The organism is Martinezella multihospitum (assembly GCF_900094585.1).
GTDB lineage: Bacteria > Pseudomonadota > Alphaproteobacteria > Rhizobiales > Rhizobiaceae > Rhizobium > Rhizobium multihospitium.
The window spans coordinates 56283-168932 of sequence record NZ_FMAG01000007.1; the positions used below are offsets into that span (position 1 = coordinate 56283).

Annotated in this window: 108 protein-coding genes, 1 tRNA gene, 1 pseudogene and 2 riboswitches (2 of these 112 running past the window's edge); of the genes and pseudogenes, 64 read left to right on the forward strand and 46 right to left on the reverse strand. The window is 59.9% G+C overall.

The window, feature by feature from the left end:
* Window positions 1-224, forward strand: partial view of an NAD(P)/FAD-dependent oxidoreductase gene (locus tag GA0061103_RS25235; RefSeq protein ID WP_092716020.1) — the 3' end only. It extends 1039 nt beyond the left edge of the window; the window shows 224 of its 1263 coding nt (coding positions 1040-1263); the start codon falls outside the window, past its left edge; it ends in the stop codon at window positions 222-224.
* Between the two features lie 40 nt (window positions 225-264).
* Here the strand turns inward: GA0061103_RS25235 and GA0061103_RS25240 are convergent, their stop codons facing one another.
* The gene (locus tag GA0061103_RS25240) at window positions 265-1308 is read right to left on the reverse strand and encodes an NAD(P)-dependent alcohol dehydrogenase (protein ID WP_092716022.1); all 1044 of its coding nucleotides are present in this window, start codon (window positions 1306-1308) and stop codon (window positions 265-267) included.
* A gap of 198 nt (window positions 1309-1506) precedes the next feature.
* On the opposite strand from GA0061103_RS25240, the gene GA0061103_RS25245 reads away from it, so the two are divergent.
* Entirely contained in the window at window positions 1507-2418 is a 912-nt protein-coding gene (locus tag GA0061103_RS25245) for an AraC family transcriptional regulator (RefSeq protein ID WP_092716023.1), read from the forward strand.
* 40 nt (window positions 2419-2458) lie between these two features.
* Here GA0061103_RS25245 and GA0061103_RS25250 read toward each other — a convergent pair whose 3' ends face one another.
* Window positions 2459-2941, reverse strand: coding sequence for a hypothetical protein (locus GA0061103_RS25250; RefSeq protein ID WP_092716025.1), 483 nt, complete (start codon window positions 2939-2941; stop codon window positions 2459-2461).
* Between the two features lie 194 nt (window positions 2942-3135).
* On the opposite strand from GA0061103_RS25250, the gene GA0061103_RS25255 reads away from it, so the two are divergent.
* Both GA0061103_RS25255 and ilvC read left to right on the forward strand, forming a co-directional pair.
* Window positions 3136-3786 carry a TetR/AcrR family transcriptional regulator gene (locus tag GA0061103_RS25255; protein ID WP_092716027.1) on the forward strand — a complete coding sequence of 217 codons (651 nt, stop codon included), beginning with the start codon at window positions 3136-3138 and terminating at the stop codon, window positions 3784-3786.
* 42 nt (window positions 3787-3828) lie between these two features.
* Window positions 3829-4848: a ketol-acid reductoisomerase gene (gene ilvC / locus GA0061103_RS25260; RefSeq protein WP_092716029.1), complete on the forward strand. Its 1020-nt coding sequence runs from the start codon at window positions 3829-3831 to the stop codon at window positions 4846-4848.
* A 51-nt stretch (window positions 4849-4899) separates the two neighbouring features.
* Here the strand turns inward: ilvC and GA0061103_RS25265 are convergent, their stop codons facing one another.
* The 3 genes from GA0061103_RS25265 to GA0061103_RS25275 are packed head-to-tail and all read right to left on the reverse strand — an operon-like array spanning window position 4900 to window position 6130.
* The gene (locus GA0061103_RS25265; protein WP_092716031.1) at window positions 4900-5487 is read right to left on the reverse strand and encodes a class I SAM-dependent methyltransferase; all 588 of its coding nucleotides are present in this window, start codon (window positions 5485-5487) and stop codon (window positions 4900-4902) included.
* A gap of 56 nt (window positions 5488-5543) precedes the next feature.
* Complete coding sequence (locus tag GA0061103_RS25270; protein ID WP_092716032.1) at window positions 5544-5921, reverse strand: type II toxin-antitoxin system VapC family toxin; 378 nt, start codon at window positions 5919-5921, stop codon at window positions 5544-5546.
* Window positions 5921-6130 (reverse strand): AbrB/MazE/SpoVT family DNA-binding domain-containing protein, encoded by a 210-nt coding sequence (locus tag GA0061103_RS25275; RefSeq protein WP_092716034.1) that lies wholly within the window; start codon window positions 6128-6130, stop codon window positions 5921-5923. Before GA0061103_RS25275 ends, GA0061103_RS25270 begins: the two co-directional genes overlap by 1 nt.
* Before the next feature lie 222 nt (window positions 6131-6352).
* Between GA0061103_RS25275 and GA0061103_RS25280 the strand changes: the two genes are divergently transcribed.
* Window positions 6353-7582, forward strand: coding sequence for an aminotransferase-like domain-containing protein (locus GA0061103_RS25280; RefSeq protein WP_092716036.1), 1230 nt, complete (start codon window positions 6353-6355; stop codon window positions 7580-7582).
* Window positions 7583-7600: 18 nt separating this feature from the next.
* On the opposite strand, the gene GA0061103_RS25285 is transcribed toward GA0061103_RS25280, so the two are convergent.
* Entirely contained in the window at window positions 7601-8659 is a 1059-nt protein-coding gene (locus GA0061103_RS25285) for an aldo/keto reductase (protein ID WP_092716037.1), read from the reverse strand.
* A 173-nt stretch (window positions 8660-8832) separates the two neighbouring features.
* Between GA0061103_RS25285 and GA0061103_RS25290 the strand changes: the two genes are divergently transcribed.
* From GA0061103_RS25290 to GA0061103_RS25325, 8 genes and pseudogenes are all read left to right on the forward strand, one after another.
* Window positions 8833-9813: an ABC transporter substrate-binding protein gene (locus GA0061103_RS25290; protein ID WP_092716039.1), complete on the forward strand. Its 981-nt coding sequence runs from the start codon at window positions 8833-8835 to the stop codon at window positions 9811-9813.
* Between the two features lie 17 nt (window positions 9814-9830).
* Complete coding sequence (locus GA0061103_RS25295) at window positions 9831-11525, forward strand: ABC transporter permease (RefSeq protein ID WP_092716041.1); 1695 nt, start codon at window positions 9831-9833, stop codon at window positions 11523-11525.
* The gene (locus tag GA0061103_RS25300) at window positions 11513-12544 is read left to right on the forward strand and encodes an ABC transporter ATP-binding protein (protein WP_092716043.1); all 1032 of its coding nucleotides are present in this window, start codon (window positions 11513-11515) and stop codon (window positions 12542-12544) included. Before GA0061103_RS25295 ends, GA0061103_RS25300 begins: the two co-directional genes overlap by 13 nt.
* Before the next feature lie 76 nt (window positions 12545-12620).
* On the forward strand, window positions 12621-13616 hold the full coding sequence (locus GA0061103_RS25305; RefSeq protein ID WP_092716045.1) for an isopenicillin N synthase family dioxygenase: 996 nt from the start codon (window positions 12621-12623) through the stop codon (window positions 13614-13616).
* 43 nt (window positions 13617-13659) lie between these two features.
* Window positions 13660-14774, forward strand: a pseudogene (locus tag GA0061103_RS25310) (endonuclease/exonuclease/phosphatase family protein).
* Window positions 14771-15508 (forward strand): DNA mismatch repair protein MutT, encoded by a 738-nt coding sequence (locus tag GA0061103_RS25315; protein WP_092716047.1) that lies wholly within the window; start codon window positions 14771-14773, stop codon window positions 15506-15508. Before GA0061103_RS25310 ends, GA0061103_RS25315 begins: the two are co-directional and overlap by 4 nt.
* Window positions 15509-15576: 68 nt before the next feature.
* The gene (locus GA0061103_RS25320; RefSeq protein WP_167376652.1) at window positions 15577-16494 is read left to right on the forward strand and encodes a PhzF family phenazine biosynthesis protein; all 918 of its coding nucleotides are present in this window, start codon (window positions 15577-15579) and stop codon (window positions 16492-16494) included.
* Between the two features lie 124 nt (window positions 16495-16618).
* Window positions 16619-16694, forward strand: a tRNA-Lys gene (locus GA0061103_RS25325).
* 431 nt (window positions 16695-17125) lie between these two features.
* Here the strand turns inward: GA0061103_RS25325 and GA0061103_RS25330 are convergent.
* Both GA0061103_RS25330 and GA0061103_RS25335 read right to left on the reverse strand, forming a co-directional pair.
* Window positions 17126-17422, reverse strand: coding sequence for a hypothetical protein (locus GA0061103_RS25330; protein WP_092716051.1), 297 nt, complete (start codon window positions 17420-17422; stop codon window positions 17126-17128).
* Window positions 17423-17577: 155 nt separating this feature from the next.
* Entirely contained in the window at window positions 17578-17880 is a 303-nt protein-coding gene (locus GA0061103_RS25335) for a hypothetical protein (RefSeq protein ID WP_092716053.1), read from the reverse strand.
* Window positions 17881-18534: 654 nt separating this feature from the next.
* Here GA0061103_RS25335 and GA0061103_RS25340 point away from each other — a divergent pair.
* The 3 genes from GA0061103_RS25340 to GA0061103_RS25350 all read left to right on the forward strand — a co-directional run bounded on the left by GA0061103_RS25340 (window position 18535) and on the right by GA0061103_RS25350 (window position 21987).
* A complete protein-coding gene (locus GA0061103_RS25340; protein ID WP_092716055.1) occupies window positions 18535-19317 on the forward strand; it encodes an aminoglycoside adenylyltransferase family protein in 783 nt (260 codons plus the stop codon).
* A 534-nt stretch (window positions 19318-19851) separates the two neighbouring features.
* A complete protein-coding gene (locus GA0061103_RS25345; protein WP_092716057.1) occupies window positions 19852-21312 on the forward strand; it encodes an FAD/NAD(P)-binding protein in 1461 nt (486 codons plus the stop codon).
* A 207-nt stretch (window positions 21313-21519) separates the two neighbouring features.
* The gene (locus GA0061103_RS25350; RefSeq protein ID WP_092716059.1) at window positions 21520-21987 is read left to right on the forward strand and encodes an RrF2 family transcriptional regulator; all 468 of its coding nucleotides are present in this window, start codon (window positions 21520-21522) and stop codon (window positions 21985-21987) included.
* Between the two features lie 23 nt (window positions 21988-22010).
* Here the strand turns inward: GA0061103_RS25350 and GA0061103_RS25355 are convergent, their stop codons facing one another.
* Window positions 22011-23228, reverse strand: a complete 1218-nt coding sequence (locus GA0061103_RS25355; RefSeq protein WP_092716061.1) for an SfnB family sulfur acquisition oxidoreductase — start codon at window positions 23226-23228, stop codon at window positions 22011-22013.
* 714 nt (window positions 23229-23942) lie between these two features.
* On the opposite strand from GA0061103_RS25355, the gene GA0061103_RS25360 reads away from it, so the two are divergent.
* From GA0061103_RS25360 to GA0061103_RS25395, 8 genes are all read left to right on the forward strand, one after another.
* The gene (locus GA0061103_RS25360) at window positions 23943-25358 is read left to right on the forward strand and encodes an FAD/NAD(P)-binding protein (protein WP_092716063.1); all 1416 of its coding nucleotides are present in this window, start codon (window positions 23943-23945) and stop codon (window positions 25356-25358) included.
* A 197-nt stretch (window positions 25359-25555) separates the two neighbouring features.
* Window positions 25556-25772: riboswitch (cobalamin riboswitch) on the forward strand.
* A 108-nt stretch (window positions 25773-25880) separates the two neighbouring features.
* The gene (locus tag GA0061103_RS25365; protein WP_092716065.1) at window positions 25881-26294 is read left to right on the forward strand and encodes a DUF1636 family protein; all 414 of its coding nucleotides are present in this window, start codon (window positions 25881-25883) and stop codon (window positions 26292-26294) included.
* 9 nt (window positions 26295-26303) lie between these two features.
* Window positions 26304-27083 (forward strand): ABC transporter ATP-binding protein, encoded by a 780-nt coding sequence (locus GA0061103_RS25370; RefSeq protein ID WP_092716067.1) that lies wholly within the window; start codon window positions 26304-26306, stop codon window positions 27081-27083.
* A 20-nt stretch (window positions 27084-27103) separates the two neighbouring features.
* Window positions 27104-28063, forward strand: coding sequence for an ABC transporter substrate-binding protein (locus tag GA0061103_RS25375; RefSeq protein WP_092716069.1), 960 nt, complete (start codon window positions 27104-27106; stop codon window positions 28061-28063).
* Window positions 28064-28125: 62 nt separating this feature from the next.
* A complete protein-coding gene (locus tag GA0061103_RS25380; protein WP_092716071.1) occupies window positions 28126-29142 on the forward strand; it encodes a FecCD family ABC transporter permease in 1017 nt (338 codons plus the stop codon).
* A gap of 260 nt (window positions 29143-29402) precedes the next feature.
* Window positions 29403-32009 carry a mechanosensitive ion channel family protein gene (locus GA0061103_RS25385; protein WP_425349546.1) on the forward strand — a complete coding sequence of 869 codons (2607 nt, stop codon included), beginning with the start codon at window positions 29403-29405 and terminating at the stop codon, window positions 32007-32009.
* 317 nt (window positions 32010-32326) lie between these two features.
* The gene (locus tag GA0061103_RS25390; RefSeq protein WP_092716074.1) at window positions 32327-33157 is read left to right on the forward strand and encodes a response regulator; all 831 of its coding nucleotides are present in this window, start codon (window positions 32327-32329) and stop codon (window positions 33155-33157) included.
* A gap of 184 nt (window positions 33158-33341) precedes the next feature.
* The gene (locus GA0061103_RS25395; RefSeq protein WP_092716076.1) at window positions 33342-34673 is read left to right on the forward strand and encodes a diguanylate cyclase; all 1332 of its coding nucleotides are present in this window, start codon (window positions 33342-33344) and stop codon (window positions 34671-34673) included.
* Between the two features lie 40 nt (window positions 34674-34713).
* Here the strand turns inward: GA0061103_RS25395 and GA0061103_RS25400 are convergent, their stop codons facing one another.
* From GA0061103_RS25400 to GA0061103_RS25415, 3 genes are all read right to left on the reverse strand, one after another.
* Entirely contained in the window at window positions 34714-35733 is a 1020-nt protein-coding gene (locus GA0061103_RS25400; protein WP_348627044.1) for a GlxA family transcriptional regulator, read from the reverse strand.
* Between the two features lie 303 nt (window positions 35734-36036).
* Complete coding sequence (locus GA0061103_RS25410) at window positions 36037-36240, reverse strand: YjiS-like domain-containing protein (protein ID WP_092716080.1); 204 nt, start codon at window positions 36238-36240, stop codon at window positions 36037-36039.
* A 74-nt stretch (window positions 36241-36314) separates the two neighbouring features.
* A complete protein-coding gene (locus GA0061103_RS25415; protein WP_245304866.1) occupies window positions 36315-36593 on the reverse strand; it encodes a hypothetical protein in 279 nt (92 codons plus the stop codon).
* Between the two features lie 90 nt (window positions 36594-36683).
* Here GA0061103_RS25415 and GA0061103_RS25420 point away from each other — a divergent pair, with 90 nt between their 5' ends.
* Window positions 36684-37583 (forward strand): LysR family transcriptional regulator, encoded by a 900-nt coding sequence (locus GA0061103_RS25420; protein ID WP_092716084.1) that lies wholly within the window; start codon window positions 36684-36686, stop codon window positions 37581-37583.
* A gap of 35 nt (window positions 37584-37618) precedes the next feature.
* On the opposite strand, the gene GA0061103_RS25425 is transcribed toward GA0061103_RS25420, so the two are convergent.
* The 7 genes from GA0061103_RS25425 to GA0061103_RS25455 all read right to left on the reverse strand — a co-directional run bounded on the left by GA0061103_RS25425 (window position 37619) and on the right by GA0061103_RS25455 (window position 43951).
* Window positions 37619-39619 (reverse strand): ASKHA domain-containing protein, encoded by a 2001-nt coding sequence (locus GA0061103_RS25425; RefSeq protein ID WP_167376653.1) that lies wholly within the window; start codon window positions 39617-39619, stop codon window positions 37619-37621.
* 54 nt (window positions 39620-39673) lie between these two features.
* Window positions 39674-40018, reverse strand: a complete 345-nt coding sequence (locus tag GA0061103_RS25430; protein WP_092716088.1) for a hypothetical protein — start codon at window positions 40016-40018, stop codon at window positions 39674-39676.
* 2 nt (window positions 40019-40020) lie between these two features.
* Entirely contained in the window at window positions 40021-40989 is a 969-nt protein-coding gene (locus GA0061103_RS25435) for a methyltetrahydrofolate cobalamin methyltransferase (RefSeq protein ID WP_092716090.1), read from the reverse strand.
* Between the two features lie 102 nt (window positions 40990-41091).
* Entirely contained in the window at window positions 41092-42198 is a 1107-nt protein-coding gene (locus tag GA0061103_RS25440; protein WP_092716092.1) for a methylenetetrahydrofolate reductase, read from the reverse strand.
* 3 nt (window positions 42199-42201) lie between these two features.
* Window positions 42202-42780 carry a methylenetetrahydrofolate reductase C-terminal domain-containing protein gene (locus tag GA0061103_RS25445; protein ID WP_092716094.1) on the reverse strand — a complete coding sequence of 193 codons (579 nt, stop codon included), beginning with the start codon at window positions 42778-42780 and terminating at the stop codon, window positions 42202-42204.
* On the reverse strand, window positions 42773-43075 hold the full coding sequence (locus tag GA0061103_RS25450; RefSeq protein WP_092716096.1) for a virulence factor: 303 nt from the start codon (window positions 43073-43075) through the stop codon (window positions 42773-42775). The genes GA0061103_RS25445 and GA0061103_RS25450 overlap by 8 nt, the downstream gene beginning before the upstream one ends.
* A gap of 237 nt (window positions 43076-43312) precedes the next feature.
* A complete protein-coding gene (locus GA0061103_RS25455) occupies window positions 43313-43951 on the reverse strand; it encodes a DUF1638 domain-containing protein (RefSeq protein WP_092716098.1) in 639 nt (212 codons plus the stop codon).
* Between the two features lie 20 nt (window positions 43952-43971).
* Here GA0061103_RS25455 and GA0061103_RS25460 point away from each other — a divergent pair, with 20 nt between their 5' ends.
* Entirely contained in the window at window positions 43972-44133 is a 162-nt protein-coding gene (locus tag GA0061103_RS25460) for an entericidin domain-containing protein (protein ID WP_092716099.1), read from the forward strand.
* Window positions 44134-44299: 166 nt separating this feature from the next.
* Here the strand turns inward: GA0061103_RS25460 and GA0061103_RS25465 are convergent, their stop codons facing one another.
* A complete protein-coding gene (locus tag GA0061103_RS25465) occupies window positions 44300-45001 on the reverse strand; it encodes a corrinoid protein (RefSeq protein WP_092716495.1) in 702 nt (233 codons plus the stop codon).
* Between the two features lie 260 nt (window positions 45002-45261).
* Here GA0061103_RS25465 and GA0061103_RS25470 point away from each other — a divergent pair, with 260 nt between their 5' ends.
* The 6 genes from GA0061103_RS25470 to glf all read left to right on the forward strand — a co-directional run bounded on the left by GA0061103_RS25470 (window position 45262) and on the right by glf (window position 51770).
* The gene (locus tag GA0061103_RS25470; protein ID WP_092716101.1) at window positions 45262-46842 is read left to right on the forward strand and encodes a trimethylamine methyltransferase family protein; all 1581 of its coding nucleotides are present in this window, start codon (window positions 45262-45264) and stop codon (window positions 46840-46842) included.
* A 101-nt stretch (window positions 46843-46943) separates the two neighbouring features.
* Window positions 46944-47636, forward strand: coding sequence for a 4Fe-4S dicluster domain-containing protein (locus GA0061103_RS25475; RefSeq protein ID WP_092716102.1), 693 nt, complete (start codon window positions 46944-46946; stop codon window positions 47634-47636).
* Window positions 47637-47721: 85 nt separating this feature from the next.
* Window positions 47722-48450, forward strand: coding sequence for a phosphodiester glycosidase family protein (locus GA0061103_RS25480; protein ID WP_208603565.1), 729 nt, complete (start codon window positions 47722-47724; stop codon window positions 48448-48450).
* Window positions 48451-48569: 119 nt separating this feature from the next.
* Complete coding sequence (locus tag GA0061103_RS25485; protein ID WP_092716104.1) at window positions 48570-49502, forward strand: CgeB family protein; 933 nt, start codon at window positions 48570-48572, stop codon at window positions 49500-49502.
* 81 nt (window positions 49503-49583) lie between these two features.
* Window positions 49584-50558 carry a hypothetical protein gene (locus GA0061103_RS25490; RefSeq protein WP_141694473.1) on the forward strand — a complete coding sequence of 325 codons (975 nt, stop codon included), beginning with the start codon at window positions 49584-49586 and terminating at the stop codon, window positions 50556-50558.
* Window positions 50559-50594: 36 nt separating this feature from the next.
* Window positions 50595-51770, forward strand: a complete 1176-nt coding sequence (gene glf, locus GA0061103_RS25495) for a UDP-galactopyranose mutase (protein ID WP_208603566.1) — start codon at window positions 50595-50597, stop codon at window positions 51768-51770.
* 102 nt (window positions 51771-51872) lie between these two features.
* Here the strand turns inward: glf and bmt are convergent, their stop codons facing one another.
* From bmt to GA0061103_RS35140, 5 genes are all read right to left on the reverse strand, one after another.
* The gene (gene bmt, locus GA0061103_RS25500; RefSeq protein ID WP_092716107.1) at window positions 51873-52886 is read right to left on the reverse strand and encodes a betaine--homocysteine S-methyltransferase; all 1014 of its coding nucleotides are present in this window, start codon (window positions 52884-52886) and stop codon (window positions 51873-51875) included.
* 165 nt (window positions 52887-53051) lie between these two features.
* Window positions 53052-54104 carry a quaternary amine ABC transporter ATP-binding protein gene (locus GA0061103_RS25505; protein WP_092716109.1) on the reverse strand — a complete coding sequence of 351 codons (1053 nt, stop codon included), beginning with the start codon at window positions 54102-54104 and terminating at the stop codon, window positions 53052-53054.
* Complete coding sequence (locus tag GA0061103_RS25510) at window positions 54097-55008, reverse strand: ABC transporter permease (RefSeq protein ID WP_092716111.1); 912 nt, start codon at window positions 55006-55008, stop codon at window positions 54097-54099. The genes GA0061103_RS25505 and GA0061103_RS25510 overlap by 8 nt, the downstream gene beginning before the upstream one ends.
* A gap of 248 nt (window positions 55009-55256) precedes the next feature.
* Window positions 55257-56255, reverse strand: coding sequence for an ABC transporter substrate-binding protein (locus tag GA0061103_RS25515; RefSeq protein WP_092716113.1), 999 nt, complete (start codon window positions 56253-56255; stop codon window positions 55257-55259).
* Window positions 56256-57070: 815 nt separating this feature from the next.
* Window positions 57071-57214: a hypothetical protein gene (locus GA0061103_RS35140; RefSeq protein ID WP_092716115.1), complete on the reverse strand. Its 144-nt coding sequence runs from the start codon at window positions 57212-57214 to the stop codon at window positions 57071-57073.
* A 234-nt stretch (window positions 57215-57448) separates the two neighbouring features.
* On the opposite strand from GA0061103_RS35140, the gene GA0061103_RS25525 reads away from it, so the two are divergent.
* The gene (locus tag GA0061103_RS25525) at window positions 57449-58903 is read left to right on the forward strand and encodes a cobyric acid synthase (RefSeq protein ID WP_092716117.1); all 1455 of its coding nucleotides are present in this window, start codon (window positions 57449-57451) and stop codon (window positions 58901-58903) included.
* 98 nt (window positions 58904-59001) lie between these two features.
* Here the strand turns inward: GA0061103_RS25525 and GA0061103_RS25530 are convergent, their stop codons facing one another.
* A complete protein-coding gene (locus tag GA0061103_RS25530) occupies window positions 59002-60798 on the reverse strand; it encodes a chloride channel protein (protein WP_092716119.1) in 1797 nt (598 codons plus the stop codon).
* A gap of 180 nt (window positions 60799-60978) precedes the next feature.
* Window positions 60979-61377, forward strand: a riboswitch (cobalamin riboswitch).
* A gap of 141 nt (window positions 61378-61518) precedes the next feature.
* Between GA0061103_RS25530 and cobU the strand changes: the two genes are divergently transcribed.
* The 5 genes from cobU (at window position 61519) to cobO (ending at window position 68559) form a co-directional block, all read left to right on the forward strand.
* Entirely contained in the window at window positions 61519-62043 is a 525-nt protein-coding gene (gene cobU / locus GA0061103_RS25535; protein WP_092716120.1) for a bifunctional adenosylcobinamide kinase/adenosylcobinamide-phosphate guanylyltransferase, read from the forward strand.
* A 5-nt stretch (window positions 62044-62048) separates the two neighbouring features.
* Window positions 62049-63098 (forward strand): cobalamin biosynthesis protein CobW, encoded by a 1050-nt coding sequence (gene cobW / locus GA0061103_RS25540; protein WP_092716122.1) that lies wholly within the window; start codon window positions 62049-62051, stop codon window positions 63096-63098.
* A 243-nt stretch (window positions 63099-63341) separates the two neighbouring features.
* The gene (cobN, locus tag GA0061103_RS25545) at window positions 63342-67322 is read left to right on the forward strand and encodes a cobaltochelatase subunit CobN (RefSeq protein ID WP_092716124.1); all 3981 of its coding nucleotides are present in this window, start codon (window positions 63342-63344) and stop codon (window positions 67320-67322) included.
* On the forward strand, window positions 67319-67918 hold the full coding sequence (locus GA0061103_RS25550; RefSeq protein WP_092716126.1) for a dimethylsulfonioproprionate lyase family protein: 600 nt from the start codon (window positions 67319-67321) through the stop codon (window positions 67916-67918). Before cobN ends, GA0061103_RS25550 begins: the two co-directional genes overlap by 4 nt.
* Window positions 67915-68559, forward strand: a complete 645-nt coding sequence (cobO, locus tag GA0061103_RS25555) for a cob(I)yrinic acid a,c-diamide adenosyltransferase (RefSeq protein WP_092716128.1) — start codon at window positions 67915-67917, stop codon at window positions 68557-68559. Before GA0061103_RS25550 ends, cobO begins: the two co-directional genes overlap by 4 nt.
* A gap of 15 nt (window positions 68560-68574) precedes the next feature.
* Here the strand turns inward: cobO and GA0061103_RS25560 are convergent, their stop codons facing one another.
* The 3 genes from GA0061103_RS25560 to GA0061103_RS25570 form a co-directional block, all read right to left on the reverse strand.
* Complete coding sequence (locus GA0061103_RS25560; protein ID WP_092716130.1) at window positions 68575-69378, reverse strand: helix-turn-helix domain-containing protein; 804 nt, start codon at window positions 69376-69378, stop codon at window positions 68575-68577.
* On the reverse strand, window positions 69375-69740 hold the full coding sequence (locus tag GA0061103_RS25565; RefSeq protein WP_092716132.1) for a nuclear transport factor 2 family protein: 366 nt from the start codon (window positions 69738-69740) through the stop codon (window positions 69375-69377). Before GA0061103_RS25565 ends, GA0061103_RS25560 begins: the two co-directional genes overlap by 4 nt.
* A 101-nt stretch (window positions 69741-69841) precedes the next feature.
* Entirely contained in the window at window positions 69842-70627 is a 786-nt protein-coding gene (locus GA0061103_RS25570) for a TSUP family transporter (protein WP_092716134.1), read from the reverse strand.
* 147 nt (window positions 70628-70774) lie between these two features.
* Between GA0061103_RS25570 and GA0061103_RS25575 the strand changes: the two genes are divergently transcribed.
* The 14 genes from GA0061103_RS25575 to GA0061103_RS25640 all read left to right on the forward strand — a co-directional run bounded on the left by GA0061103_RS25575 (window position 70775) and on the right by GA0061103_RS25640 (window position 84030).
* Window positions 70775-71179: a cobalamin biosynthesis protein gene (locus GA0061103_RS25575; protein ID WP_092716135.1), complete on the forward strand. Its 405-nt coding sequence runs from the start codon at window positions 70775-70777 to the stop codon at window positions 71177-71179.
* A 162-nt stretch (window positions 71180-71341) separates the two neighbouring features.
* Window positions 71342-72301: a nucleoside hydrolase gene (locus GA0061103_RS25580; RefSeq protein WP_092716137.1), complete on the forward strand. Its 960-nt coding sequence runs from the start codon at window positions 71342-71344 to the stop codon at window positions 72299-72301.
* Between the two features lie 289 nt (window positions 72302-72590).
* Window positions 72591-73439, forward strand: coding sequence for a uroporphyrinogen-III C-methyltransferase (gene cobA / locus GA0061103_RS25585; RefSeq protein WP_092716139.1), 849 nt, complete (start codon window positions 72591-72593; stop codon window positions 73437-73439).
* Window positions 73436-74743: a cobyrinic acid a,c-diamide synthase CobB gene (locus tag GA0061103_RS25590; protein ID WP_092716141.1), complete on the forward strand. Its 1308-nt coding sequence runs from the start codon at window positions 73436-73438 to the stop codon at window positions 74741-74743. The genes cobA and GA0061103_RS25590 overlap by 4 nt, the downstream gene beginning before the upstream one ends.
* A complete protein-coding gene (gene cobD / locus GA0061103_RS25595; protein ID WP_092716142.1) occupies window positions 74740-75759 on the forward strand; it encodes a threonine-phosphate decarboxylase CobD in 1020 nt (339 codons plus the stop codon). Before GA0061103_RS25590 ends, cobD begins: the two co-directional genes overlap by 4 nt.
* Window positions 75760-75849: 90 nt before the next feature.
* Window positions 75850-76830 (forward strand): adenosylcobinamide-phosphate synthase CbiB, encoded by a 981-nt coding sequence (gene cbiB, locus GA0061103_RS25600; RefSeq protein WP_092716144.1) that lies wholly within the window; start codon window positions 75850-75852, stop codon window positions 76828-76830.
* A 118-nt stretch (window positions 76831-76948) separates the two neighbouring features.
* A complete protein-coding gene (locus GA0061103_RS25605; RefSeq protein ID WP_092716146.1) occupies window positions 76949-77377 on the forward strand; it encodes a L,D-transpeptidase in 429 nt (142 codons plus the stop codon).
* 222 nt (window positions 77378-77599) lie between these two features.
* On the forward strand, window positions 77600-77878 hold the full coding sequence (locus tag GA0061103_RS25610) for an acyl carrier protein (RefSeq protein ID WP_069613139.1): 279 nt from the start codon (window positions 77600-77602) through the stop codon (window positions 77876-77878).
* Between the two features lie 122 nt (window positions 77879-78000).
* On the forward strand, window positions 78001-78474 hold the full coding sequence (locus tag GA0061103_RS25615; RefSeq protein WP_092716150.1) for a 3-hydroxyacyl-ACP dehydratase FabZ family protein: 474 nt from the start codon (window positions 78001-78003) through the stop codon (window positions 78472-78474).
* A 43-nt stretch (window positions 78475-78517) separates the two neighbouring features.
* Window positions 78518-79723: a beta-ketoacyl-ACP synthase gene (locus GA0061103_RS25620; protein ID WP_092716152.1), complete on the forward strand. Its 1206-nt coding sequence runs from the start codon at window positions 78518-78520 to the stop codon at window positions 79721-79723.
* Between the two features lie 10 nt (window positions 79724-79733).
* On the forward strand, window positions 79734-81014 hold the full coding sequence (locus GA0061103_RS25625; protein WP_092716501.1) for a beta-ketoacyl-ACP synthase: 1281 nt from the start codon (window positions 79734-79736) through the stop codon (window positions 81012-81014).
* 54 nt (window positions 81015-81068) lie between these two features.
* Complete coding sequence (locus GA0061103_RS25630; protein WP_092716154.1) at window positions 81069-82097, forward strand: zinc-binding dehydrogenase; 1029 nt, start codon at window positions 81069-81071, stop codon at window positions 82095-82097.
* Window positions 82098-82102: 5 nt separating this feature from the next.
* Window positions 82103-83035, forward strand: a complete 933-nt coding sequence (locus tag GA0061103_RS25635) for a lipid A biosynthesis lauroyl acyltransferase (RefSeq protein WP_092716156.1) — start codon at window positions 82103-82105, stop codon at window positions 83033-83035.
* Window positions 83036-83307: 272 nt separating this feature from the next.
* On the forward strand, window positions 83308-84030 hold the full coding sequence (locus tag GA0061103_RS25640; RefSeq protein ID WP_092716158.1) for a PAS domain-containing protein: 723 nt from the start codon (window positions 83308-83310) through the stop codon (window positions 84028-84030).
* A 187-nt stretch (window positions 84031-84217) separates the two neighbouring features.
* On the opposite strand, the gene GA0061103_RS25645 is transcribed toward GA0061103_RS25640, so the two are convergent.
* Both GA0061103_RS25645 and znuA read right to left on the reverse strand, forming a co-directional pair.
* Window positions 84218-85423, reverse strand: a complete 1206-nt coding sequence (locus tag GA0061103_RS25645; RefSeq protein ID WP_092716160.1) for a GTP-binding protein — start codon at window positions 85421-85423, stop codon at window positions 84218-84220.
* Window positions 85424-85505: 82 nt separating this feature from the next.
* Window positions 85506-86474 (reverse strand): zinc ABC transporter substrate-binding protein ZnuA, encoded by a 969-nt coding sequence (gene znuA / locus GA0061103_RS25650; protein ID WP_092716162.1) that lies wholly within the window; start codon window positions 86472-86474, stop codon window positions 85506-85508.
* Window positions 86475-86574: 100 nt separating this feature from the next.
* On the opposite strand from znuA, the gene GA0061103_RS25655 reads away from it, so the two are divergent.
* From GA0061103_RS25655 to GA0061103_RS25665, 3 genes are read left to right on the forward strand one after another with little or no spacing between them, the layout of a single operon-like run.
* Entirely contained in the window at window positions 86575-87441 is an 867-nt protein-coding gene (locus GA0061103_RS25655) for an ATP-binding cassette domain-containing protein (protein ID WP_167376648.1), read from the forward strand.
* A complete protein-coding gene (gene znuB, locus GA0061103_RS25660; protein ID WP_092716166.1) occupies window positions 87434-88261 on the forward strand; it encodes a zinc ABC transporter permease subunit ZnuB in 828 nt (275 codons plus the stop codon). Before GA0061103_RS25655 ends, znuB begins: the two co-directional genes overlap by 8 nt.
* Window positions 88258-88656, forward strand: coding sequence for a Fur family transcriptional regulator (locus GA0061103_RS25665; protein ID WP_037149480.1), 399 nt, complete (start codon window positions 88258-88260; stop codon window positions 88654-88656). Before znuB ends, GA0061103_RS25665 begins: the two co-directional genes overlap by 4 nt.
* Before the next feature lie 51 nt (window positions 88657-88707).
* On the opposite strand, the gene GA0061103_RS25670 is transcribed toward GA0061103_RS25665, so the two are convergent.
* Complete coding sequence (locus GA0061103_RS25670) at window positions 88708-89238, reverse strand: gamma carbonic anhydrase family protein (RefSeq protein ID WP_092716168.1); 531 nt, start codon at window positions 89236-89238, stop codon at window positions 88708-88710.
* A gap of 16 nt (window positions 89239-89254) precedes the next feature.
* Window positions 89255-89950: a fumarylacetoacetate hydrolase family protein gene (locus GA0061103_RS25675; RefSeq protein ID WP_092716170.1), complete on the reverse strand. Its 696-nt coding sequence runs from the start codon at window positions 89948-89950 to the stop codon at window positions 89255-89257.
* 139 nt (window positions 89951-90089) lie between these two features.
* On the opposite strand from GA0061103_RS25675, the gene dusA reads away from it, so the two are divergent.
* On the forward strand, window positions 90090-91103 hold the full coding sequence (gene dusA, locus GA0061103_RS25680) for a tRNA dihydrouridine(20/20a) synthase DusA (protein ID WP_092716172.1): 1014 nt from the start codon (window positions 90090-90092) through the stop codon (window positions 91101-91103).
* Between the two features lie 367 nt (window positions 91104-91470).
* On the opposite strand, the gene GA0061103_RS25685 is transcribed toward dusA, so the two are convergent.
* The 4 genes from GA0061103_RS25685 to uvrB all read right to left on the reverse strand — a co-directional run bounded on the left by GA0061103_RS25685 (window position 91471) and on the right by uvrB (window position 96810).
* Entirely contained in the window at window positions 91471-91683 is a 213-nt protein-coding gene (locus GA0061103_RS25685) for a cold-shock protein (protein ID WP_069613123.1), read from the reverse strand.
* A 464-nt stretch (window positions 91684-92147) separates the two neighbouring features.
* Window positions 92148-93200 (reverse strand): adenylate/guanylate cyclase domain-containing protein, encoded by a 1053-nt coding sequence (locus tag GA0061103_RS25690; protein WP_092716174.1) that lies wholly within the window; start codon window positions 93198-93200, stop codon window positions 92148-92150.
* Window positions 93201-93363: 163 nt separating this feature from the next.
* On the reverse strand, window positions 93364-93819 hold the full coding sequence (locus GA0061103_RS25695; protein ID WP_092716176.1) for an SRPBCC family protein: 456 nt from the start codon (window positions 93817-93819) through the stop codon (window positions 93364-93366).
* A gap of 201 nt (window positions 93820-94020) precedes the next feature.
* Window positions 94021-96810, reverse strand: coding sequence for an excinuclease ABC subunit UvrB (gene uvrB, locus GA0061103_RS25700; RefSeq protein ID WP_092716178.1), 2790 nt, complete (start codon window positions 96808-96810; stop codon window positions 94021-94023).
* Between the two features lie 283 nt (window positions 96811-97093).
* On the opposite strand from uvrB, the gene GA0061103_RS25705 reads away from it, so the two are divergent.
* Entirely contained in the window at window positions 97094-98344 is a 1251-nt protein-coding gene (locus GA0061103_RS25705; RefSeq protein WP_092716180.1) for an MFS transporter, read from the forward strand.
* 53 nt (window positions 98345-98397) lie between these two features.
* Here GA0061103_RS25705 and GA0061103_RS25710 read toward each other — a convergent pair whose 3' ends face one another.
* From GA0061103_RS25710 to GA0061103_RS25735, 6 genes are all read right to left on the reverse strand, one after another.
* Window positions 98398-98913 carry a hypothetical protein gene (locus GA0061103_RS25710; protein ID WP_092716182.1) on the reverse strand — a complete coding sequence of 172 codons (516 nt, stop codon included), beginning with the start codon at window positions 98911-98913 and terminating at the stop codon, window positions 98398-98400.
* Between the two features lie 101 nt (window positions 98914-99014).
* Window positions 99015-99824, reverse strand: coding sequence for an RDD family protein (locus GA0061103_RS25715; protein WP_167376649.1), 810 nt, complete (start codon window positions 99822-99824; stop codon window positions 99015-99017).
* Window positions 99825-100002: 178 nt separating this feature from the next.
* Entirely contained in the window at window positions 100003-101073 is a 1071-nt protein-coding gene (locus tag GA0061103_RS25720; protein WP_092716186.1) for a tetratricopeptide repeat protein, read from the reverse strand.
* Window positions 101074-101128: 55 nt separating this feature from the next.
* Complete coding sequence (locus GA0061103_RS25725) at window positions 101129-102721, reverse strand: SEL1-like repeat protein (RefSeq protein WP_092716188.1); 1593 nt, start codon at window positions 102719-102721, stop codon at window positions 101129-101131.
* A gap of 122 nt (window positions 102722-102843) precedes the next feature.
* Window positions 102844-103434, reverse strand: coding sequence for a hypothetical protein (locus tag GA0061103_RS25730; protein WP_092716189.1), 591 nt, complete (start codon window positions 103432-103434; stop codon window positions 102844-102846).
* A gap of 4 nt (window positions 103435-103438) precedes the next feature.
* Window positions 103439-103828 (reverse strand): acyl-CoA thioesterase, encoded by a 390-nt coding sequence (locus GA0061103_RS25735; RefSeq protein ID WP_092716191.1) that lies wholly within the window; start codon window positions 103826-103828, stop codon window positions 103439-103441.
* A gap of 242 nt (window positions 103829-104070) precedes the next feature.
* Between GA0061103_RS25735 and GA0061103_RS25740 the strand changes: the two genes are divergently transcribed.
* From GA0061103_RS25740 to GA0061103_RS25755, 4 genes are all read left to right on the forward strand, one after another.
* Window positions 104071-105264, forward strand: a complete 1194-nt coding sequence (locus GA0061103_RS25740) for an extensin-like domain-containing protein (RefSeq protein WP_092716193.1) — start codon at window positions 104071-104073, stop codon at window positions 105262-105264.
* Between the two features lie 106 nt (window positions 105265-105370).
* A complete protein-coding gene (locus tag GA0061103_RS25745; RefSeq protein WP_092716195.1) occupies window positions 105371-105625 on the forward strand; it encodes a hypothetical protein in 255 nt (84 codons plus the stop codon).
* 387 nt (window positions 105626-106012) lie between these two features.
* On the forward strand, window positions 106013-106939 hold the full coding sequence (locus tag GA0061103_RS25750) for an ABC transporter ATP-binding protein (protein ID WP_092716196.1): 927 nt from the start codon (window positions 106013-106015) through the stop codon (window positions 106937-106939).
* Complete coding sequence (locus GA0061103_RS25755) at window positions 106936-107697, forward strand: ABC transporter permease (protein ID WP_092716198.1); 762 nt, start codon at window positions 106936-106938, stop codon at window positions 107695-107697. Before GA0061103_RS25750 ends, GA0061103_RS25755 begins: the two co-directional genes overlap by 4 nt.
* Window positions 107698-107763: 66 nt before the next feature.
* On the opposite strand, the gene GA0061103_RS25760 is transcribed toward GA0061103_RS25755, so the two are convergent.
* Window positions 107764-108156, reverse strand: coding sequence for a winged helix-turn-helix transcriptional regulator (locus GA0061103_RS25760; RefSeq protein ID WP_167376650.1), 393 nt, complete (start codon window positions 108154-108156; stop codon window positions 107764-107766).
* A gap of 141 nt (window positions 108157-108297) precedes the next feature.
* Between GA0061103_RS25760 and GA0061103_RS25765 the strand changes: the two genes are divergently transcribed.
* The 3 genes from GA0061103_RS25765 to GA0061103_RS25775 all read left to right on the forward strand — a co-directional run bounded on the left by GA0061103_RS25765 (window position 108298) and on the right by GA0061103_RS25775 (window position 111375).
* Window positions 108298-109287 carry a zinc-dependent alcohol dehydrogenase family protein gene (locus tag GA0061103_RS25765; protein WP_092716202.1) on the forward strand — a complete coding sequence of 330 codons (990 nt, stop codon included), beginning with the start codon at window positions 108298-108300 and terminating at the stop codon, window positions 109285-109287.
* 229 nt (window positions 109288-109516) lie between these two features.
* Window positions 109517-110848 carry a bifunctional folylpolyglutamate synthase/dihydrofolate synthase gene (locus GA0061103_RS25770; RefSeq protein ID WP_092716204.1) on the forward strand — a complete coding sequence of 444 codons (1332 nt, stop codon included), beginning with the start codon at window positions 109517-109519 and terminating at the stop codon, window positions 110846-110848.
* A gap of 2 nt (window positions 110849-110850) precedes the next feature.
* Complete coding sequence (locus GA0061103_RS25775) at window positions 110851-111375, forward strand: GNAT family N-acetyltransferase (RefSeq protein WP_092716206.1); 525 nt, start codon at window positions 110851-110853, stop codon at window positions 111373-111375.
* Between the two features lie 33 nt (window positions 111376-111408).
* On the opposite strand, the gene GA0061103_RS25780 is transcribed toward GA0061103_RS25775, so the two are convergent.
* Both GA0061103_RS25780 and GA0061103_RS25785 read right to left on the reverse strand, forming a co-directional pair.
* The gene (locus tag GA0061103_RS25780; protein WP_092716208.1) at window positions 111409-112311 is read right to left on the reverse strand and encodes a DMT family transporter; all 903 of its coding nucleotides are present in this window, start codon (window positions 112309-112311) and stop codon (window positions 111409-111411) included.
* Between the two features lie 105 nt (window positions 112312-112416).
* On the reverse strand, window positions 112417-112650 hold the 3' portion of the coding sequence (locus GA0061103_RS25785) for a retropepsin-like aspartic protease family protein (RefSeq protein WP_092716210.1). It continues 468 nt past the right edge of the window; 234 of the gene's 702 nt are visible here — the last part of the coding sequence; its start codon lies off the right edge, out of view; the stop codon is at window positions 112417-112419.

Genomic DNA, 112650 nt, shown 5'->3' on the forward strand with positions numbered 1-112650 from the left:
AGGGCAGCCTCGCGACGATCGGCAAGAGTGCCGCCATCATCGATTTCGGCTGGCTGAAACTCAAGGGGTGGATCGCCTGGTGGGTCTGGGGGCTTGCCCACATCTACTTCCTGATCGGCGTGCGCTGGCGCATCGCGGTCGCCTGGAGCTGGCTGTGGATTTATATCAGCCGGCAGCACAGCGCCCGGCTGATCACGCAAAGGGAAACGATGCGCGAAGAATAAGGAAGGGCGACGTCCGGATCGGACGTCGCCCTTTTTCGGCTTATGCCAGCGAGGCGATATCGATGACGAAGCGATAGCGGACGTCGCTCTTCAGCACGCGTTCATAGGCTTCGTTGATCTGTTGAATGTTGATCTTCTCGATCTCGGAGACGATGTTGTGCTCGCCGCAGAAGTCGAGCATTTCCTGAGTTTCCTTGATCGAGCCGATCATGGAGCCGGAGAGGCTGCGGCGGCCGGGAATGAGCGAGAATGCATGAACCGGAACGGCATGTTCGGGAACGCCGAGCAACACCATGCTGCCGTCATACTTCAACAGGTTGAGATAGGCATTCCAGTCGATGGCGGTGCCGACCGTATTGAGGATAAGGTCGAAGCTGCCGGCGAGCTTGGTGAAGGTCTCGGCATCGCTGGTCGCATAATAATGGTCGGCGCCTAGCTTGAGGCCATCTTCCTTCTTCGACAGCGTCTGGCTCAGGACCGTGACTTCGGCACCCATGGCATGCGCGAGCTTAACGCCCATATGTCCGAGGCCGCCCATGCCGACGATTGCAACCTTCTTGCCCGGACCGGCCTTCCAGTGGCGCAGCGGCGAGTAGAGCGTGATGCCGGCGCAAAGCAGCGGTGCGCCTGCGTCGAGCGGAATGTTGTCGGGGAAGGAGAGGACATAGCCTTCCTTGACGACGATCGAGTCGGAATAGCCGCCGAAGGTCGGCGTCTTGCCGTCGGCTTCGACGTCGTTATAGGTCTGGACAAGGCCGGGCATGTAGTGCTCGTAGTCCAGATCGCGCGTGGCGCAGGTCGTGCAGGAATCGACGAAGCAGCCGACGCCGACGCGGTCGCCGACCTTGAACTTCGAAACCCTGGAGCCGACGGCGGTGACGATGCCGGCAACTTCGTGACCCGGAACCATCGGATACTTCGAGAAGCCCCACTCATTGCGGGCCTGGTGGATATCGGAGTGGCAGACACCGCAATATTGAACGGAGATGACGACATCGTCCTCGTTCGGATCGCGGCGTTCGAAGGTGAAGGGGGTGAGCGGCTTGGACGCGTCGGTCGCGGCATAACCCTTTGCGATAGGCATGGGGAGCTCCTTGATCTTGGAGAGGGTGGGAGTGGAATTGAGACGCTGGACTATGCACCGGGATCGAGCATCAGCGTTAGAGCGATCCTGCAAGCTTTGTGTACGATCCTGCGAATCTAATTGTGTGTCGGCCCTTTCGCTGCCGGGGGGCGTTACCTAGATAAGCTCCGACAAGCCCTCGAAAACAGTTGGTTGCGCATGACACTGCCTTTCAATCCCAACCAGGAACTCGCTTCCATCGTTGCCCGTTTCGCCACGGGAGACGGAGAACATCGCACGCCGATAGAAGGTCTCAACCTGTACCGGCAGTCGGCGGTGACCGTGTGGCAACACGGGGCGTATCGGCCATCCTATGCCGTCGTCGTTCAGGGGCGCAAAAGCCTGACGGTCGGTGCCGATACCTACCATTACGGAGTCGGCGAATATATTCTGATGGCTGTCGACCTGCCCGTATCGACACAGGTCACCAATGTCCAAAGCGAAACGCCCTATCTCTGCTTCTCCATGGTGCTCGACAGCGAACGGTTGAACGAATTGCTATCGCGCGTCAATATTCCGCGCCAAGCGGTGACGACGGAGCCCATGCGCGGCCTTGCGGTCAATGCGGCGTCGCCGGAACTGCTCGACGCCTCGCTACGGCTGCTCAGATTGCTCGACCGGCCGGAGGATATTTCCGCCATGGCGCCACTGATCGAGCAGGAGATCCTCTATCGCCTGCTGACCGGTCCGAATGGGCCTCGGCTGCTGCAGGTCGCTATGGCCGAGAGCCAGAGCAACCGGGTGGCGCGCGCCGTTGCCTGGATACGCGGCAACTTCGCCCAGCCGTTGCGCATCGAGAACCTGGCCGAACGTGTCGGCATGAGCGTTTCGTCGCTGCATCATCATTTCAAGGCGGTGACGGCCATGTCGCCGATGCAGTATCAGAAGCAGCTTCGGCTGCATGAAGCCCGGCGGCTGATGATCGTGGAGCAGCTCGATGTCGGATCGGCCGGCCATCGCGTTGGCTATCAGAGCCCTTCGCAGTTCAGTCGAGAATATAGCCGTCTCTATGGTCTTCCGCCTCTGAGGGATGTGGAAGCGATGCGCGGCGCTGTGGTGGCCGCCGAATAGGTGACGTTTCCGAGCGATGGTTTAAGTCAAGTTTTCTCGATCAACTGACCGGGTCCTGGCAGCGGCCGCCGTTCCAAGTGTAGCTGGGAAGGGAGCCATGCGGTCCCCACAGGCCCTCAAAGCGCGTATAGCTGGGATCGAACTGGATCGAGAGCGCTCCGTTTCCATATTTGTCGAACCATAGCAGCACCCGTTTCGTACCGGGGGCTGCTCCGATTTCCGACAAGGTACCGATGGTCTCCGTTCCATCATCGTCGAAACGGTACGTCCCCGAGATATGCCCTTCCATATCGACCTGCAGCGATGTCTCGACGTCCACTAACGATCCGCTTGAGAAAAGTTTACCGCAAAAGTGCCCTGCGGGTGCGGCGAGCGGTTTTGCTTCCGAGAGAGCTGATGCCGACACGGGAAGCAGACTGACTGTCAGATAGAGCCCAATGGTGCCGCCAAGCATCCGCCGCCCGCCTTTGACGGCGCGATGCCCAATTGCAGCCCAGGAGAGCAACGTTTCGGAAAGATACATGGATGCGATTCTCATGAAGACGATGCTGAGCAACAAGCAGGTGGGCTAGCAGGATTTATCAACCGCGAGCCTGCCCTGGCAAGCACTCTCTTTTTAACGCAGTGCAGCAACGAATTCCGCTTGACGGCCGCATTGGTGTCCTGCATAAAGCGCCACGAACCGTACCGTACGGTACGCATTTGGGAGTAGCCATCGTGCTGAGCGAAGTAGGACAGTCGAGCGAGTTTTCGCCGCGCCAGAACGCGGTTCTGGAACAGGCGCTGCGTCTGCTCGTCGACGGCGGCGAGAAGGCGCTGACGACCTCGGGTGTCGCGCGCGCCGCCAATTGCTCCAAGGAAAGTCTTTACAAGTGGTTCGGCGACCGCGACGGTCTTCTGTCGGCGATGATAACCTATCAGGCGAGCAAGGTGCGCACCTTCGAGCGCAACGGCGAGCGGCTGAATACGGCAAGCCTGCATGACCATCTCGTCATTTTCGCCTGCGACCTGCTCGAGGTTCTGGCCGGGGACGTTTCTCTTGCGTTGAACCGTCTGGCGATCGGCCAGTCGAACCGCGACGGCTCCAAGCTCGGCAAGCTGCTGCTGGAGCGCGGGCGCCGGCAGATCGACCGCCGCGCCATCGGTCTCATCGATGCCGGCAAGCGGGCAGGGCTGTTGCGCTTTACCGATGCCGACGAGGCATATCACACGCTTTACGGGCTCATCGTTTCCGACCTGCATGTCCGCATGCTGCTCGGCGAGCCCGGTTTGAAGGATACGAGCCGTCAGGCGGAAAAGGCGGTCAGCGCCTTCCTCCGGCTTTACGGCACAGAGAAAGTATTGGCGGAAGCAGCCGCGACCGTCTGAGACTTAGAAGTTTACCCAGACAAGCAAAGGGAAGGACAAACAATGCGCGTCTATTACGATCGTGATGCCGATCTCAACCTCATCAAGTCGAAGAAGGTCGCCGTCATCGGCTACGGTTCGCAGGGCCGCGCGCACGCGCTGAACCTGAAGGACAGCGGCGCACAGAACGTTGCGATTGCACTCAAGGCCGGTTCGCCGACCGCCAAGAAGGCTGAAGCCGACGGCTTCAAGGTCATGACTGTTGCCGAAGCCGCCGCCTGGGCCGACCTGATGATGATGGCGACCCCGGACGAACTGCAGGCCGACATCTACAAGTCGGAAATCGCTCCGAACATCCGTGACGGCGCTGCGATCGCTTTCGCACACGGCCTCAACGTTCACTTCGGCCTGATCGAGCCGAAGGCTTCGGTCGACGTCGTCATGATCGCTCCGAAGGGCCCGGGCCACACGGTTCGCGGCGAATACCAGAAGGGCGGCGGCGTTCCCTGCCTCGTTGCCGTTCATCAGAACGCTTCGGGCAACGCTCTTGAACTCGCTCTCTCTTACGCTTGCGGCGTCGGCGGCGGCCGTTCGGGCATCATCGAAACCAACTTCCGCGAAGAGTGCGAAACCGACCTTTTCGGCGAACAGGTCGTCCTCTGCGGCGGTCTCGTCGAGCTCATCCGCGCTGGCTTCGAAACGCTGGTCGAAGCCGGCTACGCTCCGGAAATGGCCTATTTCGAGTGCCTGCACGAAGTGAAGCTCATCGTCGACCTGATCTATGAAGGCGGCATCGCCAACATGAACTACTCGATCTCGAACACCGCTGAATGGGGCGAATACGTCTCCGGTCCGCGCATCATCACTGCCGAAACCAAGGCTGAGATGAAGCGTGTCCTCAAGGACATCCAGACCGGCAAGTTCACCTCCGAATGGATGCAGGAATACCGTTCGGGCGCTGCCCGCTTCAAGGGCATCCGCCGCAACAACGACAGCCACCAGATCGAAGAAGTCGGCGCCAAGCTGCGCGGCATGATGCCCTGGATCGGCAAGAACAAGCTGGTCGACAAGTCGGTCAACTAAGCTTTTCGGCGAGAGCCGGATCGGAGGGCCGGGGCGAAAGCTCCGGCCTTTCTATTTGCGGGCCGCGACGTAGAGCCATCTTGTCGGTTCGCCATCGAAGCCGCCGCCATCGGCCTCGGTCATGGTGATATCCTTCCATCCTCCGGCGCTCAGCATATCTCCAAGCCATACCGCCGAAGGATAGTTGTAATAGCGTCCGAACTTGTCATGGCCTTCCGCTTCTCCCGCCTTGAAGCTGGCACGGAGGATGCCGCCTGTTTTCAGGGCGCGGAAAATGCGATCGAAGATGTCCGGCAGCGTCGAGCGCGGCGCATGAAGAAGGCTCGCTTCCGCCCAAACCCCATGGAAAGCGTCGCTGGAATCCAAGGTTTCGAAACGCATGACTAGAACGGGCCTGCCAAGACGCTTTTCCGCCTCTCCGGCGAGTTCGGCGGAACCGTCCGTGGGTGTGACGTCGAAGCCGCGCGAGAGCATGTAGGCCGCATCCTGGCCGCCGCCGCAACCCAGTTCCAGGATGGTTGCGCCGACGGGCAGCGAGTCCAGAAAGGCATCCAGCCGACTTCTGGGCAGGTTGCGATCGCGCGCAGCGTAGATGGCTGCATTGTCGGTGTAGAAGGACGATGTCGGGTCGGTGCTCATGCTTGCTATCGCTTTTTTCCGAGATGTATCGTGTTTAAACGGAAAATGGCGAATATCTATTGTGCTTTGCCAAAATAGACTACGCGATCCAGGTCCTTGAAATGGGCGTCTAGTGTCAGAACGTCAGCGTCGTGCAGTTCGGCAGTGGCGTAGATGATTGCATCGGCGAGTGCGAGTTTGTGCTTCGCCGAGACTTCGGCGGCGCGGCGCGCGAGGGCCGTATCGAGGGGTTCGACAATGCAGGTGGCGGTATAGGCGAAGAAGGAATCGACCGCGTCCTCATCTCGCTCGCGCTCCAACCATTTGGCGAGTTCGAGCTGGACGATGGTGGGGACGATACATTCGGTTCGCGCAGGCATTTCGTCCTGAAGTCGATCTGCGGTCGGGCCTTGGGTCAGCCACTCGATCCAGGCTGAGCTGTCAACGACACGCATCAAAACCGATCTTTCCGGTCACGGTAGTTGCTGGGGTTGGCGCCCTTCGCCATGCCCTTGAGGTCGGTAAGTTCGGGTACAGGAATGAGCAGCACTCCCTTGCCTTTGGGAATGAAGACGAATTCCTGACCTGCGCTCCAATGCTGCTGGTCGCGAACTTCTTTCGGGATCGATATCTGAAATTTTGAGGAGAGTGTCGCAGTGGCCATTCTTACGTTTTTCCGATCGATAGATATGTCGTAAGAATAACACTGAAAGGGAGATGTGGATAGGCTCTTTCCAAGAGTGGTTTGGGCGCGGAAGGCCGACACGATATCGATCAGTTCGAGGCGTTATTTGTCATCGCGACAAACAAAATAGGTCAGCATTATTGACTTATCTTTTATTGCGTGATCTTGTGCTTGAAAGACCAAAAATTACGAGGAAGCCCCATGTTGAATTGGGAAAATATCTTTGCGACGCGCTCGAGCCGCATGCGCGCCTCTGAAATCCGCGAATTGCTGAAGCTGCTGGAGCGGCCGGATATCATCTCTTTTGCCGGCGGCATTCCCGATCCCGCTTTGTTTCCGGATGCCGAATTCAAGCAGGCCTATGCGGATATCTTTTCCGGCTCGACGGTCAACGCCGCGCTGCAATATTCGGTCAGCGAAGGCTACAAGCCCCTGCGCGAATGGCTTGTTGGCCAGGTGGGCGCGCTCGGCATTCCCTGCGAGCTCGAAAACGTCTTCATCGTTTCCGGCTCGCAACAGGGTCTCGATTATCTCGGCAAGCTCTTCCTGTCGCCGAAGGATACGGCGCTGGTCACGGCGCCGACCTATCTCGGCGCGCTGCAGGCCTTCAACGCCTATGAGCCGACCTACGATCAGCTGACGCCGAACGGCAATCGCACGCCGGATTCCTATCGCGCCGCGGCTTCGCAGGCTGGCGGCAGGGTGAAGTTCGCCTATCTCTCGGCCGACTTCGCCAACCCGACCGGCGAAACGGTCGATCTGGCAGGCCGCGAGAAGCTGCTCGATCTTGCCGAAGAGCTCGATATCGCCGTCATCGAAGATGCCGCCTATCAGTCGCTGCGCTATGACGGTGAGCCGGTTGCGCCGATCCTGGCACTGGAAATCGCGCGCAAGGGCAACATCAACGACACGCGCACGATCTATTGCGGCAGCTTCTCCAAGACGCTGGCGCCCGGCCTGCGCGTCGGCTTCGTCGTCGCCAATGCGCCCGTCATCCGCAAGCTCGTCCTGATGAAGCAGGCCGCTGACCTGCATTCCTCGACTATCAACCAGATCGCGATCCATCAGGTCGCCGAGCGTGGTTTCGATGCCCAGGTTGCCAAGGTCCGCAAGACCTACAGCCACCGCCGCGACTGCATGCTGGCGGCGCTTGCGAAATACATGCCCGAAGGTACGAGCTGGACGAAGCCGCAAGGCGGCATGTTCGTCTGGGTGACCCTCCCGAAGGGCATGGATGGCGCCAAGCTGCTCGCACGGTCGCTGGAAACGGCGAAAGTCGCCTTCGTGCCCGGTCAGGCGTTCTTCGCCGATGGTTCTGGCGCGAATACCTTCCGCGTCAGTTTCTCCTGTGCCAATGACGAGATGATCGAGGAAGGCATTTCGCGGCTCGGTAAGCTGATTGCAGGCGAGATCGGGGCGATGGCGGCCTAAGCCGCCACGGCCGGTTTTTTACTTCGCCAGATGCGGGCCGATCAGCGCGAGATCGGCCTCGCTCAAGCGGTCGCTGGCCGTATTGCGCTGGTGCCAGTAGGGATACATCAGCGGCTGCAGGCTGACGTCGTCGAGCCGCTTGCGCTCCTCGTCGGTCAGCTTCAGTTCGGCACTGGCGAGATTGTCTTTGAACTGGGCTTTCGTGCGGCCGCCGATGATGACTGAGGTCACGCCCTTGCGGCCGATGAGCCAGGCAAGCGCCACCTGAGCGGCCGAAACGCCACGACCGTCTGCGACTTCCACCAGCGTATCGACGATATTCCACAGGCGGTTTTCATCGCGGATCGGCGGCTCCGTCCAGCCGGCGAACTGGCGCGTGCCTTCCGGCGTCGCCTGGTTGCGGCGATGCTTGCCGGAGAGCAGGCCGCCGGCAATCGGGCTCCAGACGAGGATGCCGAGGCCTTGGTCAATACTGATCGGCACCAGTTCGTTTTCCGCGTCGCGAGCTTCCAGCGTGTAATGGATCTGCTGGCTGACGAAACGTTCGCGTTTGTCGCGCTCGCTGACGCCGAGCGCCTTCATGATGTGCCAGCCGGAAAAGTTCGAGCAGCCGATGTAGCGGATCTTGCCCTGGCGAACCAAGGTGTCGAGCGCTTCCATCGTCTCTTCCAGCGGCGTCTGTCCGTCCCATTCGTGCAGCTGGTAGAGGTCGATGACATCGGTCTTCATGCGCTTCAGGCTCGCCTCGCAGGCCTGGATGAGATGCTGGCGAGAGGAACCGACATCGTTGACGCCAGGTCCCATCGGGAAGCGCGCCTTGGTGGCTATGAGCACGCCGTTCTTGCGCGGGCCGCCGATGATCTCGCCGAGGATTTCTTCCGACGCGCCTTGCGAGTAGACATCGGCCGTATCAAGCAGGTTGACGCCGGCATCCACGCACATGTCGACGAGCTTCTTTGCTTCTTTGACGCCGAGATCGCCGACAGTTTTCGCCCAGCCGACGCCGCCGAAAGTCATGGTGCCCATGGTGATGGTGGAAACTTTGAGGCCGGAGCGGCCAAGCAGACGATATTCCATAGATCTATCCTCCTCGATGCCATCTGAAATACGTGCCTCAGAAAATAGCGCCGGACGCGGATGGTCAAGATTCAATCATCATACGAACAGCAAACTATTCAAATTCAACTGTCACAATCATGTTAAGCCGTGCGTCTAGACAACCCTCCTGCAACCTAGCCGAGGACGTTTTCATGAAGACCTTTGTTTCCGCCTTTGCCGGCCTCTTGGCCATCGCTCTTTTCTCCGGTACCGCAAACGCTGCCGATCTCGTCCTCTACACCAGCCAGCCAAATGCCGACGCGCAGGCGACCGTCGATGGCTTCACGGCCGCCAATCCCGGTATCAAGGTCGATTGGGTTCGCGACGGCACGCCGCAGATCATTGCCAAGCTTCAGGCCGAAATGCAGGCCGGCGCTCCGGTAGCCGACGTTCTGCTGATCGCCGATACGGTGACGCTGGAGCGCCTGAAGGAAGCCGGCAAGCTGCTCGCCTACAAGTCGCCGGAAGCTGCCAATTACGACGCGTCGCTCTATGATGCTGATGGCTATTACTATTCCACAAAGCTGATCACGACCGGCATCGTCTACAACACCGCCGCTGCAATGAAGCCGGCAAGCTGGCAGGATCTGGTGAAGCCGGAAGCCAAGGGCCTCGTTGCCATGCCGAGCCCGCTTGCTTCGGGCGCGGCTCTTATTCATGCGCAGACGCTTGCCGGCGTTGGCAGCCTCGGCTGGGACTACTACAAGAACCTCGCCGATAACGGCGCGATCGCGTCCGGCGGCAACGGCGCCGTGCTGAAGTCGGTCGCTTCGGGCGAAAAGGCCTATGGCATGATCGTCGACTACATGCCGATCCGCGAGAAGGCCAAGGGCGCGCCGCTGGAATTCGTGTTCCCGAAGGAAGGCGTTTCGGCGGTTACCGAACCGGTCGGCATTCTCGCCGGCACGCAGCATGCCGATGCCGCCAAGAAGTTCGTCGACTACGTTCTCTCCGAAAAGGGCCAGGAAGGCTTTTTGAAGCTCGGCTATATTCCGGCCCGCAACGGCACGCCGCTACCGGAAGGTTTTCCGGCACGTGACAGTATCAAGGTTTTGCCGTTGAATGCAGCCGATGCTCTCAAGAATACGGATCAGGACCTGAAGACCTTCTCCACCTACTTCAAGTCGAAGTAATCCGCCCCGGATTTGGAATGTACTCACATGTGCGTCGAGGAAACAGCCAGCCGGCCTGGCTGTTTCCTTTTGTTGTTGCCGTCGTGTTTTTGCTCAGCGTCCTGCCGCTGGCGCGGCTGGCGCTTGCCGGCATCGAGGCACTGCTCAGGGGTGGCACCTATGAGCTCATCACCGATCCGGCGCTCTGGCGCTCAGCCTGGTACACGATCGAAACGGCCGTGCTAGGCACCATCGTCTCCGTTGTCCTCGGTTGCCTTTTCGCATTTTTGCTGACCCTGACCGATCTTTCGGGCAGGGGGGTACTCGGCTTCCTCTTCGTGCTGCCGATGATGATCCCGCCGCAGGTGACGGCGCTGGCGTGGGTGCAGATGTCCGGGCCATCGAGCCCCTTGCTGAAAGCGCTTCACATCGCACCGCCGCTCGGCTCGCCGCAGCCACTCTATTCGGTCGGCGGCATTGCGCTGCTCTACGGCGTTCAGCACGCACCGCTGGTTTATCTGGCGCTGCGTGCCGGCCTGATGGCGCTGCCGCGCGATGGCGTCGAGGCCGCAAGGCTTTCCGGCGCGTCGGGCTTGCGCGTCTTCCGCGATATCATCCTGCCCTTGTCTCTGCCCGGTGTCATCGCGGGAGCCGCGATCGCTTTCGTCTCCTCGATCGGCAATTTCGGCATTCCCGCGATCCTCGGCATTCCCGCCTCGATCTATACGCTGTCGACCCTGATCTTCACGAAGTTCTCCAGCTTTGGGCCGCGGACCTTCGGTGACATCGCCGTGTTGTCGACGATGATCGCCGTCATTGCGGTCGCCGGCCTTGCCGTGCAGGGCAGGGCCTTGAAGGCGCGCGACTATCGCGTCATCGGCATTTCCGGTGCGACGGCTGCCTTTTCGCTCGGCCGCTGGCGCTATTTTGCCTTGCCGCTGCTTTGCGCCATCCTGTTCGTCATGCTCGTCGCACCCTTCCTGGCGCTGGTTGCCGGCGCGCTGGTGCCGGCCTATGGCGTGCCGCTGACCGTCAAGACGGCATCGCTGAATGCGTTCACGGAAATCCTGTTTCGGCAGAGCATCACGCGCACCGCCTTTTCCAATTCGCTGTTCCTCGCCGGCATGACAGCACTCGGTCTCCTCCTGGTGACAGTACTTGCGGCCTATGCGCTGACGCGGCGCAAGGACGCACTCAGCCGCATCGTCGGTGGCATGATCGAGATCCCCTATGCGCTTCCCGGCATCATCATCGCCGTCTGCTTCATCCTGGTGTTTGCAGCCCCGCTGCCGATCCTCAATGTCACGCTTTACGGGACGATCTGGATCATCCTGCTTGCCTATTTCTCCGCCTATTTCGCCGTCAGCCTGAAGCCGGTCATGAGCGCTTTCGTGCAGCTCGATCCGGCGCTGGAGGAGGCGGCGCGGCTTTCCGGCGCCGGCTTCTTCCGCCGTTTGACCGATATTATCGTGCCGCTGATCGCGCCGGCAGCGGGCGCCTCGGTGATCCTGGTCTTTCTCATTGCCTGCAACGAGTTGACCGTTTCGGCACTGCTCTGGTCGGCCGGCACGCAGACGCTCGGCGTCGTCATTTACAATCTCGACGATGGCGGCAGTGCCGATCTTGCCTCGGCCATGTCGGTCATCGTCATCGCCATGGTCGTCATCATGATGGTGCTTCTGGAAATCATGGCCAAGCGCCTGCCGAAGGGAGTGGTGCCTTGGCGAAGCTGATCCTCAATCACATCAGCAAGGATTTCGGTACGGGCGGGCGGGCTGCCGTCAATGCCTTGTCGCTCGACGTGCGTGAAGGCGGCTTCCTGGCGCTGCTCGGCCCCTCGGGTTGCGGCAAGACGACGGTTCTGAGGATGATCGCAGGCTTCGAGCAGCCCACCGATGGCTCCATCCATCTCGGCGAGCGGCTGCTGGCGGATGCTGCAAACATGTTGCCGCCGGAGCGGCGCAACATGGCGATGGTGTTCCAGTCCTATGCGCTCTGGCCGCATATGAACGTATCGGAGAATGTCGGCTATCCGCTGAAGGTGCGCGGCATTTCCGGCGAACGCTACCGCGAGAAGGTGCGAGAGGCGCTGGCGACGGTGCGTCTCGGCGACTATGCCGAGCGCAGGCCTGCCGATCTCTCCGGCGGCCAGCGCCAGCGCGTGGCGCTTGCTCGCTGCCTGGTGACATCGCCCGATGTCGTGCTGCTCGACGAGCCGCTCGCCAATCTCGATCGTCATCTGAAGAAGGAGATGGAGGAGACGTTTCGCGAGTTCCACCAGCGCTCGGGTGCCACCATGGTCTATGTCACGCATGACCAGAGCGAGGCGATGGCGCTCGCGACCGACGTTGCCGTCATGTCGGAAGGGCGGCTGCTGCAGATGGCGCCGCCGGCGGAGATCTATGCACGCCCCGAAGGCAGAATGGTCGGGGGACTGGTCGGCCAGGGTGCCATCCTGTCGCTTGCTTTTCCCGATGGCGGTTCGCGCCGCGTCGACTGGCCGTCCTTCCGCGGCTTTTGGGAGAACCGGGCAGATGGCTCGGGGAATGCAGATATCCTCGTGCGGCCGGAGGATGTGATGGCCGACGGGGAGGGCATTTCATGCCGGGTCGATTCCGTTCTCTATGAGGGCGAGCGCTATGCGCTGCGGCTGTCTATGCCGGATGGGCAGGTGCTGCGTGCCTATAGCCGCGATGCTGTCGCGGTTGGCGACGACTACCGGGTTGCCATCCGTTCGGCCTGGCGGCTTTGATCGGGCCGGGACAAGATGGTTGTTCCCTGTCGCCTCCTATGCTTGATTTGCTCGGTGTCACGAAGGGGAGTCGCGCATGTCCGATCATAGCTTTCCGATTTTCGACCTCGGTGCCTTCGAGGTGGCTGGTGATGACGAAAAGAAGCGGCTCGGCGCGGAGGTGGATCGGATATGCCGATCGACCGGCTTTCTGGCGATTGCCAACCATGGTGTTGAGAATACTGTCATTGCCGATGTTTGGAAGAAGACGCAGGCATTCTTCGATCTGCCCCCCGAGGTGAAACAGCGCGCCAAGACACTCTATCCCGGCTATCCCTACGGCTATCTCGGGCCGGGCACCGAGGCGCTCGCGAAATCGCGCAATGTCGACACGCCGCCGGACCTGAAGGAAAGCTTCAATGGCGGCCCGCTTTTTGTTCCAGTCGGCATAAGCGATCCGGAAGCGCTCGGTTTCTGCTATGCCGCCACTATCTGGCCGGAAGGACCGGAGGGATTCGTCGAGGCGTGGAAGGCCTATTACGCTGCGATGGAAGATCTGGCGGCGCGCATCATGCGCGTATTCGCAACGGCGCTCGGCCTCGACGAACGCTTCTTCGATCCTTATGTCGATGCGCCGATCAGTGCGCTGCGCGCGTTGAACTATCCCGAACAGCATGTGCCGCCGCAGCCCGGCCAACTTCGGGCCGGTGCGCATACGGATTACGGCAGCCTGACGATCCTGTTGCCACAACCCGGCTCGAAAGGGCTCGAGATCATTTCTCCGGATGGCAACTGGACGCCGGTGCCGCCGGTGGAAGGCGCCTTCGTCATCAATATCGGCGACCTGATGGCGCTCTGGACTAATGATCGCTGGGTTTCAACCGTCCACCGCGTCGTCAATCCACCGCCGGAGGAGGGCGGTATGCAGCGGCGGCAATCCCTGGCCTTCTTCCATCAGCCGAACTGGTTTGCCGAGATCGCCTGCCTGCCGTCGTGCCTGAAGGAAGGCGAGGAGCCGAAATATGCGCCTGTTCTGTCCGGCCCTTATCTGATGGGCAAGTTCAAGTCGACTGTTACCGCAAAGGCTGGCTGAACATAAGCCGGCTTACTTTCCCTTATGCAAACTGGAATGCTTCATGTCCCTGCGCCTTGCGACCTTCAATGTCGAAAACCTTCTGACCCGTTTCGATTACACCGGTTTTCGCAACCAGCTGCGACAGGATCGCGTATTGCAGCTCTTCGATGTCCGCAACGAGGAGGTCTATCAGCAGCTGGAGGCAGCCGGGTGGTTGCCGCCACCGACGACACCAGGCAGATGACGGCGCTTGCGATCGCAGATGCCGATGCCGATATCATCTGCCTGCAGGAAGTGGACAACATGGCGGCGCTGCAGGCCTTCGAATATGGCTATCTCTACCGCATGGTCGGCAATGGCTACCGCCAGAAATACCTGATCGAGGGCAATGACAGCCGCGGCATCGATGTCGCCGTTATGATGCGAGAGGAAACGCGCGACGGCCAGCCCATCGTGCTCAATGACATCAAGAGTCACGCGATGGTGACCTACGACAGCTTTGGTCTTTTCAACGACGAACTGGCGGAGCTCGGCCTTCATTCGGAAGATAAGATCTTCAAGCGCGATTGCCTGGAGCTGCATCTCCATATCGGCGGCGTGCCGTTCTCGCTTTATGTCGTGCATCTGAAATCGATGGGACCGGCGCGCGAAGGCATGGATGGTCGCCACGCGACAATGCCGATCCGAAGGGCCGAGACCATGGCGGTTCGCCGCATTATCGAAGATCGTTTTGGCGCCGGCCATACGGCGACGAAGAATTTCGCCATCTGCGGTGACATGAACGACTATCAGGAGTGGATCGATGTCGTCGGCACGCGCCGCACCGGCTATCGCTTCGAGCCGCGCAGCGAGGAGAAGGGCAGCGCTCTCGATGTCTTCAGCCATGACGGCTTCGTCGAGAATGTCGTGCACCGGCGTGACGAGCTCGATCGCTGGACGCTCTATCACGCTCGTGGGCCACAGGAGCAGCGGCTTTGCCAGCTCGACTATATCTGGCTCTCTCCGGCTCTGGCGCGTGCCAATGCGAAGCGCTCTCCCGATATCGTCCGCTCGGGACAGCCTTTCCGAACCATATTCCCACCGGGACAGGAGGTGGAGCGCTATCCGCGCGTCGGCTGGGACAGGCCGAAAGCTTCCGACCATTGCCCCGTCGTCATGACATTGGATTTGATATGACCGTTTCAGAACAGAACGACATGGCCGGCTGGCCGCCGGAAAATACCGTATTCCCTGTCTCCAGCATCGATCTTGCCGTCCTTCCCGGAGAACATCCCTTTCATGTTCGCGAGCGGGAGGCGGCGCAAGAGAATTGGGCAAGGGAAATCGCTGCCAATCCGGCCCTCTACGATGGCCGCATGGTGTTCCAGCACCGGCTGTCGATCGTTGATGGCGCTGTGACGGGGGGAGCCTATGTGACATCTTTCTCGACGTTTCTCTGGTGGCGCAAGCAGAGGCAGCCGGGTGGCTTTCATCTTTTCGGCCTTGCGGTTGTGGTGTCGTGCGATGATGCGATCATCGCGATCCGCATGGCGCCGCATACGGCCAATCCCGGACAGGTCTATTGCGCTGCCGGATCGCTGGATGAGAATGATATCGTTGGCGGGTATGCCGATGTGGCGGGCAATATGCGGCGCGAAGTGCTGGAGGAGACCGGTCTGGATCTGAACGATGCAACGGCAGATCCTCAATACTACGCTACCCATATAAGCCGCTCGGTCACGCTCTTCCGTGTTTTCCATTTTCCCTGGACAGCCGAGGAGATGCTGCGGCGAATCGAGGCACATGTGCTGGTTTCCGAAGAGGATGAAGTCGATGGCGTAGTCGCAATCCGATCAGCTGACTCCGCGGCGCAGCGTTACAATGTCGCGATGCTGCCGATCCTCGCCTGGTTCTTCGGTGACGACAGATAGCTTAGGCTTGCGCTGGGGTCGCTTGCCGTTATGAATATTCAAGTCTGGAAGCATGGATGGAGGCCGGATTGGCGCGCAGCTACAGTGTCTATGATGTGTTCACCGACAGCAAACTGGCGGGCAATCCACTCGCGATCATCTTCGATGCCGAGGGGTTGAGCGACGAGGCGATGCAGGCGATCGCCAGGGAGATGAACCTTTCCGAGACCGTATTCGTGCTGCCGCCGCAAAATCCCGCCCATACGGCGAGCCTGCGAATATTCACGCCGGGTCGCGAACTGCCTTTTGCCGGGCATCCGACCGTCGGCACTGCGATCGCCTTGGCGGAGAAGACGCATGCCAATCATGGCGGAGATCTCGATCTCGTTTCCGTTCTCGACGAGCGCGTCGGGCCGGTGCGCTGTGCCATCAAGCTGCGACAGAACAAGGCGAGCTTTGCCGAGTTCGACTTGCCGAAAAAGTCGCAGGAGATCCTTCTGCCGCTCGACAAGGCCGACATCGCCAACGCGCTCAGCCTGAAAATCACCGAGATCGGCTTCGAGAACCATGTCCCCTCCATCTGGAGTGCCGGGGTGCCGTTCCTTCTGGTGCCGGTGCATGATGTCGGCGCGGCGGAAAGGCTGGAATTCGATCTGCAGCTCTGGGAGAAGACGGTGCCCTTCGTCGACGGCGCGCTTGCCTCGGCTTTCATTTACTGTCGCGGCGGCGTCAATCACGTTGCCAAATTCCATGCGCGCATGTTCCCCGTGGGAATGGGCATCGTCGAGGACCCGGCGACAGGTGCTGCGGTGGCGGCGCTATCCGGTGCGATCAATCAGTTCGACGCGCTGCCGGATGGACATCATCCGGTCATCATAGAGCAGGGCATCGAGATGGGACGGCCATCGCTGATTCATCTTCACCTCGACATCGATGGCGGCCTGATCGCCAATGCACGTATTGGCGGCCAGGCGGTGCGTGTTGCGTCAGGAATTCTTGAGCTTTGATTTTATTGAGTTTTCGGCGGTCTCTGAAATTTTTTTGACAAAAAAACAAAGAAAATTCGTCTGGCCGCTGGACAATCAAACCGATCCTATTTATATGCCCGGTCACGCCGCCAGCAAGCGGTACGGGTGATTAGCTCAGTTGGTAGAGCAGCTGACTCTTAATCAGCGGGTCGTAGGTTCGAGCCCTACATCACCCACCAAAAACCTCTTGAAATCGTTGACTAATCTGTAACGTCTCAAGGGTTTTCGGCTGCGCGGTTTCCAACGCATCGGAAACGGCTTCCAATTCACTTTCCGCCTTTCACCAGTTCCACAACCTCCGTCGCAGACGGCGAACGTTGGGCGTCGACAAGCGTCGAATGGAAGCGACATGGTTTGTGTCAGGGCAATATGAGGTGAGGACGGCTCGTGCCGCCCTGAATGGCCTCAGGAACAGTTGTAGGACGATTTTCTGGTCGGGCTGGATTTGATTTGGCTTTCGAAGCTATTGTTTCTGTCCAGGCCTTTTGCCAGCTCAATGATTTCCTGTTCTTGATAGCAAGTTAGCGAGTACTGCCGCATAAGGCGTGCGCTCGCCCGTCGCCTGATCGGACAAGCGGTGGTCGATGTTTTCGGCCGGCAGGGTTTCGGATCAGTCGGAGAGCCTGCCCAGCAGAAGACCGGTAAATAGGCCGAGTAGCGCTGTCACGATCAGGACCGAGCTCGTGGCTGTCGGATTTTCCCTTGCGGCCTGCACCACGTTCCGGCCCTCGGAGCGGGCATGGTCCGCGATGCTTGCAACTTTTCCCCTTGCCGAAGAAAGGGCCTCGTCGGCACGATCCGAGGCACTGTCGATCCGCCGTGCTAATTCGGTGGAGAGCTTATCGATCTGGCTGCGGAGCTCGTTGATCTGAGCGTTGATATCCTTGTCCAGCGAGACGTCGGCCATGATGTTCTCCTTGATAGCGGGAAGCGCCTTTAGGAACGAACGGTGGCCTGCTTTGGTTCCCCATTGCGGTGGATTGATGCCGGGATGCTGCAGTCGTTGCTGTATCCTCAGGGCGAAGCCCTGAAAAGCTGCCGGGGTCGTGATCTTGTCTGAGGCTAGTGGGGCTGGCTATCGTTACCTGCGTTCTTCAACGCGGCATTGATTTTATTCCAGGTGGATATGGCCGCACTGGCAAAAATCGCGGGTTCGGTCTGGGTGCCGCACGAATAACATCTCACAAACCAGTCGTCCTTTGTCTTGCGTTGAAGGTGGGCCTTGTCTGGCCCACAGCGGAAGCACGGTTCCAATGGCCACCTGGCAAGTGCCGCCTTAGCCTTCATGGCGTCTATGCTCCCCAGGAGGTAGATCAGTCCGCCAACGATCGCAAAGAAGATCAATAGTTTCAGCAGGTCTTCCATCACGTCCCCTTGGCTATCGATGCAGGTTATTCCTATTCGTTCGTCGTCCTGCAGAACGGCTTCTCTTCTTAGCCCCGCTTGAGACGAGCCTCGCTATCCTGCATCTCTCGCATAGTCTCCCGTTGAACGGCGTCTGAGCAGTAGAGCAAGCCGTGAGACGGGAAGGAATGAACGATCCCCCTGATGGAAGGCAAAGCCCGGTTCAGCGCAGATGCAGCAGAAACGCCGTTGGTGCGGTTACCGACATCGTGAAGAGAAATAGGGACAGCCCATATTTCAGCCTTCTGATGCGGCGTGTCTTTGTGCCATCCCAATCGTAATTCATAAGTATATCCCTTTTGCTTCATGTCTTGCCGATGCCGATAAATATCCTAGGAATTGTTTGCGCGAAGCTTGTGGAATATTTTTCTTAGGTCGGTGAATAGACGTGTCGGATTATACAATCCCGCGCTGCAATGTTGACCTTGATTTTTGCAAGTATAACCATGCAGATTCACTCTCAAATCAAAAGGACTTCGATCCGGCTCTTTTTGGGGGGTCTCGTTAGATCCATACTCTTTGATTTGACGACTGCGACGATGAAGAGCTTGCGTCGGAGCTGCAAAAGCGGCTCTTCGATCGTGTTATATTCGGACGATCGCGATCGGAGATTGCATGCAGACCGCAACATCGGAAATTCCGGCGGAAGCCCGCGCGGCTTTGGCAATTGCCAAGGAAGTTTTCGGCGAGCATCTCCGGGCCGTCTATCTGCACGGATCGGCGGTCGCGGGCGGATTGCGGCCGCAAAGTGATGTGGATGTTTTGGCAATCATCGATCGCCCGATGACTGATTCCATGCGCAAACGCCTGCTTGCTCATCTGCTGGCGGTTTCGGGTCGTCACCCAGTCCGGCCTGGTGCTCCGCGCTGCATCGAACTCATGGTGTTTCTGAAGGATCATCTTGCGGCACCACCTTTTCCGGCCTGTAGCGAGTTCGTCTATGGTGAGTGGCTGCGCGACAGCTTCGAGGCCGGCGGGTTCCCCGAGCCTCTTTGTGATCCGGACATCACGCTCGTCCTGGCTCAGGCGCGACAGCAGGCTCTAACGCTATTTGGCCGGGGTCCTGGTGATCTTCTTGCCGAAATTCCAGCGGAAGACATAGGACGCGCTCTGCGGGAGGCGCTGCCGGCCTTGCTTGCCAACCTGCATGGAGATGAGCGGAATGTCCTGCTGACACTGGCCCGCATGTGGAGAACGGCAGCGACAGGGGAATTCGTCAGCAAGGACATCGCCGCCGATTGGGTCATGCAGCGCCCGTCCGAACAAGCAATCCGAACGGCCATGCAGCTCGCTCGCGATGCCTACTTGGGAGAAATACAGGATGATTGGAGGTTTCGACGGGAGGAGGCTCGCCACGCGGCGACCTATCTGCATCGGCAGATCCTGTCGTTGCTATAGGCGGCTGCCCATATGGGCTGACCATGTCGGCCTGATTGGCCTTGCCAGCTGGTTCAGCTGTGCACTTCAAGTCACGTCAGACATGTCCGCCTGACGGCAATGGCCATCGCTTTCGACCGTATGCGGTCAGTGCTTCTTATGCCCGCCTTCCATGACGCTGAACACGAAGATGGCGGCCAGAATCAGCACCAGAGTATAGTCGAATGCGGTGAGCAGACGAAGTAGTTCCATGATGTTTCTCCTCCCACAGAGAACACGAACCAGAACAACCGCTAGTATGTTCCTCTAACAGGTGTATGCCAAGTTTTTTTCATCTTGCGATGCAAAAACAATGTTGTGCGAGGCACAAATAACCGCTTGTTTGCAAAGGCATATCAGCACTGTATTGACTGCCGTTGGTTGCAGAGATGGCGGGCACGCGCTGTAATCGTGTTGTCAATAAATTTTATAGAGTATATCATTATCTCAATGATAATTGCGGTTGCCCGACGGATGTAGAGTTCGCGTGGCGATCGATCTGGAGGAAGTTGGCGATTGACCATTGGCTCGGACCACCAGGCGCCTGATTTGCCTGTTATCGTCATAGTCGGCGGCGGCGTTTCCGGGACGGCGGTTGCCTTCCATTTGCTACAGAAGCAGTCGGTGCGGGGCGGTCAGCCCTTTATATTCGAGCCAAGGGAGCGTTTGGGGGCAGGGCTTGCCTACGACACGCAAGATCCTGCTCACCGTATCAATGTGCCGGCGGCGAAGATGAGCCTGCTGCCCGATGACATCGAACATTTTCAGCGCTGGCTGCTGGAGAATGACGCGCTTGCAAATGATGATGCGGCGGTCGCCGTCAATGGCAGTTTTTTTCCGCGGCGCTCCGTTTTCGGAAACTATATCAATAGCATGATCCGCCCTTTCCTCGAGAATGGGCGGCTCCTCCATGTCAGGCAAAGTGTCGAGCGTATTCAGAGGACGGGCAACCGTTGGACGGTCATCGGTGCCGGCGGGCAGCGCGTGGATGCTGATATTCTCGTCATCGCCACCAGCCATCCGTCCCCTTTGCCGCCACAAGTGCTGCAGGATGCGCTTGCCGATCACCCGCGGTTCATTCCCGATCCGACGCGACCGAATGCACTTGCGGCCATTCGCGCCGAGGATCGGGTTCTGGTCGTCGGCAATGGTTTGACCTCGGCCGACGTCATTGCCTCGCTCGAACTCAGGGGTCACAAGGGGCCGGTCACCGCCATATCCCGACGCGGTCTTCGCTCGCGTGGCCATGCCGCGGTCAAGCAGGAACCGTTCGGCGATTTTGCCACTCAGCCGTCGAAGACGGCAGTTGAGCTGCTGCGTAGCGTGCGGGCCGCCATCCGAAAGGCGCAAGGCGAAGGCCGCAGCTGGCATGCCGTCATTGATCAGGTGAGGGCGCAGGGCCGGCATGTCTGGCATGCGCTGCCGATCGCGGAGCGGCGGCGTCTCGTCCGGCATTTGAGGCCGTTTTGGGATGTGCATCGGTTTCGCGTCGCGCCGCAGGTGGAGGCTGTCAGCGAAGGGGCGCTTGCAAGCGGCCGGCTGGAAATACTGGCGGCTTCGGTCGCGGCTGTCGGCGTTGCCGGTGGCGTCGTCGACTGCACCCTGCGACTCAGCCGTTCAGAACTGTCCATTGAAAGGCAATTCGATGCGGTCGTGGTTACCACCGGACCGGGGCACCGCGGGATTCTGCAATCGCAGGGCTGGATCGATGAGCTATCCAAGGCCGGATATCTCGCGATGGATCCCGCACGGCTGGGGTTTTCCTGCGACACCCGATCACGGGCGCTTACCGCCGATGGAACGGTGGTTCCTTCCTTGTTTATCTCCGGACCGCTTGCGCGCGGAACCTTCGGCGAATTGATGGGATTGCCCGAGGTGGTCGAGCATGCCGTTCTGGTGGCCGACCAGGTGGCCGGCGCGATCGCCGACTATGGGCGTGGGCAAAGGAAGGCATATTTGGACAGTAGCGCCGCCTAAAATCCAAGAAAAGCCGCAAATTCGTTGCTTAGGCGATACAATTGCCTAAATTTACTCATATAAACTATACAATTTGTGAGTTACTATCTTGTTCGTAAGGGGCTGCGGGGTTACTTCCGCAATCCATGCTGACAGGACCGGCCCGTTGAGTCTCTCTCGAGCCACGCCGGGTTTTCAACAATCGACTTTGCAGTAAAGCGGACGGCGATGCTTACGAAAAAAGGAAAATACGGACTGAAGGCGCTGGTGGATCTCGCACGTCTCGGTCCGGGTGAAACCGCGTTCATCAACGATATCGCGTTACGCAACAATATTCCGAAGAAGTTTCTCGATACCATCCTCCTCGAATTGCGAAACGCCGGCGTGTTGCGTTCGAAGAAGGGGCCGGGCGGCGGTTATTCGCTGTCGCGTCCCGCATCGGAAATCCGCATCGGCCATGTCATCCGCACCTTGGACGGTCCGCTCGCGCCGATCCGCTGCGCCAGCCGCACGGCCTATGAAGCCTGCGACGACTGTTCCGATCCGGAGCGCTGTCAGGTGCGGCGCTCCATGACGGAGGTGCGTGACGCTATTGCCGAGATTCTCGACAACATGTCGCTGGAGCAGTTCGTTGCCGGCGGCGCAGACGTTGAGATCCCGGAACGGGAAGACCGCCGGGCTTCACACATCGGCTGACCTTGCCGATTCTCCTGTGCCCGTTAAGGCAAGGAGGTCTTCGATGGCTTTACGCCGTTGAGGTGGTAATTGCCGACGATGTGGTATTTCCGGCGGGCCGGTTCATGCAGGGTGTGAATGCGGGCGTTGCGCCAGTGGCGGTCGAGGTTAAGTCCGATGCGCGCAGATTCCGTGCCCGCAAGCTCGAACAGGGTGTCGGCTGCTTCCATCGCGATATCGGCCGTAATCGTCTGGGCCGCCGCAACCGAGAGCGCGGCGTCGATAACATGATCTTCGGTGAGATTGATCTGCGCGGCATCGATCTTGCTGCCGGCGCGCTCCACCATCGCCGTCGCCGCTTCGATGCGGATGGCAATCTCGCCGATCCTCGTCACGATCAGCGGATCATTGACGGCTCGCTCATCCCCGTTGCCGTCGCCTGAGTGAGAGCCGGTCCGCACGAATTCCATCGTCGCCGCCAGCGCGGAGCGGGCAATACCGAGATTGATGCCGGCGCGCGTGAGCTGGTTCACGCTGTCGATCACTGTGGGTTCAGCCAGTTTTTCTCGGTGCTGGAACAGGGCATCGGCATTGAGATAGACATTATGCAATATGGTCGTGCCGTTTCCGGAGGTGCGCTGACCGAAGCCATCCCAGTCATCAATGATCTGGATGCCCTCCGTATTTCTGGACACGACAGCGGCAATCAGCCCCTTGCGTTTGTCCGTCGCGAATAGCGCGATCCAGTCCGAAAACAGGATGCTGGCGGAAGGCTGGCTTCGTCCGTTGAGGCGGAAGCCGAGCCCGTCCGCTGTCAGATGTAGGGAATGCTGGTCGGTGCCGCTTGCACCGGATTCGCAAAAGATGGCGCCGAAACGATCGCCGATAATGGCGCGGTCGAAAAGGGATGCCCGCTGGTCCTCGCCGCCCCCAATTCTCACCGCTTCCAGCACATGAAAATGCGTTTGCAATATTTGCGCTATGGAAGGATCGGCCTCGGCGAGGATGGCAATGACCTCGGCGAGGACGCAGTTCGAAATATCGATCCCACCATGTTCCGAAGGAACGGAAATCCCAAGCAGGCCTGACTGCGACAGGGCCTCGACCTCGTCATAGGGCAGGATGCGGTTGATGTCGCGATCGCTTGCCTGCTGAGCGAAGTCGGCCGCGAGCGAACGTGCGATGTCGAGCGCTTCCTCTTCGCTTTGGACGCGATGGGCGGGCGGCCTGATGCGTTCGTGCAACTGCGAGACAGTCCCCATTCACCACTCCTCGGCCAGCGCCAGGTCGGTTTCTCAGGCGCGGCAAATCCGTGCGATCTTAATTTCGATGGCTGGAGTGTACAACGGGTTTTCCTGGCGCATTCATATCGCGCCCTCGGGCATGATCGGCGTCGACCACTGAAATTGTAAGCGCGCGGCCCGATATAATGCGCTGAGGATAGCAAGTTGCGAACCCTCTTCTCTGCGGCCAATGAATATCGGAAGCCGCTTCATAAGTTGATCCTAGAGCTTGGAATTGCTTTCCCTTTTTGCCGGTCGACGCAAACGCAGGATAGGAACGGGTGTTCGGTCATCTGCCGTTTTCTGTGCCGCAGCCTCGTCGACCCTATTTCGCCCGGACAAGAAAGCACTTGCTAGCGGAGCGTTTTCGCGCTTTCATATACGACTAAATAAGTAGACAATGGCAATAATTCTGCTGCCTGATGGCTTTTGACGAAGTGATCATATGGTGGCCGATTGCAGGCATCTGGTGTTGGATCAGAGTTGGACCTGCCTGTCGCATCTTTCATTTTGGAAGGGATTCCCGATTGAAGAAGCGCGACGCATTGAGAACGGAAGCGGCTTTTATGCGTTTTGTCGGCCGCAGTTCCAAGGTTGCCGAGGCCCGGATATCGGCGTCTGTGTTTCCGGACCTGTGAAGTGAGCAAGCCCCAAGAAAGGCATGATCGACCACCTCTTGCCCCAGGAGTTGATATGACGGTTCAGGGATTCTTTTCCGCCAGGACGAACGCGACAGCGCAGCCTTATGCGACGCCCCGCATTGCCGTGATCGGGCGCGGTTTTTCCGGCATGATGATGGCGATTGCCCTGATGAAGACGGTTCGCTTTCCCTTCCATCTGCAGCTTTTCGATCCCAATTCCACCGTCAGCGGCGGACAGGCGCTCGCCTCCGGACATAGCAGCGAAATTCTCAACAGCCGCGTTCGCGATCTTTCCGTTTCCGCTGGGGATCCCGACGATTTCAATCAATGGCTCTGCGGCAATGCTCCATTCCGCAGCGCCGTTCCTGCCGCCATACCCGGTTTTTTGCAGATCTTCGTGCCGAAGAGCATTTTCAGCGACTACGTCTATCAGCGCTTTTCGGAAGCCTTCTCGTCACGGCGGGATGTGGCGGTGCAGGTCAGCAGCGAGACGGTTTTCGGGCTTCGGCGCGTTCGTGGAGGCCGTTTCGTCGTGGAAGGCGATGGCGCCGCCAATGCACCTTTCGACATGGTGGTGCTGGCGACAGGCTATGGCATTAGCGATCACGAATTCCAGGCCAGCGATCTCGTGACCGTGCCGACGACGGTGCGGGCGCGCCGTCTCGTGTCGCGACCGCATACGATCCTGCTCGGAAGCGGCCTGCGCGTCGTCGATCGGCTGCTGCAAATGCGTGAGAACGGCTACACGGGGCAGATCACCATCGTTTCGCGGCGAGGCTTTCTGCCGCAGAGCCACACGCGCAACAATGCCGATCCGGTTTTCCCTGCCGATGAGATGCCCGGCAAGCTCAGCGAGATCGTCCGTTTCGTCCGCAAGGCTTGCGGCGAGGCGGAGGCGAACGGCCAGAGCTGGCAATCCGTCATGAACGGCTTGCGCAAGCATGCGCGCTCGCTTTGGCGATCCCTGCCGGCGGGGCAGAAGCAGCAGTTCAATCGCCATTTGCGGGCGCTTTATGACAGCCATCGCAATCGGCTGCCCGAGGCGCTGCATGTGCGCCTCAATCAGGAGCTTGCCGAGGGCAACACGCTGCTGCGGCGCGGTCATTTTATCCGCCGCACGCCGACCGGGCTGGTTTTGAAGCCGGCTGGACGGCAGGAGACCGAGCAGCTCTACGCCGACGATGTAATCGACTGTCGGTGCCAGGCGCCGGATCTGAATGCACCCTTGCTGCGTAGCCTCATCGATGCCGGCCTTGCGGTGCCGGACGAGCTTGGCCTCGGTCTCGCCGTGGAGGCGACAGGCTCGCTCGAGGTCAACGGGCGCACGACAGAGGGGCTTTTTGCAATTGGTCCCTTGGGACTTGGAAGTCTCCCCGACATCGATCTGGTGCCTGAGATCGTGACGCAGGCTTATGCGGCAGCAGAGAGCGTCGCGGAGCGTTTCCATCCGCAGTGCAAGGCGGTCTGACAACCCTGCGGTTTCTTTCATTCCGGATCGCGATCGCGGTGCCCCCCGCGTATGCATATTGCAGTTTCGGCCTCGAACGGAGATAGTGGCTTGTCATTTGTTATGTAATAACATAACTGTTCACTATTGCTTAAGTCGAAGCTCCAGGACAAATGAAAGCGCATATGACATCGCCGTTGCCCGCATCCGCTTTCTATGACATGAATACCGCCGATGGTGCCGCTTTCGGATCGATCCTGATAGCGGCTGAAAAGGGAACACGGTGCGGATTACCCATCAGGGGCCAAGACCGTGGCTGCCCCCGCAACTGTAAGCGGAGAGCACGTTCGCAGCATGCCACTGGCTTCAAGCCGGGAAGGCGCGAACGGGCTGTGACCCGCGAGCCAGGAGACCTGCCATCGATGATATCAACCGCAACGGACGGGGTGTTCCGATGGAAAATCAGTGGTTGGGCGAGGGCGCCGTTGCGTCCGCTGGCCCTATCTTGACTGTGCCTCCGGCGAAATCTCCGGGAGGCATCTCATGGACAATGCAAAAGAGGCGACGCACAGGATCACCGTGTGCACCAATTGCCGTCATGTCGGCAAACCATGCCGGCCGGGCCTCGAACTCCTGAAACATTTACAGATGGCGATCTCCCAGGTTGGCGCCGCGCTCGCGGATGATTTCAGCCTCGAAGGCAGCGTCTGTATGGCGGGCTGCGAACGGCCCTGCACGGTCGCCTTTCAGGCAACGGCAAAGGCGACGTACCTCTTCGGTGACATCGAGGATGCGAGCGATATCGGTGCGCTCGTTTCCTTCGCGAGGCTCTATCGGGATCGCCCCGATGGGCTGACACGCGAGAGCGAACGCCCGACTGCGCTTGGAGGCAAGACGCTCGCGCGCATTCCCGCTGCCGTCGTGTCAGCCGAACGCCAGCTGGTCGTATTGCAATAGGAGGCGACGATGCCCAAACTAAGCGCGCGACTGGAAGCAGAGAGCATTACATGGGGTCCTCAGAAGGGAATGCCGATCATCAGCGGTATCACGCTATCAGTCGAGGCCGGCGCCCGACTGGCTATCATCGGCCCGAACGGGGCTGGCAAGTCGACCTTGCTGCGCTGCCTCTATCGCGGTCTGAAGCCGCAACGAGGTTTGGTGCGTCTCGACGGCACCGATCTTTGGTCCATCGGTCCGCGGGAGGCGGCGCTGCGCATCGCTGTCGTGCCGCAGGAGACGCCGGGCGATTTTCCTTTCAGCGTGCGGGATGTGGTGTTGATGGGGCGTATTCCGCACCGCAAGGGCATGGCGCGCTGGAGCGATCGCGACCATGACGTCACGACCAAGGCGCTTGCGCGGCTGGAGCTGGAGCCTTTGGCGCTGCGGCAGTTCGCGTCGCTCTCAGGCGGCGAAAAACAACGAGCGCTGATTGCCCGCGCCTTGGCGCAGGAGCCGGAGCTCATCATCCTCGACGAACCCACAAATCATCTCGATATCCGCCATCAGCTCGAGATTCTCGAGCTACTCAAGGGACTCGGCCCGACGATCATCACGACGCTGCACGATATCAATCTTGCCGCTGATTTTGCGACGCAGATCGCCGTCATGGATTGCGGGCGGCTCACGGGTCACGGCGAACCTGCCGAAGTCCTGACCGCGGAGCATGTCTCTAGCGCTTTCAGGGTTGGCGCGCGGCTGCATCGCACCGACGGCGGCCCGCAACGATTTTCATTCTCTCTTCGCTAATTCGACCATTGGAGCCGTTCATGTTTTCTCGCATATCTTCATCTGCCGTCGCGTTCCTCGCTGGAAGCTTGTTTGCAGACACCGTACTGGCCGAGCCTGTTACCGTGCGCAGCTGCAATCGCGATGTGACCTTCGACAAAGCGCCGGAGCGGGCCGTTTCCAACGATGTCAACCTGACCGAGATGATGCTGGCACTGAAGCTGCAGGACCGCATGGTCGGCTATACCGGCATTTCCGGCTGGAAGACGCTGGATGAGAAGCTGCGTGACGGCGTCAAGGAGCTGCCGGAGCTGTCGCCGAAATATCCGAGCAAGGAGGTGCTGCTCGGTGCCAATGCGGACTTCTTTTTTGCCGGCTGGAACTACGGCATGAAGGTGGGCGGCGAGGTAACTCCGGAAACGCTCGCGCCCTTCGGCATCAAAGTCTATGAGCTGACCGAATCCTGCGCCTTCGTCATGCAGAAGAACAAGCCGACCATGGACGACATGTTCGTGGATCTCCTCAATCTCGGCAGGATCTTCCGTGTCGAGGACAGGGCGGAAGCGCTAGTTGCCGGCTATCGCAAGCGGCTTGCCGAGATCCAGGCTAGGATCGGTCATGTCGACAAGCCGACCAGCGTCTTCGTCTATGATTCCGGTGAGGAGAAGCCGTTCACATCGGGGCGTTACGGCATTCCGACTGCCTTGATCGAGGCTGCCGGCGGCGTCAACGTGATGGACGACGTCGAGAAGAGCTGGACGGAAGTGTCCTGGGAGCCGGTCATCGAGAAGAATCCGGAAGTGATCGTCATCGTCGATTACGGCCAGGTGACCGCTGCCCAGAAGATCGCCTTCCTCAAGGGCAATCCGGCCTTCAGGAATATCGATGCCGTGAAGAATGATCGTTTCGTCGTGCTGCCCTATGTGGAGGCAACGCCGGGGCCGCGTAACGTCGAGGCCATTGCCACCCTGGCAAAGGCCTTTCACCCGAGCGCCATGTAATCATCTGCAATGCCGATCCGTCCAGTCAATCATGGGGCGGATCTCTTTCTCAAGATTCAAGCATGCGCCTCAATCTCTCCATTCTCATCCCCTTGCTCGCCATAGGCTTCGTTCTGTCGATCACCGTGGGTGTGTCGCTCGGCTCGGCATCCATTCCGTTTACGACCGTCTGGTCGATCGTCGGAAACAAGCTGCATGGGGGCATCTTTCCCGTCACCTGGTCCGGCGGGCAGGAAAGCATTGTCTGGGACGTCCGTTTCCCGCGCGTCGTTCTGGCGGCGCTTGTCGGGGCAGGGCTTGCCATCACCGGCGCCGTCCTGCAGGCGCTGACGCGAAATCCATTGGCGGACCCGCATCTCCTCGGCGTCTCCTCCGGGGCGGCATTCGGCGCCATCCTGGCACTGTTGCATACCGGGCTGATCCTCGGCCTGTTGACGGTGCCTTTATTCGCCTTTGCCGGTGCCTTGCTCGCAACCGCGGCCGTCGGGCTGACGACGCGGTTGACGCGCTCGCATTCTGCCGATCGGCTCGTCCTGTCGGGCGTGGCAGTGGCCTTCGTGTTTACGGCGCTTGGCAACCTGCTGATCTTTCTGGGCGATCCGAGAGCCGCCAACACCGTTGTCTTCTGGATGCTGGGCGGGCTCGGGCTGGCGCAATGGCAGCACCTCATCTATCCCGCCGGCGTTCTGCTGTTCTGTCTTGTCTTGCTCCTCCCGAAGACGAGGGAGCTCAATGCGCTTGCAATGGGCGATGAGACGGCCGTCACGCTTGGCATTGCCGTCGCGCAGTTTCGCCTGCTGCTCTTCGTCATCACGGCGCTGCTGACCGGCGTGATGGTGGCATTTTCCGGAGCCATCGGCTTCGTCGGTTTGATGGTGCCGCATTTCGTGCGGCTGATCGTGGGCGGCGACAATGTGCGTGTGGTGCCGCTGAGCGCCGCTTTCGGCGCATTGACCTTGATCTGGGCGGATATCGTTGCGCGCCTGGTCATGGCTCCTGAGGACATGCCGATCGGCGTGGTCACCGGGCTTGCCGGAGGCGTCGCCTTCATCCTGATCCTGCGGAGCGGACGGGCATAGATCGACCCATTGCCAAGGTATTTTCCTGGCCTATTTCCGGGCGGGCGATGGTCGGTGCGGCAGGTCGCCGTTAGGATAGACGCGGGCGATATCCGGCTTTGAGCGCGGTTCAGGATCGGATAGGGGCTAGAATGCCTTTGTGTCGCCTTTCTTTGTCTTACAAGGCGTACGCGTAAAGACTATGGAATTCGCAATCATACTATAGGACGACTCGGGTCTCCATTTTGCGGCGATTTCGATCATCCATTGCCTGCGACTTCATGTGCAACGAGGAGCTCTGCTTGCGCCCGCTGAAATCTCGTCTTTTGCTGCTGCCTCTTTTGCTGCTGGGATTGGCTGTTTTTACCGCCGCCATTCCGCTGGCGGGCGGGCATGCCTTTGCGCAGGATCAACAGCCGGCCCAGGCGTCGCAGCCAACCGAGCAGCAGCCCGCCAACGGGCTGATGGATGCCGCAGTTGCCGATCTCAACAAAGCGAAAAAGACCTACGCCTCTCTACAGGAGGCGGCCAAACAGGCGACATTGGACGACGAGACGCTCGTCGCGCTATCCGGTCAGGTCGACGAACTCAATCGCACGGTCACGGCAATTTCCACACGTCTGAAGCCCCGTACGGCCGAGATCGACGCGCGCCTGACCCAGCTCGGCGCGGCCCCCAAGGAGGGCCAGCCGCCTGAAGCTCCGATCGTCACGCAGGAGCGCGAGAGGCTCAATGCCGAGCGCTCGCAGATCAGTGCCGTGATCCTCGATGCCGACAATCTGACTGCGGAGACCAATCGGCTTTCGATGCAGTTCATGGAGATGCGCCGAAAGCTATTTGCCGAAACGTTATTCAAGCGGACGGAGATTTCCACCGCGACATTCGACGATGCAGGAGCGGCTCTGGTCGACGAGGGCGTCAAGTTCAGTACCGCCGTGACGAGCTGGATCGGCTTCGTGTTCAAGGCCAAGCTCGCGTCCCTCCTTGCCGCTGTCTGCCTGTCGATCGGCGCGGCGCTGCTATTTCTCTCCGGCGGGTATCGATTGTTCCGCCGCTACTACGTGCAGGACGAGACTATTGAGAATCCGCCCTATATCAGCCGGCTCTCCGTCGCCTTCTGGTCCACCTTGATCCGCACGCTGTCGCTGGCGGCCTTCCTCGTCACGTCCTTCTTCTTTCTCTCGAATTTCAATGTGCTGCGGCCTGATATCGCACCGATATTGGCGGCGGTCTTCGGTTTTATCGGCCTAGTCTACTTCGTCGGTCGCCTGAGCAATGCCGTTTTTGCGCCGTTCCGGCCGCATTGGCGCCTGGTAAAGCTGTCGAACAAGGGGGCGCATTCGCTGACTTGGTGCCTGCAGGCCATGGCTGTGGTCAACGGGTTGGATTACGTCTTCGACCGTATCAGCGAGTCCATGGGATCGCCGGTCGTCGTGACCGTGGCGAAGAGCTTCCTGGCGGCACTGCTGATTGGCCTCATTCTGATTGCGGCCTCCTTCGGCTCACCGATGCTTGCCAAGAACGGCGATCCGGACGCGCCCGGCCGCCATTGGCCGCATGGCATGGCCATCATTCTTCGCGTTCTCGGCATATTGGTGATCTTCACTTCGTTCATCGGCTATGTCGGGCTGGCCCGCTTCATGGCAACGCAGATGATCGTGACGAGCGCCGTCATCGCGACCATGTATCTCGGCTTCCAGCTCGGCAAGGCCGTATCCAAGCAGGGCGTCTTTGCCGAAACGATCATCGGCCGCTTTCTGGAAAATCGCCTGAAGCTGCGTGAAGTGGCGCTCGATCAGGCCGGTCTCGCAGCCGGTCTCGCGACCTACGCCGTCGCCCTACTGACGGGCATTCCGCTGATCCTGCTTTCCTGGGGCTTCCACATTCAGGATCTCGAAGTCTTCGCCTACAGGCTATTTACCGAGATCAAGATCGGCAACATGTCGATCTCGCTGCTCGGCATCTTCGTCGGCATCCTGCTGTTTGCGGGCGGCTATCTGGTCACGCGCTGGTTCCAGCGCTGGCTCGACAGCAATGTCATGGCGCGTGGGCAAGTGGATCTGGGTGTCCGCAACTCGGTGAGGACCGGCATAGGCTATCTGGGCATAGCATTGGCGGCGATCTTTGCCATTTCCGCTGCCGGCATCGATTTGTCCAGTCTGGCACTTGTCGCCAGCGCCCTCTCGGTCGGTATCGGTTTCGGCCTGCAGAATATCGTGTCGAACTTCGTGTCCGGCCTGATCCTGCTGGTCGAGCGGCCGTTCAAGGTCGGCGACTGGATCGTCTCGGGAACATCGGAAGGTATCGTAAAGCGCATCTCGGTGCGCGCGACGGAGATCGAGACCTTCCGCAAGCAGTCGATCATCGTGCCGAATTCCGAGCTTATCAATGCGTCCGTCGGCAACTGGACGCATCGCAACAGGCTCGCCCGCTCCGAAATCCCCGTATCCGTCAGCTACGATGCCGATCCGCGCAAGGTGATGGATATCCTGCTGGAGCTGGTGCGCTCGATTCCGAAGGTTCTCAGGAATCCGGAGCCGCATGTAGAGTTCCTGCGTTTCGGTCCATCGTCGCTCGATTTCGAGATGCGCTTCTATCTGTCCGATCTTTCCGATGGCATGGAGATCCGCAACAATCTGCGCATCGAAATCCTGAAGCGCTTCAACGAGGAGGGGATTTCCATTCCCTATCCGCATCAGGAACTGCATATCGTTCGCGATGGCAGACGAGGCAGGCGGTCGGATATCGCAGCCGATGCCTTGACGGATTTTGCAGACGGGCCTGAGGCTGAGGATGACGTGAAAGAAGATTCCGCTTTGTCGGCCGAAGGCAAGGTATCGGAAGCAAAGAGCACAGGCCGGCGCCGGGGCAGGACCGCGGCGGAGTGATCCGATTAAAGGCAGAGTTCGGTGAAACAGAGCCTTGTTATCGCGGGCGGGAATAATGTCGGCCATCGCTTCCGATAGGTTCCGTTCGGAAGTTCCCAGTTTGCGTTTCGCGACGGGAGCGTGTCGCCCATTTCTCACAGGTCAGATCTAGGTTCTCGCGTATGTCGTTGCCGCGAGAACCCTGGCAATAGCGCCCGGAAAGCCGCGAATGAGGACCGTTTTCTTCATCTCCGGGAAACCAGTCAGCTTAACAAATCCGCAAAGGCTTTGTTCTAAAACAATACAGAGGGGATCATTTAAAAAAACAGGTTTTCATTATGCCATTTCTGGGTGTTTCGGGGATGCAATACTCCGGCGCGTCTCTTGCCGGCTCGCGCATTCTTCTCGTCGAGGATTCCAATCTCTTTACATCGATGGTCACGGCCAAGCTGAAGGAGCTTCTGGACATCGACGTCGAGATTTGCCGCAACTTCGAAGAATTGCAGCTCGCCTACGACAAGTCGTCGGAGCCGATCAAGCTGGCGATCTCGAACATGAACCTTCCGGGAGCCGAGAAGGGAGAGGCCCTGGCCTATCTTCTCGATCTCAGCATTCCCACGATCGCCTTCACAGGTACTTTTCTCGAAGGCACGCGCGATGAGCTGATCGCCAAGGATGTGGTGGATTACATTCTCAAGGACAATGTCTTCGCGGTGGATATGCTGGCGGAATCGATCTGCCGTTTTTTGACGAACCATCGTCACCATGTCCTCATCGTCGATGACAGCGCGACGGCGCGCGCTTTGCTGTCCAGCCGGCTAAAGCGCTACAATTTCCGCGTCAGCATTGCGGAGAATGGTGCAAAAGCGCTCGAAATCTTGAAGGCCAGTCCGGATATCGGCCTTATGGTCACGGACTACAATATGCCCGACATGGACGGCTTCGAGCTGACGCGCCGTATTCGCGCGACCACCGGCTCCCATGAGTTGCGCATTATCGGCGTCTCATCATCCACCAACCGGCTGCTTTCTGCCCGTTTCCTCAAGGCGGGTGGCAATGATTTCATTCTGCGGCCATTCATCGATGAGGAGTTCTACTGCCGCGTGAATCAAAATCTCGACACTCTGTTGCAGATTAAGTCAGCTCAACCGGCCGGAAAGAGCGCATAGGCGCGGCAAGTCAGGCAAAATAACCTCGAGAAAAGTGAGGGAAAATCACTTTTATGTAAATCTCCGCAATCAGCGGTTCCAATTTTTTCACGAATCCTGTTCAGGATACGGAGGAGACGGTTTGGCAGACCTGCGATTGACTGAATATTCATGCACCTGATGGTGTGGGAGGAATTGACGGGAAATGGTACTGCATGTGGGATCCCTCGACGGTGGCATCGGCCACCGCAATGGCAGCCAGAAAATACTTCTGGTCGAGGATTCGCGCATGTTTTCCGCAGTGCTGTCGCATCGGTTCGAAACCGAACTCGGCTTGGCTGTAACGCATTGCTCCTCCCTGAAAATGCTGAACGAGGTGCTTGCGGGGCCGGATAGCAGCTTCACGATGGCGGTGATCGACCTCAACCTTCCGGATGCTGCCCATGGAGAAGCCCTGGATGTTGCCGTCGCCCATGACATTCCCACCATCGTCTTTACGGCGTCTTTCGACATGGCGACGCGCAATCGAATCATGGAGCGCAATGTCGTCGACTATGTGCTCAAGGACGGCGAGTTCGCCCTCGACAATCTCGTCTCCTCGGTAAGGCGTGCCATTGCCAACCGGTCGATGCGTGTTCTGGTTGTGGACGATGTGCCTTCGGCCCGGAAAATGCTGACGGACTTGCTGCATGCTCAGCAATTCAAGGTCGCTGAAGCCGGCACGGGTATCGAAGCCCTGGCGATGCTCGAAACATTCGACGACATCGAAATCGTCGTCACCGACTACAATATGCCCGACATGAACGGCCATGAACTGACCCGCCGCATCCGCCACCGCTATGGCTCGGACCGGATGCGGATCATCGGCATTTCGTCTTCGAACGATCGTTTGCTGTCTGCGACATTCCTGAAGGCGGGCGCGAGCGATTTCATCTACCGCCCCTTCGTTCAGGAGGAGCTGCAATGCCGCATCGCATTGAATGTCGAGACGCTGTCGCAGCTGAAGCAATTGCGAGCGGCAGCGGCGAGCGATTATCTGACCGGGCTCTACAACAGACGCTATTTCTATGATCATGGTCCGCGTCTGGTCAATGAATGTCTGCGTCGCCAGCGTCCAAGCTCGGTTGCCATTCTCGACATCGATCACTTCAAGAATCTGAACGACACCTATGGTCACGAGATCGGGGATCAGGTGCTGAAGGCCGTTGCCGCGAGGCTTCACGGGCTCTTGGAAGGCACGGATAATCTGCTCTCCCGCCTTGGCGGGGAAGAGTTCGCCATTCTGTTTGCGGAAATGAATTCGCGTGCGGCGACCGCGCTGTGCGATGAGGTCCGCCTTAGCCTTGCCAGCCTGAAGGTTCATGCCGACGACGAAGAGCTTTCGGTGACGGTTTCCATCGGTGTGGCGGAGATTGCTGGCTACGAGTCCTTCGACAACTATCTCAACGCCGCGGACCAATTCCTCTACATGGCCAAGCATAACGGCCGAAACCAGGTCTATTCCGATTTCAAGATGGCCCAAGAGGCGGCCCAATAGGCCGCCTGCAATGATCCGATTGCCTTGATTTCCACCGCCCTCAGACGACGATGCCGGTCCGGTTCGTTGACATGGTCAGTTTGCGCTCGGCGCGCTCCTGCTGCGGGGAACGGTTATAGAGTTCGCGATAACACTTGGAGAAATGCGAGGCGGAGACGAAGCCGCAGGCCACCGCCACTTCCACGACCGGCATGGAGGACTGCACGAGCAGATGCCGGGCGCGATCCAGGCGGATCTCAAGGTAGTAGCGAGCCGGCGAGCGGCCCATTTCCTGTCGGAACAGGCGCTCGATCTGGCGGCGCGACAGGCCGGCATCGTCGGCGATTTCCAGAAGCGACAGCGGCTCGGCGAGGTTGCTTTCCATCAGCTCGATGATCGATAGCACCTTGGAGTTCTGCACGCCCAGGCGCGCGCGCAGCGGTAGGCGCTGGCGGTCATGCGGGCTGCGGACACGATCGGTCAGCTGCTGTTCGCAGACCCGGTTGACGAGGTTCTCGCCAAAGTCCTGGCCGATGAGATTGAGCATCATGTCGAGCGAGGCGGTGCCGCCGGCGCATGTATAGAGGTTGCTGTCGACCTCATAGAGATCGGCATAGACTTCCGCCTGCGGGAAGGTTTCCGAAAAGCCCGGCAGGTTCTCCCAGTGGATCGCACAGCGCTTGCCGTTCAACAGGCCCGCTTGGGCAAGCACGTGGGCGCCCGTACAGAGGCTGCCGACGGCCACACCGCGATTGTACGTCTCGCGCAGCCAGGCATTGACCGACTTGTTGTGGAATTCTTCGACATAGATGCCGGAACAGACCAGCACCATGTTCGGGCGATTCTCGCCGCCGAGATAGCGGCGCTCGTCGGTGAGGGAGGAATTGACCTCCAACCCGATGCCGCTGGAGGAATAGACTTTCTGACCGTCCGTCGAGGCAAGCCGCCATGTATAGGCGGGATAGCCCAGCATGCGATTGGCAATCCGCAGCGTCTCGATCGCAGCGGAAAACGGCAGCATGGTGAAATGCGGAACAAGGAAGAAAACCAGGGAACGCGTCTTGATCGGGGTCTTGCTCATGTTGTGAAAATCCATGCTCCAGGGCCGTTACGTATTCCTTGCGTCAAATACGTCGGCCCGATGGTCTATAAGCGACATTGGCATGGATAATCGCGGCCGCAAAGGGATATTTGCGTCTACTCTGAAAAATACGGGTCTAGAGAAGGGAAGCGAAGGGGAGGCGAGCGATATGCTCAAGCGGCGAAATATATTTGCGGGTAATTCTCAGGATTAAAGTGCGATTCGCATCTGGATGCATAAGTGTTCAAAAGGCGACACTCTCTTGGGTTGAGCGTCGCCTTCAGTCGTTATGCTCTTTGACTATCATCGTGTGGCTTTCGGATTCTTGATTTCGTTCGCGGCCGGCCAGCCCAAGTCCTTGCGCATGTCGTCGGACAGAGATTCGAGCTCGCGAAGAGAGCGCCACTGCTGCCAGCGATTAGCGAGGCGAGAAAAGAAGGGCACATAGCTGCTGCCGGGCGGAAACGGGTTCCGTGTGCCGGTTTGTCTATAACTGATCGTCGTCATTTTCGGGTTCCTTTCAGTGTCAACCGCTCAAAATGTCACGCCTATCGACAGTAAATATGGATCTGGCTGGCTCATCAATCAAACGAATAGATCTTATAGCTGCCATTAGTATTTTTGAAGGAAAGCAGCTTGCCGGGCTTTCGCTCAAGCGCCGCCAAGGTGCGATCCGGCGGGAGGCCGCGCGCATTGACGTCATCGATCAGATGAGCGGGAAAGCGTGTGGCAATCTCGTCGAGCGTATGCTGCGCCATCCGCTGAATTTTGCGGAGGCGTAGGAGTGAGAGAAGGCGAGAGGCTTCGTCCAATGCCGTGCCAGCCATGATTTTTACTCCTTTGAGGTTGTCTGCGTTCATTTCCATTGCATCTAATATGGTGCTTCGTTGACATTCAGACAAATGAAATGATATGGTGTTTAGGATCAGAAAAATTGAAAGGTAATCGATATGACCGTACCGTTCCGCCGGCCCATACCGTTGCTTGACAATGAAGTTCTGCGCACCTTCGTCGCGATTGCCGAAACGGGGAATTTTTCGACTGCGGCCGATGCTGTCTTTCGCACGCCGTCAGCTGTTTCGATGCAGATCAAGAAGCTGGAAGAGCAGCTCGGCGTCACGCTGTTCCTGCGCGATGCGCGCTCGGTGAGTCTGACGCAGCACGGCGAGATGCTGCTTTCCTATGCCCGCAACATACTGGCGCTCTCCAACGAGGCGGTTTCGCGCTTCATCATGCCTGAGCTCAGCGGCGTGGTGCGGCTTGGCGCTCCCGACGATATCGGCGAGCGGCTGCTGCCGAGCATCCTCAAAAGCTTTTCCGAGAGCTATCCGGGTATCATGGTCGATGTAACAGTCGATATGAGCATCCAGCTCAAAAAGCGCATCGAGGAGCAGCGGCTGGACCTCGCGCTGATCAACTGTGCGACGCGGCCTTTCCCGACGGAAGGTGAGGTGATCTATACGGAGCGTCTCGTCTGGGCTGGCGCCAAGTGCGGCACCGCCTATCGCCGCGATCCGCTGCCGATCTCGATCTGGGAAGAGGGCTGTATCTGGCGGTCGGAGGCCATGGCTCAGCTCGAGCGGCAGAAGCGCGCCTATCGCGTTTCCTATCTCAGTGCCCATACCATGGCGCAGCGTGCGGCGATCGTCTCCGATCTTGCCGTCGCCCCTTTCCCGCGCTCCTACATCACAGAGGATATGGAAATCCTCGGGCCGAGCGAGGGTCTGCCGGAGCTGACATCCTTCGACATCCGTCTGCTGACGGCATCGCAGATGACCGGGCCGATGAAGGCGGTGGCCGATAGTATCCGCCAGGCCTTCGTCGAGATTGGACGCAAAATGGCCGCGTGAACCGCGGCCAATTATCTCTCGGGCAAATTGCTTTCTTACTCGCGGCTGCGGCGACGTCTGCGGCCGCCACCTTCTCCGCCATCATCGGAAAGCTGCTTGCGCTCCGGCAAGGTCACGACCTTCGCAAGTTCCGGGAAGCTGTCGACTTTGTTCGGGAGCGCCATGGCGTAGACGAAATGCTCCTGAAATTTTGATTCAAGCGCCGTCTCTATCTTCTCGATTTTCCTGACGGTTTCCTCGATCTCGCGGCGATGGTCGCGATTGAGTAGCGCCATGCGCGCGCCGGTGCCGGCGGCATTGCCGACGGCCTTGACCTTGTCGAGTTCACAGTCGGGTATCAAGCCCAGCACCATCGCATATTTCGGATCGATGAAGGTACCGAAGGCGCCGGCAAGGCCGATGCGGTCGACATGATCGATGCCCTGCTTGTCCATCAGCAGCTTGACGCCGGCATAGAGCGCCGCCTTGGCAAGCTGGATGGCGCGGATATCGTTCTGGGTGACCGTGATGCGCGGTTCGCCGTCGCGTAGCAGATAGGAGTAGGTGCGGCCGTTCTGCAGGATGCGCGGCGAGCGCGCCGCCATCGCGCCATCCACGACGCCATCTTCGGAGATGATGCCTGTCAGGAACATCTCTGCGACGACCTCGATGATGGCCGAGCCGCAGATGCCGGTGACACCGATCTTGGCGGCCGCTTCTTCGAAGCCCGGTTCATCCGACCACGGCTCGATGCCGATGACGCGATAGCGCGGTTCCAGTGTAATTGGATCGATGCGCACCCGCTCGATCGCGCCGGGAGCGGCGCGCTGGCCGCTGGAAATCTCCGCACCTTCGAAGGCGGGGCCAGTCGGCGAGGAGGCGGCGACGACACGATGGCGGTTGCCGAGGACGATCTCGGCATTGGTGCCGATGTCGACCAGCAGCATCATCTCATCCTGGCGATGTGGCCCTTCGGCAAGTGTCGCCGCAGCCGCATCGGCGCCGACATGGCCGGCGATGCAGGGCAGCATGTAGATGCGCGTGCCGGCATTCATCGGCAGGCCGATGTCAGCCGATTTCAGATGTACGGCTCCCGATACGGCGAGTGCGAAGGGAGCGCCGCCCAGTTCGGTCGGGTCGATGCCGAGGAACAGGTGGTGCATGATCGGGTTGCCGACGAAGACGGCGTTCAGAATATCCTGGCGCGAGACGCCGCCATCCGCGCAGACCTTGTCGATCAGGCCGTTCAAGGCCTCCCGAACGGCATTGGTCATAGCCTCGCGGCCGTCGGGGTTCATCATCACATAGGAGACGCGGCTCATCAGATCCTCGCCGAAGCGGATCTGCGGGTTGGAAGCGCCAGCCGAAGCGACGGTTCTTCCCGAGAGAAGCGAGGACAGGTGCATGGCGATCGTCGTGGAGCCGATATCGCAGGCGATGCCATAGGCCTCGTTCTTCAGGCCCGGATAGAGCGCGATGAGGCGAGGGCGCTCGGTGTTCAGATCGCGATGAATGGCCGCCGTTACCTTCCATTCGCCCTTGCGCAGGATCGATTGCACCTGCGGAATGAGATTAAAATCCACTTCGAGATTGTCGTATTTCCAATCCGCGGCGATCGCCGCCTTCAGGCGGTCGAGGTCGCCGAGCGGCTTGTGCATGTCGGGCTCCTCGACCTCGACGTAGCACATGTGCACGGCTGGATCGCGGGCAATGACGCGCTCGTCGGCCGCCTTGCGCACGACCTGCGCATTGATGACGGTATCCTGCGGCACGTCGATGACGAGATCGCCCTGGATGAGGGCGGAACAGGAGAGGCGGCGGCCTTCAGGCAGATCGCGCACCTCGGCATAGCGCCGCTCCTTCGGGCCGATCGGAGACAGGTGATCGTTGGAGGAGACGATCTTGTGCTTGGCGAAATTGCCTTCCTGCACGGAGACCTGGCAGCGTCCGCAGGTGGCGCGGCCGCCACAGACGCTTTCGACATAGACGCCGAGCTGGCGCGCGGCCTCAAGCACGGGCGTTCCCACGGGGAAGTGGCCGCGCTTGCCGGAGGGCATGAAAAGGACAAGAGGTTTGGCGCTGTCGCTGGCTTCGGCCACGGATCAGCCTTTCTATTTGCTAAGGCGGCGCACGTTCGAGCGAACGCGCTTGCTGTATGGTTTGACGGCCGCGTGGGCGATCGAATCTGCAGCTCGTTGAGCCGAGGCTTTACGCCCCGTCGCGATTGCCGTCATTGCCGCAATATTCTGTTCAGCCATCGCCATATTGGCAGCGATGACACTTTCGCTGGCGGCCGCCATCTTCTCGGTGATCATGCGGTTGAATTCGGCCGTATTCACTCGGCCGCCGGTCATAGCCGTCATCCACATTTGCGACAGGCGCATCCCGATCACCATAGGTGCCTCAATCCACAAAGTGGCGAGATCATCGGAAAGCCGGCGGCTCGGATAGGTCATCGCTACTCCCTCGCTGCCCCTGCACCGGCACGTGCTGCGCGACCGCCGCGACGTCCGCCACCGGCGGCGGGGGCTGCCGTTGCTGCTGCCGCTACCGTGCCACCTTCGGCCGGCTTGTAGTCGCGATAGGTCATAATCCAGTTGGTGCAATTGGCATCCGTACCGTTCAAGACATTAGCGGCGCGCACGGCTTCCATTTCCTGTGGGCGGCAGGGGTTCATGATGGCGGAGGTCATGCCCGCGCCGATGACCATCGGGATGAAGCCGGCATTGATGCCGTGGCGATGCGGCAGGCCGAAGGAGATGTTGGAGAGGCCGCAGGTCGTGTTGACCTTCAGCTCGTTGCGCAGGCGGTGCAGCAGCGCAAAGACTTGGCGGCCGGCATCACCTAGCGCCCCGATCGGCATGACGAGCGGGTCGACGACGATATCATGCGGCTTGATGCCGTGATCCATGGCGCGCTCGACAATCTTCTTCGCAACGGCAAAGCGGACGTCCGGGTCCATGGAAATGCCCGTTTCGTCGTTCGAGATGGCGACGACGGGCACATCGTATTTCTTGACCAGCGGCAGGATGGCTTCGAGCTTTTCCTCTTCGCCCGTGACCGAGTTGACCAGCGGCCGGCCCTTGGCAACCTTGAGCGCCGCTTCGATCGCCGCGGTGACCGAGCTGTCGATCGAAAGGGGCACGTCGACCAGGCCCTGCACGATTTCAAGCGTCTGCACCAGAAGACCCGGTTCGGTCTCGTTCGGATTGACCGAGGTGACGCCCGCGTTGACATCGAGCATGGTTGCGCCGGCAGCCACCTGTTCCAGAGCGTCCTTGATGACTGTGTCGAAATTGCCTTCGATCATCTCGGCAGCGAGCTTCTTGCGCCCTGTCGGATTGATGCGCTCGCCGATCACGCAGAAAGGCTGGTCGAAGCCTATGATGATCTCGCGGGTGGCGGAGGCAACGATGGTACGCGTCATATCTGATCCTCTGGTCAGTTGGCTCGATAGCTGTCTATCGTGCGATGATTTGGGTTACAAGCCGGCCGATTCCTCCACCGGTCCGGTTGTGATCTGTCGAATTCAATGCGCCTGCTGCGGCGTGTGGTGGGCGGCGATTTCGGCCATGGCCTGCTGGTTTTCTTCCCTGCCTTCGCTGATCTGGTGCAGTCGTTCGGCGACGAGCGCATCCGTGCGGCTTGCCTCGCGCTTCCACGGCTGACGGCCCTTCAGCACGCCGGAATCATGCACCATCTCAGCGACATATTCTTCCTGGCGGTAGGCCATGACGTGAATGCCGGAAACGCCCTCGATCTCCTTCACCTCGTTGATGATATCGATGCAGAGCTGCTTGCCTTCCTTCTTCTGGTCCTGCGCTCCCTCGATGCGCTTGATGACTTCATCGGGAATATGAACGCCCGGCACGTTGGAGCGCATCCAGCGGGCGGTCTTTGCCGAGGCAAGCGGACCGACGCCGACGAGAATGAAGCATTTTTCGTTGAGGCCGAGGTCGCGAACCTTCTTCATGTATTCGCGGAACATCGGCACGTCGTAGCAATACTGGCTCTGGACGAACTGCGCGCCGGCCTCGATCTTCTTTGCCAGCCGATAGGGGCGGAAATCGTAAGGCGGAGCGAAGGGATTGATGGCGGCGCCGAGGAAGACTTTCGGCGGCGAGGTCAGCTTGCGGCCGGAGAGAAACTTGGCGTTATCGCGCATGATACGCACGGTTTCGAGCAGCGACATGCAATCGAGGTCGAAGACAGGCTTGGCCCCTGGCTGGTCGCCCGCCTGCACGCCGTCACCGGTCAGGCACATGATGTTGCACACGCCCATAGCGGCAGCACCCAGCACGTCACCCTGGATGGCGATGCGGTTCTTGTCGCGGCAGGCGATCTGCATGATGGGTGCATAACCCATGCGGGTCAGCAGCGCGCAGATCCCGACCGAAGACATATGGCAGTTGGCGCCCGAGGCATCGACGGCGTTGATGCCATCGACCCAGCCCTCGAAAATGGCGGCGCGCTCGTAGACGTCTTCGGCATTGGCGCTGTCGGGCGGATTGAGTTCCGCCGTGACGGCGAATTCGCCGCGGCGAAGCACGCGCTCCAGCCGCCCGAGCGAATAATGGCCGGGCAGGGGATCGAGCGGCAGATGGACGCCAAGCGGGTTTTCATCGATATGCGACATCGCTCAGGCTTCCTTTTTCGCCGCTTCGCGGGCTGCGGCGGCCTCCGCCGTGACGCGAAGCCACGAAGATGTTTCGCGCAGCGACTGGTTCACGGGCTTCTGCACGTTGAGGATCGCGTCGCCGTGGGTCATGTTCTGCGAGCCGTTCCAGGCTTGTACCCAAACGCAGGGCATGTCGGGCTCCACCTCGCAATTGCCGTTGGCGCGCACACCGCCGCAGGGGCCGTTGCGCAGCTGCTTGGGACAGTTCATCGGGCAGGACATGCCGGTCGACGACAGAGCGCACTGGCCGCACATACGGCAATCGAACAGGAAGCCCTTCACATTGCGTTCGATGAAGGTGATCGGGCGCTCCACGCGCTCATACCCAAATGCCTTCCACAGCGGATGAAGCAGCAGGAAGGCGTCGGCGAAACGACGATAGAACCATTCCAAGAAGCGCGAGTTGCGCACTGCCCAGAGACGGACGGTATATTTGCGCCGGGCGCGACGATTGGGGGAAACGCCGGCCGGCGTATAGGCGCCGCTGGCTGCCTTGGCCCCCGCTGCGGCATTGCCTGGCTTCTGGACGGTATCAGCCATTGTCGTGGCCTCCGGCCTTTACGAGCGCCACCAGCCGCTCACGATCATAGGCGGCTTCGAGCTCGCCTGCTGCCTTGTCCGCCTCGGCCTCGAGATCGTCGGAAACCGCCACCGGGTCCGCCTTGCGCCATTCAGCCAGATAGTCGTCGGTTTCGGCAGCGCCGGTGCGCATGGCGCACATGTCTATCGCTTCGGTAAAGCGCAGCGAAAGCTCGCGTTTTGCCGTCTGCCTGCCTTTCTTGATAATCACCTGAGCCGGAATATCCCGCCAGTAAACGACAATGCGATCTGCCATGCGCAAAATCTCCTCTTCACGCCAGAATGCACGCGGGTCGACCTCGGGACTGCGCTCGCCACGACGCGGCACATGCCGAAAAGCGACGCGATATCGAAACCTCGCCCGCAAGCATCCTAAACGGCTATTATCCTTTGAAACGGCCGGGTTCGAACTGTGATTGAATGTCTTTGACTCGTCCAGCATGTCGGTCTCGGCAAAGAAGGGGAAGGCCGAAAAGCGACGTAGATGTCGTAATTAGACAGTCAGCAGTTCGCGCGCGAGATCGCCGTAGCCGGTGTAGCGATATTCGTAATCCAGGCCGAGAAAGGCAGCTGCTTCCTTTGCCTTTGCCTGCAGCGCCGGATCTTCCTCCTGCGAGAGATAGACGACCTTGCGGTAATTGCCGAAATACATGTCCCGCAGTTCCGGGTGGCGATCGAGGCCAAGCGGGACCACGACGAAGGCTTCGAACTGACGGGCCAGGAAATCGGTCAGGAAGAACGATGTGATGTCATCGTCGCGCTCTGCGAAGGCTTCGTTGCCCGTAAAGAAGGAATAACAGTGCGGGCCGGAAAGGCGCTCTATTTCCTCCCGCGCGCAGATCCTGTCGATATCGCCGCCGGTGCCGCAATCGGCATAGCCGATGAAGATCTTCTCGAAGCCGCGCGCGCGGGCATCGGCGATTGCCTCTTCGAGCGCCGGTGCGATCTTCTGCGGATAGGAATGATAGATCGCCGGAAGACAGTGAAGATCGATGTGATCGAGCCCGTTTATTCTGGTGACCGCCAGTATTTCGCGCGCGATTGCGCCGCACGCGATTACATGAACCTTCTGCTTTGTTATACGTTTATTGTCCGGAGGGTTCGTCTCCGCATTTTGCCGATCAACATCCATTCCAAAAGGGGCTCCTGATCATGACCGCATCGACAACAAGCAAAATCGCCGCCGCCCTCGCCGTACTCATGGTACTCGCTTCATGCGCCAACACAATTCGCGGCATGGGCAGGGACACGGCCAACGCCGTTAACGCGACGGAAGATGCCGGTCACAAGGTCAAGCGGGCCGTTCAGAACTAAAGCATGCCGCGATCTTTCAAGTTCGCTTCTCGCGCTTTAGGTCTTTGATTTTGCGCATATCGCTATCGCAAAACCGCTGCACACTTTTGCGCGACATGCTCTAATGTGAGATGTGGATCGGCCGGCGACAAGGATTCGACTGTCGCCGGCTTTCAATGCGCGGCGATCAGGCGCCGGCGGCCAGGCTGTTGTGCTTGCGCTTCATGAATTCCTTCGCGGTCTCGACCGCGACGGCGGCATCGCGGCAATAGGCGTCAGCACCGACGGCCTTGCCGAATTCCTCGTTCAGCGGCGCGCCGCCGACGAGTACGACGTAATCGTCGCGCAGGCCCTTTTCCTTCAGCGTATCGATGACGACCTTCATGTAGGGCATGGTCGTGGTCAGCAGCGCCGACATGCCGAGAATGTCTGGCTGTTCGCGCTCGATGGCGTCGAGGTAGTTTTCAACCGGGTTGTTGATGCCGAGATCGATGACGTCGAAACCGGCGCCCTCCATCATCATGCCGACGAGGTTCTTGCCGATGTCGTGAATGTCACCCTTGACGGTGCCGATCACCATCTTGCCGAGCTTCGGTGCGCCGGTCTGTGCCAGCAGCGGCCGCAGGATCGACATGCCGGCCTTCATCGCGTTGGCCGAAAGCAGAACTTCCGGAACGAAAAGAATGCCGTCGCGGAAGTCGATACCGACGATGCGCATGCCTTCGACGAGCGCTTGAGTCAGAACGTCGTAAGGCGCCCAGCCGCGTTCGAGGAGGATATTGGTCGCTTCCTCGATTTCCTCCTTCAATCCGTCATACAGGTCGTCGTGCATCTGCTGCACGAGTTCCTCATCAGAAAGTTCCGCGAGAATGATTTCGTCGTCAGACATGCGCTCCATCCCGTTTTCGTGCGATGCATCAGAGGCTTGTATAAAACACTGCTATTGTTACGGATAGACCCGAACCTCGCCAAAACTCTTTTCGAATGCGACGTCATAGGGATCAATCGCGACGGACGGAAACTGACAATGTCGTCGCTGCCATGTCTGTCCTATGCTAATTGCTGGCGCATTAAGGAACGTCTGCTTGGCGGAATCGGGTAGCATGGGGTCATGATAGACGCATCCATGCGCAGGAGTGAGGAAACATCATGGACGATATGATTGAGCAACCAGCTGCAGGCAATGATGGCGGTGGACGGCGTTCGCGCAGCGAGGGCAGAGGTGCGGCAGCACGGCGCGCATCGCGCAGTGGCGGCGGACCAGGCCCTTCGCTCCCCTATATCACCCGCAAGATCGGCGTCTACGAAGTGCTTGACGAAGAGGGTCTGCAGCTGATCGAGCGCAATGCCGACACCGTTCTCGAAGAAATCGGCATCGAGTTTCGCGACGATGCGGAAGCTCTCGCACTCTGGAAGGAAGCCGGTGCCGACGTGCGCGGCCAGCGTGTGCATTTTCCAAAGGGACTTTGCCGCGAGCTTCTCAAGACCGCGCCGAAGGAATTTACCTGGCATGCGCGCAACAGCGCCCGCAACGCCCATGTCGGCGGCAAGGCGACGATCTTTGCGCCCGTCTACGGCCCGCCTTTCGTCCGCGATCTCGAGGGCAACCGCCGCTATGCCACGATCGAGGATTTCCGCAATTTCGTGAAGCTTGCCTATATGGCGCCGTCGATGCATTCGTCCGGCGGTACGGTGTGCGAGCCCGTCGACATCCCGGTCAACAAGCGCCATCTCGATATGGTCTACAGCCATATCAAATATTCCGACAAACCATTCATGGGATCGGTTACAGCACCTGAGCGTGCTGAAGACACGATCGCCATGGCGAAGATCGTGTTCGGCGATGATTTCGTTGAAAACAATTGTGTGACGCTGAATCTCATCAACGCCAACTCGCCGATGGTGTTCGATGAGACCATGCTCGGCGCCCTGAAGGTCTATGCCCGGCACAATCAGGCCTCGGTCGTTTCTCCCTTCATTCTCTCTGGTGCGATGAGCCCTGTGACGGTTGCCGGCACGCTGACGCAGATTCTTGCCGAGGTGCTGGCCGGTGCCTCCTTCACGCAGCTGATCCGCAAAGGGTCGCCGGTGCTTTACGGCACGTTCGCGGCATCGATCTCGATGCAGTCGGGTGCACCGACCTTCGGCACGCCGGAGCCGTCGCTGGTTTCCTATGGTGCGGCACAGCTTGCCCGTCGCCTCGGCCTGCCGTTCCGTACCGGTGGCTCGCTTTGCGGCTCCAAGATTCCGGATGCGCAGGCGGCGCATGAATCCGCCAATACCCTGAACATGACGCTGCTCGCCGGCACGAATTTCGTGCTGCATGCGGCCGGGTGGCTCGAAGGCGGTCTCGTTTCTTCCTACGAGAAGTTCATGATCGACCAGGATCAGTTGGGCATGATGCAGAAGATGGCGGAGGGTATCGATCTCTCGGAGAATGGCCAGGCGCTCGATGCCATCCGTGAAGTCGGCCCGGGCAGCCACTATCTCGGCTGCGGCCATACGCAGGCGAATTTCCAGTCCGCCTTCTATCGCTCGCCGCTTGCCGACAACAATTCCTTCGAGCAGTGGGAGATCGAAGGCCAGAAGCGCATCGAGCAACGTGCCAACGCGCTTTGCCGCTCCTGGCTCGATCACTACGAAGCGCCACCGCTCGATCCGGCCATCGACGAGGCCCTGCTCGCCTATATCCAGAAGCGCAAGGATTCGATGCCGGACGCCTTCACCTGAAGAGAGCCCGAGGCCGCCAGGGAGCAAGGCGGAGCGACGCGCGTTGCCGACCTGATCCAGAAGGAAGTCTGGCGGCCGCACTACGCATATAAGGGGCCACGGTGAGCCGCGGCCCGCAAATATTCGAACAGCTCCGTGCGACGCTCGGCGTCCACGGAGTTTTCGTTCGTGGCAGCCTGTCATTCAGCGAAGGCGAGGGGCCGCAGCTGAGCGATGGCACAACGGCCCGCAGCGTCATCCTGCTCGGCAATATCGGCGGTTCGATCTGGCCGGCGTTCTCGAAATGGCTGGATATGCCCGTCAACAGGACGCGCAAAAATCCTCTCGACGATTGGTCGAAAGCAATCATCCGACCGGTTGCAAGCGAGTTGGGGGCCACAGCCTATTTTCCCTCGGATCCTCCTTGGCAACCATTCCAGCGGTGGGCCATGCAGGCCAAGGACTTGAAAGCGTCGCCGCTCGGCATCTTGATCCATCCGGAGTATGGCTTGTGGCACGGATATCGCGGCGCGTTGGGATTTACCGAAGCCGTTGATGATGATGTCGTGCAGACATTTTCTCAGCATCCATGCGGTTCATGTGTGGAGAAACCTTGTCTTGCCGCCTGTCCCGTTGGGGCGATAGCGGCAGCCGGCTTCGATGTTCCAGGCTGCCGGTCGCATTTGCGCACGCCGGAAGGACAGGCCGGCTGCATGGCCGGTGGCTGTCTTGCGCGCAATGCCTGTCCGGTCGGGGCCGGCTATCGCTACCCCGCCGAACAGCTTGCATTCCATATGGCTGCACTCCAGCTTTAGATCTCACGCCTTCCTTGTTTCGCCGCATTGCGATGCGTTCTGAAGCCTGTGTTATTCATGCTGGGCCATGCGCTTGATTCGATTGATGATCATCCTTGCCGTTCTTGCCTTTGCCGCCACCGCATCGGCCGGCGAAGCCTGCCGGAAGGTCCAACATCTCGGGGACGGCTATACGGTCTGCACTTTCGATGCGCTCAGCGACGACATTCAGATTTTCCAGAACGATCGCAGCGGCAAGCCTTATGGCTCTTTCCGCGCCCTGGAAAATGATCTGCGTCAGGATCGCATCTATGTGCGCTTCGCCATGAATGGCGGCATGTATCTCGACGACCAGTCTCCTGTGGGTCTCTTTGTCGAGAACGGACGTGAGGTAAAGGCGATCAACACCAACAAGGGGTGGGGTAACTTCCATCTCCTGCCGAATGGGGTCTTCTATCTCGGATCGGGCAAGGCCGGGATCATGGAAAGCAAGGCCTTCGCTACATCCGGCATCAAACCTTTTTACGCAACCCAGTCCGGCCCGATGCTGGTCATCGGCGGCAAGCTCCATCCGTCATTTCTGGCGGACAGTCCGAGCCTGAAGACACGAAACGGCGTTGGCGTTACCGCTGACGGCAAGGTCATCTTCGCTATTTCCAATGGCGCGGTGCGCTTCCACGACTTTGCGACGCTGTTTCGCGACGAGTTGAAATGTCCGAATGCGCTATTTCTCGATGGCAGCATCTCCAGTCTCGATATCCCGGAATGGCAAAGGCGAGACAGCCTGTTTCCGCTCGGGCCGATCATTGCGGTGACGGAAATGCTGCCGGGCTAGGGCAGCTTCATATACAGGCACGAACGCCTTCCCAAAGCTCTCCGCCTCGCAAGGTTTGAGCAAGGCCCATCGCGCAGTTTCTAAGCGTGGGTTCCGGCGAGTCTTTGAGAAGGATCAATATGCACGCGCAGGCGGAGAAACAGATTGTCGCATCGCATGGCGCGGAACACGCCCTGCCAGCCTTTCCTTTCGGCTGGGAGCATCACAAGGATCGGCACTGCATTTGGATCGTGAGCCCAGAGGGCTACATTCACAGCCGTGCTTTCGAGGATGTTGCCCTCGGTCTTCACTACGCCTTTGCCGAACTTGGCGGCAGTGCACCTCTGGTTACCGATCCGCGAGACTGGAACGGACGGGTGCCGATCGTTTACGGCGCAAATTTGCTGCCGTCGGTCGCGGCGCAATGGCTGCCACCCGAGAGCATCATCGTGAATATGGAGCAGGTCTCGGCTGAAAGCAGCTGGATCAATCATCGGTATCTCGGACTGCTCAAGAAATTCGCCGTGCTCGATTACAGCGAGCGTAATCGCCAGGGACTAGCCAGGTTCGGCATCCCCGCCGAAATTCTCGATGTGGGATACAACAGGTACCTGACGCGTGTGCCCCAAGCGCCGGTGAAGGATATCGACGTTCTCTTTTACGGCTCGGTCAACGAGCGCCGCAAGAATGTGCTGGTGGCGCTGCAAGCAAGTGGGCTGAACCTCGTTCACCTTTTCGGTGTCTACGGCACCGAGCGCGACGCCTTCATCGGGCGCTCCAAAATCGTTCTCAACGTGCATCATTTCGACGCCGCGATCTTCGAGATTTGCCGCGTTTCCTTCCTGCTTGCCAATGGCGCTTGCGTCGTCAGCGAAGGCAATATCCATGACCCGGAAGTGGCCGCTTTTGCCGAGGGAATGGCGTTTTGCAATTATGATCGGCTCGTCGAAACCTGCATCGAACTCGTTCGCGACGACGAGAGGCGGTCGGCAATTGCAAGCCGCGGCTTCGGCATGATGTGCGAGCGCCAGCAAGCGGCCATCCTTTCCGCTTTGATGGCGAGGGGCGGCTAGGTTTTTCAAAGCATTTTGGCGTCGAACTGGATGCCTGCGGCAGCTGGATCGGCAAACGATATGTGAAGGCGGATTGCGACTATGACTGGAAATGAAACGATCTACATCCTCTGCCCACCCAATCATATGACGGGCGGCCCGGAAGCCCTTCACCAGCTTTGCGCACGGTTGACCAAAATCGGGCGCATCGCCAGAATGGTCTATACCAACGGTTCCGATCACTCCCTGATGCCATCCCCTGAGGGGGAAACCGCGATGGTATTTCGGGAATACGAGAATGCCGTCCATCCGCAATATCGGGCCTACGCGACCGAAAGCTCGGACTACATTATCGACAACGAAAACGCGATCGTGGTGTTTCCGGAGATATGGCCGCATCTGATTCCACTCTTCAAGAAGGCGGCGAAGGCCTATTGGTGGCTGAGTTTCGATTATGGCATGCGGCATCTGATGCCGTTGGGCGGCGTACCGTTCCTTCTGGAGAACGGCTGCAAGATGTTGTCGCAATCCTCTTATGCCACGGCACAGCTCAGTATTTTGGGCTTCAGCGATGTCTTGCGGATTTCGGATTTTACCACGCTGGCAAACAACGTGGCGCCACAGCCGATTCAGCAGCGGCGCGATCTGGTTCTGTTCAACAACAAGGCCGAGGCTTTCGGGCGCCAACTGGCGACCATGTGTCCGCAATATGAATTCAAGATCCTGAGCAACATGTCGCCGGCTGAAGTCCATCACAACATGGCGCAAGCCAAGGTTTACGTCGACTTCGGCCCGCATGCCGGCAAGGATCGCATGCCGCGAGAAGCAGCGCTGCTCGGATGCTGCGTGATCACCGGCCGGAACGGCTCGTCCAACAGTTTCGAGGATTTGCCCATTCCGGCCAAATACAAGTTCGGCAATCATCCCCAGCGAACGCACGAGATTTCAAGAGCGATCGATGACGTGATCCAGAATTTCCAGGAGAGATTCGAGGATTTCGGTGTCTATCGGCGCTCCATTGCCGTCGAAGAGACAAAGTTCGAATTGGAGGTCTTCAGTGTATTCGGGCAGGTCTGATCGAAGGCTCGTGGCGAGAGGATCGGTCTCGCTATCATGATCAATTTCGCCGATGTTGACTTGCTTGTGGTTGGCGCCGGCTTTTACGGCGCGACGATTGCGGAGCGGGTCGCGAATGAGCTCCAGAAGAACGTGCTTCTAGTCGACCGGCGCAGCCATATTGGCGGCAATGCCTATAGCGAGTTCGACGGTGAGACGGGGATCGAGGTTCACCGCTACGGCGCGCATCTCTTCCATACGCCGAACGAATTGGTCTGGACCTATCTCAACAGATTTACCGCTTTCACCGACTACAAGCATCGTGTCTATTCGACCTACCGCGATCAGGTCTATTCGATGCCGATCAATCTCGGCACGATCTCGCAGTTCTTCAATCGGCGTCTTTCTCCAGCTGATGCAAAGGCATTGATTGCCGAGCAGGCGGCTGAGATGGCAGATCGTCATCCGGCCAATCTGGAAGAGAAGGCGATTTCGCTGATCGGCCGGCCCTTGTACGAGGCGTTCATCCGCGGCTATACGGCCAAGCAGTGGCAGACGGACCCGCGCGATCTGCCTGAGCACATCATCACGCGCCTGCCGGTCCGCTACACCTTCGACAATCGCTACTTCAACGACAAGTATGAAGGCTTGCCGGTCGACGGCTACACAGCGATCTTCGAGAGGATGCTGAAGCATCCGAAGATCCAGATCGCTCTCGGTGTCGATTTCTTTTCGCTGAAATCCTCGCTGCCGGCTGGTCTTCCCATCATCTATACCGGGCCGATCGACCGCTACTTCGATTACTCTGAGGGTGAGCTGGGGTGGCGTACCATCGACTTCGAGAAGGAGACGCTGAATACCGGCGATTTCCAGGGGATGGCGGTCATGAACTATGCCGACGAAGCGATCCCCTACACGCGTATCCTCGAGTTTCGCCACTTCAATCCAGAGCGCAACTATCAGAATGAGAAGACGGTCGTGGTGCGGGAATATTCGCGCTCGGCAAAGCGTGCAGATGAGCCTTACTATCCGATCGATACGCGTCAGGATAAGGAAATCTTTCTGCGCTATCGCGAGCGCGCCGAGGCGGAGACCAATGTCCATTTCGGAGGACGGCTTGGAACCTACCGTTATCTCGACATGCACCAGGCAATCGGCGCGGCCTTGAAGGCGTTCGAGAGCCGTATCGTCCCGCATTTCACCGAGGGACGCGCGATCGGCGGTGAGAAATAGGCGGCCGCAGTCGGTACGCACGAAAATAACGCCTACCAAACCACGCAGTAAGAATATCGAATTTGAAGAGGAAGCCCGGTTGTCGGGCTTCCTTTTAATTTCTTAGGATCGTCTGCGGCGTTCGCGTGCCGGAACTGTGCCGCCTTCGTTGGCGGTCTTGTTGCGCAGGGGGCCGATCCGTTCGATGATCGTTTCCAGTGTCGGGCGAGGGCCAGGTGTGTAGTTATCCAGCGCCTCTCGCATGGCGGCGAGGTGGCCGCAGGAGGTGCCGCAGCAGCCGCCGATGATCTTGGCGCCGGCGTCGCGTGCGAGACGGGCATAGTCAGCCATCAGCGGCGGCGTGCCGGAATAATGGATCTCGGCGCCGCGATACTCGGGAATGCCGCAATTGCCCTTGACGATTACGATCGCGGCAGCATCTGCCTCGGTCATGTCGAGAAGGCTGGAGAGGATGTCAGAAGCGCCGACGCCGCAATTGGCGCCGACAGCGAGCGGGCCGGCGCCGATGTCGGTGGCGATGGCATGAATGTCCTTCGGATGCAGGCCCATCATCGTCTTGCCGGCCGTATCGAACGAGCCGGTATAGGTGTAGGGCAGGCCGACCTTGGCGGCGGCTTCGGCAGCAGCCCGGATTTCCTCCGGCGACGACATGGTTTCGATCCAGGCGACATCGGCGCCGCCGGCCTGCAGGCCTTCGATCTGCTCGACGAAGGCGGCAACGGCATCTTCATAGGTCAGGGCGCCGAGCGGCATCAGCAATTCGCCCGTCGGCCCGACGGAGCCGCCGACGATGACCTTGCGGCCGGCCTTGTCGGCTACGGCGCGGGCGATCTCGGCTGCCGTCTTGTTGAGGCTGTGGACGCGATCCTGCGCATGGTGGAGTTTCAGGCGATGGCGCGTGCCGCCGAAGGTGTTGGTGAGGATGATGTCGGCGCCGGCATCGACGAAATCCTGATGCAGCTTCGTGATCCGGTCCGGATGCTGTTCGTTCCAGAGCTCGGGGGCTTCACCGGCCTCAAGGCCCATGGCGAAGAGGTTGGTGCCCGTTGCGCCGTCGGCAAGCAGTACGCCCTTTTCGGCAAGAAGATCGGTCAGGGGATTGATGGCGACGGTCATGGTGCGTCCTCGGATATGTCTGATGTTCGGATATCAAATGCAGATATAAACATTTCTTTATGTGAACACAACGACAAGATGGCTGCCCATATGTCGACGCGGCAATGGCGGCAGAAAAAAGCGCCCCGGAGAGGGCGCTCTACCGTTTGGGATGAAGATCAGCCGTCAGGCTGCCGCCATCTGTGCCGTCTCGTGCGATGTCGGCGTGACCATGGCGGCGATGATGCTTTGCAGGTCAATCGTGCCGATAGGCTTGCCGCCGGCATCGGTGACGACTGCGCCTGTCTGGCCCGCTTCGGTGATCTGCTTGGCGGCGACTTCCAGTGTCATGTCGCCGGGGACGCGTGTCCCGCTTGGCTCGCCGGCCAGCGGCTTCATGATCGTTTGAGCCTGGATGACGCGACCGCGGTTCACCTCCTTGACGAAGGCGGTGATATAGTCGTCGGCGGGTTGCAGCACGATCTGCTGACCGGTTCCCTGCTGTACGACCTTGCCGTCGCGCAGGATGGCGATCTTGTCGCCGAGGCGCAGCGCCTCGTCGAGATCGTGCGTGATGAAGACGACGGTCTTCTTCAGCTCCTTCTGCAGATCGAGCAGGACGGTCTGCATGTCCACGCGGATCAGCGGATCGAGCGCCGAATAGGCTTCGTCCATCAGCAGGATGTCGGCATCGTTGGTCAGAGCGCGGGCAAGGCCGACACGCTGCTGCATGCCGCCGGAAAGCTGGTTTGGAAAATGCCGTTCGAAGCCCTTGAGCCCGACACGCTCGATCCAGTACTGGCCCTTCTTCTCGCTTTCAGAGCGCGGCACGCCCTGGATATCCAGGCCGTAGATCGTGTTCTCGATGACGGTGCGGTGCGGCAGTAGCGCGAATTTCTGGAACACCATCGCCGTCTTGTGGCGACGGAATTCGCGCAGGTCGTTTTCGCTCATCTTGCAGACGTCGACGCCGTCATAGAGCACTTCGCCGACGGTTGGCTCGATCAGCCGGTTGATGTGGCGGATCAAGGTCGATTTGCCCGAGCCGGAGAGGCCCATGACGACGGTGATGGCGCCGGCCGGCATATCGATGTTGATATCCTGCAGGCCGAGCACGTGACCGTGCGTTTCATTGAGCTCGGCCTTGCCCAAGCCATTCTTGACCTGATCGATATAATCGCGTCCGCGAGGACCGAAAATCTTGTACAGGCTTTTGATCTGGATCGCGTGACTAGCCATGGATGACCTCCGAGTGCTTCTGGAGCCGTCTGCCATAGGCCTGGCTCGTGCGGTCGAAAATGATGGCAATGGCGACCAGCGCGAAACCGTTGAGGAAGCCGACGGTGAAGAACTGGTTGTTGATCGCCTGCAGCGTGTTCTTGCCGAGCCCGCCGACGCCGACCATGGAGGCGACGACGACCATGGCGAGCGACATCATGATGGTCTGGTTGATGCCGGCCATGATGGTGGGCAGGGCAAGCGGGATCTGCACGTTGAAGAGTTTCTGGCGATGCGATGAGCCGAAGGCGTCGGCGGCTTCCAGCACCTCCTTGTCCACGAGGCGGATGCCGAGATTGGTCAAACGGATCATCGGCGGAACGGCATAGATGACGACGGCGATGAGGCCCGGCACCTTGCCGATGCCGAAGATGACGACGACGGGAATGAGATAGACGAAGCTCGGCATGGTCTGCATGACGTCGAGGATCGGATTGACGATCGACTGCAGCCGGTCTGAGCGCGCCATCAGGATACCGATCGGCAGGCCGATGACGATGGCGATGAGCGTACAGACCGTTACCATCGCGAGCGTGACCATCGTATCGGTCCAGAGGCCGAAGACGCCGATGAGGATCATGGAAATCGCGGTGCCGGCGACAATTTTAAGGTTGCGGCTGGCGGCATAAACGACGAGCATCATAGCGACGAGTATGATGAACCAGGGCGTGTTGGTGAAAACCCATTCGAGATAGTTCAGAAACCATTGCAGCGGTTGCACGATGGCGTCGATGAGGTTGCCGTAGGCGCGTACGGACGCCCTGAAGCCATCATCGATGTTCTTGCGTGCGAGACGTATGATCGACTCGTCTATTGCCGGAAAGTTGCAAAGCACATTCGGCAGGATCGTACACTGGATAGCCATGTATTTCCCCTTCTTAGTCCGGTTCTGTCCCGCTGCGCTCGTGTGGCCTTCACATGCGGATGGCATTGCAGCGCTGCGACCGGTTCTTCAGGCTGCCCCTGAATTCTTACTACATTCGCCGCCGTCAATCTGCACTCGTTGCGACCTTGCGCCATGTCGCTCTGTCGGTATGAGCGTCATACCGATTGCGGCGCGCGAATGTGAAATCGGCGGCAGGCACGAGGCCGCCGCCGATTCTGCAGCACGGATTAGAGCGAGGCCTTGACCTTGGTGGCGACGTCCGGGGCAACCCACTTGGTCCACATGTCGGGGTAGGTCTTGAGGAAGTACTTGGCGCCGTCCTCGTTGGTACCCTGATTGTCGGTCATCCAGGCGAGAACCTTGCCGACGGTGGCGTTATCCCACTTGCGGGTCTTCATGTAGTCCATGGCGATGCCGGCCTTTGCCGCAAAGTCCTTGGTCACAACCGTATAGACGTCCGAAACCGGATAGGAGTTCACCTTCGGATTGGCGCAGTCCTGGATCGCAGTGCAGGCGTCCCATTCCTTCTTGTCATGCGGCACGTTGAAGCTCAGGCGCACCATGTCGTACTTGCCGAGGATGGCGGTCGGTGCCCAGTAGTAGCCGAGCCAGCCGGTCTTCTTTTCGAAGGCGTTGGCGATCGAGCCGTCGAGACCTGCCGCCGAACCGGTATCGACCAGCGTGAAGCCGAGCTTCTCAGCGCCGAGGGCCTTGTAGAGATTGGCGGTCGAGATCTGGCAGTTCCAGCCGGCCGGGCAGTTATATACCGCGCCCTTGGAAGAATCTTCCGGGGCAGGGAAGAGTTCCGGATGCTTCAGCGCGTCCTGAACGGTCTTGATATCCGGATGAGCGTCGGCAAGGAATTTCGGAATCCACCAGCCTTCCACGCCGCCATCGCTCAAGAGCGGCGCCGCCTCGATCAGGCGGCCTTCGGAAACGGCCTTGTCGAGCGCGGTGCGCACGGCGTTGACCCAAAGTTCGGGCGCAACGTCAGGCTGCGCCTTTTCATCCATGGAGGTGAAGGTTGGCTGTGTGTCGCCGGTCACCAGAGTGACGTTACAGCCATAACCGTTCTGCAGGATGATCTTGTCGACCTGGGCGGCAACGCCTGCCGATGCCCAGTTCATTTCAGCGATGGATACGCTGCCGCAATCCGCGGCCTGCGCCGAGCCAGCCAAAGCATAGGCGCCGAATGCGAAAATGGCTGAAGCGAGAAGCTTCTTCATTGATATCGTCTCCCAATTTTTCGTTACGTTGCGGAAATCGACTCCAAACGCGTTCGATTTCTGTCGATCCCCTGTCAGCGCGGTCCAATTGCAACCGTTCATACGCCGCTGACGACGCCCGTACGGTCCCCTTTGCTGCCGTCGTGCATTTGGTCTTTTTGCGACCGCGGAACTCTGTCGCGGCCGGGCATTCTGTGCATCGACAAAGGGCAGCGTAAGGATTTGAATGAAGAAATCAACAGCCCGTCGGCCAATCGCAGTTATCGTGCCTCTTGGAGAAGCTCAATTAAGCGCCTGAATTAGCCTGTTTTCTGCTATTCGTGGCTGCAAAACGATCATTGCATGGCTTCCATGAAGCTATGCCGTCGGGGCGGAGTTAAATACCGCTCAAATATCGCGTCCCTGAAAGACGTTTTGTATTCCATTTGCGTCGTTTGCGATTTCTCAACGCAAAGAGGAAAATTTTCAAAAAATTTTCGGATTCACTCTAATTTAAGCACTTAATAACCCTCCGGTAACGATGTCGGTTTATCAATCGATGCGTGGCGGGGGACATACCGCTGCTTCCCTGGATCAGGTATTGCGTACCGGGGAAAGCGAACCTTGTGGTGTATGTGCAGGGAAGCCGGCGTTTTTGGCAAACCGCGTTGATCTTAGGATCGCGCGGTTTTCGCGCTTTAGAGGGTGCCGTTATGAGACAGTTTGATGTACGGGAAGCGGCAGCCCATTCTGATCCCGATAACGATCAAAAATAAAGCCGCCGATGCTGTCGCATGGCGGCTTCTCACGTGTCGGGTTAGCGGCTTGACGCGCTATCAGCCGACATTATAGGTCCGGATGAAGCCGATCGTGCCGAAGCGCGTGTCGAGTTGCTGCAGGCGGCTCTCCGGGCGGCGAACCGGAAGCTTGCCATTCCAGGCGATCTGAATGGAATTCTGTCTGTTGAAGATGAAGAGCATTGGGGTATCCTCCGACCGGACCGGCCGGTTGCGTTGTGTGTTTTCGCGATGGAGATAATCCTCTTCCGCGTAACTCACAATGGATGAAATCGTCATCCAATGTCGCAAACAGAGCATGTTTGAAGGTGATGCATTTTTGTATCGTGTTCGCTCTTTCCGGCCGCTGGAGATCGCGGCAGAATCAAGGCGGAATCTAGCGTTTTCAGTGGCTGTGGCGTATCGAGGTGGTGGGGAATGACAAGAGCGATCATGCTACAGGGAACCGGCTCCGATGTCGGAAAAACGGTATTGGTCGCGGGACTGTGCCGGCTGTTCGCAAACAGGGGCGTGAGGGTGCGCCCGTTCAAGCCACAGAACATGTCGAACAACGCCGCTGTTGCGGAGGATGGCGGTGAGATCGGGCGCGCGCAGTGGCTGCAGTCGCTGGCGGCGCGCGTTCCCTCATCCGTGCACATGAATCCGGTGCTGTTGAAGCCACAATCGGAAACCGGCAGCCAGATCATCGTTCAGGGCAAGGTCTGGGGCCATGCCAAGGGCAGGGACTATCAGGCGCTCAAGCCACAGCTGCTTGGTGCCGTACTCGAAAGCTTTGCCACGATGCGGGCAGGAACCGATCTCGTCATTGTCGAGGGAGCGGGTTCGCCCGCCGAGATCAATCTTCGACGCGGCGATATCGCCAATATGGGCTTTGCGACACGCGCCAACGTCCCCGTCGTGCTGGTTGGCGACATAGACCGCGGCGGCGTGATCGCGTCACTGGTCGGCACATATCATATATTGCCGGAGGAAGACCGGCGGATGATCCGCGGTTATCTGATCAACAAGTTTCGCGGAGATGTCTCGTTGTTCGGTGAGGGCATAGAGGCGATTGGCGGCTTCACCGGCTGGCAATGCCATGGTGTCGTGCCGTGGCTGAAGGCGGCGGCGCGTCTGCCGGCCGAGGATTCTGTCGTATTGGAGCGACTTGCTCGAGGCTCCTCCGGTGCGCTCAAGGTCGCCGTACCGGTGCTGTCGCGCATTGCCAATTTCGACGACCTCGATCCGCTGCGGGCCGAACCCGATGTCGATCTGGTCTTCGTTCGCGCCGGAGAGCGTTTGCCTGCCGATGCGGGGCTTGTGGTGTTGCCTGGCTCCAAGTCTACGATTGGTGACCTCCTCGATCTGCGCGAGCAGGGGTGGGATCGCGATATTGCCGCCCATGTGCGCCGCGGCGGGCGTGTCATCGGCATTTGCGGCGGCTATCAGATGCTCGGCCATACCGTCTACGATCCGCTCGGTATCGAGGGATCGGTGACCGAGACGCCCGGATTGGGCCTTTTGGATATCGAGACGGAAATGGCGCCGGAAAAGACAGTGCGCAACAGTCTTGCGGTCTCGAAAGAGTATGATGTGCCGCTGTCCGGTTATGAAATCCATCTTGGCGTGACGCGGGGGCCGGACTGCGAGCGGCCATCGACAATGATCGACGGGCGGCCAGATGGCGCCGTATCGCCGGATGGTCGCGTCATGGGTACTTATTTGCACGGGCTCTTCGGCAGCGACGCGTATCGAGCAAAGCTGCTGGCAAGCTTTGGTCTTGCCGGCGAGCGCATGAATTATCGCGCCAGCGTCGATGCGGCGCTGGACGAAGTTGCGGCAGAGCTGGAAAGCGTACTTGATCCTGCTTGGCTCGACAGCCTTGTGCGCTAGCGCGGTTCAGCTTTCACGGAATCTCTGACCCGCTCTGGCTCTCTATTTCCCAGCAATCCCGGACGGAAAACCGCTGCGCACTTTTCCTGGAACTGCTCTTAGAGCTCTCCAGACACTTCCCGCCGGCGGCGATCGAGTTCTTCACTGTAGCGACGCAGCGTGTAGCTTTCCGTCAGCAGGCCGATGACCTTGCGTTCGATCAGATCGTTGACCACGACGAGCGCTTCGCTCTTCGTCTGGTCGAACATGGCGGCGGCCTGCTTGGCGTTCATCTGCGGTTGCAGGAACTCGTTGCGCAGCCGGATGAAATCGGCAAGCCCGTGCTCCTCGTCGTCCTTTTCGATCGGACTCGCATAGATATCGGGCACGAGAACCATTCCGGAATATTTCTCGTTCTTGTCGATCAGGATGACGCGCTGGGCCGAGCCGATCGGAAAATTCTTGCGGAATTCCTCGATGCTCATGTCGATGCTGCCGGTATGTACATCGGGGCGCATCATGCGGGCAACGGTAAGATTGCGGATCCAGCCGACGTCGTGAGCGCTGCGGATGCTTTCGCCGCGCAGGTGGAAGCGCCATGTGGCGAAGGAGTAGCCGAAGGTGGTGCGCACCACCAGTGACGAGGTGATGACGGCGGCGAGAACCAGAGCGGTGATCGGGAAGTCGCCGGTGATTTCCAGAGCCAGAAAGGTCATGGTCAGCGGGCCGCCGATGATGGCAACGGCAAGCGAGCTCATGCCGACCACGGCATAGACGACTGGCGTCAGCGTGGCGTGATCGAAATAGGGCGCGCAATAGGCGAAGATCTTGCCGAGCAGCGCGCCCATGAACAGCGAGGCGAAGAAGAGGCCGCCTCTGAAACCGGAGCCGATCGATATTGCCGAGGCGAGCGATTTCAGCAGGAATAGACCCACCAAGGCGCCCAGCGTCACGTCCGTAGACAGATTGAGATGCAGCGCACCATGGCCGGCCGAAAGGACCTGCGGCGAGATCAGCGCCAATGTTCCGACAACAAGGCCGCCGAGCGCAGGCCGGAAAGGCGGTGCGATGGAACTCTTGCGTGCCAGTTCCTCGACCCAGGCGACGCCCTGCATGATCAGGATGCCGATGCCCGCGCAGAAGGCGCCGAGCAGGATGGCGGGAAGATAGTCTGCCGGGACGATCGCGCCGAAATGATCGATATCGATGGCGAAGTCATCACCGGCAAGCAGTCTTGCTATCATCGTCGATATCAGTGCCGAGACGACGACGGGCGTCAGGGTCAGGATCGAATAACTGCCGATGATCAGCTCGAAGGCGTAGAAAGCACCGGTGAGTGGCGCATTGAATGCGGCGGCGATGGCACCTGCCGCGCCGCAGCCGACGAGCATGCGCAGGTCCGCGCGGCGCATCTGCATCTTGTAGCCGAATTTGGAGGCAATGCCGGCGGCGAGCTGCGTGTAACCTGCTTCAAGCCCGACAGACGCGCCGAATCCATTTGAGATCAGGTTCTGCACGGCGACGATGATGCTGTCGGTGAGCGACATGCGGCCGCCATGCAGCGCATTGGCTTCAATCGGGTCGACCATCGGCTTTTTGCGCGTGCGCGACAATATATAAAGGAGAATGCCGAGAATGATGCCGCCGGCGATCGGCGCGATGAACAACACCGATTTGTCGGGGATCGCCATTGCCGCCGAACTCAAGCGTTCGTAGTCGGTTATGCCGTAGATGACGCTGTGAAGCTTGCGCGAGATATAGCTCATCGCGGTCACGGCGCAGCCGGACGCTATTCCCACCAGCGCGCCGGCAAAAACAAGTCCCAGCTCGCCACGACGCAGCAATGCCCTGAAGCGACCGAGATCGAATAAGGCCGAGAAGACGCCGAGGCGTCGCGGTTGGAATTTCTGCAACATGGGAAGCGGACGATACGTTTTTGCTCGAATGTGAGGGCTTACCCTCTATAAACTCCTAACATCAAAGAAATACGGCAAAAAAGCCGCTGGTTTTATGGGAATTTTCGACTGATTTCGCAATCAGGATGGCGCAGGTCGCATCCATGCCCTTGATTGACTTGAACTAAGTGAAAGCCTAATCATTGCGGCATAACGAATGGTTCCCGAGCGGCGATCCGCCGCATGGGATGAAAAGGGAATGTGACGGGACGGACCCAATTCGGGCGTTCTCATCACAGCCGACCCCGCGACTGTAGAGCGGTCAGGGTCTTTCATTCGGTTTGAAGCCTATTTTGTCGATGGTTCGCGTGGGGCGAACGGGGCGGGGCAGGCGCAAATCGAAAAAGCCACTGGCGTGGCATCATGATCAACCGGGGCTGGACGCCTCTCATTCTACGAATCGTCCGCCTTTTCATGATGGGTTGCCGGGAAGGCGAGAAAGACCCGCTGGCGCACGATCGGGGGCGACCGGTTTCGGTCTGCCCCCGTCGCGGCGCCTTATCCGCGAGCCAGGAGACCTGCCATGCGTGCCGGGCACAGAGCCTGTTTTGGGACGCGAGTTCCGCTGCCAGCACGGAGGTTGTCATGGCGCAACATGAGTTTTCGGCGTGTAGGCGCCCGTTTCCCGGTTTCAGCTGCGTGCTGCCGAACCTCGTTTTCGTGCGGGAGCGGCAATAGCTGATGTCTTCTTCGACCTCCCGGTCCGTTTTCGTCCTCGGCGGGGCGCGCTCCGGCAAATCCAGATTCGCCGAATCCCTGACTTTGGACATAGGCCTCGAGCGTCACTATGTGGCGACGGGGCAGGCGTGGGATGACGAGATGCGCGAACGCATAGCCCAGCATCGTGCCGATCGTGGCGATCTATGGCAGACGCATGAGGAGCCGCTGGATCTCGTTGGGCAGCTTGCCGCGATCGACGCCGAGGGGCGCGCTGTGCTTGTCGACTGCCTGACGCTCTGGGTGACCAATCTGATGATGGCGGAGCGTGACATGGCGGCGGAATTTGCCGCTCTTACTGCCTTTCTATCAACTGCGCGATCAAGGCTTGTCCTCGTCTCCAACGAGGTGGGTTTGGGAATCGTGCCCGAAAATCGCATGGCGCGCGAATTTCGTGATCATGCCGGCCGCTTGCACCAGATGGTCGCGGCGGCGAGTGCCGAAGTTTATTTTATCGCAGCGGGCCTGCCGCTGAAAATGAAGGGTTGATCCATATGAACCAGGAAAAGATTCCCGCCACCGTCATCACCGGCTTTCTCGGAGCCGGCAAGACGACGATGATCCGCAACCTCCTGCAGAATGCTGGCGGCAAGAAGATCGCGCTCATCATCAACGAATTCGGCGATCTCGGCGTCGACGGCGACGTGCTGAAGGGCTGCGGCGCCGAGAACTGCACCGAAGACGACATCATCGAGTTGACCAATGGCTGCATCTGCTGCACCGTTGCCGATGATTTCATCCCCACGATGACGAAGCTTCTGGAGCGCGATGCGCGTCCGGATCATATCGTCATCGAAACCTCTGGTCTCGCTCTGCCGCAGCCGCTGGTCGCCGCCTTCAACTGGCCCGATATCCGCACGCATGTCACCGTCGATGGCGTCATCACCGTCGTCGACAGCGCCGCCGTTGCTGCTGGCCGCTTCGCCGACGATCACGACGCGGTCGAAGCCGCCCGCGTCGAGGATGACTCGCTCGATCACGAAAGCCCGATCGAGGAATTATTCGAGGATCAGCTGACCTGCGCCGATCTGATCGTGCTCAACAAGACCGACCTCATCGACGTCGACGGTCTCGGCCGCGTGCGCGCGGAGGTCGCCTCGCGTACCGCCCGCAAGCCGACGATCATTGAGGCGAAGAACGGCGACGTGCCGGCCGTCGTCCTGCTCGGCCTCGGCATCGGCACGGAAGACGATATTGTCAACCGCAAATCCCATCATGAATTGGAGCATGAAGACGGCACCCCGCACGACCACGACGAGTTCGACAGCTTCGTCGTCGAACTCGGCCCGATCGCCGACCCGGCCGCCTTCGTCGACGCGCTGAAGGGCGTGATCGCGGAGCATGACGTGCTGCGCCTCAAGGGTTTCGTCGATGTGCCCGGCAAGCCCATGCGCCTGCAGGTGCAGGCCGTCGGCAGCCGCATCGACACCTATTTCGATCGCGCCTGGGCGTCTGGCGAAGCCCGTGCGACCCGGCTTGTGGTGATCGGCCTGCACGAAATGGACGAGACGATCGTTCGCAAGGCGATCGAAGCGCTGGTTTGATCCGATGTCCCGTTTTTGCCGTGCGATACCCCCCTCTGTCACTGTCGTGACATCTCCCCCACAAGGGGGGAGATCGGTAATTTGCGGCTATGACATCGCCAAACAATTGATATTGGGACTTGCAGACGCTCTGATTTGTTGGCGTGGCGAGATGTGGCCCAAGGTGATCTCCCCCCTTGTGGGGGAGATGTCACGAAGGTCCGAAGGACGAGGGGGGTATGCCGCCGCATACTCTGAAGCCTAATGCATCTCCTCCTGGCACAAAAGGGAACGATCAGCGACGGTGAGGAGGCAATCGACCTCGGCCAGTCGCCGGCGGATATCCTCTTTCTGTCTGCTGCCGACACCGAGCTTGCGGCGATTGCCGCGGCCCACGGCGAGGGCGGCCTTTCCCTTCGACTTGCAAGCCTGATGAGCCTCAAGCATCCGATGTCGGTCGACACCTATATCGACAGAACGGCGCGGCATGCGAAGCTCATCATCGTGCGGGCGCTGGGAGGGGCGAGCTACTTCCATTATGCGCTGGAGGCGCTGCATACCTGTGCGGCGCGCCAGGGTGCCTTGATCGCCGTGCTCCCGGGGGATTCGAAACCCGACCCTGGGCTGACACCGTTCTCCAACGTCGCGCTCGATGATCTCAATGCGCTCTGGTCCTATCTGATCGAGGGCGGAGAGGCGAATTCGCGGGCGTTTCTTGGCTATGCCGAGGCGATGCTCTCGGGCTCCGAGAAGCCTGTGCCTGCCGTGCCCTTGATGAAGGCCGGCATCTGGTGGCCGGGTCGAGGCGTGATCGGCGTCGAGGAGTGGCGGAGACTTTCCAATTTGGGGAGTGCGGTCCGGGAGGGACTCGAACCCCCTACCGTCGCGATTTCCTTCTACCGCGCTCTCGTCCAGAGCGGCGAAACCAAACCCGTTGAAGCCATGATAGAGGCGCTCATTGCCGAAGGCATGAGGCCGCTGCCGGTCTTTGCCTATAGTCTCAAGGATGCCGTGTCTGTCGGCATTCTCGAAAGCGTCTTTACCGAGCTGAAGCCGGGCGTGGTCGTCAATGCGACGGGCTTTGCCGTTTCGGCGCCGGGCGCGGATCGTCAGGCGACGGTGCTGGAAACGGGCGACGCCGTCGTTCTGCAAGCCATCTTCTCGGCGTCGTCGAAGGAAGCCTGGGAGGCATCTTCTCAGGGGCTTTCGGCGCGCGATCTCGGCATGAACGTGGCTTTGCCCGAGGTCGACGGACGTGTTCTTGCCCGTGCCGTATCCTTCAAGGCTGCGGCTCGTTACGACGAGCGGGTCGAGGCCAATATCGTCGCCAGCGAACCGCTGGATGATCGCATGCGTTATACGGCACGGCTCGCTGCCAATTGGGCGCGGCTGCGCAATACGTCGCCTGTCGATCGCCGCGTCGCGCTGGTTATGGCGAACTATCCTAACCGCGATGGGCGCCTCGGCAATGGCGTTGGGCTTGATACGCCGGCCGGCACTATCGAGGTATTGAAGGCGATGCGGTCGGCCGGCTATGGCGTTGCCGATGTGCCCGCCGATGGCGATGCGCTGATGCGGCATCTGGCGGAAGGCCCGACAAATTCGGGGCATGATGGCCGCGTTGTTCGCGAGAGGCTTTCCTTCAGCGACTACAAGGATTTCTTCTCGTCGCTCCCCAGGCAGATTCAGGATGAGATTACGGCGCGCTGGGGCGAGCCGGAAGCGGACCCCTACGCGCTCGATAACGGCTTTGCCCTGCCATTCGCCCGTTTCGGCGATGTGCTCGTCGGCATTCAGCCGGCACGCGGCTACAACATCGATCCGAAGGAGAGCTACCACTCTCCCGATCTCGTGCCGCCGCATGGCTATCTCGCCTTCTACGCCTTCCTGCGCCGCTCCTTCGATGCGCATGCGGTCATCCACATGGGGAAGCACGGCAATCTCGAGTGGTTGCCGGGCAAGGCGCTGGCGCTATCGGAAACCTGCTATCCCGAAGCGATCCTCGGGCCGTTGCCGAACCTCTATCCCTTCATCGTCAACGATCCCGGCGAGGGCACGCAGGCCAAGCGCCGCACGAGCGCCGTCATCATCGACCATCTGACGCCGCCGCTGACGCGCGCTGAAAGCTATGGTCCGCTGAAGGATCTCGAGGCGCTGGTCGATGAATATTACGAGGCGTCTGGCGGCGATCCTCGCCGTATCCGTCTGCTGCGCAAGCAGATCCTAGATCTCGTCGCCGATATCGGGCTGGATCAGGATGCCGGCATCGCCAAGGGCGAGGGCGAAGACGAGGCCTTGCGCAAGCTTGATGCCTATCTCTGCGACCTCAAGGAGATGCAGATCCGCGACGGCTTGCACATTTTCGGCGTTTCGCCCTCCGGACGGCTGCTGACGGATTTGACGGTGGCGCTGGCAAGGGTGCCGCGCGGGCTGGGCGAGGGGGGCGATCAGAGCCTGCAGCGGGCGATTGCGCGGGATGCTTTTGTGGAGGTGGAGGGTGCGATACCCCCCTCTGTCGCTTTCGCGACATCTCCCCCACAAGGGGGGAGATCGTTAACCCGTGGTGCTCCATCGCCTCAAATGACTGTCGAATCCGCAGATGCGGTTGGGAATGAGACGGGTGAGCAAAGCGGCGCACTCCAACCAATCTCCCCCCTTGTGGGGGAGATGTCAGCGAAGCTGACAGAGGGGGGTAACTCCCCAAGCAAACCATTTGACCCCTTGGATTGCGACATGGCCGCCGAGTGGATCGGCCAACGCCCCCTTATTCTCCAAGATATCTCGGACGCCCCCTGGCGCACCCAAGGTGACACTGTGGAGCGCATCGAACTCCTGGCCGCGAAACTGGTAGACGGTGAGATAGCCTGCCCGGAGAACTGGCCGAACACCCGCATGGTTCTCGGCGAGATTGCCTCAAAGCTCCAGCCTTCCATCCTCGCTTGCGGCGACGCCGAGATCGCGGCTTTGCTCAAAGGCCTCGACGGCCGCTTCGTTCCGCCCGGCCCCTCCGGCGCCCCCACCCGTGGCCGGCCGGATGTGCTGCCGACAGGGCGGAATTTCTATTCCGTCGATAGCCGCGCCGTGCCGACGCCGGCCGCCTACGAGCTTGGCAAGAAATCTGCCGAATTGCTCGTCCGCCGCTATGTTCAGGATCACGGCGAATGGCCCGTTTCCTTTGGTCTGACCGCCTGGGGCACCTCGAACATGCGCACGGGTGGCGATGATGTCGCGCAGGCGCTGGCGCTGATCGGCGTCAAGCCGATCTGGGATATGACCTCACGCCGCGTCACCGGCTACGAGATCATCGCGCCGGCCATACTCCGGCGGCCGCGTGTCGATGTCACGCTCCGCATCTCCGGCTTTTTCCGCGACGCTTTTCCGGAACAGATCGCCTTGTTCGACAAGGCCATCCGCGCGGTCGGCATGCTTGATGAGGATGCGGCGGATAATCCGATTGCGGCGCGCATGCGTGGCGAGATCGCGCGGTTGGAAGCAGCCGGCCTCGACGCTGCCTCCGCCAGCCGCCGCGCCGGCTATCGCATCTTTGGCTCCAAGCCCGGAGCCTATGGCGCCGGTCTGCAGGCACTGATCGACGAGAAGGGATGGGAGCGTCGCGCCGATCTCGCCGAAGCCTATCTCGTCTGGGGCAGCTATGCCTATGGCGCCGGCGAAGAGGGCAGAGCCGAGCGCGGTGTCTTCGAGGAGCGGTTGCGCTCGATCCAGGCGATCGTACAGAACCAGGACAATCGCGAGCACGATCTGCTCGACAGCGACGATTATTATCAATTCGAAGGCGGCATGGCGGCAGCGGCCGAGCAGCTCGGCGGGGCACGCCCTTCGATCTATCACAACGATCATTCGCGGCCGGAAAAGCCTGTGATCCGCTCGCTTGAAGAAGAGATCGGTCGCGTCGTGCGCGGGCGCGTCGTCAATCCCAAGTGGATCGAGGGCATCATCCGCCACGGCTACAAGGGCGCGTTCGAGATTGCCGCAACGGTGGACTATCTCTTTGCCTTCGCAGCGACGACGGGTGCGGTGCGCAATCATCATTTCGAGGCCGTCTATCAGGCCTTTGTCGTCGATCAGCGCGTACGCGATTTCATGGCAGAAAAGAACCCGGCCGCGTTGCGGGAGATGCGGGAGCGTCTGCTCGAGGCGATCGATCGCCAGCTCTGGACGCCGAGAAGCAATTCGGCACGCTTCGATCTGGAAAGCCTGGACAAGGGCAGGGATGCCGCGGAATGAGTGTAATCGACGAGCTTCTGGTTGGTTTTCGGGATTATCTGCAGTCGCGCAGCGACCTACTGCTGCGGCACTTCATGGAAGGCTTCGACTGGCCGACGCAACAGCGCTCGCTTGCGCCGCACGACTTGCCTGTCGTCAATTATCTTCGAAAGCATGATCGGCCAGGCGACAGCGCGGAAGGCATGCTGTTCGACAGGCTCTTTCAAGCAGCCGATAAGCTGCATTGGGCGCAGACTTATAACATCACTGACTTCGGCGCGGATTTTCTCGAGAGATACGGATGGGTCGAGCTGTTCGGCACGCGCGGACATTTCGCAAGCGAGGAGATGGCCGGTGGCTTCCTGTTGCTTGGCCCAGGCGTGCATTATCCGGATCATCATCATGAGGCGGAGGAGATCTATATCCCTCTGACCGACGGCTCGCTCTGGAGCAAGGATGCCCAGCCATTCCTGCCGCGCTGGTCCGGCGAGATCATCCATCACCCCTCGAACATCCGCCATGCCATGCGCACGGAAGATAGGCCGCTTGTGGCGCTGTACCTCTGGCGCGGCGGGCCGCTGGCACAGAAATCGATCATATCAGGGAGAATGCAATGAGCGACGAATTGGCGGAAACCGGCGCGGATGCACCGAAGAGCGACGATGCTCGTCACGCCGACAAGATGGCCAAGAAAAAGGCCGCGCGCGACAAGATCATGGCGACCAAAAACGATGAGAAGGGTCTGATCATCGTCCATACCGGCAAGGGCAAGGGAAAGTCCTCTTCCGCCTTCGGCATGATCTTTCGCCACATCGCCCATGGGAAACCGAGCGCCGTTGTGCAGTTCATCAAGGGCGCCATGTGGACCGGTGAGCGTGACCTGATCGAGAAGCATTTCTCCGACCTCTGCCAGTTCCACACGATGGGCGAAGGCTTCACCTGGGAGACGCAGGACCGTGCCCGTGACGTTGCGGCGGCGTCTGCTGCCTGGGAAAAGGCCAAGGAGCTGATCCGCGACGAGCGCAATTCAATGGTGCTGCTGGACGAGATCAACATCGCGCTGCGTTACGATTATCTCGACATCAAGGAAGTGATCGAATTCCTGAAGGCCGAAAAACCCCACATGACCCATGTCGTCCTGACGGGTCGTAATGCTAAGGAAGAGCTGATCGAGATTGCCGACCTCGTCACTGAGATGGAACTGATCAAGCATCCTTTCCGCTCGGGTATCAAGGGGCAGCCCGGCGTGGAATTTTGATCGCTGGCCGGGCGTTCAACCGCCCGGCAGCATCGCCTTCAGCGCTTCCGCCGTTTCCTGATTTGCGGGAAAGAAGGATTCGATCGCAAGTTCCGACAAAGTGACATCGACGGGCGTGCCGAAGACGGTCGTGGTGGCCAGAAAAGACAGATGTCCCGCCTCGGTGATAAGCTCGAGTGGCACGGCGATACCAGCAAAATCCCGTTCTGGAGCCGTCGACTTCGGTGGCGCTGGTGCGGGATAGGCAGACAGTTCCGCAAGCAGCTTGGTGAGCACGGGATCGCCGGTTGCCGATATTTGCTGGCGCAGGCGTTCCAGCAGATGCGCACGCCATTCGGAGAGGTTGGCGATCCGGGGCGCCAGACCATGCGGATGCAGGCTCAGCCGCAGGACATTGATCGGCCCATCGGTCAGCGAGGCATCGGTCACGCCGGCAAGCAGCGGAACCACGGCGGCATTGGCGGCGATCAGCGTCCAGTGCCGGTCGACCGCTAGTGCCGGGAAGGGCTCGTGCCCTTTCAGCAGCATGTCGATCGCGCGTCGGGCCGGCGCGAGTGCCGGGTCATCCAGCTTGCGCTCGGGAAAGACCGGCGCAAATCCGGCGGCCAGAAGCATCGGGTTGCGTTCGCGCAAGGGGACGCCGAGGCGCTCAGCGAGATGCATCAGCATCTCGCGGCTTGGAAGCGCCCGCCCGCTCTCGATGAAGCTCAGATGTCGTTGCGATATATCGGCTTCAAGGGCGAATTCGAGCTGGCTCAGGCGGCGGCGCTGCCGCCATTCGCGCAGGTGGTCGCCGAGAGAGCGGGCCGGGTTCATCATGCGGCAGCCGGCAGCTGGTCGATGAAGCCGTGAACGGACTTCAGCTGGTCGCCTTCGAGGATGGCGAAGTCCGTACCCTTGATCAGCGGCTCGGCGTCGGCCGGGCCGAAACCCCAGGAGAAGCGCAGGTTGTCGCCGTGGCGATCGCCGTTTGTGATGAGCGTAAAGCGAAAGCCGGGGAAGCGCTCGTGCGCCGCCGTGACCAGTGCGTGGATCTGCTCGCGATTATCTGCTCGCATCATCGGGTCGACATAGCTGCAGTTTTCCGTCCATGCCTCGGCAATGAGCGCACGTCGGCGGTCGGTATTGGCTTCGTTCCAGATGGCGATATAGCGGTCTGCAATAGTGTTCGCGTCAGTCATCGGTCAACTCCTTTGGATCGCCTGAACCGTTCAGGCAGGGCGATCATCGGCGCGTACCGAAGCACTATCAATTACGTCGGAGGTAATCAAAGGCGCGTTTCTTATAGCCCGAGCCAGATCCTGACGGGATGGGTGGGATCGGCCAGCAGCTTGACCGCAAAAGCGATGCAGACGATGACGAGCAGCGGCTTGATCAGTTTCGCGCCGATGCGCATGGCAAGCCGCGAGCCGACCTGGGCGCCGAGGAACTGGCCGAAGCCCATGACGATGCCGACTTTCCAAAGGATGGCGCCGGAGAAGATGAAGACGATCAGACCGCCGAGGTTAGACCCGAAATTGAGCAGCTTCGTGTGCGCCGTCGCCTTCAATAGGCCGAAGCCGGCGAGGGTGACGAAGGCGAGCATCAGGAACGAACCGGTTCCGGGTCCGAATGCGCCGTCATAAAAGCCGATCAGCGGTACGAGCGTCACACCGAACAAGCCTGCGCTCATGCGCCGATGCTTTTCGACGTCGCCTAGATTTGGTTTCAGGGCGAAGTAGAGTGCAATCGCGATCAGCAGGAAGGGCAGGATGATGCGTAGGACCTGGCTTGGCATGATGGTCGCCAGCATTGCGCCGAGCATGCCGCCGATGACGGCCATGGCAGCCATCGGGAGTTGCTCGCCGAGCTTGACGTGTCCTTGCCGGGCATAGGCGATCGTTGCCGAGGCCGCGCCGCAGATGGACTGCACCTTGTTCGTGCCAAGGGTTTGCAGCGGCGGAATACCAGCCAGCAGCATGGCAGGCACGGTGACCAACCCGCCGCCGCCGGCAATGGAATCGACAAAACCGGCGAAGAATGCGGCGGCGAAGAGCAAGAGCAGGAGCTGAAATGTGATGTCTGGCAAGGCGGGAACTCTGAGGCGGGAATGAGACGGCCTTCTGGCATTTCGATCGCGCCAAGGCAATTGCCTGCGGGACACAGCGAGCGAATTTGACGGCTTGGGAAGGGATAGTTACACCTGAAATATCGGTTGATGTTGTTGGGGGTGAATATGACAACCTATGCCAATTCCACTCGCCGCTATCTTCTGGGACTCGGCTGTGAGCGTGGCACGGACTGGAACGACGTGCGGATGCTTGCGGAAAGAGCATTTGAGGAGGCCGGGATCGGAAGCGAGCAGGTTCTTGCCATCGTGTCGATCGATGCGCGCATGAACGAGCCGGCAATACTGGAAACTGCAACGCATTTTCGCCTTCCGGTACGCTTCTTCAAGGCCGCGGCATTGGAACGGGAGACACCCAGGCTGAAGAACCCGTCCGAGATCGTCTTCGCCCAGGTCGGCTGCCATGGCGTCGCCGAGGCTGCAGCATTGGCCGCCGCCGGCCCGGATTCGGAGCTCGTGCTGCCCAAGATCAAGTCCAGCTTTGCCACGGCGGCGATCGCCATGATCGTCTGAGCAGTGAATTCACCACGCAAATCTCACAAATGATCCGTGGGGCATCGTGGTGGCATTCCGCCACCGGCAGTTCTCGTGTATGCCGATAGGTCAAGCGCGATCTCCGACGGGAGGAAGTTTCCGGAAGATCAAGCTTACTCAGTATGTTGGTAAGGAAAAATCATGCAAAAGGTCATTTATGATACGGATCCGGGCGTCGATGACGCCATGGCGCTTCTCTTTCTGCATCGTCACCCGGATATCGACCTTATCGGCGTGACGACGGTTTTCGGCAACGCCTCTGTCGACACGACGACCCGCAACGCGCTGTTCCTGAAGCGCGAGTGGAATATTCCGTGCCCGGTTGCGCGCGGCGCCAGTGTCACTTTTGATCCCTCGCGGCCGGAACGGCCGTGGCCGGCGGTCGTTCACGGCCACAATGGCCTCGGCGACATCGACGTGCCTGAAACGATCGATCTGCCGACCGATCCGCGCCCGGCCTATCAATTCATCATCGACACCGTCCGCGCCAATCCAGGCGAGGTGACCCTGGTCGCCGTCGGCCGCATGACCAACCTCGCCCTGGCGCTGAAGCACGATCCCGAAATTGCTTCGCTCGTGAAGGGCGTCGTCATCATGGGCGGCAATTTCTACGTGCCGGGCAATGTCACGCCAGTTTCCGAAGCCAATATTCATGGTGATCCGGAAGCGGCCGATTTCATCATGAAGGCGGCCTGGAAGGTGGTCGTGGTCGGTCTCGACGTGACCTCGGTGACGACCATGAGCCGCAGCTACCTCGCCGACATGGCGAAGGCCGGCGGCCCGTCCGTGCAGCTGCTGGCCGATCTCTCGCAGTCCTATATCGATTTCTACAAGCATGCGGTTGAAGACGGCATGATGGTTCACGACAGCTGCGCCTGCGTCTATGTCGTGGCGCCCGAGCTGTTCGACACGATCGAGGGCTCGATCCGCGTCGTCTGCGGTGGTATTGCCGATGGCCAGACGATCATCAAACAGGATGGGTGCCGCTTCCCGCCGGGCGATTGGGATAATCTGCCGAGCCAGATCGCCTGCACCGGTATTCGGTCTGAGCAGGTTCTCGACCTGATCCGCGACGTGATTCTGGGCAAGGTGAAGCACTGAGCCCAGTGAAAGGGGGCGACAGCGCCCCCCTTCACAATTCGCTGAAGACCATTCTCCAGGCCCGTAAAGAGCCTATTTGAGTGTCCGCGTATATCGAGCCCGGAACGCTGCGTGATCGATCGGCGTGTTTTTCGTGTCCTGTCGTCGTTGGAAAAGCCCATAGCGTGCTGTCGCTCATGCCGAGGGGCTACGTGACGTAATGTCTGCAACGGGAGCGGTGTCGAACCGAGATCGCCTTATCCCGTTCTCAACATTGCAATTTCGCCCATCCGGGCATAGGACACATGAGATGAACGATAGCGCCTTTTCCAATCTGCCGGCCCTGGAGCCGGGGTCCGTCTGGCTCGTCGGCGCCGGGCCGGGCGATCCGGGGCTTTTGACCCTGCTGGCCGCCAAGGGATTGGCCGAGGCTGACATCATCGTGCATGATGCGCTTGTGAATGAAGATTGTCTCAAGCTCGCCAGATCGGGCGCGGTGCTGGAATATGCCGGCAAGCGCGGCGGCAAGCCGTCGGCCAGGCAGCGGGATATTTCGCTGCGGCTGGTGGAGTTGGCGCGGGCCGGCAAGCGTGTCCTGCGTTTGAAGGGCGGTGATCCCTTCGTTTTCGGGCGCGGCGGCGAAGAGGCGCTGATGCTAGTCCAGCACGGCATTCCCTTTCGCATTGTGCCGGGGATCACGGCCGGGATCGGCGGCTTGGCCTATGCCGGCATTCCCGTGACCCATCGCGACGTCAACCATGCCGTCACCTTCCTGACCGGCCATGATTCCTCCGGCGTCGTACCGGATGCGATCGATTGGGAGGCGATCAGCAAGGGATCGCCCGTCATCGTCATGTATATGGCGATGAAGCACATCGCTCAGATCAGCGCCAATCTCATCGCTGCCGGCCGTTCGGCGGACGAACCCGTTGCCTTCGTCTGCAATGCGGCGACATCCTCGCAGCAGGTTTTGGAGACGACGCTCGGGCGGGCGCCTGGCGATGTCGAAGCCTCGGGCCTCGAGCCGCCCGCCATCGTCGTCGTCGGCGAGGTGGTGAAATTGCGGCCGTCGCTCGATTGGCTGGGCGCGCTTTCTGGCCGCACACTGTTGCCGGCGGCCGAAAGGCCGGGGGAAAGCGAACGCAAGGTGTCGGCATGAGCGGCCTTCTGATCGCGGCACCCTCGTCAGGCTCCGGCAAGACCACATTCACGCTTGGTCTGCTGCGGGCCCTCAGAAACAAGGGTGTTGCGGTCGCATCCGGCAAGGCCGGGCCGGACTACATCGATCCCGCCTTTCACGCCGCAGCGGTCGGATCGCCTTGTCTCAACTTCGATCCCTGGGCGATGCGCGCCGAACTCATCTCCGCCAACTCCGCGCTCCATCGCGCCGGCGGACGGATGCTCGTCATCGAGGGGATGATGGGCCTGTTTGATGGTGCCGCCGACGGTACGGGCACGCCGGCCGATCTTGCAGCCTTGCTTGGCCTGTCCGTCGTGCTTGTCGTCGACTGCTCGCGCATGTCGCAATCGGTAGCGGCCGTCGTTACAGGTTTTGCCAATTTTCGCGCCGATATCCGCATTGCCGGCGTCGTCCTCAATCGTGTCGCCAGCGACAGGCACGAGAAGATGCTGCGCCAGGCGCTGAATGCGGTGCGCATGCCCGTTGTCGCCGTTATCCGTAACGATGACGGCCTGGCGCTACCGGAAAGGCATCTCGGTCTGGTGCAGGCGGGAGAGCATGGGGCATTGGAGCAATTTATCGAGGCGGCTGCCGAGGTGGTGTCGAAAGCCTGCGATTTCGAACTGCTCTTACGGGCGGCACAGCGCCATCTCGTTCGCACGTCAGCGGCCAATATTGCGCGGCTTATGCCGTTCGGCCAGCGCATTGTCGTGGCGCGGGATATCGCTTTCGCCTTCTGCTACGAACACATGCTGCTCGGCTGGAAGCGTCGTGGCGCTGAAATATCCTTCTTTTCTCCACTTGCGGACGAAGCGCCGTCGGCCGATGCCGATGCCGTCTATCTGCCAGGCGGCTATCCGGAATTGCACGCCGGAAAGCTTGCCGCTGCCCAGCGGTTTCAAGAGGGCGTAAAGACTGCTGCGACGCGCGGTGCGCGCATCTATGGCGAGTGCGGTGGATATATGGTGCTTGGCGAGGGGCTTGTGGATGTGGCTGGCATCCGCCATCAGATGCTCGGCCTTCTGCCCGTCGTCACCAGCTATGAGAAGCGCGAGCGTCATCTCGGCTATCGGCACGTGATGCCGCTTGCCGGTTCCTTTTTCGCCAAACCGATGACGGCGCATGAGTTTCATTATTCAACCATCGTATCGGAAGGCAAGGCGGACCGTCTGTTTGCGGTGAGGGATGCGCTTAACGTCGATCTCGGTGCCGCCGGTCTGCAGCGTGGCAATGTTGCCGGCTCTTACATGCATCTGATCGATCTCGCCGGTGACGCAGCATGACCAGCAAGATCGCCCATGGCGGCGGCATCACGGCTGCAGCACGCCAATATGGCGGGCGCCCGGAGGAATGGCTGGATCTATCGACCGGCATCAATCCCAATCCAGTGACATTGCCGGAAATCCCGGCTGCAGCATGGCACAGGCTACCCGACCAGCACCTGCAGGAGCGGGCGCGGGAAGCGGCGAGGGGCTACTATCGCAGCGGCGATATCCTGCCCTTGCCGGTTCCAGGCACGCAATCGGTCATTCAATTGCTTCCGAGGTTCGTGTCCGGCGGCAGCGTCGCGATCTTCTCGCCGACCTATGGCGAATATGCGCGCGCCTTCACGCTTGCCGGCCTGCGGGTCCATCAGGTTTCGACGGCTGCCGAGCTTACCGCCGACGACAGGCTGGTCGTTGTCGTCAATCCGAACAATCCGGACGGGCGGATGCTGTCCGTCGAGCAGTTGCTAGACTTGCACGACAGGCTACGAAGCCGAGGAGGGATCCTTCTCGTCGATGAGGCCTTCGGCGATATGGAGCCGGCGGCGAGCATGGCGCCTTTTGCCGCCTCGATGCCGAACCTCGTCCTCTTCCGTTCCTTTGGAAAGTTTTTCGGTCTGGCCGGTCTTCGGCTCGGGTTCGTGATTGCCGAGGCCGCGATCCTGACCCGTTTCGAGGATTGGCTCGGCCCTTGGGCGGTTTCCGGGCCGGCTCTTTCGATCGCCGCGTCGCTCATGGAAGGCGACACAGGCGCCATCCGAAACCGTATTCTTCATCGGCATTCTGCGCTGCAGGCGGTTCTTCGCCGCTCGAAGCTGCATGTCGCAGGAGGCACCGCCCTGTTTGCACTGGTTGCGGACGACCGCGCCGAGGGCATATATACGCATCTCTGCCGCCATCATATTCTGGTCCGCAAGTTCGATTATGCGCGCAATTGGCTGCGCTTCGGGCTGGCCCGGGATGAGGAGGCAGACCAAAGACTCGCCGGGGTACTAGAGTCGGATGATTTTAGGTCTGTTCGATCTAAAATCTGAATCCGCTCTAGAATCAAAGAAGTAGAGCATGATGTCGTCCGAAAGCCGCTCAAACACTTTTCGGCATCATGCTCTAGAGGATTATTCGACATGACCGCCGACGAACATTTGCTCATTCTGGTCCTTGCCTTGCTGCTAGACCGCATCGTCGGCGATCCCGACTGGCTGTGGCAGCGCTTTCCGCATCCGGTCGTGCTGTTCGGCAAGGCGATTTCATCCTTCGACCAGCGGTTCAATGCAAAGCACTTGCCCGGCGTGCTTCGCCGCCGCAACGGGGTCATGTCGATCGTCGCGCTGCTCATGGGCGCTGCCATCGCTGGCTGGGCCGTTCATGGGCTTCTGGCCTTCTTCGGCTGGCTCGGCATCTTGGTCGAGGCGGGGCTCGTGGCGGTTTTCATGGCGCAGAAAAGTCTTGCCGATCATGTCGGAGAGGTATCGCGGGCATTGCGTTCCGATGGTCTCGAAGGTGGACGTCTTGCGGTATCGCGCATTGTCGGCCGCGATCCGGAGACGCTGGATGAGCCGGGTATCTGTCGTGCGGCCATCGAAAGCCTTGCCGAGAACTTTTCCGACGGCGTCGTCGCACCGGCCCTTTGGTACGGTGTTTTCGGGCTGCCGGGCCTCTTCTTCTACAAGATGCTCAACACCGCCGATTCGATGATCGGCCACAAATCCGAGACCTATGTCGATTTTGGCCGCGCTGCTGCGCGCCTCGACGATATCGCAAACTGGCCGGCCGCGCGCCTGTCCATCCTGTTGATCGCCGTCGGTGCTTTGGTGAAGCGGGGAATCTCGGCACTTGGGAATGCGATCCGCATTGCGGTGCGGGATGGTGGGCTGCACCGTTCGCCCAACTCCGGCAGGCCGGAAGCAGCCATGGCAGGTGCGCTCGATATCCAGCTTGCAGGTCCGCGAATCTATGGCGGTGAGCTCGTGCGCGAGCCGATGATCAATGGCGCTGGCCGCGATACTGCCACGGTCAACGACATCGAAGCCGGCATTTCCATATTCTATTCCGCCTGTACGATGCTGACGCTTCTCGCTTTCCTGGGTTTCTTGCTGCTCTTGTGAGCGTCTCTGAATTAAGCAATCGCTCACTATATGTATTAATTTGGTATAATCAGCATAGCGATAGACTCTCCCATCGTCTGAATTGCTTCATAAGGAAGCAAACAGTCGGAGGGGCAAGATGAAACGTATCGCGTTCGCAGTAACGGCATGTCTGTGCATGCAATTCCACACCGTTTCGGCCCATGCCGGGACTGTTCTTGCAGTGGTCGATCTTCGATCGCAAACAATGACCGTTTCGGAGGATGGGGCTCTGAAGTATCGCTGGCGAGTGTCGACGGCGCGCAGGGGGTATGTGACGCCGACAGGCTCCTACACGGCCAAATGGCTGTCCAGGGATCATCGCTCGAAGAAATATGACGATGCGCCGATGCCTTACGCCGTGTTCTTCAATGGCGGCTATGCCATTCACGGCACCTATGAGGTGAGGCAGCTCGGACGGCCAGCATCGCATGGCTGCGTGCGGCTTGATACCCGCAATGCTGCCACCTTCTTTGCGATGACATCGGACGCGGGGCTTCATAATACGCGCATCGTCATCAGCGAGTGATCTTTCGCGAGGGGATAACGCTTCGTCCTTGCGGTTTGGCCGTAATGCTGCCGCATCTCGCGGTCATGTCGCCATAATTCTGCAATTGTGACGCGACTGTCATTTTGCTGTTTGCGCAACAGTGCTTCGCCAAATTGCCGTGGCTTCCATTGGAAACCATTGGCTTTTGGAATGGATTTCCCTATGAGGGGGATTGAATTATTATTTCAAGAGGTATGGGCAGTGACTGCTACATTTGACAAAGTTGCCGACATTATCGCTGAAACCAGCGAAATCGACCGTGACACCATCACCCCGGATAGCCACACGATCGACGACCTCGGCATCGACAGCCTGGACTTCCTGGATATCGTCTTCGCGATCGACAAGGAATTCGGCATCAAGATCCCGCTCGAGCAGTGGACGCAGGAAGTCAACGAAGGCAAGGTCTCGACCGAAGAATACTTCGTGCTGAAGAATCTCTGTGCCAAGATCGACGAGTTGCGCGCCGCCAAGGGCTGAGCGACATCCTTGCATTTTTTTGACGCCCAGCCGCCTTTGAATATGGCGGCCGGGCGGTTTCATTCTTAAATAGCGTATCCCGCCCGGAGCATCCTCGTTGCCGGGTTGGATCGGAGGCGTTGATGCTACTGGAATATTTCCAGATGATCGACAGGGTCGAGTCCGTCGACCTGTCCAAGGGCCTGTTGAAGGCGCATTCGGTGGTTCCGGCGAAGAGCACGGTCTTTGAAGGCCATTTCCCGGGCATGCCGCTCGTTCCCGGCGTTCTCCTCATCGAAACCATGGCTCAGGCTTCGGGCATGCTCGTGCTTGCGGCGACGAAGTTCGCCTATATGCCATTCCTGATGTCGGTCGATGGTGCCAAGATGCGGACCTTCGTCGAGCCGGAAGCCGAACTTGATATCGAAGCCGATCTGGAACATGAGGGCTCGGGCTTTGCCGTAACCAAGGCGCGGATCACCATTGCTGGAAAGAAGGTTTGCGATGCGCAGTTGAAGCTGCGCACCATGCCGTTTAATGAGGTGCCGCTCGGCGATATCGTGCGCAAGCGGGCAGGCGAGGTCGGACTTCTCGACGCCATCGCCGCCAACGGTTGATGCTGCCGGCTTGTTCGGCGCCGCATTCGAAGAGGATTGATGAATGAGCAAGGCTCAGAATGATGTGGTGATCACAGGTATCGGCATCGTCACCTGCCAGGGTGTGGGCAAGGATGCGCATGTGGCCCTGCTGACCGCGGGCAAGGCACCGCCGACCATTGTCGAAACCGAGAAGTTCAAGCCCTATCCCGTGCATCCGCTGCCCGAGATCGACTGGTCGCAGCAGATTCCGAAGCGCGGCGATCAGCGTCAGATGGAAAACTGGCAGCGCATCGGCGTCTTCACCGCCGGCCTGGCGCTCGACGATGCCGGCTTCAAGGATGATCTCGAAGCCTGCGGCACGATGGACATGATCGTCGCGGCGGGCGGCGGCGAACGCGATACCAATGTCGATACGCTGATCGTCAACGAGGGTCTGAAGCGCAACGACCGCGAGCTGCTCCTGAACGAGAAGCTGACGACCGAACTGCGGCCGACCCTGTTCCTGGCGCAGCTTTCGAACCTGCTTGCCGGCAACATCTCGATCGTCCACAAGGTCACAGGTTCGTCGCGCACCTTCATGGGCGAGGAAGCCTCCGGCATTTCCGCTGTCGAGACCGCTTTCCATCGCATCAAGTCGGGCGAATCGAGCCATGCCCTGGTGGGCGGCGCTTTTTCCGCCGAAAGACTGGACATGATCCTGCTGATCGAAGCGGTCAATGCCCATGTCCGGGGCGAATGGCAGCCCATCTGGTCGCGCAAGCCGGAAGATGGCGGCGGCATGATCATGGGATCGCTCAGCGCCTTCCTCGTTCTTGAATCGCGTGCCCATGCCGAAGGCCGAGGCGCCCATATCTATGCGACCATCGATGCGGTCGAGGGCGATCGCGGCAGGCGCGACGACGGCAAGTTCGAAGCGCGGCTGGAGCGCATGCTCGCGCCTGCCAAGCCGACAGCCGGCGATGCGACGGTGGTTTTTTCAGGCACGACGGCAATCCCCGATCTGGCGAAGCGCGAAAAGGCGGTGCTTGAGGCACAGCTTCCGGGCTCGGCCATCCGCGCCTATTCCGGCGTTTCCGGCCATGGGCTGGAAAGCCAATTCCCGCTCGGGCTCGCCTTCGCGGCATTGGCCGTCGCCAACCAGGCCAAGGTGCCGCAGTTCGATGCCGCGCATGAACAGCCGATGGTGACGGGTGCCCGCAAGGCCGTGGTCACCACCGTCGGCCATGCGCGCGGCGAAGGCATCGCCGTACTTTCCGCTGAAGCGTGAGGAACAGGATATGACCGCTTACAAGGATCATCTCGGACGCCCGATCGTTGCCGTGACAGGCATGGGGATCATCACGTCGCTGGGGCAGGGCCTGCAGGATAACTGGAATGCACTGTCTTCGGGCACGTCAGGCATTCATGGCATTACCCGTTTCCCGACAGACGGGTTGTCGACGCGCATTGCCGGCACGGTGGATTTCATCGATATCCCCGTTCCGAACGCTGTCGAGCGTTCTTATGCCTTTGCCCGCGAAACAACCATCGAAGCCCTGGCGCAGGCCGGTATTTCCGGTGATTTCGACGCGCCGCTGTTCCTGGCTGCACCACCGATCGAACCCGAGTGGAGCGCCCGCTTCGAGCTGGCCGATCGCTCTCCTCCGGCAGATCATGACGGCGACGCGTATGAACGCTTCCTCGCCGCCATGCGCCAGCGCCCCGATCCCGCATTCCATGAAGCCGCTCTTTTCGGCGCCATTTCCGAGCGCCTGTCGGACCGTTTCGGCACCCGCGGGCTGCCGGTAACGCTGTCGACGGCCTGCGCATCGGGCGTGACTGCCATCCAGCTCGGCATCGAGGCGATCCGCCAGGGACGTACCACGCGAGCGCTGACCGTTGCGACCGACGGCTCGCTGAGCGCCGAAGCGCTGATCCGCTTCTCGTTGCTCTCGGCGCTGTCGACGCAAAACGATCCGCCGACCAAGGCTTCCAAGCCGTTCAGCAAGGATCGCGACGGCTTCGTCATCGCGGAAGGTGCTGCGACGCTGGTGCTGGAATCGCTGGAGGTAGCGGTTGCACGCGGCGCCAAGATCCTCGGCATCATGAAGGGTGCCGGCGACAAGGCCGATTCCTTCCATCGCACACGCTCCTCGCCCGACGGCGGCCCGGCGATCGCGACGATCCGCGCAGCGCTTGCCGATGCCGGCATGGCTGAAACCGATATCGGCTATATCAACGCTCACGGCACCTCGACGCCGGAGAACGACAAGATGGAATACGGCTCGATGTCCGCCGTCTTCGGCGAGCGGCTTCCGACCATTCCGGTTTCCTCGAACAAGTCGATGATCGGCCATACGCTGACGGCTGCCGGTGCAGTCGAGGCGGTGTTCTCGCTGCAGACGATGCTGACCGGCACGCTGCCGCCGACCATCAATTACAATAATCCGGATCCGTCGATCATCCTCGACGTGGTGCCGAACAAGAAGCGTGAAAAGCAGGTGAATGCTGTGCTTTCGAACTCTTTCGGGTTCGGCGGTCAGAATGCGAGCCTTGTCATGGCGCTTGAACCGGCTTAAGCGGACTTCTGAAAAACAGGATACAACTGCGCCCGAGGGGCGAAGGACTTTGCCATGCGTGCTTTGCAACTGATCGACGACCGCAAACTTGAGATCACCGATCTGCCGGAGCCGGAGGCGCCGGGTGCGGGCGAGGTGACCTTGCGCGTCAAGGCCGTCGCCCTCAATCATATCGACGTCTGGGGCTGGCGCGGCATGGCGTTTGCCAAGCGCAAGATGCCGCTCGTCATCGGTGCGGAGGCTGCCGGCGTGGTCGAAGCGATCGGGCCGGGCGTTGCCAATGTGCTGCCGGGTCAGCTGGTGTCGATCTACGGCGCACGCACCTGCGGCCTCTGCCGTCATTGCCGCGAGGGACGCGACAATCTCTGCGAACATGTCGGCGGCGTGCACGGTTTCCATCTCGATGGCTTCGCGCAGGAGAAGGTCAATCTGCCGGCTCGCCTTCTCGTTCCGGCGCCTCCCGGCGTCGATGCGATCGGTGCTGCCCTTGCGCCCGTCACCTTCGGCACGGTCGAGCATATGCTGTTCGACAATGCCAAGCTGGAGCCGGGCGAAACGATCCTCGTGCATGCCGGTGGCTCGGGCATCGGCACCGCCGCCATCCAGCTTGCCAAGAAGATCGGCTGCACGGTCATCACCACGGTCGGCTCCGACGATAAGATCGAGAAGGCAAAGGCACTCGGCGCCGATCACGTCATCAACTATCGCACGGACCGCTTCGAGGGCGTCGTCCGCAAGCTGACGAAGAAGAAGGGTGTCGACGTGGTCTTCGAACATGTCGGCAAGGATACCTGGGCAGGCTCGATGCTCTGCATGAAGCGCGGCGGACGTCTCGTCACCTGCGGCTCGACCTCGGGCGTTTCGACCGAAATGAACCTGATGATGCTGTTCCAGCAGCAGCTGAAGCTGCTCGGCTCCTTCGGCTGCCGCATGGAGAACATGGCCAATGCGATGCAGAAGATGGCGCGCGGCCTCGTTCATCCGGTGATCGATACCGAAGTCGGCTTCGACGATATCGACCGGGCGCTTGAGCGGATGGAATCGCGCCAGATCTTCGGCAAGATCATCCTGAAGATGGACTGAGCCGCGTGAAGCTCTTTATCACCCGGATCGTCCTTGCGCTCAGAAATTTCCAGCAGTGGCTGGTGGCACAGGTCATTTTCGGCTTCCTCAATTTCTTGAAGCTGTTTCCGGCGGATGCGGGCATCAATTTCGCCGATTGGCTGACCCGCAAGATCGGCCCGCGCATGCGCCGGCATCAGCTGATGCTGACCAATCTGCGCAATGCCTTTCCGGAAAAGAGCGAGGCGGAGATCGATGAGATCGCGCGCGCAAGTTGGGGCAATATGGGCCGCCTGGCGGCAGAATATGTCTTCCTCGACCGGCTTTTCGACTTCGATCCCCATAGCGATACGCCCGGCCGCATCGAAGTTTCGGGCATTCCGATCTTCCTTGACCTCAGGGACAATCCGCGGCCGTTTATCGTCTTTACCGGTCATACCGGCAATTTCGAGCTGCTGCCGGTTGCGGGCGCTGCCTTCGGCCTGACCGTGACGGTGCTCTTTCGCCCGCCCAACAATCCTTACGTTGCTCAGAAGGTATTCGATTTTCGCGCCAAGCGCATGGGCAATCTCGTGCCTTCCCACGCCGGGTCATCTTTCGCGCTCGCCAGGGAGCTGGAGGCCGGTCGTGGTGTCGGTGTGCTGGTCGACCAGAAATTCCGCAAGGGCCTGAAAACCTTGTTCTTCGGCCGGGATGTGAAGACCAATCCGCTGCTGCCGAAGCTGGTGCGCCAGTTCAATTGCGAGGTCTATCCGGCCCGCTGCATCCGCCTACCCGGCAATCGCTACCGGCTGGAGATCGAGCCGAAGCTCGAGATGCCGCGCAACGAAGCCGGCGGTCTCGATCTGACCGCAACGGTGCAGATGTTGAACGACAAGGTTGAAAGCTGGGTGCGGGAAAACCCCGAGCAATGGCTCTGGTATCATGACCGCTGGAATATCAAGAAGAGCGTTTTCTAGGCATCTATTCTGGCCCGTTACCGACGGTTTTGCATGTATATTTGCATCCGGTCTTCATGCAGTCATTACGCCCAGTAAGCCTTGCATTTCAGAAAGTTCTCCTTTCCCGAGAACTTCCGCTCATCCGGATTGAAAGTGGGGGTAAGTCATGTTAATTCACAATACGGAAAGTTTGGTGAGATTGCGGACACCAAGCTGAATATCCTTGGGCATGGCAACGCCGGGAATCGAGGCCCCTGCGTCCTGTTATGTACGGGGACAGGAGGGCAATTTTGCTGGCACTCTTTCATGCCTTCTCCACGAAATGTAACCAGATTCAGCGTGCGATAAAACTTGGCGATGATGAGCTTGTAGCGTCACTTGATCGCGAATTGGAGCCACTTATCGCGGCTATCCTGGCTTATAAGGCCACGAGTCTGCTTGAAATTTACATGCAGCTCCAGTTCATGAACAATCTCATCCGAGAAGAATCGGATGATCGCTCGCGCGTCATGCGCAACTCCGCATCGCTTTCGGTGCTGATCGATCGCTATTTCGGCGGTGCGAGCGAAGCAGCGGGCGAAGTTCTTAGGGCGTTTTCAAGCGAGAAAATCGATCGGGGCGATGCGTTCGGCTTCGAAGAAAGTAGCGTTCTGAACGATGTCATTCTGGACAGCCTGCCGGATCGTGTTGCCGTCGTGACGCGGGACTATCGCTATCTCTACAGCAACGCTGCCAATTCGGAGTTCCTGAAGTCGAAGCCGATGGAACTCGTGGGACGTCACATCTCGGAATTCGTCGGTGCGGAAGATTTCGAAAGCAGCCTTAAGGCGAAGCTTGATGCCTGCTTTACCGGGGAGAAGGTGGAGTGCCTTTATCCCTCCTATCGCCAGATCGAGCCCGGCAAGGTATTTCACTGCACCATGACGCCGTTGCGCGCCAAGGCGGAAGTGATCGGTGCATTGCTCGTCATGCATGAGATCATCGCGGTTCCCGCAGGCATGCTGGTGGCCTGAACTCGCGTTCAAGCCCCAAATAATAGCTTTCCAATCAAGTCCGGTATCAGGCGAGGGTTGTCTTCGCCTGATTTTGTGCTGTCTCGATCCGTTTCGACCATATCGGATCGCGATTGATCGTTCGGCTGTTCGTTGTTGCCGCTGCATTCGAAGCAGTGGCAGCGGAACCGGATCACTTTCGGCTGTTTCATGCCGGTAACCTGTTCCAGCTCGCAAAGGGGTCGGGCAAATTCCGCCAACGCTCGGGCGTGAAGCGATCCGCCTCGATCAGGCAAGCGTTCAGTTCAACCGTGATTTGCTGCTCGCTCATCGGGTCGGCGCCGATGAACACCAGCTCCTGCCGGCGGTCACCCCAGATCGGATCGAGATAGGGTGCTAGCGCCCGCTTGAAGCCGGGATCGTTTGGCCATTGATCCTGCGATACGGCAGCCCACCAGAGGCCCATCTTGTTCGTGCGGACGAGCGCGCCGGCCTGGCTCATTTCGCCGACAAAGTACGGTCGGGTCGCAAGCCAGAAGAAGCCCTTGGCTCTGACGACGCCCGGCCAAGAGCGATTGAGAAAGGCTTGAAATTTCGTGGGATCGAATGGTTTCTTCGCGCGGTAGACGAAGGAACGGATACCATATTCTTCCGTTTCGGGAACATGATCCTTGAAACCGTGCAATTCCTTGTACCAAAGCGGATGCGTTTCGGCGCGATCGATATCGAAGCGACCAGTGCCGAGAACCTCCGCCGGTTCGACCGCACCGAAATCCGCCTCGATGAGACGTGCATCAGGGTTGAGGCCGACGATGATCTTGTGGGCGGCGTCGCGTTGTTCAGCCGTTGCCGAACCGACCTTGTTGAGGATGACGACATCGGCAAATTCGATCTGCTCGACCAGCAGGTCGACGATGGTCCGGTTGTCGCCGTCGCCGGCGGTTTCGCCCCGGTCGGCAAGGAAATCCGTCGATCCATAGTCGGCCAGAAGATTGGCCGCGTCGACGACCGTCACCATCGTATCGAGCCGGGCAACGTCGGAGAGGCTGCTGCCATCTTCATCCCGAAACTCGAAAGTGGTGGCGACGGGCAGGGGCTCTGCGATCCCTGTCGATTCGATCAGCAGATAGTCGAAGCGGTTCTGCTCGGCGAGCTGTCGGACTTCCTTCAGCAGGTCGTCGCGCAACGTGCAACAGATGCAGCCATTGGTCATTTCGACGAGCTGTTCTTCCGTGCGGGAGAGATTGGCGCCGCCATCACGCACCAGTGCTGCATCGATGTTCACCTCGCTCATGTCGTTGACGATCACGGCAACGCGCAGGCCCTCGCGATTGTTGAGGATATGGTTGAGCAGCGTCGTCTTTCCGGCGCCGAGAAAACCGGAAAGGACGGTGACCGGGAGCTTCTTGTTCATGACAACCTCTTTTGTAATGTAATATCATTACATCTGTTGCGATGGAAAAAGCGAGCAATGTGCTCGCTTCCTTTGGCGATGTTCAGCCTTGCGCTGAAAGGCAGTTTTTCAGGGAACTTGCGATGCCGCGCATCAGGTCGAAATAGAGATCCGGCCCCTTCGGCAAAGTCGCCGCTTCGGGGTCGAGGACGCCCGATTTCGCGGCCGTGCCTTCCAGCACCACATTGACCAGCTTGGGTTCAAACTGCGGTTCGGCAAAGACGCAGGTCGCACCGAGATCGGCGACCTTGCTATGGATCTCGGCGACACGCTGCGCGCCCGGGATGGTTTCCGGGCTGACCGTGATGGAGCCGGAGACACGCACGCCGTAGCGATGCTCGAAATACTGATAGGCATCGTGGAAAACGATGAAGGGCTTGTCCTTCACCGGGGCGAGCGTCGAGGCGATTTCCGTATCCAGCGCATCGAGCTTGTCGTTCAGAGCCTTCTGGTTCGCCTGATAGGTCAGGGCGTTGGCGGGGTCGGCCGCGACCAGGGAAGTGGTGATCTCGGAGACCATCGCCTTGGCATTGTGCGGATCGAGCCAGAGGTGAGTGTCGAACTCGCCATGATCATGCCCACGGGCATGATCGTCGCTGGCCTCATGTTCGTCGCCATCGTCATGTGCTTCGAAAGCACCGCCTTCGCGGAACTTGAGCTTGGTGATGCCGGGTGCGTCGTCAAGCTCGACGACCGTGGCATTGGAACCGAGTGCGGCGAGTGGTTTCTGCAGGAAGGCCTCCATACCCGGTCCGACCCAGAAGACCACTTTCGCCTCCTGAAGGCTGCGCGCATTCGAAGGCTTGAACGCATAGGTATGCGGCGACGCGGCACCGTCGACGATCAGATCCGGCGTGCCGACGCCTTGCATGATGGCTGCGACTAACGAGTGGATCGGCTTGATGGAAACGACGACTTTCGGCGCATCGGCTGCGGTTGCGGTCGTGCTGACGAGCAGGCCGGAAAGGAGAAGGGAGGCCGCTATGGGAAGAAGAGTTTTTGCTGCGTTCATGCCAGAAATGCCCTTGAATGGGTCTGTTATGTTATTACATCAATTGCGTTATGCTATAACGTGTGCGATAGCATGGCGCAATAGTGCAATTGGAAATTTCATGCTTTCTTCCATCGACAGCAAGAGCCGGCCGCTTGTGTTGCTCCATGATGTCGGCGTCCGTCGCGGCGGCCGCTGGCTGGTGCGTGGTGTCGATTTTTCCGTCAGTCGCGGCGAGATCGTCACTCTGATCGGGCCTAACGGTTCCGGTAAATCCACCAGCGCCAAGACGGCGATCGGCGTGCTGAAACCGGATGAAGGGCGTGTCGATCGAATTGCCGATCTGAAGGTCGGCTACGTGCCGCAAAAGCTTGCCATCGACTGGACCTTGCCGCTCAGCGTTCAGCGCTTGATGACCCTGACGGGGCCACTGCCCGAGCGCGAGCTGATGTCGGCGCTGGAATCGGTTGGTATTGCCCATCTCGCCAAGGCCGAAGTGCAGCATCTTTCCGGCGGTGAATTCCAGCGGGCGTTGCTGGCGCGCGCCATAGCCCGCAAGCCCGATCTTCTCGTGCTGGACGAGCCGGTGCAGGGGGTCGATTTCAACGGCGAGATCGCGCTTTACGATCTCATCAAGTCGATCCGCAATACAGAGGGTTGCGGCATCCTGCTGATTTCGCACGACCTGCATGTCGTCATGGCCGCAACGGATACAGTCGTGTGCCTGAATGGCCATGTCTGCTGCCGCGGCACGCCGCAGACAGTCAGCCAGAGCCCGGAATATGTGAAGCTGTTCGGTACGCGGGCGGCACAATCCCTGGCGATCTACAGCCATCATCACGACCATACGCATCTGCCTGATGGTCGTGTGCAGCATGCGGACGGTTCGATTACGGACCATTGCCATGCCGATGATGGCCATCACCATCATGACCACGATGATCATCATCACGGCCATGACCATGCCGAGGGAGAGCGCCATGTTTGATGATTTCTTCCTGCGCGCCGTCGTTGCCGGTGTCGGGCTGGCGCTGACGACCGGGCCGCTCGGCTGCTTCATCATCTGGCGGCGCATGGCCTATTTCGGCGACACGATCTCGCATTCGGCGCTGCTCGGCGTGGCGCTGTCGCTGCTGTTCCAGCTCAATTTGACGCTCTCCGTCTTTGCGGTTGCGGCGCTCGTCTCGATCCTGCTGCTTTTCCTGCAGCGGCGGCAGGCGCTCTCGGCGGATGCGCTGCTCGGCATTCTCTCGCATGCGACGCTGGCGATCGGTCTTGTCATCGTCGCCTTCATGAGCTGGGTGCGCATCGATCTCATTGCCTTCCTCTTCGGCGACATTCTGGCCGTCAGCCAGTCAGACATCGCCGTGATCTGGGGCGGCGGCATCCTGGTGCTGGCGGCGATCGCCTGGCTCTGGCGGCCGCTTTTGGCCTCGACAGTCAATCCCGAGCTTGCCGAGGCTGAAGGTCTGCGGCCGGAGCGCGCGCGGCTGCTTTTCATGCTTCTGATGGCCGTGGTGATCGCGATCGCCATGAAGATCGTCGGTATTTTGCTCATCACCGCACTGCTGATCATTCCCGCTGCCACCGCGCGCCGCTTTGCCGCCACTCCGGAAACGATGGCGATCTTCGCTTCGTTGCTCGGTGCCATCGCCGTTGTCGGCGGGTTGTTCGGGTCGCTGCGCTACGACACGCCGTCCGGCCCGTCGATCGTGGTTGCGGCGCTCGTTCTATTCATCATCAGTTTGCTGCCCCTCGTTCGCAGGAGCGGCACGCCAGCGGCGCAACAGAGAGGACAGTCATCATGACCACTCCGATGCTCACCAAGAACCAGTCCCTCGTTTTCGATGTCCTGACCAAGGCAGAAGCGCCGCTCAGCGCCTATACCATCCTGGACAAGCTGCGCGACCAGGGTTTTCGCGCGCCGCTGCAGGTCTACCGGGCGCTCGACAAGCTGCTGGAATATGGCGTCGTGCATCGGCTTGAGAGCATCAACTCCTTCGTCGCCTGTGCGCATCCCAATGAGGATTGCCATAGCCACGGACTCGTCGCCTTCGCCATCTGCGAAAGCTGCGGCCAAGTGATCGAGTTCCACGATCATGAGGTGGATCACCGGCTGATGGACTGGCTGAAGTCGCAGAAGTTCAAGGCGGAGAAGTCGACTATCGAAATTCGCGGTCATTGCGCCAATTGCGCGGCTTGAGCCACGGGCCACAATCTATTCCGTGCTCCATCAATTATTTATAATAAAACTCTAATCTAATCTTTTAAGATCACGCGCGAAGCGCTGCCAGTTCGCAACATAGTTGCTGGCCGAGCGGCGCAGGCCTTCGATCGCGGCTTGGTCCAGCGTGCGGATGACCCTTGCCGGTGCGCCGACGATCAGGGAGCCGTCCGGAAATTCCTTGCCTTCTGTGACGAGGGCATTGGCGCCGACGAGGCAATTATTACCGATCTTTGCGCCATTCAGCACGGTTGCGCCCATGCCGATCAGCGAATTGTTGCCGATGGTGCAGCCGTGGATGATGGCATGATGGCCGATGGTGCAGCCTTCGCCGATCGTCGTCGGGTAGGCCGGGTCGGTGTGGACCATCGTGCCTTCCTGGATGTTGGTGCCCTTACCTACGATGATCGGCTCGTTGTCGCCGCGCAGCACCGCGCCGAACCAGATGCCGACATCCTCGCCAAGCTCGACCTTGCCGATCACGCTCGCATCGGGCGCGATCCAGTACATTTCCGGACCGGGCGTCTTCGGCGTGAAGCCACCAAGGGCGTAAAGCGGCATGGTCGATCCTCCTCGATCAGACGACGTTCAGTACCAGGTTTGCGACGCCATCGACGGCGCAGCTGATCCGGTCGCCGCGGGCAACGGGGCCGACGCCGGCCGGCGTGCCGGTCATGATGATATCGCCCGGCGCGAGCGTGAAGAGCTTGGAGAGTTCGGTGATGATTTCCGGCACCTTCCAGATCATCTGGGAGAGATCGCCCCTCTGGGCCGCCTCGCCATTGCGCATCAGCCAGATGCCGCCCTTGTCGGGATGGCCGACGCGGGTGGCCGGAGCCAATGCGGAAACGGGAGCCGAGTGGTCGAAGGCCTTGCCGATTTCCCAGGGGCGGCCGAGCTTCTTGGCTTCGCCCTGCAGGTCGCGGCGGGTGAAATCGATGCCGACGCCATAGCCGTAGACGCAATCCAATGCCTGTTCGACCGGGATGTTTACGCCGCCGCTGCGCAGCGCCACCACAAGCTCCACCTCGTGATGTACGTCGGACGACAGCGCGGGATAGGGGAAATCGCTCGAGACAAGCAGATTGTCCGGGTTCTTCTGGAAGAAGAAAGGCGGTTCGCGGGTGGGGTCATGCCCCATCTCGATGGCGTGGTCGGCATAGTTGCGGCCGACGCAATAGACGCGGCGCACGGGGAAAAACTCGGTCTCACCTTCGATCGGCAGAAGGACAGGGGCAGGTGGTGGAATGACTGTCGTTAGTGGGGCGTTCATATGCGCTTTCGAAACTCTCATCTTTTTCAGAGGGCTGCTGCCGTCCGACTCCGTCGAGCAAGCTAGCATTATTGTTACAGCCGCGAAAACTGGCGTTTTTGAGGGATTTGGTGTAGAGCGCGGATTAGAAAGGTTTCCCATGTATAGCGATGCACTGAAAACTGGCCGCAAGATCTTTGCGGTTGCCCCCATGATCGACTGGACGGATCGCCATTGCAGATATTTGCACCGGCAGATCAGCCGGCATGCATTGCTCTATACCGAGATGGTGGTGGTGGATGCGATCATTCATGGGCCGCGTGACCGGTTGCTGGGGCATGATATCGCTGAACATCCCGTCGCGCTGCAGCTCGGCGGCTCCGATCCCGTCAAGCTTGCCGAGGCGGTGCGGATTGCTGAAGCGTATCATTATGACGAGATCAATCTCAATGTCGGCTGTCCGTCCGATCGCGTGCAGTCCGGCACCTTCGGCGCCTGCCTGATGCTGACGCCGGAGACGGTCGCATCCTGCATTGCGGCGATGAAGGCGATCTCGAAGGCGCCCGTCACGGTGAAATGCCGCATCGGCGTCGATGAGCAGGAACCCGAAGAGGCGCTGCCCGAGCTGATGACGCGCGTGCTCGACGCCGGCGCCGATGCGATCTGGATCCATGCCCGCAAGGCCTGGCTAAAGGGCCTGTCGCCGAAGGAAAACCGTGAGATCCCGCCGCTGGACTACGATATCGTCTACCGCATGAAGAGCCGTTGGCCCGATGTATTCATCGGCATCAATGGCGGCATCCAGACGCTGGATCAGGCTGAGGCGCATCTTGCCCACGTCGATGGCGTCATGCTCGGCCGCGCCGCCTATCAGAATGCCGCCATTCTCGCCGACGTCGACCATCGCTTCTTTGGCGAACCGGCTGTCGAGGCTGACTGGAACGGACTGCGCGACCGGATGATGGATTATGTGGAGCGCCATATCGAAAATGGCGGCCGCCTGCAGCATGTCGCGCGCCACATGGTCGGCCTCTTCACCGGCTTGCCGGGCTCGCGCCGCTATCGCCAGATCCTTTCCACTGACGCCAACAAGCCGGGGGCGGGGCCGGACGTGATTGCAGCCGCCTTTGCTGCGGTGGATTTTGCCGGTGAGCGCGAACGGGTGAGCGCTTGAGGGGATACTGATCCCCACTGCTTTCGTCCTTCGAGGGTAGCTTTCGCTCCCACCTCACACCCGTCATCCTCGGGCTTGACCCGAGCATCCACGCCCAAGCACATTGGTGCGTTTAAATCGACGAGAGTGCTGGTTTCGCCTTGCGAGCGTATCCCTTTTCGCCAGAGGAGGCGGTGAAGCTCGTGCCTGGATGCTCGGGTCAAGCCCGAGGATGACGGAATGTTAGGATGTTCCGGGGCAGGCAACGGACTTGCGATAGGGGGTATAGTCAAGCTTGCTTCAGGACGAGGATGCCATCCTCAAAAACGAAAAACGGCGCGGTTTTCACCGCGCCGTTCGAAACCTTGATCAGGCAGTCACCAGAGGCTTAGGCAGCCTGGATGTTGACGGCCTTCGGGCCCTTGCCCATACGATCCGGCTCGGTGTCGAAGGTGACCTGCTGGCCTTCGCGCAGCGACTGGATGCCGGAAGCCTGAAGAGCGGAGATATGGACGAAAACGTCCTTTGCGCCGCCGTCAGGAGTGATGAAACCAAAACCCTTGTCCTGGTTGAAGAATTTTACGGTGCCCTTGGTGGCCATGGGGGATAGTCCTTTACCCATCAGTCTTAATTAATCCGGGGAAACCCGGACGGCTTTGCCTCCGCGCCATGCGAAAGCCAGTCGAGAAGTCACGTACGGGGAAAGAACGTCTGCGCGGGTCAGAAGACCCAACCGCTGCCTGCCGCAAGCGGATCACCAAATCAGTCCAGTCACCGGCATGCAAATGCCCGAGCATGCATATGGGTGACAGGGTTTGTGGAAAAAGGCAAGAGGTGTTTTAGTCGGCAGCGGTAATGAAAGAGAAATCAATAGTTTGAAAGACGAATCGCTTCGATTGCCCGGCGAATCTATTATTTTTAGGTCATATAATGAGGGTGCTTCCTATTCTTGAAACGGAGTTCAAATTGCTTTCGTAGGAGAGACAGTCGTTACTGCTTTTGCAAAGTCGCTACCATTGCGACATTGAGAGCGTCTCTTCCTGCATAAGCGTTGGGATATCAGCTCTAGCTCGGTATAAACACCGCACAAGGCTCCGCAATCCCCCGGAGCTCATGACTCCCCAAGGCCAGCAGCGGCATCGTTGTCTCGGCTGCGACCGACCCCGAAACGAGGATATTGTGTCCGAGCGGCTTGCACAGGCCCTCCAGCCGGCTGACGAGATTGACCGCGGGGCCGATGGCCGTGAAGTCCAACCGGTCGGCGGCGCCGATATTGCCCCAGAACATGTCGCCGAAATGCAGCGCGGCGCCGAAGGGGAGCGGTGGCAGGCCCTGGCTTGCGCGCGTCGCGTCGAGATGTGCCATGCCGGCGCGGATGGCGGTGGCGGCGCGCAAGGCCGCTTCGCAGGCCTCCTTCGAGGTCCCGCTCACCGGGAAGATCGCCAGCACGCCATCGCCCATGAATTTCAGCACCTCGCCGCCGAAGGCGTGCACGGCGCCGGCGACGCGGTCGAACCAGGCATCGAGCGCTGCGATCATAGCGGTCGGTTCCGTCGCTTCGGAAAGGGCGGTGAAATCCCGCAGATCGGCGCAGAGCAAGGCTGCGCGGATGGTCTCGCCACTATTGCGGCTGAGCGCGCCTGCTTGCACACGCGCCGCACTTCTGCGGCCGAGATAGGCTTCGAGCAGGGTCGATAGAGTGGCGCGAGCGGCCAATCCCGCCAAGGGGGCTGCGGCAAAGCGGGCGATCTCGTGCAGGGTCTCCGCTTCGAAGGAGGTGAAGGGCCGGGTGCCGGCCCAGGCAAGGACGGAATTGCCGGGCGCAATCCCGATCGCTTCCTCGCATATCGGGCCGAGATCGCCCAGCCAATCGCGGCCGGCCTGTCCGAGCGCCGTGCCGGCGAAGCCGAGAGCTTCGGTTACTGCGCCGGTTTCGGCACGCCAGAGCCAGCTATGTTGCGTGATGATCGGATGCGGTGCGGCAAGCGTCAGAGCACAGCCGGCAAGCGGGAGGCCGGCAGCCGACAGATGTCCGCCCAGATCGGCCAGGAAGCGTTCGGGGCTGGGCGAGGTGCCGGCTTCGTCAACCAGCCAGGCAAGGGGGGCGGGCAAATCCATGCCGCGATCATGCCATGATGGTTGCAGCCTGTCATCCGTGCCAGTGCAACCTTGCTGGCATTGCGCCGCTCGCCACAATGCTGAAGACGGAGCGGCTGTCGTCATGAGTGACAGACGCATCCTTCAGAGCATAGAGCCCGATGACGCGGCCCTTAAAACGTTATCAGCTCCTGCCGTCGTGACCGCGCATGGCATCGGGGCCGGGATCGCGTCCGGCTGCCACTGTGGCCATGCGGTCGAGATAATGCGCCCAACCCTTTGCGTGCGCTTCACATTGTTCAACGGTCGGCAGGCCGGTGTGGGTGAGGCGCACCAGTGTCCCGTCCGGCTGCTCTACCAGGTCGATTTCCACCAGGCTCGATCCGGGAGGTACCTCCTCGCTGCCTTCCCAGCCGAAGCTATAGGCGAGCCGATGAACCGGCACGACCTCGCGGAAGGAGCCGCGCGCGACACGAGCCCCGGTGACGTTGACGAGATAGATGCCGCCGGGTTGCAGCTCGGTCTGAGCTTCCGTCCCCATCCAGCGCAGGATCTTCTCGGGATCGGTCAGCAATGCGAATATGGCTGCAGGCGGCGCCGAGACATGGGTCTCGCGACGGACGATCAAAGGCTCGGACATCAGTCTTTCTCCCCAGGTTGCTATCGCTTCCCACCGGCCCGGTATGCGCTCAAGCGCCTTCCGTCTCCCCCGTGGGCCTCCTCATACGATGGTATGTAGCGGCTGCCGCCTCGCCAGCAAGGCATTGCTCAATGCTTGCAGGCCCCAGCCTTCATAAAATCGGCAGCGCCGGGCGGCAGATATCCGACAATCGCGGTCGCCTTATCGCCCGGGTCGCCCGGTTTTGCCCTTCGTCCGTCCCTTGCGCTGCTTCTCGTCCACCGCGTCCTCATAGGAGCCGACGCCCGGCTTTGCCCGGGTGATCGGCTTGTCCGGCACCTTGCCCGTGACAGGCTTTTCGGTGCGGCCGACGGTCATTTCGTCCAGCGTGTTCTTGCGGAAGAGCGGCGTGCCGGCGTCGCTGCCCGGACCCATTTCGTCGAGGCTCGGCTTGGCGAAATAGGAGCGGGAGGTGTCCGGTGCAGGAGGAGCGCGCTTGCCTGTCGCGGCGGCGCGGCGCTCCATGCTCTGGGCTTCCTCGCGGGCCAGCGGATCGTCCATGGCGGCGAGTTCGACGGCCTTGAGGCGCTTGATCTCGTCGCGCAGCCTCGCGGCCTTTTCGAAATCCAGGTCGGCTGCGGCATCGCGCATGGATTTTTCCAGTGCGTTGAGATGGGCCTGCAGGTTGTTGCCGACGAGATGGCCGCCATCGGCAAAGCCCTTGCCGGAGGCGCCGCCGATATCGGCTCGCACATGGTCCTTCTCGTAGACGCTGTCCAGGATATCGGAAATCTTCGCCTTGACCGATTCCGGCGTGATGCCGTACTCAAGGTTGAACGCCATTTGCTTCTCGCGGCGGCGGCTGGTCTCGTCCATTGCCCGCTGCATCGAGCCGGTGATGTTGTCGGCATAGAGGATGACCTTGCCGTCGACGTTACGCGCGGCGCGGCCGATGGTCTGGATCAGCGAGGTTTCCGAACGCAGGAAGCCCTCCTTGTCGGCATCGAGGATGGCGACGAAGCCGCATTCCGGGATGTCGAGACCCTCGCGCAGCAGGTTGATGCCGACGAGCACGTCGAAAGCGCCGAGGCGAAGATCACGGATGATCTCGATGCGCTCCAGCGTATCGATGTCGGAGTGCATGTAGCGCACGCGCACGCCCTGTTCGTGCAGATATTCCGTTAGGTCTTCGGCCATGCGCTTGGTGAGCACCGTGCAGAGCGTGCGATAACCCTTAGCGGCGGTTTCGCGGATTTCGCCGAGCACGTCGTCGACCTGCGTGCGGGCCGAGCGCACCTCGACCGGCGGGTCGATGAGACCGGTCGGGCGGATGACCTGTTCGGCGAAGACGCCGCCGGATTGTTCCATCTCCCAACTGCCCGGCGTAGCCGAAACCGCGATCGTGTCCGGGCGCATGGCGTCCCATTCCTCGAAGCGCAGCGGACGGTTGTCCATGCAGGAGGGCAGGCGGAAGCCGTATTCGGCAAGCGTCGCCTTGCGGCGGAAGTCGCCGCGGTACATGCCGCCGATCTGGCTGACGGAAACGTGGCTTTCGTCGATGAACAGCAAGGCGTTGTCGGGGATATATTCGAACAGCGTCGGCGGCGGCTCGCCAGGATTGCGGCCCGTGAGGTAGCGCGAATAGTTCTCGATGCCGGCGCAGGAGCCGGTGGCTTCCAGCATCTCGACGTCATAGCGGGTGCGCTGTTCCAGGCGCTGCGCCTCGAGCAGGCGGCCGGCCTTTTCCAGCTCGGCGAGGCGGATTTTCAGTTCTTCCTTGATCGCCTTGATGGCACCGTTCAGCGTCGGGCGCGGTGTGACATAGTGCGAATTGGCGTAGATCTTCACCGATTTCAGATCGCCGGTCTTCTGGCCGGTGAGGGGATCGAATTCGGTGATGGCGTCGATCTCGTCGCCGAACATGGAGATGCGCCAGGCCGCATCCTCCAGGTGGGCCGGGAAGATTTCGATCGTGTCGCCACGCACGCGGAAGGAGCCGCGGATGAAGTCCATGTCGCGGCGCTTGTATTGCTGCGCCACGAGGTCGGCCAACAGCTGGCGCTGGTCCAGCCGGTCGCCGACATTCATCTGGAAGGTCATCGCAGTATAGGTTTCGACCGAGCCGATACCGTAGATGCAGGAGACCGAAGCGACGATGATGCAGTCGTCGCGCTCCAGCAGCGAACGGGTCGCCGAGTGGCGCATGCGGTCGATCTGCTCGTTGATCGAGCTTTCCTTCTCGATGAAGGTGTCCGAGCGGGGCACATAGGCTTCCGGTTGATAATAATCGTAGTAAGAGACGAAATACTCGACCGCATTGTCTGGGAAGAAATTCTTGAATTCGGAATAGAGCTGCGCGGCCAGCGTCTTGTTCGGCGCAAGGATGACGGCGGGACGCTGCGTCGCCTCGATCACCTTGGCCATGGTGAAGGTCTTGCCGGAGCCAGTGACGCCGAGCAGCACCTGGCTGCGGTCGCCATTCTCCAATCCTTCAACGAGGTCGCGGATTGCTGTCGGCTGGTCGCCGGCGGGCTGGTATTCCGAGGCCATGCGGATCTCGATACCGCCTTCGGATTTCGCCGGTCGGGCAGGGCGGTGCGGCGTCCACAGCTTGCCGTCCTTGAACAGCGGGTTGCCGCTCTCGATCAGCTTCGACAGGGCTTCCACCGTTGCCGTCACGCCGCTTGTCGCGATCTTGTCGGCATCCTCGAGCGCTATATCCAGACCGGCCACTGGATTGAGACCGGCAGCGGCGCGCGTCTTCGGATCGTTCGACCCGCCGATCGACGTTCCGCGTGCGGACTTGGATGCGGCGATTTCTACCTTTTTGCGGTGCTTGCCTGCTTTGGAGGCGATCTCGCGCTGGGTCTCGACGGCAGATGCTTCCGCATCCGCTTCGAGCTGTTTCACCCAGTCGGCGACACTGCCGCTGAGCGGCGCGCCTTCAAACGGTGCCTGTGGCGCCTCTTCGAAACCGGTCGGGGCGGGGGATTTTTTCGGTGATTTGGCCATGGGGCGAATATGGAGACAGATCGCGCGGATGTGAAGGGGCAAAGAGTACAAAAGGGAAACAAAGTGGCGGATTTTTCCATTCGCCGAAGATGTCAAATATGTTACAACCCAAGGGCGGCCGATGCGTTATCGCTGATCCAAAGTCCGCATAGCGCGATCCTCGCAGGCGCCAAAGGAGGAACCAGCCGCAACGTCGACATGCCCGGCCAGTGCCGGGTTCCCCCAGCTTCGACGGCATCCGGTATTGCCCGCCTCGCCGCCGCCATCCGGTCGGAGGATCATGATGACCGCATTGGATAGCTTACGTTCCTTGTCCCCCCAGCAACGAAACACCGTGATCGCGGCCTATCTGGGCTGGACGCTGGATGCTTTCGATTTCTTCATTTTGGTTTTCGTTCTCAAGCACATAGCCGAAGAATTTCACACAGATGTCCCGGCGGTCGCCGTGGCGATCTTCCTCACGCTTGCCATGCGGCCGCTGGGTGCCCTGATCTTCGGGCTTGCGGCGGATCGTTTCGGCCGGCGCATGACCCTGATGGTCGACGTGCTGCTCTACTCCGTCTTCGAATTTCTGACCGGCTTTTCGACCGGCTTGACGATGTTCCTCGTGCTGCGTGCGCTTTTCGGCGTTGCAATGGGCGGCGAATGGGGCGTTGGCGCATCGCTCGTGATGGAAACCATACCCGAGGACTCGCGCGGCCTTGTATCCGGTATCCTGCAGGCAGGCTATCCCTCGGGCTATCTGCTCGCCTCGATCGTCTTTTTCCTGCTGTTTCCGGTCATCGGCTGGCGCGGTATGTTCATCGTCGGCGCACTACCGGCGCTGCTTGTGCTCTACATCAGACGCAACGTGCAGGAATCACCTGCTTTCCTGCAGCGGCAGGCCAAGCCGCAACGGCCGTTTCTCACCGTGCTGCGTGAGAACATTCCACTGTTCATCTGGGCGGTGCTTTTGATGACCGCGTTCAATTTCTTCAGTCACGGCACCCAGGACCTCTATCCGACCTTCCTGGAAACCCAGCGCCAATATGACTCTTATACAGTGGGCGCCATTGCCATCGTCTACAATATCGGCGCGATCGTCGGCGGCCTGACTTTCGGCTCTTTGTCGCAGCGTTGGGGCAGGCGGCGGACCATCGTCATCGCCGCACTGCTGGCCATTCCCGTCGCCCCGCTCTGGGTCTGGGGCCAGGGGCCTGTCATGCTCGCGATCGGCGCCTTCCTGATGCAGTTGTTCGTGCAGGGTGCGTGGGGCATCGTTCCCGTGCATCTCAACGAATTGTCGCCGGATGAGGTGCGCGGCACGTTCCCGGGATTTGCCTATCAGCTCGGCAATCTGCTGGCTTCGGGCAATGCCTCGATTCAGGCAGGGTTGGCAAAGCAATGGAATGGCGACTATGCGCTCGCACTGTTGATCGTTGCCTGCATCGTCGCCGTGGTCGTTGCTGTTTTCGCCGGCTTTGGCTTCGAGAAGAAGGGTGTTCGGTTTGGCGGGAAGGATGCCGGCCAAGCGGATAGCGCCGTGCGGGCCTGAACAGACTCGCTATCAATGTCACAAGGGCCGGCTGATATCGCCGGCCCTTTCGTTCATTTCCCACAAATTTCCGAGATCTTGGCCTGGGCGAAGCCGCGGGCAAGCTCCTGCAGTCCACCGACCGAGGATATCAGTTCGCCGATCGGGCCATTGATGCCGAGATGCAGGTCGGTGATGTGGCAGGCGCCGACATCGACGGTCATGGAGGCGTCGAGCTCGCCCTTGATTGTTGTTTTCAGTACGCCGTGCGATTTGCAGGCCATCTCGGCATGGGCGTTGATCTGGACGCCACCGTTCGGGCCGTCGCAGACATCGAGCGACTTCACCTCGAATTTGTCCTTGTGATCGACGCCGGGCAGTTTCTTGCAGGGATCGGCCTCGTTCACCGACTTCTCGATCTGCGGGCCAAATTTGCTCTGCAGCAGCGACCAGCACGAGCCGGGCGCGGCTTCTGCCGGCGTTGCTGCCATCGGAAGCGGAGAGAGCGGTAACACGACCGCCGAGGCCAGCAAAGCCATGCGAAGCGGCGGTAAAAGCGAGTAAGAGGGCATGAGATATTTCAGGTTCACGGCGATCTATCCTCTGAAAAGAAGAAGCAGCAAATCAGGCCTGGCGCGGCGACAGTCTTCCATTTCTTCGTCCGCCAAGGCAATCCCCTTGATTTTGATGGTTAGGCCTTGATGACCATGGTGTCGCAGAAGCGGTCGTAGAAAGTCTGCCCGCGCCATACGATTAATGGGAAGACCCACCAGATGAGCGCGAATACGAACAGAAGCGGCGCCAATGCGCCCGTCAAGGCGAAGAAGCCGATGGCATTGAGAAGGTTGGTATCGCGCGCCTGCTGAATCAGCTGATCGATCGGTGGCAGATATGAGGGCAGCAGAAACAGGCCGATCAGATTGACGGTTGCCAGCAGCATCAATGGCAGAAACTTGAATATTTCCCGCTTGGCGGCGAGCCCGAAGGGCAGGGTGTCGCCTTCCGCCGTTGTCACGCGCAGCGAGGTCAATCGCTTGCCTGGCGTCCGTCTGCCGCCGATCGAGCAAAGGGCGAAGGCGAAGGGAAGGAACAGCAGGACGACGCTCGAGGTCGGCCTTACGGTGATATTTGGATCGACCGGATTGCCGTTGCCGTCGACGGGTATGGAAAAGGCGCGCTTCAATGTGGCCGATCCCTGCTGCGATGCGACGATTGAGAGGAAGACCGTGTATCCATTGCTGCCCAGCCAGGATATGCGGCAAAGCTGGTTGCTCCTCACTTCGCCTGGCTGCAGCGGCCATTCGGCCTCCACTTTCGCAACGAGAGGCGCCGAAGTTGCTTCTTCACATTGTTGCTTCTGAAGAAGCGGCAAGGTCAAGTCCCACGGCGTTGCCGCCGACAGCGCGAGAAACAGCAGGGTAAAAGCGACCTGGAAAATGACGATATCGACCGCGTAGGCACCGAGCCGCCGCCAAAAATGGCGAGGCGGCAGAGAGCTCATTTGATGATCGGAAGCAGCAAAACTCATGGTTCCCCCCGGCTCAGCGCGTGTCGCGACGCCCACCACGTCGCATCACGCACTTCAAGTTGTGGGCATTAGCATGTTTTGCCGCGATTCGCCGGGAGTGAAGGCAAGTGATCGGCTGGGCACGATGATACCGGTCGGCCAGTGCGGCGCATCATATCGGAATAGTCTGTCCGCCGGAGGGGTCTTCAGGTTGCTCGTCCGCGTTGCCGTCATAACCTAGGTGCTTCGCCTTGCGGAACCATTCTGCCGCCTTGGCTGCATCCGCAGCAACGCCATCGCCGTCACGGTACATCATGGCGAGATTGTAGGCGGCATCGGCATAGCGATGTTCGGCTGCCCGCTCGAACCAGTAGATCGCCTTCGGACCGTTCTTGGTGACACCCTCACCATCGCGGAACATGACGCCGAGATTGTATTCGGCCTCGACATCATTCTGCGCCGCTGCTTTCAGGAACCATGCGATTGCCTGGGCATCGTCCTGCCCGATCCCGTCGCCGTCGGCGTACATGGCGCCGATATTGAATTGTGCGCTCGCATCGCCCTGTTCGGCGGCCTTCTTGAACCAGGAGAAGGCTGCAGCGCCATCCTTGGCGACGCCTTCGCCGTCGCGATACATGATGCCCAGATTGTATTGCGCCTCGACTTTTCCCTGCTCGGCCGCCTTGCGATACCAGGTGACGGCCTTGCTCTTATTCTTGTCCGTGCCGTCGCCCTGATCGTACATGGTGCCGACATTGAACTGTGCATCGGCATCGCCCTGTTCGGCGGCTTTGCTGTACCAGGCAAACGCTTGCGGTTTGTCCTGCGCTACGCCTTGGCCCGTGTCGTAGACGACACCGAGATTATACTGCGCATTGAGGTATCCCTGTGCCGCAGCCTTCTTGTACCAAGCAATGGCCTGGCTCTTGTCGGCGGTGACGCCTTCGCCCTGGTCGTACATGGTGCCGACATTGAACTGCGCTTCGGCGTTGCCCTGATCGGCGGCCTTCTTGTACCAGCTGAGGGCAAGGGTGAGGTTTTTTCCGACGCCGTTGCCGTCCTCGTACATTTGTCCGAGTTTCAGCTGTGCGGCGACGTTGCCCTTGTTCGCCAGGGGGCGCCAGTAATCCAAGCCCGATTTGATATCGCCGCGATCATAGCTGTTTCGTCCGACATCGGCTTGTGCCGTTCCCATGGACGCCAGCGCGAAGAGCAAACCTGCTGCTCCCTTCTTCCAATTCACGATTTACCCCTCAGTCGAAATCCGTTGAATTAAGATGCCGAACGCTTCGCGACCACTAGGGTACGAGCGCCATCAGCAAATGAAAAAGGACCCAGCCTGTCGTGTCGTCGGTGTCCTTTTTTCCGGCGGCTCCTTGTCCCAGCGGCCCGAGATCCTTGATCGGGCCGTCGCCATTGGCTTCCATATAGCTGAGCCCATGCTGCGCTTCGGGCAATCCCTTCGCCACTGCCTTGTTGAACCAGTCGGCGGCAATCGTGGAGTCCTTCGGTACGCCATAGCCGTTATAATAGAGATATCCAAGACTATATTCCGCTCGGGCGTCGCCCTGGCCGGCAGCTTTGCGAAACAGGTCCGCGGCCTGGGCATAGTCCCTGGCCACACCGGCGCCCTGATAATAGAGATAGGCAAGGGCGTATTGACCTTGGGAATTGTTCTGGTCGGCCGCCTTGCGATACCAGCTTGCGGCGATTGATTTGTCAGCCTTTGTCCCCTGACCGTTTTCGTACATGTAGCCGAGGGCATATTGCGCGTCCGCGTGACCCTGGCCGGCGGCTTTCCGACACCAGTCAAAGGCCTTGCCATAATCCGCAGCGACGCCACGGCCGATAGCATACATGAAGGCGAGGGCGTATTCGCCTCGCGCGTCACCTTGCTCGGCGGCCTTGCGGTACCATCTCACTGCGCTGTCATCGTCGACATTCACGCCCTGGCCGTTGGCATAGAGATAGCCGATGGCATATTGCGCGTCGGGGCGTCCCTGATCTGCTGATTTACGAAACCATTGAAGCGCCTGACGGTAGTCCTGTGCCACGCCGACCCCGTTCTCAAGACTGTAGCCGACCGCATATTGCGCCTCGGCGCGTCCTTTCTCGGCTGCCTTCATATACCAGGAATAGGCCTCGGCATCATCCTGTACGACACCCTTGCCATTGGCATAGGCGTAGCCGACCGCATACAGACCTTGCGCACTTCCCTGGTCGCCGGCTTTTTTATACCAGACGATGGCCTGTTCCTGGTCTTCTTCCGTGCCTTGGCCGTGATCGTACATGGTGCCGATCGCGTATTGGGCATCGGCGCGGCCCTGGTCGGCCGCCTTGCGATACCAGCCGAGCGCGATGGCGCCGTCCTGGTGTACGCCGAGGCCATTGGCATACATATAGCCGAGTGCATATTGTGCCTGTGCCTCTCCCTGAGCGGCGGATTTCTGATACCAGGTGACCGCATTTTCGTTATCGGCAGCCATGCCCCTGCCATTGGCGTAGGAATAGCCGATGGCATATTGAGCATCCGCATTGCCGTTTTGCGCCGCCCGCAAATACCAGTCGTTTGCCTGTTTCAGATCGGCATCGACGCCGCGACCGCTGGCATACATGTAGGCCAGCGCATATTGCGCCTGGGCATTGCCTTGCTCGGCCGATTTCCGATACCAGTCGGCCGCCTGTGCGTCGTCCTGCTCTACGCCCTGACCGTTGGCGTAGCGATAGCCGAGGCCGTATTGGGCGGCCGGGTTACCCTCTTTTGCGAATTCCACCCAATATTTCAGATCGATCGTGGTATTGGCAGGCCCCGGCGCGGGGTCTTCGGCTTGTGCAAGCCACGGCAACGAAAGAGCAAGGGCCAATCCCAGCGCGTAGCTCTTTGTCTTCAAGGCTTGTGTCCCCCAACTTGCGTCTCAAAAGGCAATCGACCTGAACAATATGGCGATGTCTTGGTCAAGGATCATAGAACATCGAAATGGCAGCCGTTTTACTGCCAAACGGAATGAAATGCTTATCCCGGAAGGACGTCGTAGAGACGGAAGATCCATGTGATCTGATAGATCAGACCTATGATTACAAACGCGGCCTGGAAGCGCCTATTGGCGGTGATCGCGGCGACGATGCAGAGAATGATGTAGACGATATTGCGTGTCGGATATTCCCAGCCGAGCGACTGGAAATAGGCTTCACCCTTCAGCAATGTGTCGATGAGATCGACGGCATAGGTCACGGCAAGCAGGCCGAAGAACCAGCGCCTGCGGGAGATGAAATACTCCTCGAAGCCGCCGTAATCCTCGACCGAGGGCGGATTGAGCAATACGCAAAGGAAATAGAAGAGGCAGCAGAAGCAGATGAGAAAGAGGTAGACGCCGAAATTGATCTGCGCGACAGATTGCAGCCGATACTCCCACCACCAGAAATGGATGATGAACAGGAACATCGACAGGACCCAGCCGATATGGACGAGGTAGATCTTGTTTTTGCCGGGCGCCTGCACGAAGCCGGCAAGCCGGGTCAGAAGCTGGGCGAGCGAAAGGCCGATCACCATGCTCATGACCGTCCTGATGTAGACGTAGACTTCCGGTGCGTGTGCGGACCCCATTGCGTCAGCTCTCCTCTGGTACAGCCTTCGGCAAGCCGTTTTCATCAAGCGCGACCATGATGAAGGTCGCCGCCGTAACCTTCTCCAGGCTATTGTAGCGTGCGCGGTGCGCCCAGGCTTCGACGCTTAGGGTGATCGAGGTGCGGCCGACGCGTTCGATATCGGTGAAGACGCTCAGCGTATCACCGATCTTGACCGGCAGTTCGAAGGCCATCTCCTTGACCGCTGCCGTGACCACGCGACCGCGCGCCCGTTCGGCGGCACGGATGCCGCTTGCCAAGTCCATCTGCGCCATGACCCAGCCGCCGAAAATATCGCCGGCAGGATTGGCGTCGGCGGGCATGGCAAGCGTGCGCAATGTCAGCTCGCCTCTCGGTTTGACGCTGTCATTCATTTATCTGCTCCTGTTCACGGTCGATTCCGACAATCAGCCTATGCAATCCTGCCGCGATGGAAAAGCCATACTGGCATTTCAATGGAGGACTCCTGTGGGTCGCGTGCGTTGCTTCGGGCCATTCCATCGTCACATGGCGCCAGTGTGAAACAGCGAGATCCCCTGCGGTAAGCTTTCGTTCACCCTTCCCATTTAGGATTTGTAATCGTTACCGACCGTGGCTGGGGCAGCGGATCAGGAGTATGGCCATTTTACCCATTCTACGGCGGGTCGCGCTGCCATTGCTATTGTCGTCGGCGCTGGTCGCCTGCACGGCAGATAGTCTCGTGCCGCCTTCTGGCATCGATAATTCCTCCCGTGTCGGCTCCATCAAGCCGCATCGCAGCGTGCCGCAGCGGCAATTTGCCTATCAAGGGGTACAGGATCCGGTCGTTTCCGCATCGAGCAATTACAAAGGCGGCGGTCCTGTTCGTTCCAGCGGAACCGGCGAGGCCGTCACCACGACGGATGTCGAGGCCGGTCTTGCCGAGCAGTCGGATATTCCTTCCCAGGGCGTCAACATGGATGCCGAGCTTGGCGTCGGGCCGAGCGAAGAGGCCCAATCCGCCTCGGTGGTCGGATTGGCGCAAGAAGAGCAGCAGAACATCGCCGAAGGTCAGTCCGACCAGCCCGTCGTAGACGGCATCGGCACGGATGCGCCGGTGCAGACCAACCGCTCGACCCTCCAGCAACCGGTCGCCCAGTCGGAAATCAGACAGTCACGGATACCGAGGCAGCTGCCGGGGACGCAGGTCGCGATGCTGCCGCGCGTCGAAAATCCCATACCGCGCCTCGATCGGCAATTCGAAGCGCCGCAATCGACGCCGGGCATGATGCCGCCTTCGGAAATTGCCTGCCGGCAGGAGCTGCGGCGCATGGGCGTCGTCTACACCGACAAGCCGGCTATCTCGAACGGCCCTTCCTGCCAGGTTCCTTATCCGATCTCGCTCAGCGGCCTTTCTGGCAATATCGCGGTCCGGCCGGCGGTGACCTTGAATTGCCAAGTGACGCTCGCCTTCGCCAAATGGGTGAAGAACGAACTCGCCCCAGCCGCACGCACGCGCTACTGGACCGGCATCGGCACAATCGTACCGCTCGGCGGCTATTCCTGCCGGCGGATGAACAATAGCCGGCAACGCTATAATCCGATGTCGGAACATGCGCATGGCAACGCGATCGATGTCGGCACCTTCATCCTGAAGAACGGCCATGTGATCGACGTGCGGAGGAAGGGCTTGTTCTCCTTCCGGGAAGGGCGGCTGCTCAAGGCGGTACGCAGCGACAGCTGCCGCTATTTCGACACCGTACTTGGCCCTGGTAGCAATCCGGAGCACTGGAACCACTTCCATTTCGACCTCAGGGACCGAAAGGGAGGCCGGCGTTATTGCAGCCTTTGATTGGCCCTTTGCCGGGACAGCACCCACCCTTGCCAAACGGAGAAGCTGATTTACCTATCGGTGGAATCGCGCTCTATAGCGCAAGCCGAGGGTAAAAGAGGGGTTCATGGAAGACGTACCGAGACGAAAGAGAAGCCTGGGAAGGGCGCTCGTTGCTGCACTGATTGCCATCATTATCGTCATCGGCGGCCGCTGGTATGCTTATGTGGCCTATGCCGACGATCCGTTCGATGAAGTCGGCATCGGTCTCAACTCCATGATGCCCGGACCCATTCGCGACAAGGGCTGCGAAATGCTGAAGGCACGCTTCGAGCACAAGACGCTGCCGCCGGCCGGCTGTGGCGTCAACGGCAACTGGTAGCGGTCGTTTTCCAGATTATAAGCTGGCGAAAAGAAAAAAGCCGGCGGGTGCCGGCTTGAGCGGTGCATGGCAACGACGGGGGATCCTTGCCAGCTCCAGAAAAGAACTTCATGTTGCAATGATGATGCACGCAATATGAATGCGAGGGCAATAAATCGGCCAATACAGCAGGCGCTGACGGTGTCGCCAAGAGGCGTTGGGCGGAGTTGCGACAAACGTTGCTCACCTAAGGAGCTATATGCCCGACGAAGGTCACGATTTGATGACAGCTTATTCCGCTTAGACGAACGCTGTGTTTCACTACCGTGGGGTGGTAAAAGCCCAAGACCGGCTATATAGCGGGCAAACGCCGCGAAATTCATCACAAAAGCCGGACTTTGCCTGACTATGGCTGCGATTATTTCCATACGCAATCTGACGAAAACCTATGCCAACGGATTCCAGGCGCTCAAGGGCATCGACCTCGACATCGAGCGGGGCGAAATCCTGGCGCTGTTGGGGCCGAATGGTGCGGGCAAGACGACGCTGATTTCCATTGTCTGCGGGATTGCCAATCCGAGCGGCGGGACGGTGACCGTCGGCGGTCATGATGTCGTGCGCGATTTCCGCGCCACGCGCAGCCTGATCGGCCTCGTGCCGCAGGAGTTGACGACCGATCAGTTCGAAACCGTCTGGAACACGGTGAGCTTCTCGCGGGGGCTTCATGGAAAGAAGCCAAACCCCGAATACATCGAGAAGGTACTGCGGGATCTCTCGCTCTGGGAGAAGAAGGACAACATGCTTCGCCAGCTTTCCGGCGGCATGAAGCGGCGCGTGCTGATCGCCAAGGCGCTGTCGCATGAGCCTGAGATCCTGTTCCTCGACGAGCCGACCGCCGGTGTCGACGTGACGTTGCGCAAGGACATGTGGCATGTGGTCGAGCGCCTGCGCGCGTCCGGTGTTACCATCATTCTGACGACACACTACATCGAAGAGGCCGAAGAAGCGGCCGATCGCGTCGGCGTCATCAATGGCGGCGAGCTGCTGCTGGTGGAGGAGAAGAGGGCGCTGATGGCCAAGCTCGGCCGCAAGCAGCTCATCCTCGATCTCAACGAACCGCTCGGCGCCGTACCGCAGTCTCTCGACGGCAACGGGCTTTCGCTGGGGCCGAACGGCCTGACGCTCATTTATGATTTCGATGCACAGCACGAACAGTCGAGCATCGCGGCGCTGCTGTCGAAGCTCGCTGAGCAGGGAATTCATTTCAAGGATCTTTCGACGCGCCAGAGCTCGCTCGAGGATATTTTCGTCTCGCTGGTGGAGGCAGGCAAATGAACTTCGAAGCGGTCAAATCCATCTACGCTTTCGAAATGGCCCGCACGCGCCGCACCCTGCTGCAGAGCGTCGTTTCGCCGGTCATCTCAACATCGCTTTATTTCATCGTTTTCGGTGCGGCGATCGGATCGCGCATCAACCTGGTCGAGGGCGTTTCCTACGGCGCGTTCATCACGCCCGGCCTGATCATGCTGACCTTGCTTGGCCAGTGCATCAGCAACGGCTCCTTCGGCATTTATTTCCCGAAATTCACGGGCACGATCTACGAGGTGCTGTCGGCGCCTGTCGCCATGACCGAGATCGTTCTCGGCTATGTGGGGGCGGCGGCGACCAAGGGAATGCTGATCGGCCTGATCATCCTGGCGACGGCGAGCTTCTTCGTCGAGATCAGGATCGAGCATCCGTTCATGATGATCCTGTTCTTCGTGCTGACGGCGGTCACCTTCAGCCTGTTCGGCTTCATGATCGGCATCTGGGCCGGAAATTTCGAGCAGCTGAACCTGATACCGATGCTGGTCGTGCCGCCGCTGACCTTCCTTGGCGGCAGCTTCTATTCGATCAACATGCTGCCGCCTTTCTGGCAGGCGGTCAGCCATCTCAACCCGGTTCTCTATCTGGTCAGCGGCTTCCGCTGGAGCTTCTATGGCATCGCCGACGTCAATCCGGTGCTGAGCCTTGCCATGATCACGCTTTTCCTCGTCATCTGTTTGGCCGTCCTCGGATGGATTTTCAGGACGGGATATCGCTTGAGGAACTGATGAGGGTCACTGCAAGTTTGCGCTGCGAACGGACATTTCGCGCTGTTCGCCGAACCGAGACATCAATCAAGCAGCGGATGAAACTCCCGTGCGTGTCTTCGGCAGATGATCGTCGCGAGCAACCAGGTTGCGTCGCGTCAGCCATCCATGCCCCCAGTCCCTGAGACCCAGCAATATGGGCGCGAGCGTCCGGCCTTCCTCGGTGATCGAATATTCCACCTTCGGCGGGATGACGGCGAATACCTTGCGCTCGACAAGACCATCCTCTTCGAGCTCCCGAAGTTGCTTGATCAGAAGGCGCTGCGAACAATCTCCGAGCTCTCTTTTGAGGGCATTGAATCGAAGAGTGCCGTCGAGCAGGTGATAAAGGATCATGCCTTTCCATTTGCCGCTGATGAGATTGAGTGCCGCATACATGGTGCAACCGGGCACTTCGTCATAGTTCCTGTCCTTGTTCATCTTCGGCCTCGCGACGGTATACTTTTGAGCACTATATGCTTTTGACTACCGTATTTTCATTCTGGCCGCTACTCGCCAAATGCCTGTGACCTGTTGCGCCACCTACGAGCGCGCGACGGAAACATGCAAGGAGAATGAAGCATGACCAGAGTTGTACGTTTTCACGAATATGGTGAGCCTGATGTGCTGCAGATCGACGACATCGAGGTTGCGCCGCCAGCCGCCGATGAGGTGCAGATCGCGGTAAGGGCCATTGGTCTCAACCGCGCGGAAGTCATGTTCCGTCGCCACGCCTATCTTCAAGAAGCCGAATTTCCTTCAAGGCTTGGTTATGAGGCCGCCGGTACCATCAAGGCCCTCGGCAGCGGCGTGAACGGATTTGGCGAGGGTGATGCGGTCAGCGTCATTCCGACGCTGGATATGGCCCGTTGGGGCACCTATGGCGAAGTCATCAATGTGCCCGCCCGTCACGTCGTCAAGCATCCGGCGAAACTCTCGTTCGAGCAGGCTGCAGCATCGTGGATGCAGTATATTACGGCCTGGGGCGCGTTGATCGAACAGGCGAAGCTTTCAAGCAATGATTTCGTGATTGTTTCCGCCGCGTCGAGCAGCGTCGGCATTGCCGCGTTTCAGATCGCGCGCAGCGTCGGGGCGACGGTGATTGCCACGACCCGCACCAGCGCCAAGGTCGAAGCTCTACGCAAAGCCGGCGCGCATCATGTGATTGCAACGGCGGAAGAAGACCTGACCGCGCGGGTGAGGGATATCACCGACGGCAAGGGCGCACGCGTCGTGTTCGACCCCATTGGCGGGCCAGCCATCGCCCAGCTTGCAGAGTGCATGGCGGTCGGCGGCATTCTGCTGGAATATGGCGCGCTCAGCGCGGAGGAAGGACCTTTCCCGCAATTTGCGGTCTTAGGGAAAAGCCTCACCCTGAAGGGTTATCTCTATACGGAAATCGTATCCGACGATGCCATTCTCGACCGTGCAAAGACCTTTATCAATGAAGGCCTCGAGTCCGGAGTGCTCGATCCCTTCATTTCGCGCACCTTCGCTTTTGAGCAAATTCAAGATGCAACACGCTTCCTTGAAAGCAATGAGCAGATCGGAAAGATCGTCGTTACCGTGTAAACAGTGCATGGCTCCCGCCGATCCCTGCTCGGCGAGGGCCTTTCGGCCTGATTGCAATAAGCCCGAATCTGCTCGAAGGCATTGGCTGGACAGAAGCGAAAATTTAGGCTCTTGCGGCATTCGCTGCGGCATGGAACTCATGGATTTGAAGTTATGACGGTAAGGTCGAAGGCTATGTTTCGCCGTGCCGCTCGCTCATATCAGTCTGAAATCCTGCCGAAGGTATATCATGCCGCAATCCCATCCCAGCCAGCCGCTATCCCAAGCACTTTCCCGGCTCGATCAACTGACCAACTGGGAGCGCAAGCCGCGCGGGGAGATGCGGGTCGGGCTTGAGCCCATGCTCGATCTCATGCAGCGTTTGGGTAATCCGCATCGAAGCTTTCGCGCCATCCATGTCGCCGGCACCAAGGGCAAGGGATCGGTTTCTGCGCTCCTCGAGGCCGGATTGCTGCGGGCCGGCTGGCGGGTCGGTCGCTATGCATCACCGCATGTCGACCGGGTGAACGAGCGTGTCAGTGTTCTCGGCCAGGAAGTCGAAGATGATGTACTGGCGTCAGCGATCATGCAGGTTCTGGACGGCTACGAAGGCGCCAAGCAGGCAGCCACGGCCGGCGAAGATGCCACCTGGTTCGATGTGGTTACGGCCGCTGCATTCGTCGTGTTCAAAGAGGTCGGCTTGAACTGGGCCATTGTCGAGGTCGGCCTTGGCGGCAGGCTGGATTCCACCAATGTCGTCTTCGGTGAAGTGGCCATCGTCACCAATATCGGGCTGGAGCACACGGAAATTCTTGGGGTCACGCGCGAGGCGATCGCCGGCGAGAAGGTCGGCATATTGAAGCCCGGCGCCACGCTTGCCACCACGCTTGCCATTGACGATGCTGCGGGAAAGGTCTTGCAGCAGCGTGCCGATGAGCTTGGCTGCAAGGTCCTGCGAACCGATCTTCCCGAAGATGCGACGATTGCTGAGACGAATATCTCGCTGGTCGGCCTTGTGTTCGATCATCTGGGACGACAAGGCGAGAGCGTGCAGGCGGCAAGCAAAAAGGGCCAGCCGATCGGCGCGTGGCTGCTCGAACCGGCCGTTATCGACAAGGCGCGGCTGCCGGGGCGGATGGAGCGCTTCGACCTTGCCCTATCACTCACACTGCGAAGCGGGCGACAGAGCTTGCCCGTCATCATGGATGGCGCGCATGTGCCGTTCAATATCGAGGCTGTGCTTCGCGATATCACGCGCTCGTCCAGTGTCAGCGGCAATTGCGTCGCCGTCGTCGCGCTTGCATCCGACAAGGATGCACCCGGCTTCTTGAACGTGCTCTCGCGATACGTGGCCCATGCAGTTTTTACGGAAGCGTCCGGATCGGGTCGCGCCCATGCGGCAACGGAGCTTGAGGCATTGGCGATCTCGATGGGTATGGCTTGTGAATCCGAGCCTGACCCGAACAAGGCGCTGGATCGAGCTGTCACCAAGGCTTCCGAATGCGGCGGGTGGATCCTTGTGACGGGCTCGCTCTACCTTGTTGGCGCCCTGCGCAGCATTGTCCAGGGGAGTGTAGGGTGACGATGGAAATTGCGATCAGGCCTGCTCTTGCCAACGATGTCGCCGAGATAGCGAGGCTGCATCGCGCGATCTGGTGCGACACCTATCGCGACCTAGTGTCTGCAGAAATTTATCAGGCTCTTGATGAGGATTTTCGCCGTCTGCGATGGGCTGATATGCTCGCAAATCCCCGCAGGGATCAGCGCGTGCTTCTGGCTGAGCACGGCGGGCGGCTTGTCGGTATTGGCGCGATCAATGCACCGTCCGATGCCATATTCGAGGGGCGAGGCGAGATCAAGTCGCTCTATATCGATGCTTCCATCAAACGCCAGGGACTTGGCCGCCGTCTGATGCGAGAATTGGCGCGGGAACTTTTATCCATGGGCTATTCGGGCGCGGCGCTTGGCGTGGTAGTCGGCAATGAACCGGCGATCGCCTTCTATCGTGCACTCGGAGGGCAATTGATCGGCCGGTACACGGATCCGGGTCCGGTCTGGCGCTCCGACAATTTCATTTTCGCGTGGGACGACTTGTCCGTTCTGATCTGATTATCCCATGCAAGCCGATGAACGGCGATTTTCTCAGGCTGCGATCCGCTTGCGCGGTGCAATGGTCATGGCCATGACGCCTGCAACGACACAGACAAGACCTATGGCTGCCGTCGGAGAGACAGGTTCGCCAAGGAAGGTGACGCCGATGGCGACGCCGATCGGGACGCGCAGATAGGCTTGTGCTGTCGTGCCGACCGAGCCAAGGGTCTGGATAAGCCGGAAATAGATGCTGAAGGCAAGCGCGGTGGAGACGACCGACAGGCCGAGCAATGCCAGGACCGACGCTGTCGACGGCGCGATCTGCCAGGGCTGTTCGACAATAAGGCTCGCCGGGATCAGGAGAGCGGCACCGCAAAGCAACGAGCCGGCGGCCGGCATCATCGGGTCCAGCCCCTTGAAATTTCGGCCGAACAGTGCGGCGCAGGCATAGCAGATCGATGCCGCGACGACGGCGAGCTGCGGCAGCAGCTGACGGCCCATTCCATGGAGCGCATCGAGGCCGATGATCAGGCAGATACCGGCCATGCCTGCAGCCACGCCGAAAAGCTTGCGACCCGTCAGCGGCTCGCTGCGCAACAGGAAGGCGGCAATCAGAAAGGCAAAAATCGGCGTCGTGGAATTCAGTATGGTCGCGAGGCCGGCATCGACGGTCTGTTCCGCCCAGGCGATCAGCGTGAAGGGAATGGCGCTGTTGAGGCAGGATTGAATGAGAAAGCGCTTCCAGCTGGCCGCGTCCTTCGGCAGGCTCAGACCACGCCAGCGAATGATCGCAAGCAGGACAAGACCGGCAATCAAGGTGCGGGCGGCGATCAGCGTGATCGGCGGAATGGTTGCTACCCCGACGCGGATGAAGGTGTAGGAGGCGCCCCAGCAGGTGGCGAGGGCGAGGAGAAGTAGAAGTTCCGTCGTTATGTTTGACTTTGCGGGCGCCATGATGTCTCACTCTTCATGCGGTTCGGATATGCCCGTCTTTTAGAGCGAAAAGGACGAGGAATGCTTCGGTCCCCGCCGAACTATCGAGCCGATTATTCGCCTGCCTCAGTCGCGCAGCCGAAGCTCGTCGGTTTGCATCTGCATCGACCCCAGTGTTTCGAGAAAGCTCATACCGAGCAGGCTCTGATCGAGCTTACCCGCTTCGGCCACGCTCGCCTCGACATCCCTGCGCTTGATCGGGCCGATTGCCACGGAGCCGAGTTCCACAGGTGCTGCCCTTGCGCGACCGTTGGCGGTCAACACCGTCTGCGAATAGGTCAGATTTTCCGGAATGATGCC

Bases quoted from the DNA above. Each gene is read 5' to 3' on its own strand.
- GA0061103_RS25240 (WP_092716022.1), bottom strand. From the start codon at position 1,308: ATGCCTATCGCAAAGGGTTATGCCGCGACCGACGCGTCCAAGCCGCTC.
- GA0061103_RS25245 (WP_092716023.1), top strand. From the start codon at position 1,507: ATGACACTGCCTTTCAATCCCAACCAGGAACTCGCTTCCATCGTTGCC.
- GA0061103_RS25250 (WP_092716025.1), bottom strand. From the start codon at position 2,941: ATGTATCTTTCCGAAACGTTGCTCTCCTGGGCTGCAATTGGGCATCGC.
- ilvC (WP_092716029.1), top strand. From the start codon at position 3,829: ATGCGCGTCTATTACGATCGTGATGCCGATCTCAACCTCATCAAGTCG.
- GA0061103_RS25265 (WP_092716031.1), bottom strand. From the start codon at position 5,487: ATGAGCACCGACCCGACATCGTCCTTCTACACCGACAATGCAGCCATC.
- GA0061103_RS25270 (WP_092716032.1), bottom strand. From the start codon at position 5,921: ATGCGTGTCGTTGACAGCTCAGCCTGGATCGAGTGGCTGACCCAAGGC.
- GA0061103_RS25275 (WP_092716034.1), bottom strand. From the start codon at position 6,130: ATGGCCACTGCGACACTCTCCTCAAAATTTCAGATATCGATCCCGAAA.
- GA0061103_RS25280 (WP_092716036.1), top strand. From the start codon at position 6,353: ATGTTGAATTGGGAAAATATCTTTGCGACGCGCTCGAGCCGCATGCGC.
- GA0061103_RS25285 (WP_092716037.1), bottom strand. From the start codon at position 8,659: ATGGAATATCGTCTGCTTGGCCGCTCCGGCCTCAAAGTTTCCACCATC.
- GA0061103_RS25290 (WP_092716039.1), top strand. From the start codon at position 8,833: ATGAAGACCTTTGTTTCCGCCTTTGCCGGCCTCTTGGCCATCGCTCTT.
- GA0061103_RS25295 (WP_092716041.1), top strand. From the start codon at position 9,831: ATGTACTCACATGTGCGTCGAGGAAACAGCCAGCCGGCCTGGCTGTTT.
- GA0061103_RS25305 (WP_092716045.1), top strand. From the start codon at position 12,621: ATGTCCGATCATAGCTTTCCGATTTTCGACCTCGGTGCCTTCGAGGTG.
- GA0061103_RS25315 (WP_092716047.1), top strand. From the start codon at position 14,771: ATGACCGTTTCAGAACAGAACGACATGGCCGGCTGGCCGCCGGAAAAT.
- GA0061103_RS25330 (WP_092716051.1), bottom strand. From the start codon at position 17,422: ATGGCCGACGTCTCGCTGGACAAGGATATCAACGCTCAGATCAACGAG.
- GA0061103_RS25335 (WP_092716053.1), bottom strand. From the start codon at position 17,880: ATGGAAGACCTGCTGAAACTATTGATCTTCTTTGCGATCGTTGGCGGA.
- GA0061103_RS25340 (WP_092716055.1), top strand. From the start codon at position 18,535: ATGCAGACCGCAACATCGGAAATTCCGGCGGAAGCCCGCGCGGCTTTG.
- GA0061103_RS25350 (WP_092716059.1), top strand. From the start codon at position 21,520: ATGCTTACGAAAAAAGGAAAATACGGACTGAAGGCGCTGGTGGATCTC.
- GA0061103_RS25355 (WP_092716061.1), bottom strand. From the start codon at position 23,228: ATGGGGACTGTCTCGCAGTTGCACGAACGCATCAGGCCGCCCGCCCAT.
- GA0061103_RS25360 (WP_092716063.1), top strand. From the start codon at position 23,943: ATGACGGTTCAGGGATTCTTTTCCGCCAGGACGAACGCGACAGCGCAG.
- GA0061103_RS25365 (WP_092716065.1), top strand. From the start codon at position 25,881: ATGGACAATGCAAAAGAGGCGACGCACAGGATCACCGTGTGCACCAAT.
- GA0061103_RS25370 (WP_092716067.1), top strand. From the start codon at position 26,304: ATGCCCAAACTAAGCGCGCGACTGGAAGCAGAGAGCATTACATGGGGT.
- GA0061103_RS25375 (WP_092716069.1), top strand. From the start codon at position 27,104: ATGTTTTCTCGCATATCTTCATCTGCCGTCGCGTTCCTCGCTGGAAGC.
- GA0061103_RS25380 (WP_092716071.1), top strand. From the start codon at position 28,126: ATGCGCCTCAATCTCTCCATTCTCATCCCCTTGCTCGCCATAGGCTTC.
- GA0061103_RS25385 (WP_425349546.1), top strand. From the start codon at position 29,403: ATGTGCAACGAGGAGCTCTGCTTGCGCCCGCTGAAATCTCGTCTTTTG.
- GA0061103_RS25390 (WP_092716074.1), top strand. From the start codon at position 32,327: ATGCCATTTCTGGGTGTTTCGGGGATGCAATACTCCGGCGCGTCTCTT.
- GA0061103_RS25395 (WP_092716076.1), top strand. From the start codon at position 33,342: ATGGTACTGCATGTGGGATCCCTCGACGGTGGCATCGGCCACCGCAAT.
- GA0061103_RS25400 (WP_348627044.1), bottom strand. From the start codon at position 35,733: ATGAGCAAGACCCCGATCAAGACGCGTTCCCTGGTTTTCTTCCTTGTT.
- GA0061103_RS25410 (WP_092716080.1), bottom strand. From the start codon at position 36,240: ATGACGACGATCAGTTATAGACAAACCGGCACACGGAACCCGTTTCCG.
- GA0061103_RS25415 (WP_245304866.1), bottom strand. From the start codon at position 36,593: ATGAACGCAGACAACCTCAAAGGAGTAAAAATCATGGCTGGCACGGCA.
- GA0061103_RS25420 (WP_092716084.1), top strand. From the start codon at position 36,684: ATGACCGTACCGTTCCGCCGGCCCATACCGTTGCTTGACAATGAAGTT.
- GA0061103_RS25425 (WP_167376653.1), bottom strand. From the start codon at position 39,619: ATGCCCTCCGGCAAGCGCGGCCACTTCCCCGTGGGAACGCCCGTGCTT.
- GA0061103_RS25430 (WP_092716088.1), bottom strand. From the start codon at position 40,018: ATGACCTATCCGAGCCGCCGGCTTTCCGATGATCTCGCCACTTTGTGG.
- GA0061103_RS25435 (WP_092716090.1), bottom strand. From the start codon at position 40,989: ATGACGCGTACCATCGTTGCCTCCGCCACCCGCGAGATCATCATAGGC.
- GA0061103_RS25440 (WP_092716092.1), bottom strand. From the start codon at position 42,198: ATGTCGCATATCGATGAAAACCCGCTTGGCGTCCATCTGCCGCTCGAT.
- GA0061103_RS25445 (WP_092716094.1), bottom strand. From the start codon at position 42,780: ATGGCTGATACCGTCCAGAAGCCAGGCAATGCCGCAGCGGGGGCCAAG.
- GA0061103_RS25450 (WP_092716096.1), bottom strand. From the start codon at position 43,075: ATGGCAGATCGCATTGTCGTTTACTGGCGGGATATTCCGGCTCAGGTG.
- GA0061103_RS25455 (WP_092716098.1), bottom strand. From the start codon at position 43,951: ATGGATGTTGATCGGCAAAATGCGGAGACGAACCCTCCGGACAATAAA.
- GA0061103_RS25460 (WP_092716099.1), top strand. From the start codon at position 43,972: ATGACCGCATCGACAACAAGCAAAATCGCCGCCGCCCTCGCCGTACTC.
- GA0061103_RS25465 (WP_092716495.1), bottom strand. From the start codon at position 45,001: ATGTCTGACGACGAAATCATTCTCGCGGAACTTTCTGATGAGGAACTC.
- GA0061103_RS25470 (WP_092716101.1), top strand. From the start codon at position 45,262: ATGGACGATATGATTGAGCAACCAGCTGCAGGCAATGATGGCGGTGGA.
- GA0061103_RS25480 (WP_208603565.1), top strand. From the start codon at position 47,722: ATGATCATCCTTGCCGTTCTTGCCTTTGCCGCCACCGCATCGGCCGGC.
- GA0061103_RS25485 (WP_092716104.1), top strand. From the start codon at position 48,570: ATGCACGCGCAGGCGGAGAAACAGATTGTCGCATCGCATGGCGCGGAA.
- GA0061103_RS25490 (WP_141694473.1), top strand. From the start codon at position 49,584: ATGACTGGAAATGAAACGATCTACATCCTCTGCCCACCCAATCATATG.
- glf (WP_208603566.1), top strand. From the start codon at position 50,595: ATGATCAATTTCGCCGATGTTGACTTGCTTGTGGTTGGCGCCGGCTTT.
- bmt (WP_092716107.1), bottom strand. From the start codon at position 52,886: ATGACCGTCGCCATCAATCCCCTGACCGATCTTCTTGCCGAAAAGGGC.
- GA0061103_RS25505 (WP_092716109.1), bottom strand. From the start codon at position 54,104: ATGGCTAGTCACGCGATCCAGATCAAAAGCCTGTACAAGATTTTCGGT.
- GA0061103_RS25510 (WP_092716111.1), bottom strand. From the start codon at position 55,008: ATGGCTATCCAGTGTACGATCCTGCCGAATGTGCTTTGCAACTTTCCG.
- GA0061103_RS25515 (WP_092716113.1), bottom strand. From the start codon at position 56,255: ATGAAGAAGCTTCTCGCTTCAGCCATTTTCGCATTCGGCGCCTATGCT.
- GA0061103_RS35140 (WP_092716115.1), bottom strand. From the start codon at position 57,214: ATGCTCTTCATCTTCAACAGACAGAATTCCATTCAGATCGCCTGGAAT.
- GA0061103_RS25525 (WP_092716117.1), top strand. From the start codon at position 57,449: ATGACAAGAGCGATCATGCTACAGGGAACCGGCTCCGATGTCGGAAAA.
- GA0061103_RS25530 (WP_092716119.1), bottom strand. From the start codon at position 60,798: ATGTTGCAGAAATTCCAACCGCGACGCCTCGGCGTCTTCTCGGCCTTA.
- cobU (WP_092716120.1), top strand. From the start codon at position 61,519: ATGTCTTCTTCGACCTCCCGGTCCGTTTTCGTCCTCGGCGGGGCGCGC.
- cobW (WP_092716122.1), top strand. From the start codon at position 62,049: ATGAACCAGGAAAAGATTCCCGCCACCGTCATCACCGGCTTTCTCGGA.
- cobN (WP_092716124.1), top strand. From the start codon at position 63,342: ATGCATCTCCTCCTGGCACAAAAGGGAACGATCAGCGACGGTGAGGAG.
- GA0061103_RS25550 (WP_092716126.1), top strand. From the start codon at position 67,319: ATGAGTGTAATCGACGAGCTTCTGGTTGGTTTTCGGGATTATCTGCAG.
- cobO (WP_092716128.1), top strand. From the start codon at position 67,915: ATGAGCGACGAATTGGCGGAAACCGGCGCGGATGCACCGAAGAGCGAC.
- GA0061103_RS25560 (WP_092716130.1), bottom strand. From the start codon at position 69,378: ATGATGAACCCGGCCCGCTCTCTCGGCGACCACCTGCGCGAATGGCGG.
- GA0061103_RS25565 (WP_092716132.1), bottom strand. From the start codon at position 69,740: ATGACTGACGCGAACACTATTGCAGACCGCTATATCGCCATCTGGAAC.
- GA0061103_RS25575 (WP_092716135.1), top strand. From the start codon at position 70,775: ATGACAACCTATGCCAATTCCACTCGCCGCTATCTTCTGGGACTCGGC.
- GA0061103_RS25580 (WP_092716137.1), top strand. From the start codon at position 71,342: ATGCAAAAGGTCATTTATGATACGGATCCGGGCGTCGATGACGCCATG.
- cobA (WP_092716139.1), top strand. From the start codon at position 72,591: ATGAACGATAGCGCCTTTTCCAATCTGCCGGCCCTGGAGCCGGGGTCC.
- GA0061103_RS25590 (WP_092716141.1), top strand. From the start codon at position 73,436: ATGAGCGGCCTTCTGATCGCGGCACCCTCGTCAGGCTCCGGCAAGACC.
- cobD (WP_092716142.1), top strand. From the start codon at position 74,740: ATGACCAGCAAGATCGCCCATGGCGGCGGCATCACGGCTGCAGCACGC.
- cbiB (WP_092716144.1), top strand. From the start codon at position 75,850: ATGACCGCCGACGAACATTTGCTCATTCTGGTCCTTGCCTTGCTGCTA.
- GA0061103_RS25605 (WP_092716146.1), top strand. From the start codon at position 76,949: ATGAAACGTATCGCGTTCGCAGTAACGGCATGTCTGTGCATGCAATTC.
- GA0061103_RS25615 (WP_092716150.1), top strand. From the start codon at position 78,001: ATGCTACTGGAATATTTCCAGATGATCGACAGGGTCGAGTCCGTCGAC.
- GA0061103_RS25620 (WP_092716152.1), top strand. From the start codon at position 78,518: ATGAGCAAGGCTCAGAATGATGTGGTGATCACAGGTATCGGCATCGTC.
- GA0061103_RS25625 (WP_092716501.1), top strand. From the start codon at position 79,734: ATGACCGCTTACAAGGATCATCTCGGACGCCCGATCGTTGCCGTGACA.
- GA0061103_RS25630 (WP_092716154.1), top strand. From the start codon at position 81,069: ATGCGTGCTTTGCAACTGATCGACGACCGCAAACTTGAGATCACCGAT.
- GA0061103_RS25645 (WP_092716160.1), bottom strand. From the start codon at position 85,423: ATGAACAAGAAGCTCCCGGTCACCGTCCTTTCCGGTTTTCTCGGCGCC.
- znuA (WP_092716162.1), bottom strand. From the start codon at position 86,474: ATGAACGCAGCAAAAACTCTTCTTCCCATAGCGGCCTCCCTTCTCCTT.
- GA0061103_RS25655 (WP_167376648.1), top strand. From the start codon at position 86,575: ATGCTTTCTTCCATCGACAGCAAGAGCCGGCCGCTTGTGTTGCTCCAT.
- znuB (WP_092716166.1), top strand. From the start codon at position 87,434: ATGTTTGATGATTTCTTCCTGCGCGCCGTCGTTGCCGGTGTCGGGCTG.
- GA0061103_RS25665 (WP_037149480.1), top strand. From the start codon at position 88,258: ATGACCACTCCGATGCTCACCAAGAACCAGTCCCTCGTTTTCGATGTC.
- GA0061103_RS25670 (WP_092716168.1), bottom strand. From the start codon at position 89,238: ATGCCGCTTTACGCCCTTGGTGGCTTCACGCCGAAGACGCCCGGTCCG.
- GA0061103_RS25675 (WP_092716170.1), bottom strand. From the start codon at position 89,950: ATGAACGCCCCACTAACGACAGTCATTCCACCACCTGCCCCTGTCCTT.
- dusA (WP_092716172.1), top strand. From the start codon at position 90,090: ATGTATAGCGATGCACTGAAAACTGGCCGCAAGATCTTTGCGGTTGCC.
- GA0061103_RS25685 (WP_069613123.1), bottom strand. From the start codon at position 91,683: ATGGCCACCAAGGGCACCGTAAAATTCTTCAACCAGGACAAGGGTTTT.
- GA0061103_RS25690 (WP_092716174.1), bottom strand. From the start codon at position 93,200: ATGGATTTGCCCGCCCCCCTTGCCTGGCTGGTTGACGAAGCCGGCACC.
- GA0061103_RS25695 (WP_092716176.1), bottom strand. From the start codon at position 93,819: ATGTCCGAGCCTTTGATCGTCCGTCGCGAGACCCATGTCTCGGCGCCG.
- uvrB (WP_092716178.1), bottom strand. From the start codon at position 96,810: ATGGCCAAATCACCGAAAAAATCCCCCGCCCCGACCGGTTTCGAAGAG.
- GA0061103_RS25705 (WP_092716180.1), top strand. From the start codon at position 97,094: ATGACCGCATTGGATAGCTTACGTTCCTTGTCCCCCCAGCAACGAAAC.
- GA0061103_RS25715 (WP_167376649.1), bottom strand. From the start codon at position 99,824: ATGAGCTCTCTGCCGCCTCGCCATTTTTGGCGGCGGCTCGGTGCCTAC.
- GA0061103_RS25730 (WP_092716189.1), bottom strand. From the start codon at position 103,434: ATGGGGTCCGCACACGCACCGGAAGTCTACGTCTACATCAGGACGGTC.
- GA0061103_RS25735 (WP_092716191.1), bottom strand. From the start codon at position 103,828: ATGAATGACAGCGTCAAACCGAGAGGCGAGCTGACATTGCGCACGCTT.
- GA0061103_RS25740 (WP_092716193.1), top strand. From the start codon at position 104,071: ATGGCCATTTTACCCATTCTACGGCGGGTCGCGCTGCCATTGCTATTG.
- GA0061103_RS25745 (WP_092716195.1), top strand. From the start codon at position 105,371: ATGGAAGACGTACCGAGACGAAAGAGAAGCCTGGGAAGGGCGCTCGTT.
- GA0061103_RS25750 (WP_092716196.1), top strand. From the start codon at position 106,013: ATGGCTGCGATTATTTCCATACGCAATCTGACGAAAACCTATGCCAAC.
- GA0061103_RS25755 (WP_092716198.1), top strand. From the start codon at position 106,936: ATGAACTTCGAAGCGGTCAAATCCATCTACGCTTTCGAAATGGCCCGC.
- GA0061103_RS25760 (WP_167376650.1), bottom strand. From the start codon at position 108,156: ATGAACAAGGACAGGAACTATGACGAAGTGCCCGGTTGCACCATGTAT.
- GA0061103_RS25765 (WP_092716202.1), top strand. From the start codon at position 108,298: ATGACCAGAGTTGTACGTTTTCACGAATATGGTGAGCCTGATGTGCTG.
- GA0061103_RS25770 (WP_092716204.1), top strand. From the start codon at position 109,517: ATGCCGCAATCCCATCCCAGCCAGCCGCTATCCCAAGCACTTTCCCGG.
- GA0061103_RS25775 (WP_092716206.1), top strand. From the start codon at position 110,851: ATGGAAATTGCGATCAGGCCTGCTCTTGCCAACGATGTCGCCGAGATA.
- GA0061103_RS25780 (WP_092716208.1), bottom strand. From the start codon at position 112,311: ATGGCGCCCGCAAAGTCAAACATAACGACGGAACTTCTACTTCTCCTC.